The following is a 110,292-nucleotide window of genomic DNA, read 5'->3' as shown; positions in this document are numbered from 1 at the left end:
AAGGGATGATTGCCGGGTTAACTGAATGGAGACGCGCGCCAGCGCCGTTCATTCAAGAAAACCGAGAGGAAATCATCCCCATGGCGTATGAGACGATCAAGTACGAGGTCGCCGAGCAGATCCTGACCATCACGCTGAACCGGCCCGACAAGCTCAACGCCTTCAACGCCACGATGCAGCAGGAGCTGATCGACGCGTTCGACAAGGCCGACAAGGACGACGACGTCAGGGCGATCATCGTGACCGGCGAAGGCCGCGGCTTCTGCGCCGGCGCCGATCTCTCCTCCGGCGCCAATACGTTCGACCGCGACGCGCGGCGCGGCCCGGTCAAGCGCAACGCCGACGGCAGCGTCGACTACAGCGATCCGCAGGTCCGCGACGGCGGCGGCCAGGTGACGCTGCGGATATTCAAGTGCCTGAAGCCCGTGATCGCCGCGGTGAACGGCCCGGCGGTCGGCATCGGCGTCACCATGCAGCTCGCGATGGATATCCGCATTGCCTCCGAAGCCGCGCGCTTCGGCTTCGTGTTCTCCCAGCGCGGCATCGTGCCGGAGGCCGCTTCGAGCTGGTTCCTGCCGCGCATCGTCGGCATCTCGCAGGCGCTGGAGTGGTGCTACTCGGGCCGCGTGTTCCCGGCGCAGGAAGCGCTCGCCGGCCGGCTGGTCAGCAAGGTGGTGCCGCCGGACGAGCTGCTGCCGACCGCGCGCGCGCTCGCCAAGGAGTTCGCGGCCAAGACCGCGCCGGTTTCGGTGGCGCTGATCCGCCAGATGATGTGGCGCATGATGGGCGCCGACGATCCGATGGAAGCGCACAAGGTCGACAGCCGCGGCATCTATGCCCGCGGCCGCTCCGAGGACGTCAAGGAAGGCGTGGTGTCGTTCCTGGAAAAGCGCCCGGCGCAGTTCAAGAACAAGGTCTCGTCCGACATGCCGGACTATTTCCCATGGTGGCAGGAGCGCGACTATAAGTGAGCGAACGGCGTCACGCGGCGTCACCATCTGACGGCGTCGTCCTGCTGCACGGCATCAGCAGGACGGCGCGTTCGTTTCGCAGGATGGAGCTGGCACTCAACGACGCCGGCTTCGCCACCCTCAATCTCGACTATGACAGCCGGCGCAAGCCGCTCGATGCGCTGGCCGAGGACATCCACCCGCCGCTCGATCGCTTCGCGCGGAACCTCGATGGCGCCGTGCATGTCGTCTGCCATTCGATGGGTGGCCTTCTGGCCCGCGTCTATCTGGCACGGCATCGCCCCACGCGGCTCGGCCGCGTCGTGATGCTGGGCACACCGAACGGCGGCAGCGAGATCGCAGACCGCCTGAAGAACCTCGCCCCCTATCGCGCCTTCTTCGGCCCGGCCGGCCAGCAGCTCGTCACCCGCCGCGATGCCGCGACCAGCGCACTGCTGCCGCCGATCGATTATGAGGCCGGCATCATCGCCGGCAACCGCTCGGTCTATCCGATCACGTCGATCGGCCTGCCGCGGCCGCATGACGGAAGGGTGTCGGTCGCCAACACCAGGCTCGACGGCATGGCCGATCACATCGTGATCCGCACCTCGCACCCCTGGCTGGTGCGCAACCACGAGGCGATCGCGCAGACGATTGCCTTCTTGCGAGACGGGACGTTCGCAAGGATGCGCTGATCAGGCGGCCCTGATGCTGCCGATGAAGCTCTCGACGTGGCCCCGCATCCGCGCCGACTGGCGCGACAGGTCCTGGGAAGCCTCAAGCACCTGGCCCGCAGCCGCTCCCGATTCTTCCGCCGCGCCTGTGACTGCGCCGATATTGGCCGAGATGTCGCCGGTGCCCTTGGCCGCATGCTGAACATTGCGCGCGATCTCCTGGGTCGCCGCGCCCTGCTCTTCAACCGCGCTTGCGATCGATGAGGCGATCTCGTTGATCTCGTCGATCGTGACCGTCATGCTCCGGATCGCGGTCACGACGTCGCCTGACGTCGCCTGGATCGCGCCGATCTGCGCCCGGATATCGTCGGTCGCTTTCGCGGTCTGTTCTGCTAGCGTCTTGACCTCGGCGGCGACAACGGCAAAGCCGCGGCCGGCGTCACCGGCGCGGGCCGCCTCGATGGTGGCGTTGAGCGCCAGCAGATTGGTCTGGCTCGCGATCTCGCTGATCAGCTTGACGACGTCGCCGATTTTCTCCGCCGCGGCGGACAGCCCCTGCACCGTCTCATTGGTGCGCCGCCCGTCGGCTGCGGCACGCTGCGCGATCTGCGCCGACTGCGTCACCTGCCGCCCGATCTCGCCGACCGAGCCCGACAACTGCTCGGTTGCAGCAGCGACCGTCTGCATGTTGCTGGACGCTGCCTGCGTCGCGCCGGCAACATTGGCGGCCTGCTCGCTGGTCTCGCCGGCGCTGCGGCTCATCAGCGCAGCCGTCGCCTCGAGCTGGGCCGACGCCGATATCACCGCGTCGATGACCGTACCGATGTCATCGTGGAACCGGTTGGTGAGGTCGTCGACGCGCGCAACGCGGGCCGCGCGCTGGTTGGCGGCCTCACTATCCTTCGCGGCGAGCTCGGCGGAGCGGATCATGCTTTCCTTGAAGAACCGCACCGCGCGCGCCATCACGCCGATCTCGTCGCCGCGATCGGTGGCGTCGACCTCGAGATCGAGATGTCCTTCCGCCAGCCCGGTCATGTTGCCGGCCAGCGTGTTGATCGGCACAGTGATGCTGCGTGCCATCGCCAGCACGGCGAGCGATCCCGCAAGCAGCGCCAGCAGCATCATTCCGGCGACAACGCCGAGGCTCATGGTCGCCTCTGTCTTCTTGTCGGCCATCAGGCGCGACAATTCGACGGCAAGGCCGTCCTCGACCGTCTTGAGCATATCGATCCGGACGGTGGCGGCGTCGAACCAGGATTTGCTGTCGAGCGACTTTAAGTCGCCCGCGAGCCCGCCCTGCTCCACCGTCTTGCGCATGGCATTGAATGTATCGATGGCGCCGCCCGACAGCGTTCGGGTGAACAGCTCTCGCGCCTCCCGCGACGCGACGGCGCGGAACGCACTGAAGAAACTCTCCTGGGCCGCCGCAAGTCCAACCGCGCGGACGTAGAGCTGCGGCTCGAAGTGGCCCGCAGCGATGCCGCCGGCGACGGCAGCACGCTCCTGCCCGGCGCGCTCCTTGCCTTCGATCAGATTGGCATAGGCGGCGATAGATTTCGAAATCTCGTCGTCGCCGCTGAGCTTCGCAATGCCGGTGATCACCGTGATCAGTCGGCCGATCGTATCGGTCAAGTAACCGACCGCCGCCGGTGGCGTGATCGCGAGCCCATCGATGTCGGTGCGGCGTTGGCCGAGCTGACCGATGGCATCTTGCGCCGCCTGCGCGGCCGCGGCCAGATCCCCGGTTCCCGACTGTTTGAGATCCACGAGCGCTGACTCGGCGGTCGTCCGCTCCGCATCGGTGCGCTTGCGCTGCTCACCAAGCTCGCCGCGCATCTGCGCGCCTTTGCTGCCGAGATAGGCCGACGACAGGCCGCGCTCGCGCTGCAGCTCGTGCACCAACCGGCTGAGCCTGCCGACGCCCTCGGCGACCGGCTGCATCCGGGCGATGTCTGAACGAACCGACCATTTCGCCGAGATGTCGTAGATTGCCAGCGCCGCAAACGCGATCAGCGGCAGCAAGGCGGAGAACGCAATGCGATAGAGTATCCTGGTGTTCTTCAACATGATTCAACCCCCGGTTGGATCATGCCTACATCCGATTGGTAAAAAAGCCCTGCGGCGGCGCCGCCGAAGTTTTTGGCAGGCGCTGCGCAGAACGCGTGCAAAGGACGTAGTTCTACCGAGTGATTAGCGCCACCCGCCCGATCGCCTTGCGTTCAATCAACAGCCGCATCGCTTTCGCGTAGTCCTCCAGCGGCAGCCGGTGTGAGATATTTGGCCGCACCCGGCCGGCCTCGGCCCATTCGCTCAGCGCCTTGAACCTGACCTCGCCGAGCGCCGGATCCTTGCGCACCGCCTCGCCGGCGCGAACGCCGAGCACGCTCGCGCTCTTGATCATCAACAGATTGGTGCGGGCGAGACCGATGCCGCCGGTGAAGCCGACGACGAGAATCCGCGCGCCCCAGTTGATGCAGCGCATCGAGTTCTCGAACACCTCGCCGCCGACCGGATCGAACACGACATCGGCGCCGCGGCCGTCGGTGAGGCGCTTGACCGCATCACGGAACGGCTCGCGCGCATAGAGCACGAGATGATCCGCGCCACGTTGTTTCGCGATCGCAAGCTTCTCCTCGCTGGAGGCCGCCGCGATCACGGTGGCGCCGAGCAGCTTGCCGATCTCGACCGCGGCAAGTCCGACGCCGCCGCCGGCGCCATGCACCAGCAGCACCTCGCCCGGCTTGATCTGCCCGCGGTCGATCAGCGCATGATATGCGGTGCCGTGCGCGGCAAGAAAGGTCGCGCCTTCCGCATAGTCGAAGGTCGACGGCACCGGCACGAGTTGCGACGGCACCGCGACAGTCTCGTCGCAATAGGCGCCGAACCGCATCTTGACGATCACCCTGTCGCCGACGGAGACACCGGATGCCCCATTGACCTCGACGACATCGCCGGCGGCTTCCGAGCCCGGCGTGAAGGGCAGCGGCGGCTTGAGCTGGTACTCGCCGGCGGCCATCAGGATGTCGGGGAAATTGATCCCCGCGGCGCGGATCGCAACGCGCACCTGCCCCGGCTGCAACGGCACCGAGGCGAAGGTCTCCAGTTGAAGGCGCTCGGGCGGCCCGAGCTCGCGGCAAACGACGGCTTTCGGCATCAGGCGGCTCGCGCCTTGAGGCGGGCCAGCGCCTCGCGGATCAGCGGCAGGCGGTCGTTGCCGAAATACATGTCGGTCTTGTCGAGATAGATCGTGGGCGAGCCGAAACCGCCGCGCGCCATCACCTCCTCGGTGTTGGCCTTGAGCTGATCCTTGATCGCCTGGTCGCCGATGCCGGCGAAGAACTGCGCCGGGTCGATCCCGAGCCTGGTGCAGATCTCGCTCAGCACCGCATCCTGCGAGATGTCCTTGTCATCGCCCCAATAGGCCTCGAACACCGCGCGCGCGAACGGCACCATTTTCTCGTTGCCGAGAAGGATGCAGCCGCGCATGGCCTTGACGCTGTTCACCGGAAACACCGTCGGCGGCATCTTGATCGCAAGCCCCGCCGAGCGCGCCCAGTCGGCGAGATCCTTCTTCATGTAGCGCGCCTTCAGCGGCACCGGCTTCTCACGCTGGGCGTAGACCGACGGATTGACGGTGTTGAAGATGCCGCCGACCAGGATCGGTCGCCAGGCGATATCAACGTCGAACTCCTTCGCGAGCGGCTGGATGTTGTGCCAGGCGAGGTAAGTCCACGGGCTGGAACAGTCGAAGAAGAATTCGATCATGGCGTTTCCTTGTGTTGTGGTCTCAGTTTCGTCATTCCGGGGCGCGCCGCTCGGCGCGAGCCCGGAATCCATACTCACGATGGTGGTTATGGATTCCGGGCTCGTCGCTCCGCGCCGCCCCGGAATGACAGCGAATCATTTCTTCTCGACAAGCTCCTTCGCGCGCTGGCCGAACATGTTCTTGCGGGATTCCTCGTCGAACGGCTCCTTGACGAATTTTCCGATCGCAAGCCCTGCCTGCACCTGTGGCCGCGCCCGCACGGTCGCGTACCACCGCTTGATGTTCGGGTAATCGTCGAGGGTGAGACCCTGCGCCTTGTGGGTCATGGTCCAGGGGAAGCAGGCGATATCGGCGATCGAATAATCGGGGCCTGCGATATAGGCGCCGGTCTTGCCGAGCTGACGGTCGAGCACGCCATAGAGCCGCGCAGTCTCGTCGCGGTAGCGCTCGATCGCATAGGGAATCTTCTCGGCGGCATAGAGTGCGAAATGGCCGTGCTGGCCGAGCATCGGCCCGAGGCCGCCCATCTGCCACATCACCCATTGGATGACGTTCGACCGCGCACGCAGCTCCCTGGACAGGAAGCGGCCGGTCTTGTCGGCGAGATAGATCAGGATCGCGCCGGTCTCGAACACCGAGAACGGCCCGCCGCCGTCGGCCGGCTGATGGTCGACGATCGCGGGGATGCGGTTGTTCGGACTGATCGCCAGGAATTCGGGCCGAAACTGCTCCCCGGCGCGGATGTTCACCGGGATCACCTGATAGGGCAGCCCCAGTTCCTCCAGCATGATCGAGATCTTCCAGCCATTCGGCGTCGGCGCGTAGTGCAGGTCGATCATCGGCGTCCCTATTCCCATCACAAAGACTTTTGTTGTTCTGTACCTCCACTCTAGGACATGGCACACAGGCGCTCAATCAGAACCCGTCGGGAGGCACCCATGCTGTTTCCAACCACGATCGCAGGCTCGCTGCCGAAGCCGGAATGGCTCGCCGAGCCGAACATGCTGTGGGCACCGTGGAAGTCGGAGGGCGCCGAGCTCGCCCGCGCCAAGCGCGACGCCACGGTGCTTGCGGTCAAGCTGCAGGAGGATGCCGGCGTCGACATCGTCACCGAGGGCGAGCAGGCGCGCCAGCACTTCGTGCACGGCTTTCTAGAGCGGATCGAGGGTATCGATTTTGCCCACAAGGTCGAGATGGGCATCCGCAAGGACCGCTATAAGGCAATGGTCCCGCAGGTGGTCGCGCCGTTGCAGCTCAAGGGCCGCGTCCATGAGGGCGAGGCGCGTGCCGCGCGCGCCCATACCAGGAATCGGCTGAAGTTCACCCTGCCAGGTCCCATGACAATCATCGATACCATCGCCGACCAATATTACGGCGACCGCGTCAAGATGGCGTTCGCCTTTGCCGAGTTGTTGAATCAAGAGGCAAAAGCGTTGGAGGCCGACGGCGTCGACATGATCCAGTTCGACGAGCCTGCGTTCAACGTCTACATGGACGAGGTGCGCGACTGGGGCATCAAGGCGCTGGAGCGCGCCGCCGAGGGGCTCACTTGCGCGACCGCCGTGCACATCTGCTACGGCTACGGCATCAAGGCCAACACCGACTGGAAGCAGACGCTCGGCGGCGAGTGGCGGCAGTACGAGGAGACCTTTCCGGTCATCGACAAGAGCACGATCCAGCAGGTCGCGATCGAATGCCGCAATTCGAAGGTGCCGATCGAGCTGCTCGCCGCCCTCCCCGGCAAGATCGTGCAGGCCGGCGTGATCGACGTCGCCAGCGACGAAATCGAGACCGCGGAAGATGTCGTCAAGGTGATCGAGGCGGTCGCCAAGCACGTGCCGAAGGCCAACATCATCGCGACCACCAATTGCGGCATGGCGCCGATGCGGCGGGATATTGCCGAAGCCAAGCTGATCGCGCTCGGTGCGGGCGCGAAGCTGGCGCGGCAGCGGCTGGCGTAAGCACAGCGACGGCGGCTCAGCCAAGCGCAGCCGCCGCGCTCGGATGCAGCACCGGCCGATAGCCGGACTGAAATGCACGGACGGTCGACGGCGGCGTCAGCAGCATCGCGGCCTCCGCTACGTCGGCCCGGCTGTAACCGGCAAAGGACCAGCGCAACGTGGTGCCGGCCGTAACGAGAAAGCTCTCGCCGTTCGCCAGCACCATCGTGCCATCGGGAAGTTCGGCGAGCGGCAACGGCAACGGATGCAGCCGCTTCCTGCCGCGGTCGAGCCGCTCGGCGTGCAGCACCGCATCCATCGCCTTGGCGCTGAGATCGCTCGTGGAGTTGCCTTGCTCCCATGCGGCGCGAAACCGGTTGGCGTCGTCGCGGCGGCAGTAGAAGCAGGGCCGGTGTCCGGCCGCGAACGCGGTCGCTTCATCGAGAAAGAACAGCTCGGTCCAGCTCTGCCGGCGCATCACCTCACGCCGCCGTCCCCTGAACTCGCAGACGCAAGTGAGCCACGCCGGCGACGACCAGCGCTTGTTCAACAGCGTCCGTGTCGCGGGATCGTGGATGATGCCGCGGTTGCCGGTGAAGGTGCCGCGATGGTGTGTGGCGACGATGTCGCCTGACGGAGCGACGCGGTTCTGCAGGGGCATGGCGCGAGTCCGATGTCCATCACGTCATTCCGGGATGGTCCGAAGGGCCAGACCCGGACTCTCGAGATTCCGGGTTCGCGTCTTCGCGCCCCGGAATGACGGCAAGCTCACGCCGCCCCATCCCTGATCGGCGGCTGGAACGACAGCGCGGTATCCCAGGGGAAGAAGATCCAGGTGTCCTGCGACACCTCGGTGATGTAGGTGTCGACCAGCGGCCGGCCCTTGGGCTTGGCGTAGACGGTTGCGAAATGGGCGTCGGGCAGCATCTCGCGCACCAGCTTGCCGGTCTTGCCGGTATCGACGAGGTCATCGACGATCAACAGCCCCTTGCCGGTGCCGCCGCCGAGCTTGGCGGTCTGCTCCGAAATGCCCTTGAGCACTTTCAGGTCGCCCTGCTTGTCATGATCGTAGCTGGCAACGCAGACCGTATCGATCACCCGCAAGCCGAGCTCGCGCGCCACGATCGCTGCCGGCACCAGCCCGCCGCGGGTGATCGCGACCACCGCATGGAACGGGCCCACTTCATTCAGCCGCCAGGTCAGCGCCCGGCAGTCCCGATGGAATTGATCCCACGAGACCGGGAACGGCCTGCCGGCCCGTTCCTGCGCACTCGGTTCAGAATTTCGCTCGACCATATCGCTTCAACCCGCCGGCTTCTTCTGCGCGGCTTGCACCTGCTTCAGCATCTCCTTCACCGCGGCCATCGCCGCGGCAAGCTTCTCCGGATCGCGCGAGCGGACCACCAGATTGGTGTTCGGCTTCTGATTCTCGTCCTGGAACGGATAGCTGCCGATGATGGTGTCGGGATTCGCCTCCGCGATCGCCCGCAGCGGGCCGCCGATATCGCCCTCGCGCGCGTCGGCGCGGACCGAGTCCGACAGCATCCGCACCCCGGATTTCAGGGTCGGCGCCACGATGTCCATCATCGCCTGCATGATGGTCGGGATGCCGGCCATCACGATGACATTACCGAGCTTGAAGCCCGGCGCCAGGATGGTCGCGCTCTGGATCAGCTCGGCACCGTCGGGCACCCGGGCCATCCGCAGCCGCGCCTCGTTGAGGTCCTGCTCGCTCCAGCGCTCCCTGAACCGCGCCACCACCTCGGGGTGATGGTGGATATCGACGCCGAACGCCTTCGCCACGCTGTCGGCGGTGATGTCGTCATGGGTCGGCCCGATGCCGCCCGTCGTGAATACGTAGGTGTACCTATGCCGCAGCGCGTCAAGGGCGGCGACGATGTCGGCCTCCTCGTCGGCGACGACGCGGACCTCCTTGAGGTCGATGCCGATATTGGTCAGGTATTCGGCGATGAAGCCGATATTCTTGTCCTTGGTCCGGCCGGACAGGATCTCGTCTCCGATCACCAATATCCCCGCCGTGACGATCTCGCTCATGGTCTCATTCCCTAACTTGATCCCCTGACATTGCCGATCCAATGCCTTGATGTCACGGGGTTTTGCCGCCGAATTAAGCAGACCTCAGCCGGTTTTTCGGGCAGGCCTTCCGCCTCACCCTTAGCAAATGCCACAGGCCAATGCATATCGCGCTGGCCCGCCCCTTGCTACCATCCCATCAAGTCATGCACTGTGTCACATGGCTTGGGAGGGCAGTCGGGATATATGGCAGTCGCGTTCGATGAGATGAACGGCCTCGGCGAGGACCTTCGCCCGGCCTACCAGGAGCTCTCCCGCTGGCTCAAAGAGACGCCGCCGGATGCGCTCGAATATCGACGCCAGGAAGCGGAGCTGTTGTTCCGCCGGATCGGCATCACCTTCGCGGTCTATGGCGATTCCGAAGCCCAGGAGCGGCTGATCCCGTTCGACGTCATTCCGCGCATCATGTCCGCAACCGAGTGGACGTTGCTGGAAAAGGGCCTGAAGCAGCGCGTGCTCGCGCTCAACATGTTCCTCAAGGACGTCTATCACGGCCGCGACATCCTGCGCGCCAACGTCATCCCCGAAGACCTGATCTTCCAGAATCCGGTATTCCGTCCGGAGATGAACGGCCAGGACGTGCCGCACGACATCTATGTCCACATCGCCGGCATCGACATCATCCGCACCGATCCGGACAATTTCATCGTGCTGGAGGACAATGCGCGGACGCCGTCCGGCGTGTCCTACATGCTGGAAAACCGCGAGATCATGATGCGGCTGTTTCCCGACCTGTTCGCGCGGCACCGCGTGGCACCGGTCGAGCGCTATCCGGACGAGTTGCTGTCGGCGCTGCGGTCGGTGGCGCCGCACAGCGCCTCCGCCGAACCGACGGTCGCGCTGATGACACCCGGCGTCTACAACTCCGCCTATTACGAGCACTCGTTCCTGGCCGACAAGCTCGGCATCGAGCTGGTCGAAGGGCGCGATCTCATCGTCAAGAACGACGAGGTGTTCATGCGCACCACGGAGGGGCTGAAGCGGGTCGACGTGATCTACCGCCGCGTCGACGACGATTTCCTCGATCCCCTCACCTTCCGTCCGGATTCCGCACTCGGCGTGCCCGGGCTGATGTCGGCCTACGCCGCCGGCAACATCACGCTCGCCAATGCGGTCGGCACCGGCATCGCCGACGACAAGGCGATCTATTCCTACATGCCCGACATCGTGAAGTTCTATCTCAGCGAGGAGCCGATCCTGAAGAACGTGCAGACCTGGCGCTGCCGCGAAGCCCAGGATCTGTCTTACGTGCTCGACAACCTCGCCGACCTCGTGGTCAAGGAGGTGCACGGCTCGGGCGGCTACGGCATGCTGATCGGGCCGGCCGCCACCAAGGCGACCATCGAGGCGTTCCGCGACAAGCTGAAGCGCGAGCCGGAGGGCTTCATCGCCCAGCCGACGCTGGCGCTGTCGACCTGCCCGACCTGCACCGACAAGGGTCTCGCGCCGCGCCATGTCGACCTCCGTCCGTTCGTGCTGACCGGCTCCAGCCACACCACCATCGTGCCCGGCGGGTTGACGCGGGTGGCGCTGAAGGAAGGCTCGCTGGTGGTCAATTCGAGCCAGGGCGGCGGCACCAAGGACACCTGGATACTGAGTGAGTAGTTGAAAGCATGCTGTCGCGCACCGCTGAAAACCTGTTCTGGCTGGCCCGTTACGTCGAACGCGCCGAATATCTCGCGCGCACGATCGACGCCACGCTGCGCGTCACCGCGCTGCCGGCGGCCTATGTCGGCAAAACCAATGAGTGGGATTCCGCGCTGCTCACCGCCGGAGTCGGCGCAGCGTTCTACGATCACTACCAGGAAGCCAACCAGCAGAACGTCGTCGAATATCTCTCCTTCTCCTCGGAGAACCCCTCCTCGATCAAGAACTGCATCGAGGCGGCACGGCTCAACTCGCGCTCGGTCCGCACAGCGCTGACGTCGGAGATGTGGGACACCATCAACTCGGCGTGGATCGAGTTGCAGGCCGTCTGGAGCAAGGGCGGCACCGGCAGCCGCGAGGAGCTGGCGAAATTCTTGCGCTTCGTGCAGGAGACCTCGCTGCGCTTCGACGGCTCGGCCTATCGCACCATGCTGCGCAACGACGCCTACTGGTTCTCGCGGCTCGGCGTGCATCTCGAGCGCGCCGACAACACTGCCCGCATTCTCGACGTGAAGTATCATGTGCTGTTGCCGGAGGAGGAGCATGTCGGTGGCCCGCTGGATTACTACCAGTGGACCTCGATCCTGCGCTCGGTGTCGGCCACCACGGCCTATCACTGGGTCTACCGGGAAACCCTGAAACCCTGGTTGATCGCCGACCTGTTGATCCTCAACGACACGCTGCCGCGCTCGCTTGCGAGCTGCTACAGCAACCTGGTGCGCAATCTGGACCAGATCGGCGTCGCCTATGGCCGCCAGGGCGCTTCCCAGCGTCACGCCCGCGGCATCAGGAACCGGCTCGAGCACAGCCACATGGACGACATCTTCCAGCACGGCGTGCACGAGTTCATCCAGGAATTCATCGCGGATAACTCCAGGCTGGGTGAGATCATCACCAAGCAGTATCTGATCTAGAGTAAAAGTCGTGAAATCGGCACCGTCCGCGGGCACTGTCTTCACCTCTCCCGAAGGGCGAGGTCGGATCGCGTTTTGCGATCCGGGTGAGGGAGTTCGGTCTATCGAGGGAGCTTAGCCCCTCACCCGAATTGCTTCGCAATTCGACCTCTCCCGATGGGAGAGGTAAAATACCGTTGCTGCCAGCTCCGATCTGACCTACTGGAAACGCGACATGCGCCTGCGGATTGCCCATACCACCACCTATCGCTACGAGCCGGCGGCCTCGGGCGTGATCCAGATTCTGCGGATGACGCCGGGTAGCCATGACGGCCAGTATGTCGCCGACTGGCAGATCGACGTCTCGACCGATTCCCGGCTCGACACCCATGAGGACGCCTTCGGCAACGTCACCCATGTGCTGACGCACGGTTCGATCACCGACCTCACGATCCATTGCGAAGGCCTGGTCGAGACCCAAGACACCGGCGGCGTGCTGAAGGGTAGCGACGAGCGGTTTCCGCCGAGCCTGTTCCTGCGCCCCACGCCGCTGACCGACCTCAACCCGGCGATGACGGCGTTCGTGCGCGAGCTGCGCACGGAGGCCGACAGCGACGTGCTCGGCTTCCTGCATGCGTTGATGGTGCAGATCTACGAGCATATGACCTTCGACGAGGACCCGACCAACAGCGCCACCTCGGCCTCCGAGGCGTTCGCGCTGAAGCGCGGTGTCTGCCAGGACTACGCCCACATCCTGATCGCCTGCGCGCGTGCCGGCGGCGTTCCGGCGCGCTTCGTCTCCGGTCACTTCCTGCGCTCCGACGGCATGGTGAACCAGCAGGCCGGTCACGCCTGGGCGGAGGCCTTCGTGCCAGACTTGGGCTGGGTCGGCTTCGATGCCGCCAACGGCATCTGCACCACGGACGCCCATGCCCGCGTCGCGATCGGCCTCGACTATCTCGGCGCCGCCCCTGTCCGCGGCACCCGCTATGGCGGCGGCAACGAGACGCTGACGGTCGCGGTCAAGGTCGACCAGGCCGGACGTCCCGGACAGTGGCAGAGCCAATCGCAATCCTAAGTTGCCCGGCGACCATCCCTCGGTTAAAGACAGAGGTGGATTTCCTGGAAAGCCGACGCCAATTCGATCGTCGGCACAAGGAGACGTGGCATGTTGCGAGACGCCAACTTCTCACACATGGTCGGCACCGGACATCGCGTCTTCCTGATCATGCCGTTTGCCCTCACGCCGACCTACAAGATTCTGGCGGACACCATTGGTGACGTTCTCGATCGCTATGGCATCGCAACGGTCCGCGCCGACGATCGACAGAGCGCGGCGACCCTGTGGGAAAGCCTGCAGAAAGACATGGATTCCTGTTCCCACGCCATCGCGATTGTCGATGACCGGACCAAGTCCGGCATCAACAAGAATGTGCTCATCGAGACAGGTTACATGCTCGCACGCAAGGCCGGTGTCCTGCTGCTGAAAGATCGCACTCTTGCAAGCCTGCCTACCGATCTGCTTGGCCACCTGTATCGAACGTTCGATCCGAAGAACGTAAAGAAGACCACCACAAAGGCCGTTGTCGAATGGCTGCGCGACCAGGGGCTCGCGAAACGCCCTTCCGAGAAGCTCGTTGTCTTCGTCAGCCACGGCGGCACGTGCCGGTGCGCCATGAGCAAGGCCATCCTGCTCAACGCCTTCAAGGGGCGTACGCTGCCGTTCGACCTCAGCGTCATGTCCCTGGCCGCGATCTTTGGCGAAAGACAAGGCGCATCAAAGAGTGCGCGTTCGATCGTAAGCAAGGCGTTCGGGGAAGACATTCTCGAGAACCATCGCGTGAGAAAACGCTACCCCGCCCTGGCGGACGAAGCCGATCTCATCCTGTGCGCCAGCGCAGACTACAAACAGTATTTTCCAGAATCCAAGACGCACACGATCGGAGAGTATTTCGGCAAGCCCGGAAACATCCAGAATCCATGGCCAGACCAGGACGATGAAATCTCGTCACGTAAATACAAGGACTGCTTCGAGCAGCTTAGGGCGCTCATAGAGCCAAACAGCGAACGAATCTTGCGCGACCTGCAAGGGATGGCGCTCTCCAGCCATGTGCCGCTGAAGCGAGCCAAGAAGCGCGCGCTCGCGTGATCCCTCCTTGTTCCGCCTGCACCTTGCAATCGCGGGCTGGCCCTGCGGTGCACCCGATATGACCATGATGCGAGCATGCTATGATCGCGGCTCCGCACCCGACCAGCGAGATAAGCGATGGCAACCGTGAAACTCCTTTCAGACAATGAACTCTCGGCGGACGCCCGCGCCGTGTTTGACGACATCCGCACGACGCGGAAGTCGGACTTCATCAACAATTTCTGGCGTGCGCTCGCGCATGACCCGAAGACCTTGCGGCGGACCTGGGAGAGCATCAAACAAGTCATGGCACCGGGCGCGCTCGATCCGAAGGTCAAGGAGATGCTCTATGTCGCCGTCTCGATCGCCCATGGCTGCAGCTACTGCATTCACTCGCACACCGCGGCCGCCCGCGCCAAAGGCATGACCGAGGCCGAGTATCACGAAATGCTCGCGATCGTCGGCATGGCTGCCGAGACCAACCGGCTGGTCACCGGGCTCGGCGTCCCAGTGGACGAGGCGTTCCTGGTCGATGCACGGGGACCAACGCTGGACTCCTGACCGCCTTGCTCCGGAACGCGCAGCGTTCCCGGGGAATTGGGGTTGGATGCATCCGCGAAATTGGCTACACGTTTCCCCGCCGAGACATGCGGATCGTTGGGGACCGGAAATGACCTATTGCTGCGGAATTCTGGTGCGCGACGGCCTCGTCATGATCGCCGATACCCGCACCAATGCCGGCCTCGACAACGTCTCGACTTTCCGCAAGCTGCACATCTTCGAAAAGCCCGGCGAGCGCATCATGGCGATCGCCAGCGCCGGCAATCTCGCGATCAGCCAGTCTGTCCTGTCGACCCTGACCGAGGGCATGGAAAATCCGGACACCGGCGAGCTCGAGACGCTGATGAATGCGCCGACCATGTTCCAGGCGGCGCAGCGGATCGGCCGCGCGATCCGCTCGGTGCATGCCACCGAGGGCGACGCGCTGCGCTCCGAGGACATCTCCTTCGACGTCTCGTTCCTGTTCGGCGGCCAGATCCAGGGCTCGCGGATGCGCCTGTTCATGGTCTACACCGCCGGCAACTTCATCGAATGCACCACCGACACGCCCTACTTGCAGATCGGCGAGCACAAATACGGCAAGCCGGTGCTCGACCGCGCCATGCATTACGACGTCGAACTCTACGAGGCGCTCAAGACCGGACTGATCTCGATGGATTCGACGATGCGATCCAATCTCGGCGTCGGCCTGCCGATCGACGTGCTGGTGGTGCGCGCCGACGCCTGCGTGGCCGATCTCAACCACCGCATCGAGGCCGGCGAGCCCTATTTCCACGATCTGCGCTCGCGCTGGTCGGCGGCGCTGCGCGCCGCGCACCAGAACATTCCACGCCCGCCCTACAAGAACGAAACCGAAGCAAAAACCAACTAAGAGGAAACTCGGAGATGACTGAGGCAACCAGCAAGATCGCACTCGTGACCGGTGCCGGCACCGGCGTTGGACGCGCCGCGTCGCTCGCTCTGATGGACAAGGGCTACACCGTGGTGCTGGTCGGGCGCCGCCTGGAGATGCTGGAGGAGACCGCCAAGCTCGGCCCCGCCGGCAAGAGCCTGTGCGTCACCGCCGACATGGCCGACCCGGCCGCGATCGCCGCCCTGTTCGACAAGGTGAAGGCGACCTACGGCCGGCTCGACGTGCTGTTCAACAATGCCGGCATGGGCGCGCCGCCGGTGCATTTCGAGGACCTGCCGCTCGAGCAGTGGCAGGCCGTGGTCAACACCAACCTCACCGCGCCGTTCCTGTGCACCCAGCACGCCTTCCGCATCATGAAGGACCAGACCCCGCGCGGCGGCCGCATCATCAACAACGGCTCGATCTCGGCGCATGCACCGCGGCCGTTCTCGGCGGCCTACACCTCGACCAAGCACGCCATCACCGGCCTGACCAAGGCCTCAAACCTCGACGGCCGGATGTATGACATCGCGGTCGGCCAAGTCGATATCGGCAACGCCGCGACCCCGATGACCGACCGCATGGTCAACGGCCCCGGCGTGCTGCAGCCGGACGGCACCACCAAGCACGAGCCGCGCATGGACGCCAAGGCGGTCGGCGACGCCGTCGCGTACATGGCCGGCCTGCCGCTCGACGCCAACGTGCTGTTCATGACCGTCATGGCCACCAAGATGCCGTTCGTCGGCCGGGGCTGATCTTCCCCTGCTCCCCGCTTGCGCCAGGGCTACGCGACGGCATGGCTGGGCTCGTCCCGGCGATGCCGTCGCAGGGGCGCGGCCAAAACATGGAAAACAACCCCATGCAAAGGAGCCGGCGGCTGCCAGCGCCCGATAGGGCACCTTGACACGTCGGGCAACTCAGCTGTATTTTCCATTATTCCGAAATTTTGTGCGCGCCGGGGGAAGGTCGGCGAGGGCAAGTCTCCATGAGGACGGTGAGAGACGAACTCGCGGAGGGTCCCCTCACCCGCCGCTTCGCGTCGACCTCTCCCCGCAAGCGGGGCGAGGTGCAATCCAGAACTCTAGCCACAATCACCGTCATTGCGAGCGAAGCGAAGCAATCCATGCATCCCCGCGGGGAAAAATGGATTGCTTCGTCGCTTCGCTCCTCGCAATGACGGGTGGCAAGAGCGGCGCCCCTACTCCAGCTTCTCGACATGCCGCAGCGTCGGGAACAGCTTCATCCAGAGCAGCGCGACCGCGACCGTGGCGACGCCGCCGAGTACGGCTGACGGCACGGCGCCGAGCAACGCCGCGGTGACGCCGCTCTCGAACTGGCCGAGCTGGTTCGAGGCATTGATGAACAGGAAATTGACCGCGCCGACACGGCCGCGCATCTCGTCGGGCGTGGCGAGCTGCACCAGCGAGAAGCGGATCACGACGCTGATCGTGTCGGCGGCACCGAGCACCGCGAGCGCCAGTGCCGACAGCCACATCCAGTGCGACAGCGCGAACACCACGGTGGCGACGCCGAACACGATCACCGCCTGGAACATGCGCAATCCCACGCGGCTGTTGATGGTGTGCCGCGCCAACACCATCGTCATGAGCAGTGCGCCGACCGCGGGCGCGGCGCGCAGGATGCCGAGGCCGAGCGGGCCGGTCTGCAGGATGTCGCGCGCATAGATCGGCAGCAGCGCGGTGACGCCGCCGAACAGCACCGCGAACAGATCGAGCGAGATGGTACCGAGGATCGCGGGATTGCGGCGCACGAAGGTGACGCCGGCAAACAGATCGTCCGACGAGCCGCCGTTCTTCACCGGCGCCTGCTGCAAGCGGCCGATGCCGCCGGTGAGCAGCGCGCCGAACAGCCAGAACACCATCATGATCCCGTAAGGCGCGCTCGGCATCAGCGCATAGGCAAAGCCGCCGAGCGCGGGACCGGTGATGGTCGCGACCTGGGCCGCGCCGCTCGAGATCGCGGTCGCCCGCTGCAACGATCCCTGCGGCGCGATCAACGGCAGCAGCGCGGCGGTCGCCGGGCTCTCGAACGCGCCGGCGATGCCGAGCACGAAGGTCGCGACGAAGATCTGGATCTCGGAGATGGTGCCGGCAAACGTGCTTCCGGCGAGAAACAATGCGGTCAGCGCTTCCGCGACCTGGCAGGCCTGCACCACGCGCTTGCGCTCGAAGCGATCGGCGGCGTGACCGGCGACGAACACCAGCAGCGCGGTCGGCAGGAACTGCACCAGGCCGACCATGCCGAGGTCGAACGCGCTGCCGGTCAGATCATAGATCTGCCAGCCGATCGCCACCGCGCCGATCTGGCTGGAGAAGCGCGACAGGCTGCGCGACGACAGGAAGAACAGGAAGGGTCTGTGGCCGAGCAGATCGCGGGCGCGGGCCGGCGTGGCGGAGGACATGGATGATGGCGTGGCCGAGCGCCTGCAACTTGTCAATGGTGGGACGGAGAACGCGCAACAGCATTGCGCTGCGCGAAGCCCCTGCCCATAATTGCGCGCGGGTTCTTGGGGGCGTGATGCTGCAGTTGCAATCGGCGCTCGGCGTGGTGGCGTTGCTCGTGATCGCCTGGGCGCTGAGCGAGAATCGGAGCCTCGTATCGCTGCGGCAGGCGGCGATCGGCCTCGTCGTCACCATCGTCACCGCACTGGTGCTGATCAAGGTGCCGCTGGTGACGCAGGCGTTCGGCGCGATCAACGATGCGGTCGGGACCATTGCCGCCGCGACGCGCGCCGGCACGGCCTTCGTGTTCGGCTATGTCGGCGGCGGCCCGGCGCCGTTCGATCCCAAGGCACCGGGATCGGACTTCATCCTCGCCTTCCAGGCGTTGCCGATCGTGCTGGTCATGAGCGTGCTGACGACGCTGCTGTTCTATTGGCGGGTGCTGCCGCCTGTGGTGCGCGGCATGGCCTGGATCCTGGAGCGCACGCTCGGCGTCGGCGGCGCGGTCGGGCTCTCGACCGCGGCCAACATCTTCCTCGGCATGGTGGAAGCCCCGCTGTTCATCCGGCCCTATCTGGCGCAGCTCACCCGCAGCGAATTGTTTCTGGTGATGACCGGCGGCATGGCCGGGATCGCCGGCACCGTGCTGGTGCTCTACGCGACGCTGCTGGCGCCGCTGATCCCCGATGCCGCCGCGCATTTCGTCATCGCCTCGGTGCTGGGCGCGCCGGCCGCGATTTTAGTGAGCCTGATCATGGTGCCGGAGACGACGGACAAGCGCACCGGCGGATCGCTCGACAATCCCGATATCCAGGTGTCGTCGACGATGGACGCCATCGTGAAGGGCACGGCCGCCGGGCTAGAGCTCCTGATGAACATCATCGCGATGCTGCTGGTGCTGGTCGCGCTGGTCTATCTCGCCAACAAGATCATCGGCCTGCTGCCGGAGATCGGCGGCGCGAAAATCTCGCTGCAACGGCTGCTCGGCTACGTGATGGCGCCGGTGTGCTGGCTGATGGGCCTGCCGTGGCCGCAGGCGATCACCGCGGGAAGCCTGATGGGCACCAAGACCGTGTTGAACGAGCTGATCGCCTATGTCGATCTGTCGAAGCTCGGTCCCGACGCGCTCGATCCGCGCTCGCGGCTGATCATGCTCTATGCGATGTGCGGCTTCGCCAACTTCGCGAGCCTCGGCATCATGATCGGCGGCCTCGGCATCATGGCGCCCGGGCGGCGCGACGAGATCAATGCGCTCGGGCTGAAGTCGATCGTGTCGGGCACGCTGACGACCTGCCTGATGGGCGCGATCGTGGGGGCGATGACGTCACCGACTTAGCGGCTGGCGTGATCCGCCCCACCCGCCTCCTTGATGAAGGCGAGCAGCAGTGCGCCGAGCCGATCCGGCTGCTCCTGCTGGATCCAGTGACCGGCGCCGTCGATCAGTTCGATGTCACGCATCCGCGTCGTCGCCTTCGTCCTCATCAGATCGAGCGTGCCCGGCGCCGCGTAGGTGCCCCAATCGCTCGTCCCGCCGATGAACAGCGACGGGACATCGATCGTCCTGCCCGAGAACAGGCGCAACTCAGCGTTCAGGTCAGGATCGGAGAAGACACGATAAGCCATGAGGGCACCTTGAAACCCGGTGCGGCCATACTCCTCGGTGTAGACGCCAAGCTCCGGCTCGGTGAGCCATTTGCAGGCCGAGGCTTCGGCGGCAGAAGGCTGGAATGGAGCGACGGTCTGGGACATCGTCTTGCCGAGATCCATCACGTAATAGGTCGGCATCTGTGCAAGTTCAGGGGCGGTTGGCGCCTGCAACGGATGCGGCTTGTTTCCGGGCCAGTCAGCGCTCTTGACGTGGAAGAATGCGCGAAGAAACGCGTGTAGACCTTGAGGGGGATGCCACAGGTCATCGTTCGCCGCCCGTGAGCTCAGGTATTGCTGATAATGCTGTCTCGGCGGATCGAGCGCCGCCAGCGCGTCCGCGAGCTTTTGATTTTCAGTGTTCGGCTGAGCCGGCGATGGCGCGCTGTCCGCAATGTTGAACGGAAACGAAGGCGGTCCGGGGAACGGGGCGCTCATCAGCACCACCGAGGGAAAGACGTCAGGTCGGGCGAGCGCGCAATAGGCAGCCACGGGCGAGCCGAAGTCGTGTCCGACCAGCATTGCCGTGCGCCGATACCCCAGCGCCGAAACCAAGCCGAGGGCGTCGCGCGTCATGTTCAAGAGGCTGAACGGCTGCAGCGGGGCGTCATAGTCGTTCACCCAACCGGTGGTACGGCCAAAACCGCGCTGATCGGGCGCCACGACATGGTAGCCGGCGTCAGCCAGGATTGGGATCAGGTGCCGCCAGCCGAAAGCCAAGTCCGGAAAGCCGTGCAGCAGCAGAGCCAGCGGCCGGCCGGGGCTTTCGCAACCGGCTTCGAGAAGATGGACATCGAGGCCGTTGACCCCGTGGATCATGCGCGAGCGGACACCCTTGGGAAGCGTTCCCTCGCCGTAGGTTGGTTGGGTCAAGTCAGCTCCTCCTGTGGGGTTTGCGCGGGCCGCTCGAAGCGAGGCCGCGACCAGGCCGGCCGCCCCCATCGCCAGGACGGCTCGTCGGGACGCTCTCTGGCTTCGGATTCGGTCGAGGGGCATCACTGGACCTCTTCTATGGTGATCGCCATAGTATGGCGATCACCATAGCGACGTCAAGCGAAACGGTTTATCTTGACGGCATGCCACGTAAGACTGACGCCCGCGCGCGCGCGATTGCCACGGCCGAACGGCTGTTTCGCATCCAGGGCTACACCGCGACTGGATTGACCCAGATCATTGCAGAGAGCGGTGCGCCCAAGGGATCGTTCTACTTTCACTTTCCGCGCGGCAAGGCGCAGCTCGCGGAAGAAGCGATCGATCATTACGTCGCAAGCAGAATGGCTGTGTTGCGGGACATCTCGGCGAACACGGCGGGCGATGCCCTGAAGTTTGTTCTTGAGATTTTCCGCACATTCGCCGCCGAAATGGTCGCCTCTGATTTCCAGTATGGATGTCTGATGCAAAATCTGGCGAATGAGCTGCCCGCGCTCGATGCCGAGCTGACAAAACGGGTGGCGCGCGGATTTGTCGATTCGACCGAGATCATCGCGGAGCATTTCAGGGGGTGCGGTTTCACTCCCGCGCGCGCATCCTCAACCGCAGCCGCCTTGGTCGCCGCCCTCGAAGGCGCGCGAACCATCGCGCGCCTGGAACGCACGCCGGCGATCTTCGAGGCGCTGGCGGAGGTGAGTGTCCAGAGGCTGTGAGTCCCCCGTCATTCCGGGGCGCGCGAAGCGAGAACCCGGAATCCATGGGATTCCGGGTTCTCGCTTCGCGCGCCCCGGAATGACGATCAGGCCTTCAACTCCACCGTCTTGAACTCTGCCGGCAGGATCACCTCCAGCAGTTCGACGTCATCGGAATAATCCAGGATCATGTGCTTGATACGCGGCGGCTGGGTCCAGGCGCTGCCTTCTTTCATCAGCGTCTCGCCCTCGCCGTCCATGTAGGTCTTCACCCAGCCCTTGAGCACATAGACCATCTGGAAGTCCACATCGTGGAAGTGCAGCTTCGACACTTCATCCGGATTGCACGGTCCCTGCAACCGGATCACATGCGCCTGCGCGAGGCCATGCGAGGCTGCCGATATGCCGAGGTCGCGATACTTGGCGTAGGCGCGCAGTCCGTCGGCCTTGAAATCCTCTTCGCGGTGATGGCTGATCGCGACGCGCTGCTTCGGCCGCGCCTTGCTCGCTGATTTCGGCGCGCTCTTCTTCGCCGCCGAGACGCGGCCCTTGGACTTGATGGTCTTGCGCGCGGATGATTTTTTGGCGCCGGCGCCGAGCCCGGTCCATTTCTTCTTCACCGCGGTCTTGGCTGCGGATCTCGATGCCGTCTTCTTGGCCATTGTTCGCCTCCCGTCGTGCTTGATGGCAGGAAGCTAACACAAGTCTCGCAACGTAGGGCGGGCAAAGGCGCGTGAACGCCGTGCCCGCCATTCCAGGCGTGCTCGCGATGGTGGGCACGCTGTCGCTTTCCCCACCCTAATCCTCAGCTACTGATCTTCAATGCAGCCGGAAGACGCCGTCGACTGCGCGCAGCTCGGCCGGCTTGACCAGCTTGGAATGCGCCACCGTCACCGAGAACAGCGGGCCCTCGAGCTTCTGCTGCCAGAAGGCGAGGAAATCCTGCAGCGCCGGAAATTTCGGAAACAGGTCGTAGTTCTGCCAGACATAGGTCTGCAGCAATGAGGGGTGATCCGGCATCCGATAGAGGATTTGCGCCGTCGTCAGCCCGTACCCCAGCAACTGCTTCCGGAAATCGTCGGAAACAACCCCACCAACTCGCGAGACCATGCCAACCTCCTGTGACGGAGCGCATTCACATGGTGGCCGACCTCCCCGCCGGACCACCGGCCATGGATGCGCTCACATGAGAGAAATGTGACGCACGCGACTAACTCATCTCAAGCCCAAATGTTTAATAGGTTGTTGAAATTTCGTGCGTTGGCAGCAGCTTACCGCATCTGCTAATAGCCCCGCCGGTCTCTCGGCGCGGCATTAAGCATGCCGAAATGATCTCGGCATCCTGCTGGCAGCCGACACTTACGAGTGCCAATTTTTCTGCTAGAGGCTCTTGCCCGCCGTCAAGGCTTGGCCTATGTCCTGCGCAGCCAGTCTGGCACTCGCTGGGCTGGACTGCTAACACTCCAAAAATCTACAGCATCTGCAAATGTTTAGGAGGACTGCATGAAATTCCGTCCGCTTCACGACCGCGTCGTGGTCAAGCGTATCGACGCCGAAGAGAAGACCGCTGGCGGCATCATCATTCCGGACAGTGCCAAGGAAAAGCCCTCGCAGGGCGAAGTCGTCGCAGTTGGCCCCGGCGGCCGCGATGAGACTGGCAAGCTGACCCCCATCGACGTCAAGGTCGGCGATCGCGTCCTGTTCGGCAAGTGGTCGGGCACCGAGGTCAAGATCGACGGCGAAGACCTGCTGATCATGAAGGAAAGCGACATCATGGGCGTGCTCGACGTCCCCGCTTCCAAGAAGAAGGCGGCCTAAGCGCCCCCTCCCTCCCAGGTTAAATCTCGCAAGGAAAAACTCAGATGGCAGCTAAAGAAGTCAAATTCTCCGTCGAGGCGCGCGACAAGATGCTGCGCGGCGTCGACGTTCTCGCCAACGCGGTGAAGGTCACGCTCGGTCCGAAGGGCCGCAACGTGGTGCTCGAGAAGTCGTTCGGCGCTCCCCGCATCACCAAGGACGGCGTCACCGTCGCCAAGGAGATCGAGCTCGAGGACAAGTTCGAGAACATGGGCGCCCAGATGGTGCGCGAAGTCGCCTCCAAGTCCGCTGACGCGGCCGGCGACGGCACCACCACAGCGACCGTGCTCGCCCAGGCGATCGTTAAGGAAGGCGCCAAGTCGGTCGCCGCCGGCATGAACCCGATGGATCTGAAGCGCGGTATCGACCTCGCGGTCGAGGCCGTCGTGGCCGACCTCCAGAAGAACTCGAAGAAGGTCACCTCGAACGAGGAGATCGCCCAGGTCGGCACCATTTCGGCCAACGGCGATGCCGAGATCGGCAAGTTCCTCGCCGACGCCATGAAGAAGGTCGGCAACGAGGGCGTGATCACGGTCGAGGAAGCCAAGTCGCTCGAGACCGAGCTCGACGTCGTCGAGGGCATGCAGTTCGACCGCGGCTACATCTCGCCCTACTTCGTCACCAACGCCGACAAGATGCGCGTCGAGATGGACGACGCCTACATCCTCATCAACGAGAAGAAGCTCTCCTCACTGAACGAGCTGCTGCCGCTGCTCGAGGCCGTGGTGCAGACCGGCAAGCCGCTGGTCATCGTCGCTGAAGACGTCGAAGGCGAAGCCCTCGCCACCCTCGTCGTCAACCGCCTGCGTGGCGGCCTGAAGGTCGCGGCCGTCAAGGCTCCGGGCTTCGGCGATCGCCGCAAGGCCATGCTGCAGGACATCGCGATCCTGACCGGCGGCCAGGCCATCTCGGAAGACCTCGGCATCAAGCTCGAGAACGTCACGCTGCAGATGCTCGGCCGCGCCAAGAAAGTGATGATCGACAAGGAAAACACCACGATCGTCAACGGCGCCGGCAAGAAGGCCGACATCGACGCCCGCGTTGCCCAGATCAAGGCGCAGATCGAGGAGACCACCTCGGACTACGACCGCGAGAAGCTGCAGGAGCGTCTCGCCAAGCTCGCAGGCGGCGTCGCGGTGATCCGCGTCGGCGGCGCGACCGAAGTCGAGGTGAAGGAGCGCAAGGATCGCGTTGATGACGCGATGCATGCGACCCGTGCGGCTGTCGAGGAAGGCATCGTCCCGGGCGGCGGCGTCGCCCTGCTCCGTGCCTCCGAGCAGCTCAAGGGCCTGCGCACCAAGAACGACGACCAGAAGACCGGCGTCGAGATCGTGCGCAAGGCGCTGTCGGCTCCGGCTCGCCAGATCGCGATCAACGCCGGTGAGGACGGCTCCGTCATCGTCGGCAAGATCCTGGAGAACAAGACCTACAATCACGGCTTCGACTCCCAGACCGGCGACTACGCCGACCTGGTCAAGAAGGGCATCATCGACCCGACCAAGGTCGTCCGTACCGCGATCCAGAACGCGGCCTCGGTTGCTGCGCTCCTGATCACCACGGAAGCCATGGTTGCCGAGCTGCCGAAGAAGAACGCCGGCGGCCCCGCGATGCCTCCGGGCGGCGGCATGGGCGGCATGGACTTCTAAGGTCCGGCCACTCAAGGCAATCCACGAAATGCAAAACCCCGGCAGCGATGCCGGGGTTTTTGTTTTTGAGGGGAGTAACAGTCCCTGTTGCCTTACCCCCGGAGCCGGGCAAAACTCCCTCGTCATTCCAGGGCGGCGCGCAGCGCCGAGCCCGGAATCCATTCCCCCGCTTGCTCATGGCCTATTACGTCTATCTCCTCGCTAGCGATAAATACGGTACGCTCTATCTCGGCGTGACGAACGACGTCGTTCGTCGCATCCATGAGCATAAGAGCAAGGCAGTTGCCGGCTTCACGAAACGATACGCCGTCGACAAGCTCGTCTGGTTCGAGGTCTACGATGATGCACTGACGGCGATCGCGCGTGAAAAGGAATTGAAGAAGTGGCGACGAGATTGGAAGATCAGATTGATTGAAGAAAAAAATCCCCAGTGGATCGATTTGTACCCCGAAATCGCCGCCGGACACATTGGATGAATGGATTCCGGGCTCGCGACTTCGTCGCGCCCCGGAATGACGAAATCGAAGGGCCGCCCGTGGGCGGCCCCTTCTTGTTACGCGCTCTCGGGCGCCTTGAGGCGGACCAGCTTGGTCAGCAGCGCATCGAGGCCCTGGCCGTCGCCGGCATGCAGGTCGATGCGGCCGACCTTCTCGACCAGACGCTCGAGCGACTCCAGCTCCTTGAGCCGCAGCAGCAGAGGGTTCTCCTCCATCAGCTTGGCAGTGTTCAGGAGCGAACGCGTCGCCGCGGTCTCCTCCTGCCGGCGGATCAGGTTGGCCTTCGCGACCCGCTCCGCTTCCACCACCTTGTTGACCAGCTCGCGGATCTCGCCGGGCAGGATCACGTCCTTGACGCCGAGCTCGGTGACCTCGACGCCGGACTCCGCGACACGCCCGCGGACGTAGTCCCGAAGCTCCTCGTCGAGCGCGGTTTTCGCAGACAGCACCTCGTCGAGCGTACGGCCGGCCACCGCCTCGCGGATCGCGAACTGCACCAAACGATACAGCCACGCATCCACGTCGGGCACCGTTGCCACGACCCGCTCGGGATCGACGATCCGGCGGAACGCGGTCAGCGTCACGCGCAGCGCGATGCGATCCTTGGTCAGCATCTCCTGCGCCGTGATCTCGATCGCCTGGGGACGCAGGTCGAGGCGCTTGACCTCGATCTTGCGGCCCGCGATCCAGAACGCGTGCCGGCCGGGCGCGAGCCGCTCGATGAGCTTGCCCTCGACGGTGAGCAGACCGGCCTCGTGGTTCTCGACCACCGCCTCGGTGATGACGCCGGCCCGGTTGGGCTGGATCATCGCAAGATGGCGCGCCGTGACCCTGATGTCATCCGTCACGTCGATGCGCTCGACCTCGACCGACGTCGCGACCTTCCAGTACACGCGCGTCTGCCAGGGCGTCATCAGCTGAACGGGTCGGCCGTCGAGGCTGACGATCGCGATCTCGTTCGCGCGGGTCTCGATCGCCTCGAACAGCTCGTCGGCCAGATCGGGCCGCGCGGCCTTGATCACCGCATAGCGATCCGCAGGGAATTCGCTCCGCACGACGCCGAACAGCTCGGCCTTGAGCCCATGCAAGGGATCGAACAGGCGGTGACGTCCGGGACCGAGCACCTGCGTCAGCCGGCCGTCACGCGTCAGCAACGCGCGCTCGCCATCCTTCACCGTCAACTTGGTCGTCAAGATATGCCAGGTCATTGGCACGCCTCCAGTGTTGCGCTCAGGCCCATGGGCCGGAGAGCGGGTTTCGGTTTTGCAAAGGACGTGAGGACGCGAACGCGGCTTCCTGTCAGCCAAGCGGGCCGTGGCTTGAGCTTGCGCAATGACGGGCGCACGCGCGCGTTCGCGCGACAAAGGTCGCGCGGCCGAGCGGAGCCACCCGGCATCGGCGCAAGCGGTATCCACCGCGGCGCAAAGCCGGTCTCACAGTGTCGATGTTCGGACGAAGAGCCTTGCGGCAAGACGGCCGGACTGCGACTGAAGCGCGCGTCCGGTCCCCTTCAGAGGTATCAGCCTTTCAGGCTGAACGGAGCGCTTGGAGCGGGAATTGAACCCGCGACATGATGATTCGTAGTCACCTGCTCTACCTAACTGAGCTATCCTTTGAGAGAAGGTCGGATTCGAACCGGTACCTTCGGGGTTTCAGCCCCGACGCTCGCCCATGAGCTTCATTCTCGTGATCTTCATTTCGGCGGAACACGACACCGCAGAGCGGCACGCGCCAGTCGGGATCTCAGCGAGCCCGAACCCATGGCCGAAGCGAAGGAGCGGGCTAATAAACGAAGCACGTCCGGGTTGCAAGAGGGCCGCGTGTGATTTTTTCGTGGCGTTGTGCGAAGTGGCGCCCCCTGTGACCTCGTCATTCCGGGGCTCGCGAAGCGAGAGCCCGGAATCCATCAGGCCGCATCGCTTGCGGAGAAATGGATTCCGGGCTCGCGCTTCGCGCGCCCCGGAATGACGGGTGGAGAGACTGCCGCCACCTCACCCGCTGCGCGCGACGTCCTGGAAGCAGCCGCGCAGCCAGTCGATGGTGATGCGGGTCGCCGCGTCGCGCTTGAGATGGCTTTGCACCAGCAGCCAGACGTCGCGCCGCTTCGGCAGCAGCGTGGCGCGCAGCCGGCGATCGGTCAGCAGGTCGACACAACTATGCTCCGGCAGCACGCCGACCGCGTGATGCGACTGGATCAATTTGTGAATGATGCGGACATTGTCGGTGACGCAGCGCGCGCGAAGCCGCTTGGCGCGCAGGAACTGCATCTCCGGTATAGCGCCGAGCTCGTCCGGATAGGCGCATGTCACCGCCTCGCCCGCCGGCGCCGCGACCGGCTGGAAGAAATACAGCCTGACCTCGGCGAGCTTCGAGATCGCAAAATCGCCCTTGTCGGGCTTGCGCAGGCGGATCGCGAGATCGGCTTCCCAGCGCGAGAATTTGACATTGTCGCTCGACGTCAGAAATTGCAGCGTCAGGCCGGGATTGGCGCGCAGCAGAGTGCTGGTGCGCGGCGCCAGCACTTCTTCCGCGATCGCGTTGGTGGAGGCGATGCGCAGGCGGCCGACCGGACCCGGCAGGCTTTCGCCGATCCGGCCGATCTCCTCGGCATGCGCGGCCATCGCCTGGATATGCGCGAGCACGACGTCGCATTGCCGGGTCGGCCTGCGGACGCCGTCGGCCGCCTCGAACAGCCGCAGCCCGAGCGCGCGTTCGATCCGCGCCAGCCGGCGGCCGACTGTGGTCTCGTCGATCCGCAGCCGCGCGCTGGCGCCGGCATAGGTGCCCTCGTCCCTGACGGCCGCGATGATGCGAAGGTCGTCCCAGTTCATGACGTCAGGCTACATCGCACCGGGCGTGCCTGCAATAACGCAGCCACCGGCTGCAATATCCCTGCATAACGGCAGGCCGCTGCACGGCTATATTTCGCAACACGTATCCGCTGGAGACCTCAGGACCATGACCGCAGCCCAAACGCTGATGCAGCTTGCCGGCATCGACCTCACCCCGCCCCGCCTCGGCGACAGCTGCCTGGTGCTGATCGACATCCAGAACGAATATCTCGCAGGTCCCCTGGCCCTGCCGGACGCCAATCCGGCGATCGCGCGCGCCGCCGCGTTGCTCAACCGCGCGCGGGAAAGCGGCGCCAAAATCATCCACATCGCGCACAAGGGAGCGCCGGGCAGCCTGTTCGACCGCAGCGCGGAGCGTGGCGCGATCGTCGCACCATTGGCGCCGCGGCCGGGCGAGATCGTGATCGAGAAGCAATTGCCGAACGCATTCGCCGGCACCGACCTCAACGCGCAGCTTGTTGCGACCGGCCGCAAGGAGCTCGTGCTCGCCGGCTTCATGACCCATATGTGCGTCAGCTCGACCGCCCGCGCCGCGCTCGATCTCGGCTTCCGCACCGCCATCGACGCCGACAGCTGCGCCACCCGCGACCTGCCCGACGGCAAAGGCGGCACGATCGCCGCAAAACTCGTCCACGACGTCGCGCTGGCCGAGCTGTCCGACCGCTTCGCGATCATCGCCCGCGGCAACGCCCTCGCCTGAGAGACATCGCCATGCTCCAGCTCTATTTCTCGCCGATGGCCTGCTCGCTGGCCAGCCGGATCGCACTGATGGAGGCCGGGATCGAGGCGCGCTACCACCTCGTTCAGCTCTGGACCAAGAAGGTGCTGGAGGACGACGGCGACTTCCGCGCGGTCGCACCGAAGGGCGCGGTACCGGTGCTGGTGCTCGAGAACGGCGAACGCCTGACGGAGAGCGCGGCGGTCCTGCAATACATCGCCGACCTCAAGCCCGAGCTCGGCCTGGCACCGCAACCGGGCGATCCGGATCGCTATCGGCTGCAGGAGTGGCTGAGCTTCATCGGCGCCGAGATCCACAAGGGCTTCCTGTTTCCGACCTTCTGGTACAAGGATGACGCCTCGCTTGCCAAGCCGCGCGCCAGGATCGGCCAAACCTTGTCGGTGCCGTCTGAGCATCTCGCCCACCGCGAATTTCTGGTCGGCGACCGCTTCACGGTCGCGGACGCTCACCTCGCCTGGGCGCTGCTGCTGCTCCGCGCCGCCGGTGTCGACGTCGCGCAATGGCCGTCACTGGCTGCCTATCTCTCGCGCATCCAGGCGCGGCCGCAGGTCAAGGCCGCGGTCGGCATCGAGATACAATTGTGGAAGAGCGTTGCGGCGTGACGCCGCGCGTCCGCGCTTTAGCTTATGTTTGAGCATGATCTTATCGGAAAACCGCTTCGCACTTTTCCGGATCATGCTCTACTGAAACGCAACCTCGGCGAAGCTGCGCAGCTTGCGCGAATGCAGGCGTTCGGATTCCTGCTGCTTCAGCCGCTCCAGCGCCTTCAGCCCGATCTGGAGATGCTGGCCGACGCGCTGGCGATAGAATTCGCTCGCCATCCCCGCCAGCTTGATCTCGCCATGCAGCGGCTTGTCGGAGACACAGAGCAGCGTGCCGTAGGGCACGCGGAAGCGGTAGCCATTGGCGGCGATCGTCGCCGATTCCATGTCGAGCGCGATCGAGCGCGATTGCGACATACGCCGGATCACCTGCCGCCCGCTGATCTCCCAGTTGCGGTTGTCGACGCTGGCGACCGTGCCGGTGCGCATCAGCCGCTTGAGCTCGAAGCCGGTGAGCCCGGTCACCTCGCCGACCGCCTCCTCGAGCGCGACCTGCATCTCCGCGAGCGCGGGGATCGGCACCCATAGCGGCAGCTCGTGATCGAGCACGTGATCCTCGCGAACATAGCCGTGGGCCAGCACGTAGTCGCCGAGCCGCTGCGTGTTGCGTAAGCCCGCACAATGCCCGATCATCAGCCAGGCATGCGGCCGCAGCACCGCGACGTGATCGGTGATGTTGCGCGCATTGGACGGACCGATCCCGATATTGATCAGGGTGATGCCGCGATAACCGGGCTCGACGAGATGAAACGCCGGCATCTGTGGTACCCGGTCGGATGCGGTCCCGATGGTGCCGCCGCCGAGCCGCGCGCTGCGCGTGATCACGTTACCCGGCGCGACGAACGCCTCGATGTCCTGCTCCCCCGAGGCAAGACGTTGCAGGCTCGATTGCGCGAAGGCATCGACATAGAACTGGTAGTTGGTGAAGATCACGAAATTCTGGAAATGCTCGGGATCGGTGCCGGTGTAGTGATAGAGCCGGCGCAAGGAGTAATCGACCCGCGCCGCGCGGAACAGCGCCAGCGGCTCCGGCATGCCCGGCGTCAATTCGAGCGTCCCGTCGGCGATCGCATCGTCCATCGCGGCGAGATCCGGGGTATCGAAGAGGTCACGCAGCGACCGGGTGAACGCCGAGCTGTCGGCGATGGTCAGCGCCGCCTCGATATTGATGTCGCGCCGGTAAGCAAAGTGGATCGGTATCGGCTCGCCGGACTCGCCGATCTCGACCGCCACGCCATGGTTCTTGATCAGCAGCCCGATCTGCTCGGTGAGGTAGGTCCGGAAAATATCCGGCCGGGTGATGCTGGTCTCATGGATGCCGGGCCCTGCGACAAAGCCGTAGGCAAGCCGGGAATCAAGCCGTGCATGCGACGAGGTTGTGATGCGGACGAACGGATAATGCGCGCGCACCCGTGTCGTGATCACGGCGCCATTGACATAGGCCTCGAAGCGGCTGCGCAGGAAACCGGTGTTGCGCTCGTAGATCTCTTCGAGACGGGCAACAGCGGCCGCAGCATCGGTGAACGCTTCGGTCGTGATCGGCGGTGGAGTTTCGATGGCGGACGTCGGAGACATGTTCGCTTTGCACCAGATCCGTTGTCGAGTCGGGACTCCCCTGGATCAGTGCAGTATAGCGACAACGGCCTCCAATTCCAGATCGGCGCCGGCCGCGGCGGCGGGAGGCCCGCGCATCGGCCGCCCTGCCTTACTGAATCCGCGCCAGCACCGCGAGACGGCGGATGCCCTTGTTACGATAGGCGTCGAGGAATGCGTAGTAATCCTTGAACGAGACGCAACCGTTGGAATCGCCGTTCGGGCCGAGCATGAAGGTGTGCGCGAGCAGGCCGACACGGTTGAAGATCTTGCCCTCGCCGCCGATCGGATTGAGGCGCAGCGCCGGCACGCCGTGGAACAGCGCCTCGCGCGGCTTCAGCTCGTAAATGTGCGGCGGCGTCACGCCGACCATCTTCAGATGCGAAGACCTGGGATCGTCGAGCCGGGAGCCGAGACCTGAATGTGCCTCGAGCCGGGTGCCGTCGGGCAGATACACGGTCCTGGCCGAGATGTCGTACACCGCGGTCTGGCGGTCATAGGGCGGCGAGCCGCCGAGCATCGGGTTCTGGTCCAGCGTCGAGGGGATGCTGCCGGTGACGTTGGCGTCGGCGGACGCGAAGGAGAGCAGTCCGCCGCTCGACTCACGCTTGCCCCACAGCTTCTCGACCATGGTCTGCCGCTCGCTCGAGGCGATCGACATCACCGCGGCCTTGGCACGCGCCGCCATGTCACGAACGCCGCCGGATTTCGCGGCCTGCTTGGCCTCGGCCGGCTTCGCATCGGCGCTCTTTTCGGCCCCCTTGGGCTGAACGTTGGCGGTGGGATCGTTGAGTGCCACCTGCAGATTGGCGGCGGCTTGCTTCTTGGCGGACTCGACCGACTTCGGCGCCGGCAGCGGCTTCGATGTCTCGGCGAGTTCTGCTGTGGCCACCGCCCTCGCCGCTGCAACGATCTTGGGCGCGGCGGCCTGCTTGATCGGGTCGATCTGCGGTGCGGCATCGGCCACGACGCTGGACGCGACGCCCTCGGGCGAGGCGGCTGCAAACCGATCGTTAAACATAAGCGAAGGTGCCGCGGCGTCCGACTTCGCAACCTCGGTCTTTGCCGGAGCCACCGGTGCCGGCGTCACCGACGCGAACACCTCGTTGAAGGCAGGTGCCGGGCGGGTCGCGACCGCAACGGGCCGCTTCACCACCGGCGCATCGAACGACGCATTGCCGACCGACGGATAGACGCTCGCCGCGAAGATGTTGGCGTAGACGGTCCAGGCGCAGCCAAGCACCAGCGCCGCGACGGGCGCGCTGCCAAAGAAGTGCTGCGGAAGGATTTTTCGGGAGGATTTCTTGCGGCTCGGCGCCCCAAGAACATACGCACTCGCACTCGTACCCATACGCCCGGCGCTCAAAACAGGTCCACCTTTGTCCCCACACTGGATCTGCCGAACGACGTTTCGGCACACCGTCGCGCAGGGGGCACAGACGGCCATTAAGGCGACTTTTAGTTAAATGCGACTTAACCGGATGCGATCCCCTGCAACGCGGGAAGTGCCTGTGGCGTAGGGCTTTTTTAAGATGACATTGGACCGCCAAAACGGCTTTTTTGTCCCACGATGGGACATTCAGGCACGCCGCTCCGCCGTCGCATGCCGAGATAAATCCGAGGGAGAATTTCCTTGCCGATCGCCCCGTAATCGCGCGGGGGTTTTGCAAGAAACGCCTCCTGATTGTCGCCACTCGAACGATTCGATGCGCAACGCGCTGCGCGCGACTACTGCAGTTCCGGCGGCGGCGAACGGTCAAACACCTCGCCCTTGGCACCTTCAAGCAGATCAAGCACGTAGGTCTCGACAACCAACGGCCCGCGCATCCGCTTGGCCTCGCCCACCGTCGCGACATGGGCGAAATTGTCGCGCACCGAGGCCGGCATCGCCTGATCGACCTCATGCACATACAATAGCTTGCCCGACAGCTGCGCCGGGCTCGGCTCCGGCATGTTGACCCAGCGAATGCGCTGACCCTGCTGGGCGACGCAGCTGCCCTTGGGGAGATAGAACGCCAGCCAGCCGGTGGTGCCGTAGTCCGGCGCCAGCACGCACGTGGCGCCGGTCCGTACGCGCGCCGCCTCGATCTCGCTCGCGAGTTGTTGCCAGCCGACACCGACGCTGCGCACGGTGGCATCGCGGCGGTAACCCGAGAGCAAACCGGTGTTGGCCTGCACGATCAGCAGCGCGAATAGCACGACGCCCGTCGGCGCGGCCCAGCGCCGGCAGAAATCGATCGTGCGTTGCTCGCGGGGCGCCCATTGCACCTGGATCGCGGCGACCGCGGCCGCCAACGCAAAGGCTGGATAGACCGGCGCAAACCAATTCGCCTCGACCCGCGCATGCAGGGCATGCCAGGTGAAGTAGACCACGATGGTCCAGAACATCGTGTTGACTAGCACGCGCGCAGGCATCGCGCCGGCGCGGCGCCGTGAGAGCGCATAAAGCCCCATCACGCCGAGGATGAAGACCAAAGGCGTCGCGAACGCAAACTGCGTCGGGATCAGCTCGGCGATGTAGGTCGGCCGGAAATCCTCGATCCGGGCGCGGCCCATCTGCTTGATGAACGACACCCACTGATGATCGGCATTCCAGAGGATGACCGGCGCGAACAGGCCGGCCGCGACCAGGCCGCCGAGATAGAGCCACGGCGAGAGAAACCAGCGCCGCAGCTTCGGCACCATGGCAAGCCAGATCAGGATCGCCGGGCCGAAGAACAATGCGGTGTATTTCGACAGCAGCGCCGCGCCGGCACTGGCGCCGACCGCAAGCCACCAGGCGCCGCGACCGCTCTCCAGCACCTTGGCGAGCGCATACAGCAGGAAGCTCGCCGCAACCAGCAGCGGCGCATCCGGCGTCACGATCAGCGTGCCGACCGCGGCCATCAGCGTGGCATTGAGCAGGATGGTCGCACTCGCGGCGACGCGCTGGCCGCCGAACAGAATCTCGGCAGCCCGGTAGATCGCCCAGCTCATCGGCAGCGCGAGCAGGATCGACACCAGCCTGACGCCGAACGGCGTGTCGCCCGCGATCATGGTGCCAAGCCGGATCACCACCGCGACCATCGGCGGATGGTCGTAATAGCCGCCCGCCAGCGACTTCGACCACATCCAGTAATAGGCTTCGTCGAAGGTCAGCGGCGTCCATGCGGCGGCGGCCAGCCGCAACACGACCAGCGCACACACCGCAAGCGCGGTATTCCCCGCCAGCCGCGCCTCGCTCGCGTTCATGCCGTCATCGCTTGCGCCAGACGAACAGCCCGGACATCGCGTAGTTCCAGACCACGCCCATCAGCGCGCCGGCCGCGCCCGCAAGCCACCAGATCGGCTCCTGGTCGTAGACCGAGAACGCGACGCCGACATTGGCAAGCAGGCCGACGCTGCACACCAGGTAGAACAGCAAGAGGCCGCGCAGGATGCCGAAACCCTTCAGCCGCTGGTCGCGGTAGGTCAGGAAATTGTTGAGGATGAAGTTGCTGGTCATGGCGACGATCGCGCCGGCGGCCTGGGCCTCCGGGAACGGCGCCTTGAACAATTCCAGCGCGATGAACAGCACCGTCAGATGCACCAGCAGGCCGAGCCCGCCGACCGCCGCGAACAGGATGAAGCGCAGCGAGATCAGGTCGTTGGTCAGCTTGGCCAGCACCAGGCCGAGGAAGTCGAGCGCGACCATCGAGTCGAGCTTGCTCTCGCCATGCTGGCGGGCACCGAACGTGTAGGGAATTTCGACCGCGCGCAGCTTGCCCTGCGCGGTCGCCACCACGTCGAGCAGGATCTTGAAGCCCTGGGTCGAGAGCTGCGGCGCGAGTTGCTCGAAGCGGTCGCGGCGGATCATGAAGAAGCCGCTCATCGGATCGGCGATCTCGACCTGCAGCGCGCGGCGCGCGATCTCGGTCGCGAACGCGCTGGCGCCGGCGCGCTGCTTGTTGAAGCCGTCGGCCTTGTAGCCCTCAATGTAGCGGCTGCCGACCACGAGCTCGGCTTCGCCGCTCTGCAGCAACGCCACCATCTTCGGCAGCTGGGTCTCGTCATGTTGCAGATCGGCGTCCATGACCGCCGCATAGGGCGCGCTCGAGGCCAGGATGCCCTCGATGCAGGCGCCGGACAGGCCACGCCGGCCGACCCGGCGGATGCAGCGAACGCGGGAATCCTTGCGCGCCAGCGCCCGCACCACGTCCCAGGTTCCGTCGGGCGAATTGTCGTCGACGAAGATGACCTCCCAGGGCACGTCCTTCAGGATCGCGTCAAGCCGGCGGTACAACACCGTGACATTGTCGCGTTCGTTGAAGGTCGGAACGACCACCGAAAGCTGCGGCAGACTTGCTGCCTGCGAGGAGGTTTCGGGGCCCGGCTTGATGGCTTGATTCATGAGCGCCAGCGTATAGCCGCAGCCTCTCCTGCTGCCAAGGCAGAGCGGCCAAACGCGGTCCTGGAAGGCGGGAAAACGGGGCAAAATACCCCCGAAAATGCCAACGACCACGAACAAGGGGCGCGCGTACATCCGGCGCAGCCGACATTGTCGTGGTCGTCCCAGCGCCGGAGCCCTCAAAGCTGCAACGTCGCCGTTATGAGCCAGATAGGAAGCCCCCATGCGGTTTGCAAGGGGGCGGTGGCGTTAGTTGTTCGGGACTTCCCGGATCACCGGGCCGCGTGGCGCCGGGGCCGCCGGCGCGGCCTCGGCGGCGGGAGCCACCTGCGGCTGCGCCGCGGCGGGTGGGGTCGGGTTGCGGAGCTGGCTCGGCGACGGCCCATAGATGAACGCCGCCGCCAGCGCGATCGCCGCGACCACTGCACCCAGGAAGCCTGCCGTCGATTGTGAGCGCATGCCGATCATCCCCTCGCCTGCGCGGATTGATATCAAAAATCGGCCGGCCGCAACAGGATTCGGGAACCTATTTCGCCGCGGCCTTGCGCCGGGTGAAGGCGGTGACGATGTCCTTCTGCGCCAGCTCGATCGCGCGGTTGGCGGTGGTCAGGTTGGCGTCGGCATCCTGTTTCGGAAATTGCAGCGACAGGAAGTCGATCAGCGACACCCGAAAATTCTGCCGCTCCGAGGGACAGACATTGGCGATCAGCGAAGTGAACTCCTGATCGGACATCGCCTTGTTGCTGTCGCGGGGATATTCGCGCGCGAGGCAATTCCAGTAGGCGTCGCGGCCGGTGATCGCGAGCTTGTGCGCGTCGTCGACCTCATCGGCCATTGCAGCCGACAATATGGCAGCCGAGCACGTCATCAAGAGGGCGGCCGCAACCAGCATGCGCATTGTTGTTCTCCCGTTTTTCGGCATCCTAGCCAACACCGGCGATCACGATAAGCACCGCCGCGCACATCTGGCAAACTGGCCAATCACGATTATTTTGACTACTCTCTGTCTCTCCCCCCCCTCACGATGAGTGCAGTCGTGGCCAAAGCTCCCACCAAGTCGACCAAGACAGACGCCAAGACTACAGAAACCAAGACTACAGACACCAAGACGACCAAGACGGATGCAGGCAACATCTATATCGGCATCGGCGGCTGGACCTTCGAGCCGTGGCGCGGGGTGTTCTATCCGGAGAAGCTCGCGCAGGCGAAAGAGCTGTCCTACGCCGCGTCGAAGCTGACCTCGATCGAGATCAACGGCACCTATTACGGCTCGCAGAAGCCGGAGAGCTTTCGCAAATGGGCCAGCGAAGTGCCCGACGGCTTCATCTTCTCGCTGAAGGGGCCACGCTTCGCCACCAACCGCCGCGTGCTCGCCGAGGCCGGCGATTCGGTGAAGCGGTTCTATGACTCGGGCGTGCTGGAATTGAGGGACCGGCTCGGCCCGGTGCTCTGGCAGTTCGCGCCGACCAAGAAGTTCGATGGCGCCGATTTCGGCAAGTTCCTCGAGCTCTTGCCGCGCAAGGTCGACGGCCGCGCGCTGCGCCATGTGGTCGAGGTGCGCCACGACAGCTTCAAGGTGCCCGAATTCATCGCCCTCATTCGCGAGCACGAGGTGCCGGTGGTGTTTGCCGAGCACGGCAAATATCCGGCGATTGCTGACGTCGCGAGTGACTTTGTTTATGCCCGGCTGCAGAAGGGCAACGACGAATTGAAGACCTGCTATCCGCCGAAGCAGCTCGACGCCTGGGCCAAGCGGTTTCAGGACTGGGCCGGCGGCGGCGAGCCGGTCGATTTGCCGAAGGTCGACAAATCGACACCGAAAAAGACGCCGCGCGACGTGTTCGCCTACGTGATCCACGAGGGTAAGGTGCGCGCGCCCGCCGGCGCGATGGAACTGATCGAACGGGTGAAGTGAAGGCTTGGCGATGGCGAAGGCGAAGAAGCTGTTCACCATCGGCTACGAGCAGACGCCGTCCAAGGCGGTGCTCGACGAACTCCAGCAGGCCGGCGTCAAGCTCTTGGTCGACGTCCGCGCCGTCGCCTCCTCGCGCCGTCCAGGCTTCTCCAAGACCCAGCTCGCCGCAGGCCTCGACGAGCGCGGCATCGGCTACGTCCATCTGCGCGGCCTCGGCACGCCGAAGAGCGGCCGAGAGGCGGCGCGCAGCGGACACTATGCGCTGCTGCATAAGATCTATTCGGCGCACCTCAAGACAGTGCAGGCCAAGGAAGAGCTGGACGAGCTATCGGCGCTGGTGAAGAAATCCGGCCCCGTCTGCATCCTCTGCTACGAGCGCGACCACGAACATTGCCACCGCCGCTGGATCGCCGAGATCATCGAGGAGCGCGACGGCGTCAAGATCGAGAACCTCGCCGCGCCGCAGATGGTCTAGCCTCTCTCGCCCGCGACGTTTATCGTCCCCTCCATCATCTTCACGCAGCCGCCGCCGACATGCACCGAGGCGATCGCGCCGCCTTGCTTGCGTACCCGCGTCAACAACAGGCTCGGCCGGCCCATGTCGACGCCCTGCCCGATCCGCAGCCGCAACTCGCCGTCGCGCGTGGAATCGATGTCGGCGAGCAGCGCCGCGCAAGCTGCGGTCGCGCTGCCGGTGGCAGGGTCTTCGGATAGGCCGCTGGCGCCCGGATGGAACATGCGTGCCTGCAAGTCGAGCGGCTGCTCACTCGCCGGAATGTCACGGGTGTAGAAATAGACGACGTCGCGGCCGATCTCGGCCAGCACCCTGGCGAACGCCGCGGCATCGGGCCGCGCGCGCTTGACCGCCTCGCGCGAGGCGATCTCCACCACCAGGAACGGCAGGCCGACCGAGACCACCTGCGGCACATGCCGATCGGTTGTCACGTCATCCGCCGACAGCGACAGGCACGCGGCGGCTGCGGCGGCGCTCACTTCGGTGGTTCGCTGCAGCGGCTGCGGCGCCGTCAACTCGGCACCGACAACCCTGCCGCCATCCGACAGGATTTTGACCGGCACGAGGCCCGCCTTCTCCTCGAACCTCAGCTGCGCCGGCAGCTTCGCCGCCTGGCTCGCCAGCACGAAGGCGGTGCCGACGTTGGGATGGCCGGCAAACGGAATTTCCGAGCGTACCGTGAAGATGCGCACCTGAGCGTCGTTGGCCTGGTCCTGCGGCGGCAGCACGAAGGTCGTCTCGGAATAGTTGAATTCGGTCGCGATCGCCTGCATCTGCGCGGTCGAGAGGCCTTCGGCGTCGAGCACCACGGCGAGCGGATTGCCGCCGAAGGCGCGGTCGGTGAAAACGTCGACAGTGATATAGCGCCGCTGCATCTTGCGTGTCCTTGTGCTCCGGTCATCTGCGACCGATGGCGTCATCGTAGCACGGCTGCAACGACGCCCATCAGAGCACTCGGTACAATCGTTCGCGAGCTAGAAGCGAAACAGTGCCCGCGGCGACGCAAGCACGCCGGCGCGCTCATCGGCATCGGTGACGAGCTCGTCGAGGAATTTGCGGTTTTTCGCGTAGCTCTGCGTCGTCTCGAATTGGGTGTGCGGCCAATCGCTGCCCCACAACAACCGATCGACACCATAGGCTTTGCGCAGCAGCGGATAGGCCTGCTTCGCGAACGCCTCGCCGGCCGCGCCGTTGCGGTACGGCGCCGAGATCTTGACCCAGATATTGCGCGTCGCGCCGAGCTTGAGCACCGACTGGAATCCGGGATCGTCGATGCCGAGCTTCGGATCGGGCAAGCCGAAGTGATCGAACACGACCTTGACACCCTGATCGAGCAGCTTTGGTGCAAGCGCCGCAAGATCACTGGCGTTGCGCTGGATCTCGACCTGCCAGTCGAGCGTCCTGATCTCGCCCAGCAGCGCCGTCCATTCCGGCGATGTCAGATCGGGCAGCGTCTGGCCGACCAGATTGAGACGGATGCCGGCGACGCCGGCACGGTCGAGCTCACGAAGCTCTTCCGCCGGAACCGTGGGATCGACCACGGCAATGCCGCGCAGCCGGCCATTGGTCGCCTTGAGACACTCGACCAGATAGGAATTGTCGGCACCGAGAAAGCTCGGCTGCACCAGGACGCCGTTGGTGATGCCGTTCTGGTCGATCTGCTGCAGATAGAGCGCGAGCGGCGCGTCGTAGTCGGGCGCATAGCGTCGGCCCGGCGCGAGCTTCAGCCCGCGATGGAAAACGTGGGCGTGGGTATCGATCGCCAATTTCGGCATCTCAGCCTTCACCCTGCTCGCCAATCCGCCCGCCGACAGCGCGGCAACCACTCCCGCGGCAAACCGGCGCCGCGTCAACCCGTGTTGGTCCGATGTCATGATCATTCCTCATCATCACGCGCGTGTGGCGGCGGCCTGCTCGAAAACCTTGCCGCGGGTTTCCGGCAGCATCAGCACGGCGATCAGCACCAGCGAATAGGCGAACGCCGCGTCGATCCCGATCGCGGCACCAAGGCCGATGTGATCGCTGAGATAGCCGACCAGGAACGGAAACGCCGCGGAGACGATGCGGCCGAAATTGTAGCAGAAGCCGACGCCGGTGCCGCGCACGCCCGCGGGATAGAGTTCGCTGAACAGCGCCGCCATGCTGGCGGGAATGCCGGCCGAGAAGAACCCGAGCGGGAAGCCGAGCACCAGCATCTGCGAGTTGGAGAGCGGCGCGAAGATGTAGACCAGCACCGTCACGACGCAGGCGGCTGCGAACAGCGTCACATTGGCGCGCCGTCCGATCCGATCGCTAATGATCCCGGAGACCACGCAGCCGCAGAAGAACGCGACGATGATGACGGCAAGATAGGCGCTGGAGCCGAGCACCGAGAGATGCCGCACTTCGCGCAAATACGTCGGCAGGAATGTCGTCAGCGCCGCATAGCCGCCATGGGCGCCGATGCCGAACAGGCCGCCGATCAGCGTCGAGCGCAGCACGTCGCGGTGGAAGATTCCGGCAACCGTCGCGAAGAATGGCGGCTCGGCCGCGCGCGGCGCGGTGCGCGGCGGCTCCTTCAATCCGCGGCGAATGTAGAGAATCAGCAACGCCGGGATCAGGCCGACCGCGAACAGGACGCGCCAGGCAATGTCGGCCGGCGCAGTGGTGAAGACCAGGGCCGAGAGCAGCACGGCCGCGCCCCAGCCGACCGCCCAGGCGCTCTGCACGGCGCCGAGCGCCTTGCCGCGATGCTCGGCGCGGATGATCTCGGCCATCAGCACCGCGCCGCAGGCCCATTCGGCGCCGAAGCCGACGCCTTGAATGGCCTTCAGCACCACGAGCTGGATGTAGTTCATCGCGAAGGCGGAGGCGAAGGTCGCGAGCGCGAAGGTCGCGACCGTGATCTGCAGCGCCTTCACCCGCCCGAAGCGATCACCGAGCGCGCCGCCGAGCCAACCGCCGAACGCGCCGAAGAACAGCGTGACCGAGCCGAGCAGCCCGGCGTCGGCCTTGCTGATGGCGAATGCGGTGATCAGCGCCGGGATCGCGAGGCCGAACATCTGGACGTCGAGTGCGTCGAGGCCCCAGCCGCCAAAGCTTGCCCAGAAAGTACGCCGCTCGAGCGGCGAGCATTCGCTGTACCAGTTTGCCATCATTCCTCCCTGAAATGTCTTGTGTTGTTTTAATTGATCGCCGCCGTCATCTGATCTCGGCGTGGTAGCGGAAGCGATCCGCCGGCCCGCGTGAGCGGCGCCATTCGATCGGCCGCCGCTCCAGGTCGAACGCAAGACGCTCGATCACGATCAGCGGCGCATTGGCCTCGAGCCGCAGCAGGCGCGATTGCATCTCGGTCGCGATCTCGACCGTGAGGATTTCATCGGCCGAGACCACGACCTGGCCGCAGCGATCCTCGTAGAGCGGATAGAGCAAGTCGCCGAACTCGGCGGTCGCGAGCGCCAGGATCGCCTCGAAGCGCGATCGTTGCAGCCAGATTTCTTCCGCGAGCAGCGGCACGTCGTCGATCAGCCGCAGGCGCGACAGGCTGATGACGGGTTCGCCGACGGCAATGCGTAGCGCCGATGCGACAGCCGAGGTCGCCGGCACCGCCTTGCGGCGCAGGATGCGGCTCTGCGGCACGCGGCGCTCGCCGCTCTCGGACTGGAAGCGGAAGAAGCGGAACAGCGAGGAGTTGAAGCGCGCACGGCGCACGAAGGTGCCGCGGCCCTGTTGGCGCTCCAGCACACCGTCGCTGACGAGCTGATCGATCGCCTTGCGCACGGTGCCGATGGCGACGCCGTAATGCGCGCCGAGCTCGGCTTCGGAGGGGATCAGGTCTCCGGGCCGCCATTCATTGCGATTGATGCGTGCCGCGAGATCGTCGCGAAGACGCTGGTAGCGCGGCAGGCGGTCGTCGAGGGCTGAGTTCATCTAGTCATCTATATGACTCTATGATGCCCCGTCAATCGCTACTTTATTACCTCAAGTGAAAGGACGTTTTACCCCAATTGCCAGACCGGCACCGGGTGCTCGTAACCCCGCACCGGGATCTCGCCGCGCGAGACGGCGTCGGTGCAGTCGTCGCCGAGTGCCTCGCGCACCGCGGACGAGATCAGGAATTGCGAGCCGAGCTCCTTGTTGAGCGCCTCGAGCCGCGCGGCGAAGTTCACGGTGTCGCCGATCACGGTGTATTCCTTGCGCCGCGGCGAGCCGATATTGCCGGCGACGACCTCGCCGATATGGATGCCGATGCCGATGCGCAGCGGCCAGCTCGACGCCGCGTTGGTGCGCTCATTGGCGGCCAGCATCTCGCGCGCGGCGGCGACCGCCTGATGCGCGGCGTCACCGGTCTCGAACGGCGCGCCGAACAACGCGAGAAAGCCATCGCCGAGAAACTTGTTCACGATGCCGCCATGGCGATCGAGGATATCGACCAGCACGGCAAAGGCACCGTCGAGCCGATCCACCACCTCCTGCGGCGAGCGGGTGCGCGCGCCCGCGGTGAAGCTGCGGAAATCGACGAACATCACGGCAACGCGGCGGATGTCGCTCGCGGTCGAAGCGCCCTCCGTCATCAGCCGCTCGACCACCTGCGGCGAGACGTGCTGACCGAACAGGTTGGTGATGCGGTCGCGCGCCGTGCCGGCGGCAATGCTGGCCTCGAACTGGCGGCGCAGCTGCATGCCGACCGCGCCGGCGAGGAGACCGCAGATCAGGATGATCGTGCTGCGCGCGGCGTGATAGTAGATGCTGGTTTCGGCCTCGCCGCCGCCGGCCGTGTGGAAGAACACCGCCATGTAGAACAGCTCGGTCGCCGCGACGAAGCCGGTGAAGGTCGAGAGCCAGAAGTCGAGCCGCAGCGTCGACAGGATGATGAAGACGAAATAGACCAGCGGCGCCACGAAGCCGAGCGCCTCCTGCGGGCCCATGCTGTTCATGTGCAGAGCCAGCACGACGGTCGGCAGCGACGTCTCCACCAGCACACCGATGTAGCGCCGGATCACCGGCAGATCGCGTCCCTTGCGCATATGCCATCGGATCGCGCCATGCACCCAGAGCTCGAATACAATCAGCGGCACGATGACGTAGAAGACGTAGACCGGGCTGAGGTTGCCGTGCCAGACGCGGCTGACCGCCTCGGGCGCGAAGAAATACACCAGCAGACTGATCGCCCCGAGCGCGGCAGCGGTGCCGATCAGCACCTTGATGCGGAGCAGCTCGGTGGTCATCACCTCGCGCATCAGGGCATGACGGAAATCGGCGGATACGGTCGTGTCGACCGCTGCGCTTTCTTTGTCTGGAAATTCCTTCAATATCCAACCCCTGTCATTCCGGGGCGATGCGAAGCATCGAACCCGGAATCTCGAGATTCCGGGTTCGCCTCTTCGAGGCGCCCCGGAATGACGATGAACAAACAGCAGCCATCATAGCCTCAATCGAGCGTGCGGCGGAAGCGCGTCACGGCAATCGTCATGGCGAACAACATCAGCGCGACCAGCGCGATGCTGTCGTATTGCAGGTTTTGCATCGCCGCGCCCTTCAGCATGATGGCGCGGACGATGCGCACGAAATGGGTCAGCGGCAGCCCCTCGCCGATATATTGCGCCCAGACCGGCATGCCGGCGAACGGAAACATGAATCCGGACAACAGGATGCTCGGCAGGAAGAACATCATCGAGAGCTGCATCGCCTGCAGCTGGTTCTGCACGATGGTCGAGAAGGTGTAGCCGATCGACAGATTGGTGGTGATGAACAGCGTGGTCAGCAGCGCCAGCAGCGTGAGGCTGCCGAGCACCGGCACGCCGAACAGCAGGATTCCGATCGCGATGATCAGCGTGGCCTGGATGAAGCCGACCAGCACATAGGGGATGATCTTGCCGAACATCACCTCGACCGGCTTGATCGGCATCGACAGCAGGCTCTCCATGGTGCCGCGCTCGATCTCGCGCGTCACCGACAGCGCGGTGAAGATCAGCATGGTCATGGTCAGGATGGTCCCGACCAGGCCGGGCACGATGTTGAGGCGCGAATCCGCCGCCGGGTTGTAACGGGCATGGGCACGGATCTCGAACGGCATGTCGGGGGGATCGCCGATGTGAAGGTCATGCGCCAGCGCGGTCTGCACCAGCGGCCCGAGCGTGCCGAGCGCCGTGCCCGACGCCACCGGATCGGTCGCATCGGCCGCGACCAGCAGCGCGGGCCGGTCGCCGCGCCGCACCGCGCGCTCGAAGCCGCGCGGGATCTCGACGCCGAACAGAACCTTGCCGGATTGCAGGAGCTCGTCGAACGCCTCGACGGTGTGGACCTCGCGGACGAAATGGAAATAGGCGGTATTCTCCATCGCCTTCAGGATCGAACGCCCGAGATCGGTGTCCTCCTGGGTCAGCACCGCGGTCGGCAGATTGCGCGGCGTGGTGTTGATGGCGTAACCGAACAGCGTGAGCTGCATCACCGGCAGCATGATGATCATGGCGAAAGAGACGCGGTCGCGGCGGAGCTGAATAAACTCCTTGACCAGCATCGCATAGCTGCGCCGCCAGAAGCCGAATGCCGGCTCCCTTTCCTCGCCATTGTGGATCGTGTCCGTTGTGCTCATCGGAAACTATCCCTGAAAGTTATCTTTGGAGCGCCCCATCAAGTCGATGAAGACATCTTCGAGCGACGGTTCGCTCGGCTGCCAGTGCCATTTCGAATTATCGCGATACGGCGCGATCGCAGCCTCCAGCGCCGCTCTGTCGCGCCCGGACACGTGCAGGCTGGTGCCGAACGGCGCCACCATGTCGACGCCGGGCTTGCCGGTAAGCTCGGCCATCAGGCCGTTGAAATCCTCGCCCGTCACCGTCCAGGTCGACAGCGCGGAGGCTGCGATCACCTCGTCCACCGTACCGTGGGCCAGCAGATGGCCATAGGCGATATAGGCGATCTCGTGACAGCGCTCGGCCTCGTCCATGTAATGGGTCGAGACCAGCACGGTGAGGCCTTCGGCGGCGAGCGCGTGGATCTCGTTCCAGAAGTCGCGCCGCGCCTTGGGATCGACGCCGGCGGTCGGCTCGTCCAGCAGCAGCAGTTGCGGATTGGGCAGCGTGCAGGCGCCGAGCGCGAGCCGCTGCTTCCAGCCGCCGGAGAGATTGGCGGCGAGTTGCTCCTCGCGGCCCTTCAGCCCGATCCGCGCGATCATGTCGGCCGCCGCGCCGCGCGCATCCGGCATGCCGTAGAGCCGCGCGACGAACTCCAGATTCTCGCGCACCGAGAGATCCTGGTAGAGGCTGAAGCGCTGCGTCATGTAGCCGACCTTGCGCTTGATCTTGTCGGCATCGCGCCGGATATCATAGCCGAGGCAGGTGCCCTCGCCGCTGTCCGGCGTCAGCAGTCCGCACAGGATGCGGATGGTCGTGGTCTTGCCGCTGCCGTTGGGGCCGAGGAAGCCATAGATCGAGCCGCGTTTGACCTGCATCGACAGGTCGTGAACCACCTCGCGTCCGCCGAACGATTTGGTCAGGCCCTTCACATCGATCGCGATGGACGGTGCATCGGGCTGCGTGCTGGTGGGGCCGCCGTTCATCTGCGCTCCGCCACCGGCGTCTTGGGATTGAGGTAGATGCTGATCGGCTGGCCGACCCGCAAGACATCGGGACGGCTCGGCCGCGCCTGGATCAGGTAGACCAGCTTGTTGCGCTCATCGAGACTGTAGATGACCGGCGGCGTGTACTCCGCGGTGGTGGCGATGAAATAGATCTTGGCGGTGAGATCGGCAGCGCAATTGTCGCAGGTCACCCGCACCTCATCGCCGAGCGCAAGCTTCGGCAGCTCGGCCTCCGGCACGAAGAAACGCAGCTTCATGTTGCCGGGCGGCATGATCGACAGCACCGGGCGCTGTGCCTGCACCAACTCACCCTCGCGGAAATAGATCTGCTGGATCGAGCCTGCGATCGGCGCAAAGCCCTTGCGGCGGTCGAGCCGCGTCTGCGAGGTGACGACGCGCGCCTCCGCGACGCGCAGCGCCGAGATCGCGGAATCGAGATTGGCCTGGGTGCCGGCACCGGTGCCGCGCAGCGAGGCCGCACGGTCGTAGCTCTGCTGGGCGTTGGCCAAGGTCGCGTTGTTCTGGTTGAGATCGGCGCGCTGCAGATCGTCATCGACCGAATAGAGCAGATCGCCGGGCTTGACCTCGTCGCCCTCGCGCACGTTGAGCTTGGTGACGCGGCCGGATTCGTCCGGGCTGACGAAGATCATGTCGGCCTCGACCCAACCCTGGAAGCCGGGATCGCGCTTCTCCTTGCAGCCGGCGAGCGCCGTCGCCAGCGCGACGACGGCCACGAGCTTCATCATGCGCGACGCGGTCATGTCTTCCTCCGTTCGCCGAAGATCAGATCGAGATGCACCTTGAACATCGCGAGTCCGTCGAGCGGCGCGTGCCGGGCAAACAGGCTCTGCCAGATCACCGCGACGATCGCGGGCGCGACGACCAGCTGCGGGAAATCGCCGAGCTCGCGGTGCTTGATCTCGCCGCGCGTGATCGCGAGCTGGACCAGCGCCTTCATGCCGGCCAGGCCTTTCGACACCACCTCGCGGAAATAGAAATCGGCGATCGCCGGAAAGCGCGGCCCTTCCGAGACGATGAGACGAATGATGTCGCCGCGCCGGGTCGCCACCACCTCGCGCATAAAGGTCTCGGCAAAGCCCTCGACCGCGTCGCGCACCGGACCGGTGATGGTCGGCGGCGCCGTCATGCGGCTGATCAGCGGCACCAGTGCGGTGCGGATCAGCTCCTCGAACATCGACTCCTTGTCCTTGAAATAGAGGTAGAGCGTGCCCTTCGCGACGCCGGCCCGCTTGGCGACGTCGTCGAGCCGGGTCGCGGCAAAGCCGCGCGCGATGAACTCATCCATCGCCGCCTCGATGATCGCAGCGCGCCGCTCCGCCGATTTCCCGGCGCGGTTCGCCGGCGGCTTCGGCTCGGCCAGCTCTGCCGAGGTCACCTTCGGAATCCTCGCCGCGGCGGCGCGGATCGTGGTCCGGCGCTTGGCGGGCTGGGTGCGGGTCGTTCTTGTACTGTGCTTTGTCATGGTCACAATATGACTGACTGGTCAGTCATTGTCAACTCAATGAAGGGAAACGCGTGGTGCCTGCGGACGTTCCTGTTGTGGGGGCGGTTCCGGGATGCGGGCATGCGACCGCGCTTTCGCAAGCTAAAGGCCAGGGTTTGCTGGTTATTTGGCCCGTCTGTCGGTCAGAGGGCGCAAAAGCCAGGCTGATCGCACCCTGGGTTCGACGGCCCCTCTTCGTCATTCCGGGGCGCGCGTAGCGCGAGCCCGGAATCCATCGCGCCGCATAATTCCTGGATCAATGGATTCGGGGCTCTCGCTTCGCGAGCCCCGGAATGACGGCGGGGAGAGTTGGCCCGCTACGTATGAAACTTCAGCCCATCGAGCACCTTGTCGACCACCTTGCGCTCGGCGCGAAAGGCGAGGCCGACCAGATTGAGCTCGGCGCGCGCAACCGCCCTCACCGCCTCGCGATTTGCGGCGTCGTGCGTGGTCTTGAACATGTCCTCGGTGTACAGCGCAGGCTTCACCTCACGCGCCAGCGCTCGCTCCAGTGCCCGCGACAGCTGCGCACGGTCAGCGCCGTAGATCAGGATCGGCTGGCCGATCAGGGAGAGATATCTCGTCCCCGAGCCGTCCTGGTAATTCTCGCCGATACATTCGGGAAAGGACGCCGCGATGCCACCGGCCAGAAACGACGCCACGTTGAGCTTCTGCCAGACTTCCAGGTCGGTGCGGATCACGACCGCGATCTTGGTGTCGAACTGCATGCGATAAATCTATTCGCAGGGTGGCGACACACCACCTCTGACGGTGCATCCCTCATCTGCCTGCAAGGCGCCGACGTTAGTTTCCTGCAGCCACCGAAAGCGATGGTCAGTTCCCGCATCGCGTAGTAGGCTACGGGCTTTCGATTATCACAGCATATTTGAGGCATTGCATCATGATCAGCAAAGCCGATGTTGTTGTTATTGGTTCGGGCGGATTGGGCGCGGCCACAGCCTATTACTTGAGCAAGCGTGGAGGTCTCGGCGTCGCCCTTGTCGACAAGCATGAGATCGGATCGCAGACCTCGCCCCGCGCCGCAGGCATGGTGAGCTGCGCGCGCAAGAGCGACCTGATGATTGGTCTCATCAAGGACGCTTGCCGCAAGATCGAAGCGTTCACGGAGGAGACCGGCCAGCCGCTCGACTGGGTGCATTCGGGCAGCCTGAAGATTGCCCGGCGGCCGCAGGACGCCGAAATAATCAAGGACGACTTCGAGCGCGGCCGTCGGGCGGGCCTCGATGTCGAGCTGATCTCTCCGGAGCAGGCGAACCGTCTCAATCCATTTTTGCAGCCGACCGGCGTCGTCGCGGCGATGCGGATCGGTGACGACCGGTATTTCGACCCGGCCCAGGTTGCGATCGGTTTCGCCAGGGCCGCGGCGATCCACGGTGCAACCTTGCTGCCGAACACCGACGTACGGGCCGTCAACATCGTCGGCGGCAACGCGATCGGCGTGACCACGGCGAACGGCGTCATTGAAAGCCCGATCGTTGTCGATGCGGCCGGTGCGTGGACGCGGCAGGTCGCGGAAGCAAGCGGAATTCGCGTGCCGCTGGTGCCGACCCGGCAGCAATTGATCGTGACCGAACCTCTCGATGGCGCGCGCGCCGACTTGCCGATGGTCCGCATCATGGATGCCGCAGTGTATGCGCGCCCGTGTCAGGGCGGCTTCCTTTGGGGAGTCTATGAGGAAACACCGCGCTTCTTCGATATGGAGAAGCTTGGGACCGGCTTCGATGTCAAGGACATGCCGCTCGACATCGGCGTGCTTCATGCGGCCGCCGACGATGTGAAGGATCAGTTGCCGTTCCTGCAAACTGCCAAGGTGCGGGAATTTCGCGGCGGCATTCCGACGATGACCGCCGACGGCCATCATATTCTTGGCCCAGCCGCCGGCGTGAAGGGCTTCTATTTTGCAAGCGGGTGCAACGTCGCCGGTCTGTCGATCTCGCCGGCCGTCGGTGAGGCGCTTGCGGCCTGGATCGTGGACGGCAAGCCGCCTGTCGATCTATCACCGATGTCGGTCACTCGGTTCAAAGACCAATCGTGGTCCGAAGACCAATTGCAGCGCGACGCCGCGTGGCAATATCGACACTTCTACGGTGCGGTCTGAGGGCGGCTCGGGGTCGTCCCGCTACCCCTTCGCGTCGCAGGCCCAGGCGCGGATCACGCATTCCTTGCCGCCATAGTCGTAGCACTTCTTGGTCGCGGCATTGAGCGAGCTCGAGATCCGTGGCGCCACCGCATAGCCATGGGCACCGCAGGGATTTTTCATGTCGATCGCGAGCGCGGCACAGGCGCGCTTCATGGTGACGGCGGTGCAATCGCCCTTGCACTGCTTCAGCGCAGCGGCACGCGCCGCGCCCTCGGCCTGATAATCATAGGCCTGGCCATAGGCCCCGCATTTGCCGACTGCGAACGCGCCGGCCGCGTGTGCCTTGGGGACGAAGGTTTCCACGGAGAAACGCGTGGCGCCGAGCAGCAACGTCAGAACAAGAATCGTCAGCGCGCGGCGCTGCGCGGCGGCGGTCGAAATGATCACTGGAAATCCCCCAAGTCCGCCGCGGACTGTACGCAGGGGTCGTTTCCAGATGGTGAATGACGGGTTGACGGCGGATAGAGCTACCCCCGCCGCGCGGCTTCCAGCGCCTGCGGCGTATCGATGTCGAGGAAGGCGCTGTCGCCTTCGACCGGGACCTCGGCGACCACCTCGGCATGCTTGGCGATCAGATGGCGGGCGCCGATGTCGCCGTCGAGCGTCATCAGCTCCTTGAAGAAGCGCCGCGACCACAGCACCGGATTGCCGCGGCGGCCCTCGCTGACCGGCACCGCGATCAGGTGGCCGCGGTCGGGCGCAAAGGTCTCGATCATGCGATCGATCAGCTTGGCATCGATCAGCGGCATGTCGCCGAGGCAGACGATCGCGCCGTCGGCGCTGTCGGAGACCGCCGCGATGCCAGCTTTCACCGAGCTGGCAATGCCGCCGGCGAAATCGGGATTGCGGACGAATTTAACCTTGAGGCCATCAAGCGCCTGCTCGACCAGATCGGCCTGATGCCCGGTGACGACGATCACCTCGGAGGCCTTCGAGGCCAGCGCCTGCTCGGCGACGACGCGCGCGAGCTTCTTGCCGTCGAGCTCGGCGAGCAGTTTGTTCGGACCGCCCATCCGGGTCGAGCGGCCGGCGGCGAGCACGATCGCGGCGACGTTGCGGTTGCCTTCGGTGTCCGGCACGGTGCGCGGCTGCGGCCGCGTCACGATTTCCATCAACAGGCCGCCGACGCCCATGGCGGTGAGATCCGACCGCGTCACCTTGATGCCGGCGAGCAGCCGCATCAGCACCCAGTCAAAGCCGTTCTCGACCGGCGAACGCGCGCAGCCCGGCGCGCCCAACACCGGCACGCCGCCGGCGCTGCCGATCAACAGCAGATTGCCGGGATCGACCGGCATGCCGAAATGCTCGACGGCGCCGCCGATCTCGGCGATCGCGGCGGGGATCACATCGCGGCGGTCGGCGATCGCAGATGCGCCGAACACGATGACGAGCTCGGCGCCGAGGCCGAGCAATTCCTTGATCGCGCCGGCCAGCACCGTTTCGTCATGCGGCACGCGGCGTTCGGCGATGATGGTGGCACCGGCCGGCGCCAGACGCTCGGCGGTGACGCGCAGCGTCTTGTCGATCACCTTGGGCGCAAGGCCCGGCAGCAAGGTCGAGACCACGCCGACCTTCTTGATCACATAAGGCGCGATCCGCAGCGCGTCCTTGCCCGCAACCGCGACGGCGGCGTCGCGCAACCGCCCCTCGACGCCGAACGGAATCAGCTTGACGGTCGCGATCATCTCGCCTTCGACCACCGGCTTGTAGGCCGCGAGGGTGGCGAAGGTGATGGCCTCGTCGACGCCGTTGATGCGATCGACCGCGGCGCGGTCGACCACCAGCACGCCGGGGCGTGCCGCGAACAGATTGGCGCGGCCGGTAAAGGCGCGCTCGACATTGACGCCCTCGCCCGCCACCGCCTGCGCGATGCTGGCGGCGGCTTCGTCCTCGGAGACGTCACCCTCCTCCAGGCGCACCACGACGACGTCCTTGACGCCGGCCCTGGTCAGCGCCTCGACTTCCTCAGGGCCGATCGTGGTGCCTTTCTTGAGCACCAGCGCGCCCTGGCGGAGCGTATGCACGGTGACGCCGCCAATCGCGTCGGCCGGACTGGCGGGACCGAACTTCATGCCGCTTCCTCTTTTTCTTTGGGAGGCAGACGCAGCTGTGCGGTGATCTCGGCCATGATCGCGACCGCGATCTCCGACGGCGACACCGCGCCGATGTCGAGCCCGATCGGCGCGTGGATGCGCGCGATGTCGCTGTCCTTGGCGCCCTGCGCACGCAGCCGCTCGGCGCGCTTGGCATGGGTCTTCCGCGATCCCAGCGCGCCGATATAGAAGCAGTCGCGGTCGAAGGCGTGCAGCAGCGCCGGATCGTCGATCTTGGGATCGTGCGTCACCGCGACGAAGGCGGTGTAGTGATCGACATTGAGCGGCGGCAGCGCGACGTCGGGCCATTCGGCGACCAGCGGCACGTCGGGGAAACGCTCGGGGCTCGCGAACGCCGTGCGCGGATCGACCACCGTGACGTCATAGTCGAGCGCACGCGCCAGCGGCGCCAGCGCCTGGCTGATATGGACCGCGCCGATGATCACGAGCTTTGCGGTCGGTGCGTAGACGTTGAGGAACAGCTTCTTGCCCGCAACCTCGACATTGCCGCTCTTGCCCATCCGAAGCTGCTTCGCAAGTTCAGCGCGCAGCGGATCGGCGGCGATGTCGGCGGCCTTGACCAGTCGCTGATCGCCATTGGCGGTGTCGGTGACGATGATGACCGGACGGCGCGCGGCGCGCTCGGCGTTCAGCTCTTTGAGGATCTCGAGTTTCACGGCTAGCCGACCTTCTCGACGAAGACGCGGATGGTGCCGCCGCAGGACAGGCCGACATTCCAGGCCGTCTCGTCGGCAACGCCGAATTCGAGCATCTTGGGCTGGCCGCTCGCGATCACGTCGAGTGCTTCGGTCACGACCGCGCCCTCGACGCAGCCGCCGGAGACCGAGCCCAGAAACGTGCCGTCGTCATTGATGACGAGGCTCGATCCGGCTGGGCGCGGCGCCGAGCCCCAGGTCTCGACCACGGTGGCGAGCGCCACGCCATGGCCCTGTTTCTGCCAGGTCTCGGCGGCCTGCAGGATGTCTTCGTCGCGGTTCAGCATGGAAACCTCCCTCAGGCCACGGATCGGATCAGGCTGCGGTGGTGCGCCGGCGGCGGGGATGACAGCGCGCCGATCAAGCCCTTGATGGACGTCAAGTTATGCACCGGGCGAAATTCGTCAACGTGGGGCAGCATCATTTTGATGCCCTGCGCCTTGGCCTCGAAGCCGGAGTAGCGCAGCAGCGGGTTAAGCCAGATCAGGCGGCGGCAGGAGCGGTGCAAACGGTCCATCTCGAAGGCCAGTTTGGCATCCGCCTCCCGTTCTAGTCCATCGGATATAAGGAGGACGATGGCGCCCTGCCCGAGCACCCGGCGGGCCCAGAGCTGGTTGAAGCTGTGCAGCGAGGTGGCGATCCGGGTACCGCCGGCCCAGTCCTCCACCGAGGACGAGCAGCTCGCCAGCGCCTCGTCCGGGTCACGCGCCCGTAACGCCCGCGTCACATTGGTCAGGCGGGTGCCGAACAGGAACACCGAAACCCGCTTGCGGTAGTCGGTGATGGCATGCAGGAAGTGCAGGAACAGGCGGGTGTATTCGCTCATCGAGCCGGAGATATCGAGCAGCGCCACGATCGGCGCCGGCTTCTCGATCCGGCCGAGCTTCCTGATATCGATGATCTCGCCGCCGGTGCGCAGCGAGTTGCGCACGGTGCGGCGCATGTCGAGCCGCAGACCGCGCGCGTCCGGCTGATAGCGGCGGGTGACGAGCTCGGCCTGCGGCAGCCGCATCTGCGCGATCTCGCGCGTCACCTCGGCGATCTCCGCCGCGGTCATCTGCGCAAAATCCTTCTTCTGCAGGATCTCCTTGTCGGAGACCGAGAGCTTCAGCTCCTGCTCCTGGGCCTGCGGCCGCTCCTCGGTCTTGGCCGGCTGCGCCATCGCCTCCTGGACCCGGCGCGAGGCCGGCGGCGGCTTCTTCCTGGCGTGGTCAGGCAGCGGCACCGAATCCAGCATGCTCTTCCACTCCTCGGCGGCGCGGAAGAACAGCATGAAGGCCTGGCGGAAGATCAGCGCATGCTCGTGGCGCTTGACGAAGATCGCCTCCAGCGTGGCGTAGAAATCGGAGCGGTTGCCGACCTCGATCAGCTGCAGCGCGTCGAGCGCATCGATCACCGAGCCCGGCCCCACCGGCAGCCCGGCCGCCCGCAGCGCGCGGGCAAAGCCGATTACGTTATCGGCCATGTGGCCGGTCGGAGGCGCGAGGTGGTTGATCGCCATCGAACTATCCACTCCCGTCATTCCGGGACGCGCGCAGCGCGGGCCCGGAATCCATTCTTCTACGTCAACGCGGCCCGATGGATTCCGGGCTCGCGCCAAGTGGCGCGCCCCGGAATGACGAGCCTTTTTTCCGGCGCGATTTACGTCTCGCTCGTCGCGTCCTTCAATGTCTTCTGCAACGCATCGCCCTGCATGCGCGCGATGTCGTCCTGATATTTGAGCAGCGCACCCAGCGTGTCGCCGACCACCTGCGGCGTCAGCGAGCGGGCGTCGAGCTCGGACAGCGCCGTGGCCCAGTCGATGGTCTCGGCGACGCCAGGCGACTTGTAGAAATCCTGGTTGCGCAGCGCCTGCACGAAGCGGACCACCTGCTGCGACAGCTTTGCGGAAATGTTCGGCACCCGCGACTTGACGATCGCAAGCTCGCGCTCGGCCGAGGGATAGTCGACCCAATGATAGAGGCAGCGCCGCTTCAGCGCGTCGTGGATCTCGCGGGTGCGGTTCGAGGTGATGATCACGATCGGCGGCGCCGGCGCCTTCACCGTGCCGAGCTCGGGGATCGTGACCTGGAAGTCGCTGAGGATTTCCAACAGATACGCCTCGAACGCCTCGTCGGCGCGGTCGAGCTCGTCGATCAAAAGCACCGGCGGCCCCGCGACATCGGGCTCCAGCGCCTGCAGCAGCGGCCGCTTGATCAGGAAGCGCTCGGCAAAGATGTCGCTGGCGAGCTGGTCGCGATCGGTATCGCCGGAGGCTTCCGCCAGACGGATCGCGATCATCTGCGCCGCGCTGCTCCACTCATAGACCGCGGAGGCGACGTCGAGGCCTTCATAGCATTGCAGGCGGATCAGCTTGCGCCCGAGTGCGGCGGACAGCACCTTCGCGATCTCGGTCTTGCCGACGCCGGCCTCGCCTTCGAGGAACAGCGGCCGGCCCATCCGCAGCGCGAGATAGGTCACGGTCGCGAGCGACCGTTCGGCAAGGTAGCCGCGCGACGTCAACAGGCCCTCGAGCGCATCGACGGAAGTGGGTAACGCCGATGCACTCATGGAACAGCCAGTCTTCGAACAGGGGTTAGCAACATCGCGCCTTGGGCTAGGTCTTGGATCTAGTCCTAGAGGTCCAGATCGTATCTAGTCCCTTGGATCTAGTCGTTCGATTTAGTCCTTGGCGTTGGCGGCTTCCACCGCCCTGCGCGTCAAAACGCCGATCAGATGCGCGCGGTATTCCGCACTGCCGTGCAGGTCACTGTTCAGCCCTTCGGGGCCAACCGCGATGCCGTCGAGCACCTTGTGGGAGAAGCGCTTCTTCAAGGCCTCCTCGAACGCGGTGGCGCGGAACACGCCGTCGGAGCCCGCACCAGTGACCGCCACGCGGACATCGGACGGACGCCGGGCCACGAACACACCGACCAACGCGTAACGCGAGGCCTGGTTGCGGAACTTGACATAGGCCGCCTTCTTCGGCAGCGGGAACATCACCTTGGTGATGATCTCGTCGGCCTCCAGCGCGGTCGAGAACAGGCCCTGGAAAAACTCCTCAGCCTTGAGGCGGCGCTTGTTGGTGACGATGGTCGCGCCCAGCGCCAGCACCGCGGCCGGATAGTCGGCGGTCGGATCGTTGTTGGCGAGCGAGCCGCCGATGGTGCCGCGATGGCGCACGGCGGGATCGCCGATCAGGCCCGCGAGCTCGGCCAGCGCCGGGATCGCCTCGCCAACAACAGCGGAGTTCGCGACCTCGGCGTGCTTGGCGGTGGCGCCGATCACCAGCGAGCGGCCCTTCATCTCGATCGTATCGAGACCTTCGATGTGGGAGAGGTCGACCAGATGCGGCGGGCTCGCGAGCCGCTGCTTCATCACCGGCACCAGCGTGTGACCGCCGGCAATCAGCTTGGCGTCCTCGTTCTTCACCAGCAGATTGGCGGCCTGCCGCACGGTGCCGGGACGATGATATTTGAATTCGTACATTGGAATGTCCTGATCGCTTGCCGCGACGAATTGCTGATTAGGCGAGATCCGATTTCGCCATCGCCTTGGCGCCGGCGGCGATCGAAGCGACGATGTTCTGGTAGCCGGTGCAGCGGCACAGATTGCCTTCCAGCTCCTCGCGGATCACCTCGTCGGAGAGATCGTGGCCCTTGCGATGCACCAGGTCGACGGCGGTCATGATCATGCCCGGCGTGCAGAAGCCGCATTGCAGGCCATGATGCTCGCGGAAGGCCTCCTGCATCGGATGCAGCGGCGCGCCGTCCGCCGCCAGCCCCTCGATGGTCTTGACCTCATGACCGTCGGCCATCACTGCAAGCGTCGTGCAGGACTTCACCGCCTTGCCGTCCAGATGCACGACGCAGGCGCCGCACTGCGAGGTGTCGCAGCCGACATGGGTACCGGTCAGGCGCAGGTTTTCGCGCAGAAACTGGACCAGAAGGGTACGGGGGTCGACATTGGCGTTAACGGGATTGCCGTTCACGATCATTGAAATCTTGGCCATCAGCACTCTCTTATCTGCCCCACCGCATATCGGCGAAGCAGGCGGTTTAAAATCATTCCAGACGGCATAATATGGGCGCGCCCCACGATGGGCAACCTTTCGAGCCACCCATCCAGGACATAGCGGGAAGACTTGGCGCCGAAAGACTCGGCCAGACCTCGATCATCCAGCCTGAAGACAAGACTAACCCTGCACCGCCTTGGCGAAATTTGCAAAAAATTCGTCGGCCAGCTTCTTGGCGGCGCCATTGATCAGGCGCTGGCCGAGTTGCGCGAGCTTGCCGCCGATCTGCGCCTCCACGTTGTAGCTCAAAAGCGTGCCGCCATCCTTGTCGGCGAGGCCCACGGTGGCGCCGCCCTTGGCGAAGCCGGCGACCCCGCCCTCGCCTTCGCCCGAGATCTTGTAGCCGTTGGGCGGATCGAGATCGCTCAATGTGACCTTGCCCTTGAAGCGAGCGGAGACCGGCCCGACCTTCATCTTGGCGGTGGCACGGAAGCCGCCCTCGTCGGTCTTCTCCAGCTCTTCGCAGCCGGGAATGCAGGCCTTCAACACGTCGGGATCGTTGAGCTTGTCCCACACAGCCTGGCGCGGCGCTGCAAGCTGGACTTCGCCGGTCATTGTCATGGCCATGGGGGGACCTCCTCGATCGCTAGAACCTTTTCCCCAAGTAAAGCAGCCGGGCCGCAAAGGAAAGGGCACCTTCGGAGGATGAGCGATGCATATTCGCAACCGCAGCAAGCCAATCCCGCCGTTCACGAATTCGCGCGATCCGCGCTGTCGAAAATGCAGGCAGCGACGGGCATTGGCAGCGGCGCCCGGGAGTGGTTAGGTCGCGCGCCATGAGTACAGCCCTTTCTCCCCTGCTTGCGCCGATGCTGTCGAGCGCCGCGATGCGCGCGGTGTGCGACGATTTAGCCACCCTGCAGAACATGCTGGATTTCGAGGCCGCGCTGGCCCGCGCTGAGGCGGCCTGCGGCGTGATTCCCGCGGCCAGCGCGGGACCGATCGCCGCGGCCTGCAAGGCCGAATCATTCGACCTCGCCGCGCTGGCTGATGCCGCGACGCGATCCGGCAATCTGGCGATCCCGCTGGTGAAGGCGCTGACCGCCGATGTCGCCAGGGCGGATGCCGAGGCCGCGCGTTACGTGCATTGGGGTGCGACCAGCCAGGACGTCATTGATACCGCGACCATGCTGTCGCTGCGCGCCGGCATCGATGCGCTGCTCGCCGACCTTGACCGCGCCATTGCGGGTTTTGCCGACCTTGCCCGCGCCCATCGCAACACCGCGATGGTGGCGCGGACCTGGTTGCAGCATGCGCTGCCGATGCCGTTGGGGCTGAAGCTCGCCGAATATGCCGCAGCTTTGGACCGCTCCCGCAAGCGCTTGCTGCGCCTGCGCCGCGAGACGCTGGCCCTGCAATTCGGCGGCGCCGCCGGCACGCTCGCCGCGCTGGGCGACAAGGGTCTCGCGGTTGCGGCAGCATTGGCGAAAGAGCTCGACTTGCCCCTGCCCGACGCGCCCTGGCACACCCACCGCGACCGCATCGCCGAGGCCGCCTCCGTGTTCGCGATCCTCGTCGGCAGCTGCGGCAAGATCGCGCGCGACGTCTCGCTGCTGATGCAGACCGATGTCGGCGAGGCCTTCGAGCCGGCGGGCGCCGGCCGCGGCGGCTCCTCCACCATGCCGCACAAGCGCAACCCGGTCGCCGCCGCGAGCGCGCTGGGCGCTGCGACCATGGCGCCGAACCTCGCCGCGACGATCTTCGCCGCGCAGGTGCAGGACCATGAGCGCAGCGCCGGACCGTGGCACGCGGAATGGCCGACCTTGCCGGGCTTGATGCTGGTGACCTCCGGCGCGCTTGCCGCGATCGTCGACCTCGCCGAAGGGCTCGAGGTCGACGCGGCGCGAATGCGAGTCAATCTCGATGCGACCCATGGGCTGATCATGGCGGAAGCCGTCACCTTTGCGCTCGCCGACAAGATCGGCAAGAGCGACGCTCACCATCTGGTCGAGGCCGCGAGCAAGAAAGCGGTGGCCGACAAGAAGCATTTGCGCGAGGTGCTGGCTGCGGATGCGAAGGTCACCGCGCATCTCGACGCCAAGCGAATAGCGGAAGTGTTCGAACCGATGGCCTATCAGGGTGCCTCGCAGGCGCTGATCGATCGCCTGCTGGCTTCACTTGACGATAAATAGCGACGATGTCGCTGCCGGAGTTGCCCCGGCACGCGCATGACGAGAGGGACAACGCAATGCCGATGATCAACGCCGACGGATGCCTGCTCAACGTCCAGGTGGACGGCCGCGACGGCGGACCGACCTTGATGCTGTCGAACTCGCTCGGCTGCACCTTGCAGATGTGGGAGCCGCAGATGCCGGCGCTGACGCAGATGTTCCGCGTCATCCGCTACGATCGCCGCGGTCACGGGAAGTCCGGCGTGCCGGCCGGGCCCTACTCCATGGAGCGGTTCGGCCGCGACGTGCTCGCGATCCTCGACGACCTCAACATCGGGAAAGTGCATTGGTGCGGCCTGTCGATGGGCGGCATGGTCGGGCAATGGTTAGGGGCCAACGCGCCCGAACGATTTGGCAAGATCATCCTTTCCAACACCGCCTGCTATTACCCCGATCCGACCAACTGGCTGAACCGCATCAAGGCGGTGAAGCAAGGCGGCATCGCCGCGGTCGCCGACACCGTGATCGCGGGCTGGCTGACCGCCGACTTCCGCGAGCGCGAGCCCGAGACTACGGCCCGCATGAAGGCGATGCTGATCGCCTCCCCCGTCGAGGGCTATCTCGCCTGCTGCGAGGCGCTGTCGACGCTCGACCAGCGCGCGCTGCTGCCCAGGATCAAGAGCCCGACGCTGGTGATCGCAGGCAAGCAGGACATGGCAACCCCGGTGTCGGCGGGTGAAATGATCCGCAGCGGCATTCCCGGCGCCAGCATGACGCTGCTCGATGCGGCGCATATTTCCAATATCGAGCAGTCGCACGCCTTCACCGAAGCCGTGGTCGGCTTCCTGACGCAACGCTAATGGCAACACCTGCGTAGCCCGGATGCAGCGAAGCGAAATCCGGGACAGATCGTTTCCGGCGAACGCTGAAACCCCGGATTGCGCCGCTCCATCCGGGCTACGGTTTCGAGAGGAGACATCCATGGACGACAATCAGCGCCGCGACGACGGCATGGCACAGCGCCGCAAGGTGCTGGGCAATGAATGGGTCGACAAGTCAATCACAAACCGCAACGCGTTCAATACCGACTTCCAGGACCTGATCACCCGCTATGCGTGGGGCGACATCTGGACCCGGCCGCATTTCGATCACCGCACCCGCCGCGTGCTTGTGATCGGCACCATGGTCGCGCTCGGCCAGTGGGACGAGTTCCGCCTGCATGTGCGCGCCGCCCTCAGCGAAGGCGACTTCACGCCCGACGACATCAAGGAGATCCTGCTGCAGCAGGCGATCTATTGCGGCGTGCCCGCCGCCAATCACGCCGTCAAGGAAGCCGGCGCGATCATTGCCGAACTAGGGCTGCTGAAGGGATAACTCGCCTGCCGGCGCGATTGCCTCGGCGGCAGGAGCTTCCGCCGCGCGCTTCGGCGAGGTCTCGAACAGCATCACGATCGCGGTGCCGAGCAGCATCAAAAGCTCTGACGCATGCATGCGCATCGCTTCGACCTCGCCGACCTTGGAGGCCATCATCATGCTGGCGAAGCTCAGCACGCTGCCGAGGCAGAGCGCGACCGCAAGCGCCTCGTCGCTACCGCTGCTCTTCTGGCGCAGCGGCGAGAACGCCGCCATCGCGAGGAAAACCGCGAAGAACGCCACCACCGTGATCCGCGCCAGCGCCAACAGCCATGCGAGCCGCACCGTCGCCATCTTGCCGAGGTGCAGATAGTCGCTGGCATAGAGCGCGATCGACACGCTCGGCCGCTCATAGAGGCCGTGGATCGGCGACACCATGATGCTGAAGGCGATGATGGTCCAGACCGGAATGAAATAGGCCGCGAGCAGCGCGCCGTTGAAGGAGCTGATCCGCCAAGTGTTCGACATTGCCGCTTCCCGTTTCTCTCCGGCGCCTTTCAGGTCGGCGACGGTTCAGCCTGCGAGGTAACGCCGATCAATTGCCGGCGGCAATTTAAACCCTTTGTTTACCTTAATCGGCTGGGGATTGTCCGCGGATGGCCGGCGCCGTGCCAAAACCGCGCAAAAAGAAAGGTCCCGCCTTCCGGCGAGACCCTTCTGGAACTGCTCATGCTAACATTTCCCTTGCTAGCGTCTCTTGCTCGACGTCTCCGGGTTAGCGCTCCCGATCGGGGGTCTGGCCCTGCCGGCCCGGATCCTGCTGCTGCTGGCCGGGCTTCTGCCCGCCACCCTGCTGCTGCTGGCCTGGCTTCTGACCAGGCTGCTGGCCTTGCTGGCCCGGCTTCTGGTTCTGATTGCTCATGCGAATACTCCTTCGCTTTCATCAGGCTGGGGACAACACACCCTCCGGAGCGCGGTTGCTCGGGGAACACCGGTTCCGGCGTGATCATTGCAGGGCAACGCCGTGTCGGCCCTGTGACATCGGAACCGCACCCGCCAAACTAGTTATGTACAAGCCGTTTCTGCTGCTGCCACGCTGTTGCCGCCGCCGGGGTTCCGCTGTTAGAAAATGACACGACGCGACGGATCAGGCTGCCGGGGGCCCTCGCCGCGTCACTCGGACGTCGCGTTTTCGAGCGAAGTGGGGACTAACGGCAGCGCATGGATTATTTCGCCCAGCAACTGATCAACGGCCTCGTGCTCGGCTCGATCTATGGCCTGATCGCCATCGGCTACACAATGGTCTACGGCATCGTCGGCATGATCAATTTCGCCCATGGCGACATCTTCATGATCGGCGGCTTCATCGCGCTGATCTCGTTCCTGGTGCTGGTGTCGCTCGGCCTCACCGCGATCCCCGTGATCCTCTTGATCGTGCTGCTGGTCTCGATGGCGATCACGGCGCTCTATGGCTGGACCATCGAGCGCATCGCCTACCGGCCGTTGCGCCATTCGTTCCGCCTGGCGCCGATGCTGTCGGCGATCGGCATGTCGTTCGTGCTCACCAACTTCTCGCAGGTGTCGCAGGGCGCGCGGGTCAAGCCGGTGCCGCCGATCATCACCGGCGGCTACACGCTGCATGAAGGCTCGCAAGGCTTTGCCGTGCAGCTCTCCAACATCCAGATCATGGTCGTGCTCGCCACCATCGTGGTGCTGGCGCTGTTCACCTGGCTGGTCTCGCGCACAAGGCTCGGCCGCGACATGCGCGCCTGCGAGCAGGATCAGACCATGGCGGCGCTGCTCGGGGTGGACGTCGACCGCACCATCTCGATGACCTTCGTGATCGGTGCCGCGCTCGCCGCCGTCGCCGGCATGATGTACCTGCTATATTACGGCCTGGTCGATTTCTTCATGGGCTTCGTCGCCGGCATCAAGGCGTTCACGGCCGCGGTGCTCGGCGGCATCGGCTCGCTGCCGGGCGCCATGCTCGGCGGGCTCGCGATCGGCCTGATCGAGACGTTCTGGTCGGCCTATTTCTCGGTCGAGTACAAGGACGTCGCCGCGTTCTCGATCCTGATCGTGGTGCTGATCTTCATGCCGACCGGCCTGCTTGGCCGTCCCGAAGTCGAAAAAGTCTGACAGGCACTTCGTGAGCGCGACCTCAGCCCGCCCCTCGCACGCCGCGCAGCCCTCGGGCAGCGCCTTCATTCTCAAGAAAGCCCTGATCAGCGCTCTCGTCGCGCTGGTGCTGTTCTCGCTGATGATCGGCATCCGGACCGAGGCCGGACCGCAAGGCGGCCTGATCTACTGGACCCGGTTCGGCGATCTCGCCGCCCTCGTCGGCACCGTGTTCGGCGGCAGCATCATCGTCGAGCTGCTGCGGCAGTGGTGGGGGCCGGTCGACAAGGACAGCATCGTGCCCAAGCCGGTGCAATCGGCGATGGCGTTCGCCGGTCGCTGGCTGGCGCCGGCGCTCCTGGTGTTCACCTTCCTCGTGCCGGTCATCTTCTACAACCAGCGCTACATTCTCGATTTGTCGATCCTGGTCCTGACCTATGTGATGCTGGGCTGGGGGTTGAACGTCGTGGTCGGCCTCGCCGGCCTGCTCGACCTCGGCTATGTCGCGTTCTACGCGGTCGGCGCCTATTCCTACGCGCTGCTGGCGACCAATTTCGGATTGTCGTTCTGGGTCTGCCTGCCGCTGGCCGGCATCCTGGCGGCGTTCTGGGGCGTGCTGCTCGGCTTCCCGGTGCTGCGGCTGCGCGGCGATTATCTGGCGATCGTGACGCTCGCCTTCGGCGAGATCATCCGCCTGGTCATCATCAACTGGCAGAGCCTGACCGGCGGCCCCAACGGCGTCTCGGGGATTCCGCGTCCAACCCTGTTCGGCATTCCCCTGACGCCGGGCGATGACGGGCTCGCCGCCCGGCTCGGCATCGAATTCTCACCGACCCATCGCCTGGTGTTCCTGTTCTATCTGATCCTGGCCATGGCGCTGCTCACCAACTGGGTGACGATCCGGCTGCGGCGGCTGCCGATCGGCCGCGCCTGGGAGGCCCTGCGCGAGGACGAGGTCGCCTGCCGCGCGCTCGGCATCAACACCACGACCACCAAGCTGACGGCGTTCGCGACCGGTGCGATGTTCGGCGGCTTCGCCGGCGCCTTCTTCGCCACACGGCAGGGCTTCATCAGCCCGGAATCCTTCACCTTCCAGGAATCGGCGCTGGTGCTCGCGATCGTCGTGCTCGGCGGCATGGGCTCGCAACTCGGCGTCGCGCTGGCCGCACTGACCATGATCGGCGGCTTCGAGCTGTTCCGCGGCCTCGATCAGTACCGCATGCTGGTGTTCGGCATCGCCATGGTGCTGCTGATGATCTGGCGGCCGCGCGGGCTGATCGGCCATCGCGCGCCCACCGTGTATCTGGAACGCAACCAGGCGATCTCGTCCGACCTCGTCAAGGAGGGCCATGGATGAGCGGCGACCCCATCCTCAGCGTCGACCGCCTGATGATGCGCTTCGGCGGCATCGTCGCGGTCAACGAGCTCTCCTTCACCGCCGAGCGGCGCAAGATCACCGCGCTGATCGGGCCGAACGGCGCCGGCAAGACCACCGTCTTCAACTGCATCACCGGCTTCTACCGGCCGAGCGGCGGCGCGATCCGCCTGGCCCACGATGACGGCCGCAGCATCCAGCTCGAGCGGCTGAACGATTTCCGCATCTCCAAGCAGGCCAAGGTGGCGCGCACCTTCCAGAACATCCGGCTGTTTCCCGGCATGACCGCGCTGGAGAACCTCATGGTCGCCCAGCACAACGCGCTGTTGCGCGCCTCGGGGCTCACCGTGCTGGGGCTGCTCGGCCTGCCGTCGTGGCGCGAGGCCGAAAGGCGCGCGATCGATCTGGCGCGGTCCTGGCTCGACCGCGTCGGCCTGCTCGACCGCGCCGACGATGCCGCGGGCAATCTGCCCTATGGCGACCAGCGCAGGCTCGAGATCGCACGCGCGATGTGCACCGAGCCCGCCCTGCTCTGTCTCGACGAGCCGGCGGCTGGGCTGAACGCGCGCGAGAGCGGCGGGCTCAACGAGCTCCTGCTGTCGATCCGCAACGAACAGGGCACCTCGATCCTCCTGATCGAGCACGACATGTCGGTCGTGATGGAAATCTCCGATCACGTCGTGGTCATGGACTACGGCGTCAAGATCGCCGAAGGCACGCCGCAGACGGTGCGCGACGATCCCAAGGTGATCGCCGCCTATCTCGGCGCCGACGAGGAAGAGGCCATCGCCGTGATGGAGAGCGGCACGTGAGCGCGGCACAGGCAACCACTCCCCTGCTCGCGGTGCGCGGCGTGCGTGCGGCGTATGGCAAGATCGAGGCACTGAAGGGCGTCGATATCGAGATCAATCGAGGGGAGATTGTCGCCCTGATCGGCGCCAACGGCGCCGGCAAGTCGACGCTGATGATGACGATCTTCGGCCGGCCGCGCGCCCGCGCCGGCAGCATCGAATATGATGGCCACGACATCACCGGCGTGCCGACCCACGAGATCGCGCGGCTGCGCATCGCGCAATCGCCCGAGGGAAGGCGGATCTTTCCGCGCATGAGCGTCGCGGAGAACCTGCAGATGGGCGCCGATGCGACCGAATGCACGGAAGGCGAGCGCGGAGCCGGGCTGGAGCGGGTGTTCGCGCTGTTTCCGCGGCTGAAGGAACGCATCGCGCAGCGCGGCGGTACGCTGTCCGGCGGCGAGCAGCAGATGCTCGCGATCGGCCGCGCGCTGATGAGCCGGCCGCGCCTCTTGATGCTGGACGAACCGTCGCTCGGCCTGGCGCCGCTGATCGCGCGGCAGATCTTCGACGCCATCCGCACGTTGAACCGGCAGGACGGCCTCACCGTCCTGATCGTCGAGCAGAACGCCAACCACGCGCTGAAGCTCGCGCACCGCGGCTATGTCATGGTCAACGGCCTGATCACGCTAACCGGAACCGGCAACGAATTGCTGCAGCGCCCGGAAATCCGCGCCGCCTATCTGGAAGGCGGCCGCCATGGGTAGCCGTCACGGCTGGCTGCACGTTCCGTGCCGCTGCCGTTAGCAGGATGTCGCGTCGATTTGCCTGAAAATTGCCGGTGACTTCGCTGCGAAATCAGCCGAGAATGCCGACGGTTTTGGAGCCCGGCGTGCCGGGTCCTTCCGCAAGAGGCAACGACCACGAGGGACGTCTCATGAAATCACTGAAGCTGATCGGCCTGGCATTGGGCGCTTCGTTCGCATTGTCGGCGAGCGCGTTCGCGCAAGATATCACAATCGCAGTCGCGGGTCCGATGACGGGCTCCGAATCCGCTTTTGGCCGGCAGATGAAGAACGGCGCCGAGCAGGCCGTCGCCGACATCAACGCCGCCGGCGGCGTGCTCGGCAAGAAGCTCGCGCTGGAAGCCGATGACGACGCCTGCGATCCGAAGCAGGCGCGCTCGATCGCGGAAAAAATCGGCTCGTCGAAGATCCCGTTCGTCGCCGGCCATTTCTGCTCGTCGTCGTCGATCCCCGCCTCCGAGGCCTATGCCGACGCCAACGTGCTGCAGATCACCCCGGCCTCGACCAACCCGCTGTTCACCGAGCGCAAGCTCTGGAACGTGGCGCGCGTCTGCGGCCGTGACGACCAGCAGGGCCTGGTCGCCGCCGACTACATCATGAAGAACTACAAGGGCAAGAACGTCGCGATCCTGAACGACAAGACCACCTACGGCAAAGGCCTCGCCGACGAGACCAAGAAGGCACTGAACAAGGCCGGCTTCCAGGAGAAGATGTTCGAGTCCTACAATAAGGGCGACAAGGACTTCAATTCGATCGTCTCGCGCCTGAAGCGCGACAACATCGATCTGGTCTATGTCGGCGGCTACCATCAGGAAGCCGGCCTGATCCTGCGTCAGATGCGCGACCAGGGCCTGCAGACCGTGCTGATGGCGGGCGACGCCATGAACGACAAGGAGTTCGCCTCGATCACCGGCCCGGCCGCCGAAGGCACGCTGTTCACCTTCGGCCCCGATCCGCGCAACAAGCCGACCGCGAAGGCGATCGTCGAGAAGTTCAAGAGCAAGAACATCGACCCCGAAGGCTACACGCTCTACACCTACGCTGCGATGCAGGTGTGGACCCAGGCCGTCGCCAAGGCCGGCACCACCGACGCCAAGAAGGTGATGGACACCATCAAGGCCGGCGAGTGGGACACCGTGCTCGGCAAGATGGCCTTCGACGCCAAGGGCGACATCAAGGCGATCGACTATGTCGTCTACAAGTGGGACGCCAAGGGCAACTACACCGAGATCAACCCGAAGGGCTCCTAATAAGCCCTCCCGTCATTGCGAGGAGCGACAGCGACGAAGCAATCCATCTTTCCGCACGGCCACTGTGGATTGCTTCGCGGAGCCTGTCATCCGGCGGCGCTTCGCGCCGACCGGGTGGCTCGCAATGACGCTACAGGATAAGGCGCCCCGGTCCGCCGGGGCGTTTTGCTCTGGTACCGCGGCTGCTATACCGGATCGGTCGGACAGCAGGCGCATGGACGGAATCGTGAAAGACCTTCTCACCGATATTGCCGGCGTCAGCGTCGGCCACGCCGACGACGCGGTGATCGCCTCCGGCGTCACCGCCATCCTGTTCGAGCGGCCGGCGGTGGCCTCGATCGATGTCCGCGGCGGAGGGCCTGGCACCCGCGAGGACGCGCTGCTGTCGCCGCACAATGTCGTCGAGGCGATCGACGCCATCACGCTGTCCGGCGGCTCCGCGCTCGGGCTCGACGCTGCCGGCGGCGTGCAGGCATGGCTCGCCGAGCGCGGCCGCGGCTTTCGCATTCGCGATGCGGTGATCCCGATCGTGCCCGGCGCGATCTGCTTCGACCTGCTCAACGGCGGCAACAAGGCGTGGGGCCGCTTCCCGCCCTATCGCGACCTCGGCTACGCGGCGGCAAATGCGGCGGCCAATGACTTCGCGCTCGGCAGCGTCGGCGCCGGCATGGGCGCCACCACGGCCAATCTGAAGGGCGGCCTCGGCTCGGCGTCTGATGTGACCGACGACGGCATCAAGGTCGCGGCGCTCGCGGTGGTCAACGCGGTCGGCAGCGTCACGGTCGGCGGCGGTCCGTGGTTCTGGGCCGCACCGTTCGAGGTCGGTAGCGAGTTCGGCGGGCGCGGCCTGCCGCCGGCGTTCACGCCGGACATGCTGAAGCCGCGGCTGAAAGGCGGCGCGGATGCCAGCGCTGCCGAGAACACCACGCTGGTCGTGGTCGTGACCGACGCGCAACTGACAAAGCCGCAGGCGCGGCGGCTTGCGATGATCGCGCAGACCGGCATGGCGCGCGCGATCTATCCGGTGCACGCCCCGCTCGATGGCGATGTGGTGTTTGCCGCCGCGACCGGCGTCAGGCCGATCGATCCGCTGTTCGGGCTCACCAAGCTCGGGGCGATCGCGGCCAACACGGTGGCGCGCGCGATCGCCCGCGGCGTCCATTCAGCCACCGCGCTGCCCTTCCCCGACGCGCTGCCGAGCTGGCGGGATCGGTTCGGTTAGGCGAAGAGCTTGTACGATCGTCATTGCGGGCGAAGCGAAGCAATCCATCGCGCCGCTTGCCGAGACATGGATTGCTTCGTCGCTACGCTCCTCGCAATGACGAGTAGTAGCCGATACGTCCTAAGCGCTTACGGAAACCGACGACGAAGCCTGCGCGGAGATCGCCTGCGCTTGGCGCTGGATCAACTGCTCGATGAAATTATAGGACGATGTCGCGTTGCTGCCGGCCGAGGACGAAGACGAAGACGTGCCACTGGTGCTGGACGCCGAGGCCGGCGTCGTCATCGACACCTTGGAGCCGTCGGCATAGGTCGTGGTGGTGGTGGTCGAACCGTCGCTGTTGGTCACCGAGGTCGAGGTGGCGCCGTCCAGCGCCTGCATCAGGGGATCGGAGCCCGATCCGCCCGCACCGCTGCTGGAGCCGGATCCGTCGGTCGAGCCGCTCGCCATGTGATGATGATGGCCGCCGCCGTGGCCTTTCAACGCCTGCGACATCTCGTCGAGGCTGACGGTGCCGTCGCCATTGGTATCGAGCTTGGCGAACACGTCGTCGGCCTGCGCGGTGTTGGTGCCGCCGGCGCCGAGCGCGTTCTCGAATTCGGTCTTGGTGATCTGGCCGTTGCCGTCGGCGTCGATCTGCGAGAACAGGTCCTGCAGCGCGGCCGACCGGCTGGTCGGAGCGGTGCTGGTTGAAGCCGTGCCGGTCGAAGCCGACTGGCTCTGCGCATCGAGCAGCGCGCTCATCGTCAGCGGCGAAATCTGCGGTGTGCTCGAGCTCGATCCGGCGCTGCTGCTGCCGGTCGAGGTCGATGTCGTGGTCGAAAGATCGAACAGGCCGCTCGACTGGCTAGTCTGGCTGGAGCTGCCGGTCTGGGCCGTCGACTTCGACGACATCAGCGAGCTCAGCAGATCAATGGCCGACGACGCAGCGCCAATTGCAAATAACATGGCAATACTCCAACAGGGCCGCGCCTGGCGGCTCAAACGCTTGTCGGTGGCGCAGCAAGCCGCGTGCCATGGCAAAAACCCAATAAAACCAGGGATTGGCGCATCGGGAGCGGTTCCGCGTACCCGGCAAGAGCTGCCGCCGGCGGCAGAATTTTCCGGCCCCGCCGTCCGATCCGCTCGCATTGCCCGCCACGGCGGCGCATGTTAGGCGGGATCACCCGTCGCCCCCTGCTCGTCTTCCGGAACTGCTGACATGACTCAGTCATTCACCCCGCGTCCCCTCGTTATCGCTCCGTCGATCCTGGCGTCGGATTTCTCAAAGCTCGGCGAGGAGGTCCGCGCCGTCGACCAGGCCGGCGCCGACTGGATCCATCTCGACGTGATGGACGGACATTTTGTCCCCAACATCTCTTATGGCCCCGACGTCATCAAGGCGATGCGGCCGCACACCAAGAAGATCTTCGATGCCCATCTGATGATCTCGCCCTGCGATCCCTATCTGGAGGCGTTCGCCAAGGCGGGCTGCGACCACATCACCGTGCATGCCGAAGCCGGCCCGCATTTGCATCGCTCGCTGCAGGCGATCCGCGCGCTCGGCAAGAAGGCCGGCGTCTCGCTCAATCCGGCAACGCCGGCGAGCGCGATCGAATATGTGCTCGACCTGATCGACCTCGTGCTGGTCATGTCGGTCAATCCCGGCTTCGGCGGCCAGGCCTTCATCCGCTCGGCGATCGGCAAGGTCTCCGACGTCAGGGCGATGGTCGCGGGCCGTCCGATCGATATCGAGGTCGATGGCGGAGTTGCGCCCGACGTTGCCGGCCAGCTCGCCGCCGCCGGCGCCAATGCCTTTGTCGCCGGATCTGCCGTGTTCAAGGGCGGCACGGTCGAGGCCTACAAGACCAACATCGCGGCGATCCGCCATGCCGCGGCCGAGGCACGCGGCGAAGCGATCTAATGATCCGGCGCAGCTAAAAAACTGCGGGCGGCGTGGCCGCGGCATTCGCTGCCGGGTCCGCCGCCTCATCACCTGCATCCGTCGCCGGCGTCAGCCGCGACGGCCGCACCACGGTCACCGTGCACGGCGCTTCGGCGGCGACCTTGGCGGACACGCTGCCGAGCAGCGCGCGCCGCAGCGAATCCTGCCGCGCGCCGATGATGATGTGATCGACCAGGTTGACCGCGGCGAATTCCAGGATGGCGGCCGCGGGATCGATCGCCTCCAGCACATGCACGGTCAACCGGCCCTCCTCGAGCCTGAACGGCCGCGCCCAGTGCTGGAGCGCCACCAGGCGGTCGACATGCTTGTTCTGGCCCTGCTCGTCATGGCTGCGGTCGATCGCCAGCCGATTGAGCTTCAGCACGTTGATGCAGGCGAGCCGCGCCGACGGCGAGGTCGACAGCACCTGCTCGGCGGTGGTGCGGATGGTCTCGTTCAGCGCCTCGGCGTCATCGCCGATATCCAGCGCGACCGCGACGATCGGGCTCGAGGCGAGCTGCACCGCGACGTTGGACTTCGGCTGCGGCGGCGCCGCGCCGAGATTGAAGCGGCGGCGCCAAACGGTCATGAGCGGATCGCGCTTGATCCGCTGCGCCCGCGCCGTCAGCTTGACCTGCTCGGGATGGCCGAGATCGAAGGCGAGCTGCGCCGCGGTCGGATAGCGCGCGGCCGGATCGATTTCGAGACACCGCAGCACGATCTCCTGCAGCCACGGCGGATAGTCCGGCCTGAGCCCGCGCGGCGGAGTGGGATCGCGCCACAGCCGCCGGCGCATGCCGCGCAGGGTCTCGCTCTCGCCGAACGGGCGGACGCCGGTGGTGAAGAAATACAGCAGCACGCCGAGCGAAAACAGATCGCTGCGGGGATCGTCGCGCACGCCGAGCAGACGTTCCGGCGCCATGTAGGGCGCGGTGCCGTAAGGCAGGCGAAACTCCTCCTGCAACAAATCGGGCAGATGCTGGTGGTGCGACAGACCGTAATCGATCAGCACCGCCTCGCCGCGCTCGCGGAACATGACGCTGCTCGGCTTGATGTCGTGATGGATAACGTTCTGCCGGTGCAGGCTGGCGAGCGCGGTCGCCACCTTGCCGCCGATCGCCCTGACCTCCTCATGCGGCAGCGGCAGGTCGTCGAGCCGCTTGTAGAGCGTTTGTCCGCGGATGCGCTCCATCACCACATAGGCCTGGCGCTCGAAGTCGCCGGTGCCGAAACAGGCCGGCACGTGCGGACCCGACAGCCGCGGCAGGATCATCTGCTCCATCTCGAAGCTGACGATGGCGGCCGGGTCCTCGCCCTCCGAGGTCAGCGGCACCTTCATCAAAAGCGGCACATTGATGCCGGGATGTGTGACGGTCCACAAAGTCGCCATGCCGCCGCGGTGCACGCGCTCGCCGATGGTGAAGCCATCGAGCACGGCGCCCGGTTGCATCGTCAGCGCCACCACCGGCGTCACCTGCCGAGCGGCAGGCGGTCGGCCAGCCAGGGCGGCAGGCCGCCGGCCTTGATCCGCGCCGCGGCGGTCGCGACGTCGTAGGGCACCCGATGATAGGTGATCTCGCGGTTCGCGGTGTCGAACATCGCAAACGACGCCGCCGGATCGCCGTCGCGCGGCTGGCCGACCGAGCCGAGCACCGCAAGCCAGCGCCGCCCCGGCAGCAATTGCACCGCTATGCCCGAGGTCGGAACGAAGCTCGTCATCTTCGCGGTCGAGGACATCGAATAGAGGCCGGGGCGATGGATGTGGCCGCAGAAGGTGATCTGCTGCTCGGTCGCCATCATGCTGCGCGCGGCGTCCGCAGTGTCGCGGACATAGCGCCATTTGGTCGGATCGGAGGCCTCCGAATGCACGTAGAGCCGGTTGTCCTCCTGCCGCGATATCGGAAGCTCGGCCAGGAACTGCTTCTGCTCGCCGCTGAGCCGGCCGCGGGTCCAGTCGATGGCGGCCTGGGCATCGGCGTTCATGCCGTCGCTGGGAACGCCGATCGCATTGTCATGATTGCCGCGCACCGCGATCGCGCCGTTGGCGACCAGGTCCATCACGGTTTCGACGGCCCATTCGGGATCGGCGCCGTAGCCGACGATGTCTCCGAGGCAGATCAGCCGCTCGGCGCCGCGCGCCCGCGCAGCGTCGAGGCAGGCCGCAAAGGCCTGCCGGTTGGCATGAATATCGGCGAAGAGTGCAAGCCGCATCGTGGTCCGCGTGACTGATCCCTGCCGATATCAAGCACACGCCGCCCCCGGCTCGCAATCGGGCCGAAGGCATCGGCGAAAAGCCAGTCGGCGCGAGCGCGCGGAATCTTTCCGTCGCGACTCGGGGCTCACCCGTCTCCCCAACCCTCCCTCGCAAGGGGGCCGCAAGGGAGAGGGGTGCCGTTTGCTCTGCTGTGAGAGAATGCTAGTGCTTGCACACCTGCACGCCCCGCAGCAGCAGGGCGATCAAGGCGTCGATCCGCGACGGGCATTCCGGCTTGGCCCATTCCTCGGCATGTGCCGGATGATGATAGCGAACGGTGGCGTCGAACACGGCGCGCGCCGTCGCCTTGACGTTGTCGATCTCGAACACGCCCTGCGCGACGCCGTCGGACAGGATTTTCGCGATCAGATCGACCTGCTTGTCCTTGTAGGCTTCCACCACTTCGCGCGCACCCTGTGCCAGCGCCAGGTAGGTCGCGAACATCTCGGGATCGTCGCAGACCTTCTTCTGCTTGATGGTGAAGGCGGTGCGCAGCCATTGCTCCAGCCGCTCCGGCGCCGGGCCGTCGCCGGCCGCGATCTTGCACAGCGGCTCATTGGCACGGTCGAGCCAGCGTTTGGCGACTGCGTCGCGCAGCGAGGCCTTGCTGGGGAAATGGCGGTAGACGCTGCCGTGGCTGACATCCAGCGCACGGGCCACGTCGACAACGGTGGCCTTGGTCAACCCGTAGCGTCTCAAGACATCCTCAGTTGCCTCGAGGATCCGCTCGGGTGTCAAAACCACCGCCTCGTTCATGCGCTTACCGTCTGGTTATCGCTGTCCTGCCCGCGGGTGAACTTGGCAGCCTGGGCAGCCAAATGGCGGGCGACGCGAAGGTTGAGCCACTGTTGAATCTGGGCGGTCAATTGAAAGATTTCTATCGTCATGGAGGTAGTCCTTCGAGGTAATCAAATTGAAGTCCGGTTGTCCCGGCCAAAACGCCGGAAACAGCCGCTGGGCGCCCTCCTCCCTTTGGGCTGGAGATTATATACACCATCTCGCTGACAGATTTCAATATCTGTCAGACAAACTTTGCGAGATGACAGCTATGCGGCCCGGCCCACCGGGCCCTACGGCCGCCCGGCCTATGGCGCGCTACACCGTTCTCTGAGCAGCCGGGCGATCCGCCGGACCGTGCCTATGTCTCCTTCGGCCACCCGGGAGAGGCGTGCATGGATCGGCCAGAGACCTTCAAGGAAATCGCCAAGATCACCGCCGGCGCGGTGCTGTCGCTGGTCATTGTCGGCTGGCTGATGGTCCTCGCGATCGCCTTCATGACGGTGCTCTGAGGCCGCGTGACGGTCCCGGAACAGGGCCGCCGGAATCGAAAGGGGCCGCCTCACGCAGCGGCCCCTTTGCCGGGAAAAATGGCTTCGGGATAAAATCTAGCCCCGGTTAGCCCCAAGATACACCGTTCAGGCGATTGAGGAATTCCGGGTGACTACTGTCCATCCCGCTGACTGATTATTGGCGATCCCTATTTTTGTGCCATCCTGCCAGCGGTGCGGCTCCTACCGCTGCTCGTCCTTGGGCGGCATCCGGGGCGGCGGCAGCGGCGTGAAGACCGATCCCTGTGCACCGGCCGGCGGGGCGACGAACGTCCCCGTGGTGGAATCGCCGCCGGTGGTCTCCACGATCGTCTTCGGGGTGATGTACTCCCGGACGAAGTCCGTGAGGGTCCCGTCGCCGCCGCCGAAATCCGCCGCCCGCCCGCCCTGCGGATGGCCGGCCTTGATCTCGTTGTCGGCGGTGTGGGTCTGCTCCGCCAGCGCGTCGCTGTAGGGAATGCGGAAGGCGCGCGGGACGGCGCTCGGCCGGTTGTCTTCGTCGAGCTCCTCAACCCAGAGATAGATCGAGCCCGGATCTCCCTCCAGCGTGTGCGGCTCCACGATCCGCGTCGACAGCAGCTTGAAGTTGGCCGGCAGCTTTTCCGCGGAGGCCCAGCCGAGCAGGCCGCGCATCCCGCCGAAGCTGACGAAATAGAACGCGCTGGTCACGACGATCACGACGGCCTTCAGCGACCAGTGCAGCCGCGCATAGACCAGCACGATCAGGAGCAACGCACCGATCACCGCGTAAGCCACCGCGATGGTGAGGATCACTGACTGCAAGCTAATCATTGCGGAGCACCCTGACGCCGGATTTCGGAACGCCGGTGTTCGGATCGAGGTCGGCGCCGTTGCGCCAGCTGCTGCGGAAGGTCTCGAGCAGCGATTTCGGCCTCCGGTCGACGTTGATCACCTTGCCCTCGGCGTCGAGACGAAACCTGACCGCAGTCTTCTCGTCGCCGGTGTGATCGACCGTCAGCTTGTCGTCGAAGATCACCTGCGCGGTCGGATTGAGCTTCTGCACCTTGATGTTGGCCTGCACCGGCTCGCCGGTGGTGGCCTGGAAATGCGAGACGTTGACGGTGTATTCGCCGGCGACGATGCCGCGCAAGGTGACGATCTCCTCGCGGATCGGGGAAGCGATCTTCTTGCCGTTGACCACGATGAAGTCGTTGGCGCCGCCGCGATCGTCGCGGTCGAGCGTCAGAAAGCCGGCTTCGCGATGCCGGTACCAGGCGATGTTGCCGGCCGGATCCTGCACGAACAGGTCGAGATCGTCGGGATGGTTGTCGGGCCAGTCCATCGTGATGATGAACTCCGCCTTGGATTCGATCTTGCCCTCCTTGGAGTCCGGCGACACCGCAAGCAGCGCCAGGAAGAACAGGAAGGCGATCACCTGCAGCGCCTTGAACAGCATGACACCAAGGGGGTCGAAAGATTCCTCACGCGGATAGAGCCCGAACTCGTCCATCATGGCGTGGTACCAAGGCGGCGTTCGAGAGCCGGCGTGACATGCGTCTCGGTCAGCACGACGGCATCGGAAAACACCCGCTGGGTCGCGGAATCCAGCATGTAGTACTGGATCCGGACCAGGATCGATCCGATCAGCCCGGCCAGCGTGGTGTACATCGCGACCGCCATGCCGTCGCTCATCAGGCCCATCGACGATTTCATCGCGACCTTGTCGGCGGCATCGAGCGAAGCGATCGGCGCCAGCATGATGATGAAGCCGATGATGGTGCCGAGCAGGCCGAGCTTCATCAGCGTGTCGGAGACGAAGGCGCCAAAACCGTTGGAGCCGCGCAGGCGGTCGGCCAGCGTGCGCAGCAGCAGGGTCTGGTCGATCCGGCCTTTGGCCTGCGCATCGGCCTTCTGCACCAGGCTCTTGATGTGATCGGTGACGAGCCCGCGCGGCAGGCCGCGCGCATCCGATGCCAACGCCTTGGCGCCGTCAGGCGCAGCGAGGATCGCGCGGCAGGACCGCGCCACCTCACCTTCCCGCGCGATCGCCCGCGTCCGCCAGAAGCAATGGATGCAGGTGACGATGTAGAGCACCGCGATGACGCTGGAAATGTAGGTGCGGTCGGAACTGACCATGAGACGGATCAGCCCGTAGCGCCATAGCAGGAAGGCGGCGAAGATCGAGAGACCGGTGAAGATCATCCAGAGCAGCAGGACGCTGCGCTCCGCCGTATCCGTGCCGGCCGATGCGGCCGCAGCTTCGACCTTGGCGTCCATGCTGCGTGAGCTCCCTGTGCCGACTGTTCCATGAGGCTCCGCGCGGGCCTCATCCGCCGTTAGAGCAGAGCCGGCCGGCGCCGTCCAAAGACATCTGCCCAGATTTGGTCGGGCAAATTTCCCGACCTGCATAGCTTGGCATGCTTGCGATTGGCGGGGAATACCGCTGCTGCTAGCATCTCGCTCTCGTTTGCTGGCCGTGGAGTGATCGCATGCGCCTCGTGCTTGAACTGGTCGCCCGCCTGCTCGTCATCGTCGCACTGTGCCTTGGCGCAGCGACCGTCTGGGCCACGATCGACGCCTATCGCAGCGTCGATCGCGCCACCGAGGCGTCCGCCGAGCGGGTCTCACAATCGCTCGAGGCGCTGTACTGGCGCGAATTGCTGCTGCGCAGCAACCGGATGCGCGAGCAATTGCTGCCGGCGCCGGACTGGCGCACCATCGAAACCATGGGCCTGATCGCGCCCGGGATCTGCGTGCAGTTCGAACCGGCCGGTGCATTCGAGAAGCCGCTGTGCGGCCAGAGCAAGGGGATCGGCAAGGCGCCGCCGCGCTGGTTCGCCGATCTTGTCCAGATGGTGCTCGGCGATCACGCCACCGTCGAGCGACCGATCAGCGCCCGCGCCGCGACCGCAGGAACCGTCCGCGCCATCGCCGATCCGGCCGCTGCGATCGCGCTCGCCTGGCAGCACATCCTGGACAACATCCATGTCGCGCTGCTGATGGCGCTCGCCATCGCGCTGCTCGCCTCGCTGGCGATCGCGCACACGCTGGCGCCTGCCCGCTCGATCGTGTCCGCGCTGCGGCGCATGGCCGACGGCGAGTACCGGACCCCGCTGCCGCGCGTCCGCTCGATGGAGCTCGCGATGATCGGACGCGCCGTCGGCGATCTCGGCGACCGCCTCGCGCAGGCCGAGAAGGAGCGCACGGTGCTGACCCGGCGGTTGCTCGAAATTCGCAGCGACGAACGCCGCACGCTGGCGCGCGAGCTGCACGACGAGTTCGGTCAGAACCTCACTGCGATCCTCGCCTTCGCCAACACGATCGAGGCGAGCTCCGGCGACAAATACGCCGCCGGCACCGAGATTGCGCAGGACGCGCGGATGATCTCGCAGGCAACGCGCCGCATCATGGCCTGCCTGCGCGACACGCTGGACCGCTTGCGTCACCCGCCGGCCGAGGAGCTCGGGCTGGAGGCCAGCCTGGTCGATCTGGTCGACAGCTGGCGGTCGCGCACGGCGCAGCCGATGATCCAGCTCGATCTGCAAGGCGATCTTGCCGACATCAGCGGCACGGTCGCCGCCACAGCCTATCGCGTCGCGCAGGAGTGCCTGACCAACGCGCTGCGCCACAGCTCAGCGCGCGAGATCGTGCTGCGGATCGAGCGGCGGACCGGAACCGAGAATGCACTGCTGGTGCGGGTCGAGGACGACGGCGGCGGCGATGCCGCCAAGGTGGCGCAATCGGCGGGCTTCGGCCTCACCGGCGTCAGCGAGCGCGTCGCCGCGCTCGGCGGCTCATTGTCGATCGCGCGCGCCAGCCGCGGCGTCAGCGTCGCCGCCACGATCCCGCTCGCGGCCTGAGACGACGACCGTGACGGCTCGAAGCATCTCGATCCTGCTGGTGGACGATCATCCCGTCGTCCGCCAGGGCTATCGCCGCGTGCTCGAACATCAGGACGATTTCCGCGTCGTCGCCGAGGCCGACAACGCCGCCAATGCCTATCGCGCCTTCAAATCGCACCAGCCTGACGTGGTCGTGATGGACATCTCGATGCCGGGCGCGAGCGGGCTGGAGGCGATCCGCAACATCCGCGCGCGCGACGCCGATGCCCGCATCCTCGTCTTCAGCATGCACAGCGAGGCGGCCCAGGTGAAGGCGGCGTTCGGCGCCGGAGCCAGCGGCTTCGTCACCAAGGGCAGCGAGCCGGCCGAATTGATCGCAGCGATCCGCTCGGTGGCGCGCGGCGAGCACGCGATGAGCGACGACGTCGCGCGGGTGCTCGCGCTCGAGAGCCTGGTGCCGACCGAATCGGCGCTCGACCAGCTCGGCGAGCGCGAGATCGAGATCCTCCGGCAGTTCGCGGCAGGCCACACCAAGGAGCAGATCGCCGCCAATCTCAACCTCAGCACCAAGACCGTGCAGAACTACCATTATCTGATCAAGGCCAAGACCGGCCTACGGACCGACGCCCAACTGGTCCGCCTCGCGGTCGAATGCGGGCTGGCGAATTTGTAGGCCGGTCCTGTAGCCCGGATGAAGCGCAGTGCAATCCGGGGACCGCGCATGAGGAACGATCCCGGATTGCGCTGCGCTCCATCCGGGCTACGGACCTCCGATAGCGACCCCGCCATTGCCCCGCGACAAGTTCGCGGGTTACGCTACGCTGACCCGCCCTGCGCAATCACAAGAAACGGACGCTCCCCATGCCCATCGTCAATCGCGTTGCCGCTCTCTCGGATGAAATGGCCGCCTGGCGCCATGACTTCCACGAGAATCCCGAACTGCTCTATGAGGTGCACCGCACCGCCGGCATCGTCGCCGACAGGCTGCGCGAGTTCGGCTGCGACGAGGTGGTGACCGGAATTGGGCGCACCGGCGTGGTCGGCGTGATCCGGGGGCGCAAGTCGACGTCAGGCAAGACCATCGGGCTGCGCGCCGACATGGACGCGCTGCCGATCGTGGAAGCCTCGGGTGTCGCCTACGCCTCGAAGGTCCCCGGCAAGATGCACGCCTGCGGCCATGATGGCCACACCGCGATGCTGCTGGGCGCTGCGAAATATCTCACCGAGACGCGCAATTTCGACGGCACCGCGGTCGTGATCTTCCAGCCCGCCGAGGAAGGCGGCGCCGGCGGCAAGGCGATGGTCGACGACGGGCTGATGACGCGCTGGGGCATCCAGGAGGTGTACGGCCTGCACAACATGCCCGGCCTGCCCGAGGGCTATTTCGCGACCACGCCGGGCCCGATGCTGGCCTCATCGGACACGCTGAAGATCACCGTGCACGGCAAGGGCGGCCACGCCGGCGCTGCGCCGCACGAGGCGATCGACAGCGTGCTGATCGGCGCCCAGATCATCAATGCGCTGCAATCGATCGTGTCGCGCAATCTCGATCCGCTGAAATCGGCGGTGATCTCGATCACCATGTTCGAGGCCGGCAGCGCGTTCAACGTGATCCCGGAGACCGTGACGCTGGGCGGCACCGTGCGCACGCTGGATCCCGGTGTGCGCGATATGGTCGAGCGCCGGATCGGCGAGGTCGCCTCCAGCATCGCCAAGGCCTATGGCGGATCGGCCGAGACAGACTACGGGCGGATGTATCCGGTGACGCTGAACCATGCCCGCGAGGCCGGCATCGCAGCCGAGATCGCCCGCGATGTGGTCGGCGCCGACCGCGTCAACGACAATCTGGTGCCTGTCATGGGTGCCGAGGATTTTGCGTTCATGCTGGAGGCGCGCCCCGGCGCGTTCGTGTTCCTCGGCATGGGCGACGGCCCGATGTGCCACCACCCCGCCTACAAGTTCAACGACAACATCCTCGGCCATGGCGCGTCCTACTGGGTGCGGCTGGTCGAGAAGCAGATGCCGGCGGGCTAAGCCGCGCGGTCGGCGGGGTTCGCCCCCACCATCCGCCCCGCGACGCGGTCGCGCCTCACGAAGTGATGGTAGGCGACCGCGGCGAGGTGCAGCACGATCAGCGCCAGCAAGACATAGGCGAAGAAGATGTGACGCCCCTCATAGGCATCCGCCGCCGCCTTGTCGGGCGAGGTGATCTGGGGCACGTGGAACAGGCCGAAGAAGCTCGAATAGTCCTGGGCGCGGGAGCCGGAATGGGCCCAGCCCAGCATCGCTACCAGGATGGTGACGGCATAAAGCGCGCCGTGGCTGACGCGGGCGGCGATCCGCTGCCAGGAGGGCATCTCGGCCGGCAGCGCCGGCGTCGGATTGACGCCGCGCCAGATGAGCCGCAGCACCGTCAGCAGCAGCACCAGATAGCCGATATCGGCGTGGATCGACCGGTAGAAGAACTTGTCCGCCCGCGCCGGGATGTGGTTCATCCACCAGCCATAGCCCAGCATGCCGATGATGGTGATGCCCAGCACCCAGTGGAAGGCGCGGGCGAGCGAGCCCCAACTCGCGGCGGTATTGCGGATCATGGTGGATTTGGCCCTGTTTGGATTTCGCATGTCGCAGCAATAGTTTGCCGTGATACTTGCAGGTATTGGCCAAGGCCATATGAAATTCCCGGCCTCACCGCCTTTTGTCGGCCGCAAAGCCCGGGCAGGCAAAAACAACTGAATGGTAACCCTGCTTCGGATAGACTTTCCGCGTGTCCACTCCCCCGACCATCCTCGTGTTCGATTCCGGCCTCGGCGGCCTCACCGTGCTGCGCGAGGTTGTCCGCGCCCGGCCTGACGCGCATTATGTCTATGTCGCCGACGATGCCTTCTTCCCCTATGGCCACCACGGCGAGGACGAGATCATCGCCCGCGTGGTGCCGCTGGTCGGCGAGCTGATCGCAGCCCACGCGCCCGACCTCGTCGTGATCGCCTGCAACACGGCATCCACCCTGGTGATGTCGCATTTGCGCGACGCTTACCGCCTGCCCTTCGTCGGCACCGTGCCGGCGATCAAGCCGGCCTGCGCCTCCTCGAAGACACGGCGCGTCTCGGTGCTCGGCACCAGGGGCACCGTGAAGCGGGAATATACCCGCAAGCTGATCTCGGATTTCGCTCAGGGCTGCGAGGTGACGCTGGTCGGCTCCGGCGAGCTCGCCTCGCTGGCGGAAGCAGCCCTCAGCGGCACGAGCGTGCGCGACGAGGATATCGCGGCCGAGCTCGCACCCTGCTTCGTCGGCGACGGCCCGAATGATCCCGCGCGCACCGACACCGTCGTGCTGGCCTGCACGCATTATCCGCTGCTGCTGGAACGGCTGTCGCGGCTCGCGCCGTGGCCGGTCGACTGGATCGATCCGGCGCCGGCGATCGCCCGTCGCGTCGCCGATCTGCTCGGGCCGGCCGGCACGGAGAGCGATGAAGCCGGCGCCGAGATGATCTTCACCTCGAAACGTCCGCACGCGCTGACTGCGGCGCTGACGCCGTTCTTCGGGGGCCGCGTCCCAGCCTGATGCTTTTCGCGGTCACAACGCGCTGCTAGCCTCTGCTCTCCTTCGAAGGAGACCGCACGTGACCACAGCCCCGCTGACGCCGCTCAATCGATTGCGAAAACAGTGGCGCGACAAGCGCCCGACCTTCGGCGCGATCGCGACCATTCCGAGCATCCAGACCGTGCAGATCATGGCGCAGTCGCTGGACTGGATTATCGTCGATCTCGAGCACGGCCCGATCGACCTCGGCACCGCGCATGCGATGATCGTCGCCACGTCGGGCACGCCCTGCGTGCCGATGGCGCGGATATCAGCCAATGAGCCGCACCTCGCGAAGGCGCCGATGGATCTCGGCGCGCTCGGCATCAACTTCCCGATGATCCTCGACCGCGGTGATGCCGAGAAGGCCGTGCGCAGCGTGCGCTACCCGCCGAACGGCGACCGGCTCTGGGGCCCGTTTCATGCGCCGTTCCGCTGGGGTGTCTCGATGAACGACTATATGGCGACCGCCGACGACGACATGATCTGCATGATCACGATCGAGCATGTCGATGCCGTGAACCGCATCGACGAGATCATGGCAACGCCCGGCATCGACCTCGCGGTGATCGGTCCCGGCGATCTCGCCACTTCGATCAACAAGCGCGGCCTGCCCGATATCCCGAGGTGGTCGCCTTGATGCAGCGCGCCGAGCAAGGCATCATGAAGAGCGGCGTGCCGATCGGCGGCGTCGCGCGCACCGCAGACCAGGCCAATGCGATGATCGACCGCGGCTACCTCGCGCTTGCGCTCGGCTTCGACTGGTCGCTGTTCCAGCGCGGCATCACAGCCGCCTTCGCGGGGATCAGGCGGTAGGCGCCGATCGTCGCCGGCGCGCTCCGCCGTTCAATTGCGAACAGGTTCCGGTCAGGTTCGTGAACGTTCGGCATCGCGCCCGCGACAGACCAAACGGCCCGCGCTGCAATTGCCTAAACAGCTTGTAAGCTCCGTGTAAGCGCTGCCGCGCATAATTCCACAATGCCTGCGCGATTTGATGAACGGACTAATCCCAATGTCGGAAGCCCACATCACACATCATGTGCTTTTCGCCGCGATTCCGCGCTGCTAGACTTCCGCCGGTTGGGGAGGAAATGCATGTTCAGGAAATTGCTGCTTGGTCTCACCGTGATTGCCTTTGCCGGTGCCGGCGCTGCTGTGGCGCAACAAAGCGGCATCAAGCGAACCCCGCTGCAGAAGGTCGATTTTCCGGCGGGCTACAACACGGTCACGGCGATTGCCGAGGTTCCGACCGGGGGTGCGTCGGGGCGCCACAGCCATCCCGGCGTCGAAACCGGCTATGTGCTCGAAGGCGAGCTCGAGCTTCTGATCGACGGCAAGCCGCCTTTGAAGCTAAAGGCTGGCGATTCCTACCAAATCCCGGAAGGTGCGGTGCACGACGCCAAGACGTCCGGCGACAAGTCGCTCAAGGTGCTTGGGGTCTACGTGGTCAAGGCCGGAGAGCCCCTGGCAAAACCAGCGCCTTGAGCCGAACCAAATGGACCTCCGATCAGTTTGGTTCATGTTAGTTTCAGGTGCGGCGAGCAACAATTTCAGTTCGCCGGGCCTTTGATTTTCTGCCTGTTTGCAGGGATATGAACCGAACGGATGCGCGGTAAATTTCGTCAGATCTCATTGCCGCGCCGCCTCGTCGCCGACCTCATGCACGCGTCGGCCGGCGTGCCGTTCGTCTCCCTCACCCGCACACTGAACGTCCGTGCCGTCGTCGAGGCGCGCGCACGCATGGCGCAGGCACCCGGCTGGGCCGCCATCTTCGTCAAGGCCTTCGCGCTGGTTGCCAAGACCGAGCCGATGCTCCGCACGCTGCATGTCAAATGGCCGTGGCCTTGCCTGTACGAGCTGCCGTGCAGCGTCGGCATGGTGGCGATTGCGCGGGTTGAGAAGGGTGAGGAATGCGTGCTGTTCGAGCGCGTGCGCGGCGCCGACGCGATGGCGCTCACCGATGTCGACGCGCTGATCCGGCGCGCCAAGACCGCACCGCTGCACGAAATCCCCTCGTTCCGCAAGACGCTCTGTGTGACGCGCCTGCCGCTTCCGCTGCGCCGCCTGGCCTGGGCGATCGGAATGAATTTCGGCCGGCAGCGCGCCAATTTCTGCGGCAGCTTTGGCGTGACCTCGGTCGCAGCCTATGGTCCCGGCGAACTGCACGCGCTGAGCCCGGGCCCCTTCCTGCTGAGCTATGGCGTGATCAAGCCGGATCACACGGTCGACGTGGTGCTGCGCTGGGACCATCTGGTCTGTGATGCCGCCCTGATCGCCCAGACCATGACCCGGCTCGAGCAGGTGCTGGGCGGCGAAATCGCCGCGGAATTGGCCGCGATCGGGCCGCAGGCCGATGCCAGGCCGGTCCGGACGGCCGGAAACCGCCTGTAAGGCGGCAAAACAGGCCGATTTTGGCGCCGATTCGACCCGAAATGCCCCGCGTTTTGTTTGACAGGACCGGACTTTCTCCTTAAGACCACCCTTGCTCGCGGGCCGGTTTCGGCCCGCGAAGCGTTTCGCGACCCGTGGTTCTCCCCGAGCTTTCGAGGCGGACCTGTCGGTACGGGCCTTTGGGCCGGTACACAGGAGGGCGCGTCTCCTCAAACCCTGGACTGACAAAACGCCGGGCGCTGGATGGCGACGGCTATACCAAGAGGACGCGATGACAAAGCGCAGTGAGGCGAAGTACAAGATCGATCGCCGCATGGGCCAGAATATCTGGGGCCGCCCGAAGAGCCCCGTGAACCGCCGCGAATACGGCCCCGGCCAGCACGGCCAGCGCCGCAAGGGCAAGCTCTCCGACTTCGGCGTGCAGCTCCGCGCCAAGCAGAAGCTCAAGGGCTACTACGCCAACATTTCCGAGCGCCAGTTCCACGGCATCTATGTCGAGGCGAGCCGCCTGAAGGGCGACACCGGCGAGAATCTGATCGGCCTGTTGGAGCGTCGTCTCGACACCGTGGTCTATCGCGCCAAGTTCGTCTCCACGATGTTCGCCGCGCGCCAGTTCATCAACCACGGCCACATCAAGGTGAACGGCCGCAAGGTCAACATCGGCAGCTACAAGCTGAAGATCGGCGACACCATCGAGGTCAAGGAATCCTCCAAGCAGCTCACCCCGGTGCTGGAAGCCAGCCAGCTGCCCGAGCGTGACGTGCCCGACTTCATCGAGGTCGATCACTCCAAGATGACCGCGAAGTTCACGCGCACCCCCGGCCTCTCGGACGTGCCGTTCCCGGTGCAGATGGAGCCGCATCTGATCGTCGAATTCTATTCGCGCTGATCACATCACGCATGCGAGTTCAGAAAGGCCCCGGTTTTGCCGGGGCCTTTTTGTTTGGCTAAGGGATGATGATATACTCGGTGGGCGGCGCAGTGCCCGCCACGAGGGAATCCTGTCGATGACCCGGTTGCTCGAACAAGCCTTTGATACCGTTTCAAGCCTGCCGGATACGGAGCAGGACGACCTTGCGCAAATCATGCTGCAACTCGCCGGCGTCGACCAGCCGCCGCTCCAGCTGACGGCTGAAGAAGAGACCGATCTGGCCGAGGCCGATGCCGAAATTGCCCGGGGCGAACTGGCGACGGCCGAGGAAGTCCGTGCCATGTGGACCAAGCACGGGCTGTGAACGTTCGCTATACGAGACGCGCGCTGGCGCAGATCGACCGCGCTCTTTCATACGTTGGGGAACAATCGCCTCAGGGCGAAGTGAACGTCCGCGATCGCGTCCTCGCTCTCGTCGGCCTGCTGCAGGAGCGGCCTTATGCGGGACGCGCGACAAGTCGCTCCGGCGTCCGTCGACTTGCAGCGACACCGTACCCTTACCTATCGATTACCGCGTGACGCCAAACGAAATTATCATTTTGCGGTTTCGCCACGCCGCCCGAAAACCTATAGCCTAGCGTGAACCGCGCCGCACCCGCAGCGGCGGCGTCGCGGTGCGATGAGGTAAGCCATGCACTACACCCCCGCCCGGCCCGATCCGAAAGCGGCCACCGTCCGCATCAACCTGCTGTCGGACACCCAGACCAAACCGACGCCGGCAATGCGCGAGGCGATGGCCAAAGCGGAGGTCGGCGACGAGCAGGTCGGCGACGATCCGACCACCAACGAGCTCTGCGCCCGCGTCGCCGATCTGCTCGGCAAGGAAGCCGCCGTCTTCATGCCGTCGGGCACGATGTGCAACGTCGCCGCGACGCTGGCCACTTGCCGCCCCGGCGACGAGATCCTGGCGCACGCGACTGCGCATATCATCGCGCGCGAGGGCGGCGCGCATGCCGCGCTCGGCGGCTTCCAGATCACGCAGCTACACGGCGATGACGGCCAGTTCACGCCGGAGACGTTCCGCGCCGCGCTGCATCCGCGCACCCGCTATCAGCCGCCGCAGGTGCTCGTCAGCGTCGAGCAGACCGCCAATATCGGCGGCGGCACGATCTGGAAGAAGGCTGCGCTCGACGAGATCGCGGGCATCGCCAAGGCCCATGGGCTGGTGACCCACATGGACGGCGCGCGGCTGCTCAACGCCACGGTTGCCTCCGGCATCTCGCCGCGCGACATGACGGCGGGCTGGGATTCGGCCTGGATCGATTTCTCCAAGGGCCTCGGCGCGCCGATCGGCGGCGTCATCGCCGGCACCAAAGCGTTCATCGACGACGTCTGGCGCTGGAAACAGCGGCTCGGCGGCTCGATGCGGCAGTCCGGCGTCTGCGCCGCTGCCTGCATCTACGCGCTCGATCATCATGTCGAGCGCCTCGCCGACGATCACGCCAATGCCCGGGCGCTGGCCCGCGGACTGTCGCAGATCAACGGCATCGCGGTGCAGGCACCGGAGACCAACCTCGTGTTCTTCAAGCCGGACGGCGCCGGCGTGTCGGGCGACAAGATGGTCGCCGAGCTGCGCAAGCGCGGCGTGACGCTGGCGATGATGGACGGCCGGATCAGGGCCTGCACGCATCTCGACGTCACCGCGGCGATGATCGAGGAAGCGATCGGTCACGTCAGGGATATCGTGCGCGCGGCGTAGTATCAGCTCGTCATTGCGAGCGAAGCGAAGCAATCCACCTGTCCGTGCACGCGGAGCGATGGATTGCTTCGTCGCTATCGCTCCTCGCAATGACGAGAGGATGGTCCTATCCGAATTACCGCCCCATCGCCTGGTAGATCAGCGTCTTCAGCTCCTGCTGGATCCGGCCGCGCTGTGATGGCGTCTGCACCATGAAGATGCCGAACAGATCGTCGGCGGGGTCGATGAAGAAGAAGGTGCCGCCGACACCGTCCCAGCGGTACTCGCCCAAAGGCCAGTCCGTATTCGCCGGCACCGAGGTGCGGACCGCGAAGCCGAGGCCGAACCCGGAGTTCGGACCGGGATAGTAGTTCTTGTCGCGCACGATGCCGGTTTCCGGGCCGATATGGTCCCGCGCCATCAGCGCGATGGTCTCCGGCTTCAGGTAGCGCCGCCCGTCATAGAGGCCGCCGCTCAACAGCATCTGCGAGAAGCGCGCGTAGTCTCCGATGGTGCCGACCATGCCGCCGCCGCCGGATTCCCGCCGCAGCGGCCGGCGCGGGTCGCTGACGTCAGCGACCGGACTGATGATGCGATCCGCCGGCATCGGCTCGGCGATCAGCGGCCATTTCGTGGGGTCGGCGACATAGAACGCGGTCTCGGTCATGCCGAGCGGGCCGAGCAGCCGCTCCTTCTCGACCTGAAACAGGGACTTTCCCGTTATCACCTCGATGATGCGGCCGAGCACATCGGTGGAATGGCCGTAGTCCCATTGCGTGCCGGGTTGCTCGGCAAGCGGCAGCGCGGTGAGCCGCGCCACGAACTCGGCGTTGTCGGGATTGCTATTGAACAGGCCGGCATCGGCGTAGGTCTTGTTCACGACGCCGCCGCCATAATAGCCGTAGGGCAGGCCCGCGGTGTGACGCATCAGATCCTCGATGGTGACGGGCCGCTTGAGCGGCTCCAGCGCCATCATCGGCTTGCCCTCGTCGCCGCGCTTCTCCACGCCGACCTTCATGTCGGCGAAGGCCGGGATGTATTTCGACACGGGATCGCTGAGGGCGAGCTTGCCTTCCTCCACCAGCATCATCGCGATCACAGTCGTGATCGGCTTCGACATCGAGTAGAGGCGGAAGATGGTGTCCGCGCTCATCGACAATTCCGTTGCGACGTCGCGAACCCCGAAATTCTGGTAGTAGACCGGCTTGCCGTGCTGCTGCAGCAGCAGGATCGCGCCGGGAATCTTTCCGGTCGCGATCTCGTTCCTGACATAGTCGGAGACCTTGGCGAGGCCTTCCGCCGAGAAGCTGTGCGCGGCCGGACCCGCGGAGCCGGCCTCCGCAACCGTTGCGCACGCGAGCACGAGCGCCGCGACGATCGCGCAGCACCCGCGCATATCAGTTCTCCATGGCTTCATAAACGAGCTGCTTCAACGTTCGCTGGATGCGCTGGCGCTCGCTCGGCGTCTGCTCCAAGAGGACGAAGAAGAAGTCCTGCTTGCGGTCGATGACATAGTAGCAGCCGCTGGCGCCGTCCCATTTCAGCTCGCCGAGGTCGCCGGGCGGCGGCGGCTTCGCATTGCCCGGATCGGTGCGCACCGCAATCCCGAGCCCGAAGCCGAAGCCGTCGCCGGGGAAGTAGAAATAGTCGCGCTCGACGCCGGAGCCCGGGCCGACACGGTCGGTGGTCAGCTCCTTGAACGTCTCGGGCTTCATGATGGTCTTGCCGTCGAGCGTGCCGCCGTTGAGCAGCATCTGGGCGAAGCGCGAATAGTCCGCCATGGTCGAGACCATGCCGCCGCTGGCGGACTCCCATTTCTTGACCTTGGTCGGATCGTTGACCCGGCCGACCCGGAAATCGCTGTCGTTCGGCATCGGCTCGGCCATCAGCTTCTGCTTCTCGGGATCGGTGACGAAGAAGCCGGTGTCCTTCATGCCGAGCGGGCCGAGCAGCCTTTCCTGCTCGATCGTCGAGAGCTTCTCGCCGGTGGTAATCTCCATCACGCGCGCCAGGATGTCGGTGGAATGGCCGTATTGCCAGAGCGCACCGGGCTGGTTGTGCAGAGGCAGCTTGGCGATCCGCTCGGCGAATTCAGCGAGATCGAAATCGCCGCCATAGATATCGGCTGCCTTGTAGGCCTTGCGGACCAGGCTGTCGCCATAGAAGCCGTAGGTGATGCCGGACGTATGCGTCATCAGATCGAGGATCGTGATCGGCCGCTTCAACGGCACCAGCTCGAGCGTCTTGGTGCCGTCCTCGGCCTTCTTCTCGACCCCGACCTTCATGTCGGCAAAGGAGGGAATGTATTTCGAGACGGGATCGTCGAGCTTGTATTTGCCCTCCTCCAGCAGCTGCATCGAGGCCACGGCGGTGATCGACTTGGACATCGAAGCCAGGCGGAAGATGGTCTTGTCCGTGATCGGCACCTTGCTGACCACATCCTGCACGCCGAAGGCCTCGTGATAGACCGGCTTGCCGTGCTGCTGGATCAGGACGATGGCGCCGGGAATCTTTCCGGTCGCGACCTCGTTCTTGAAGAACTCGCTGATCTTGGCGAGCTTGTCGGGGTTGAAATGCGCGCCCGCCGGGATCTCATAGCTGCCTTCGGCGCGCGCCACCGGCGCCGCGAGCGCCGCCGCGGCGACGGCGGCCGCGCACATCAAACGAAATGAATGCATTCGAACTATCCCTCTCCGGAAATCACGGAGAAGTGTAGCGGCGGTATCATCAGGCACAAGGGCTGCCAAAGCCGTCCAGGACCTCCTGATGGAGCTCGCCGCTCGGGGCCGAGAAGCAGCAGAAGATCACCTGCGTAACGCCGGGTGCGGCCGCCAGGGCATCGACCACTGACTTGACCGCAATGCCGGCGGCGCGGTCCGGCGGGAAGTGATAGACGCCGGTCGAGATGGCGGGAAATGCAATGGAAGCGAGCTGGTTGGCGTGGCACAGCTCGATGCCGCGGCGATAGCACGATGCGAGCAGCGCATCCTCGTTCTGGGTGCCGCCGTGCCAGATGGGGCCGACCGCATGGATCACATGTCCGGCCGGGAGCCGGTAACCCCTGGTGATTTTGGCATCACCCGTCTTGCAGCCGTGCAGCGTGCGGCACTCGGCGAGCAACTCGGGGCCCGCGGCACGATGGATCGCGCCGTCGACGCCGCCGCCGCCGAGCAGCGATGAATTGGCCGCGTTGACGATGGCCTCAACGCGGAGCGTCGTGATGTCGGTAACGATGACGTCGAGCCGCGCCTTGCCGATCCGGCGCGCGGTCAAGGTCAGGCAGCTACGTCGACCGGGATGCCCTTGTCGGCAAACAGCTGCTGCAATTCACCGGCCTGGAACATCTCGCGGATGATATCGCAACCGCCGACGAACTCGCCCTTCACATAGAGCTGCGGAATCGTCGGCCAGTTCGAATAGACCTTGATGCCGTTGCGCAGCTCGGTGGATTCGAGAACGTTGAGGCCTTTGTAGCCGACACCGATGTGGTCGAGGATCTGCACGACCTGACCGGAAAACCCGCACTGCGGGAATTGCGGCGTGCCCTTCATGAACAGCACGACGTCGTTCGACTTCACTTCGTTGTCGATGAATTGCTCGATGCTCATTTTCGCTTCCTTGCGTGGGCGGCGCTCTCAGGCCTTGACGGGCCGGCCCGCCCTTCTAACCCGTGACTGGCTATATATGTAGCTCAAACCATTGTGCATCCAAAGCAAAATGGCGGAAATCTGGCATTCGGCGGGGGCTGGACGGGGCCCCAAAAGGCGCCGGGATTATCTGACGGGCCCAATATCATGACGGGGGAGGCTTTTTTCCCGTAACGGAGCCCCTATCTAGGACGAACTGTCCGCCAGGAACCAGATTGCCGAAGCAACGTTCTCCCCTCGAATCGGAGACCCTCGTGACGAAACCAGCCTCTGCCGCGACCGCCCTTTCTGCGGCCTCCCCGTCACTTTCCTCCGAATCCGGGCCGCTCGCGGAGCGGCTGGTCGACGCCTACCGCGCGGTCCGCGATGAGACCGAGCGCCGCGTCGCGCCGCTGTCCCCCGAAGACCAGCTGATCCAGTCGATGCCGGATGCGAGCCCCGCCAAGTGGCACCGCGCCCATACGACCTGGTTCTTCGAGCAGTTTCTGCTCGGCGAGCACGTCAAAGGCTACACGCCATTCCACCCGGACTACGCCTATCTGTTCAATTCCTATTACGTCAGCGCCGGCCCCCGACATGCCCGCCACCAGCGCGGCCATCTGACGCGCCCGACATCAGACGAAGTCACCGCCTACCGCCGCCATGTCGACGCGGAGGTGGTGAAATTCTTCCAGACCGCTACGTTGGAAAAGCTCGAAGCGCTGGTGCCGCTGGTCGAGGTCGGCCTCAATCACGAGCAGCAGCATCAGGAGTTGATCTACACCGACATCCTGCACGCGTTCGCGCAGAACCCGATCCCGCCGGCCTACGATCCGGCCTGGCGCTTCCCGGCGTCGCACCGCGGCACGGACGAATGGGTGACGCTCAATGAAGGCATCCACACCGTCGGCCATGCCGACGACAGCTTCCATTTCGACAATGAGAAGCCCGCGCATCGCGCGCTGGTCGGCCCGGTCAAGCTTGCGAAAAACCTCGTCAGCAATGCCGACTGGCTCGCCTTCATGAAGGACGGCGGCTACTCCACCGCCACGCTGTGGCTGATGGATGGCTTCGCTACCGTCAGCAACGAGGGCTGGCAGGCGCCCGGCCATTGGCGCGAGATCGACGGCGAATGGAAGATCATGACGCTGGGCGGCCTGCAAGCAATCGATCCGCAGGCCCCGGTCTGCCACGTCAGCTACTACGAGGCCGACGCCTTCGCCCGCTGGGCCGGCAAGCATCTGCCGACCGAGATGGAATGGGAGGTCGCAGCGCGCGCCGGACTGCTCAACGATGCCTACGGCATCGTCTGGCAGTGGACCCGCAGCTCTTACTCGCCCTACCCGGGCTACCGCGCGATCGAAGGCGCGCTCGGTGAATACAACGGCAAGTTCATGGTCAACCAGCTGGTGCTGCGCGGCTCGTCGCTGGCAACGCCGGCAGGTCACAGCCGCGTCACCTATCGCAACTTCTTCTACCCGCACCATCGCTGGCAATTCACGGGGTTACGCCTCGCCGACTACGCCTGATCTAGTCCTGTCGACATCAAGTGCGCGCCGGTCAGCGCGTTCAGGAGAGTATCATGAATGTGCATGCCGCCGCTTCGGCCAAAGCGTATCCGTTCGACGAAGCGACCTCGGCGTTTGCCGACGATGTGATCGGCGACCTCGCCCGTCACCCGAAACGGCTGTCGCCGAAATATTTCTATGACGCCACCGGCTCGGAGCTGTTCGAGCAGATCACCGTGCTGCCGGAATACTACCCGACCCGCACCGAGCTCGGCATCCTGCGCGACCGCGGCGACGAGATCGCCGCGATCATCCCGGACGGCGCGGCACTGGTCGAGTTCGGCGCCGGCGCCACCACCAAGGTGCGCCTGCTGCTCGAGCATTGCGAATTCGCAGCCTATGTGCCGGTCGACATATCCGGAGATTTCCTGAAGGCCCAGGCCGACGGCCTGCGCAGGGATTTCCCCGGTCTCGGCATCTATCCGGTCGCGGCCGATTTCACCGCGCCGTTCGCGCTGCCAGATGCCGTCGCCGCGATGCCGAAGGTCGGCTTCTTCCCAGGCTCGACACTCGGCAATTTCGAGCCGAGCGAGGCCCTGGCCTTCCTGCGCAGCGCGCGCCAGATCCTCGGCCACGGCGCGCAGATGATCATCGGCGTCGACCTCGAGAAGGACGAGCGCGTGCTGTACGACGCCTATAACGACGCGGCCGGCGTCACCGCGCGCTTCAATCTCAATGTGCTGGTGCGGATCAACCGCGAGCTCGGCGGCAATTTCGACCTCTCGGGCTTCACCCATCGTTCGATCTACAACCGCGACCGCCACCGCATCGAGATGCATTTGATCAGCCGCAAGGCACAGACCGTGCGGATCCTCGGCAACACCTTCGCGTTCCGTCCAGGCGAGAGCATCCACACCGAGAACAGCTACAAATATTCGCTCGAGCGCTTCACCGCGCTGGCCCGCAGCGCGGGCTGGACGGTGCGCAACAGCTGGACCGACGCCGACACGATGTTCTCGGTGCACGCGCTGGTCGCGGACTGACGCCTAACCCGGACGGGACACAATCATGGGCCGGCGCGCGCTGCAGATTGCGACGGCGGCGCTCGCCCTCGTCCCGATCCTGACCGGCATCATCACCATGCTCGGCGTCAGCGATCCGCTCTATGCCTCCTCGGGCGTGCCGGCGCTGCCGGTGCTCGACAGCAATCTGCGCTTCTTCGGCGGGGTCTGGCTCGGTCTCGGCCTCGCTTTGCTCTGGCTGGTGCCGCGCATCGAAAGCGAGAGCGTGCTGTTCCGCATGGTGTGGGGCGGCATCTTCCTCGGCGGCATCGGCCGGCTGCTGTCGATAGCGATGGTCGGCATCCCGCCGCTGCCATTCGTGGGCTTCACCGTGCTCGAAGTGATCGGGGCGCCGCTGTTTGTCTATTGGCAGCACCGCGTGGCCACGGCCGGACACGGGTAGCGGCCACCGCTATTCCTCTCCCCCGGTCGACCGCAGCGAGATCGATTCCCATGCCGCGACCACGATCATGATCGCGGTGGTGACGATCGAGAGCGTCAACGGCGACAGGTCATGCGCAAAGTAGGCTGTTATCGCCAGCGCGACGATGCCGACGCCATGCGAGAGCTGCAGGAAATTGCGGATGACATATTTGAACAGGATGGTCCCGACCAGGAACAGCGCGGGGCCGCCAACCGAGCTCACGATCGTCTTGAGGTCGGTATGGCCGCCAGGGTGCTTCAGCACCAGCTCGTCGGCGACCGCGGTCAGGATGATGCCGCCGACGATCGGCATGTGCAGATAGGTGTAGGCGATCCGCGCCACACGGCCGGATTCCTCGGACTTGGAGATCATCTCCGAGCCGGCCTCGGCACCCTTGTGGAAATAGATCCACCACATCGCGATACTGCCGACCAGCGCCGAGAGGAAGGCTGCGACATTCTCCGGCGTCCAGGTCAGCTCGGCGAAGGTCGCGCCGTCGACCACGATCGCCTCGCCGAGCGCGATGATGATGAAGCCGGCGCAGCGCTCGGCCATATGGCCGCCCTCGACCGACCACGCCTCCATCGAGGAGAAGCCGAGCCTGGGAGTCCAGAACCGCAGCGCGGGCGCGACATATTCGATGGCCAGCGCCGCGATCCACAGCCACATCCGCGTCTCGTGCTCGGCGAAGCCGCCGAGAACCCACAGCACCGCCGAGCCGGACAGCCAGGTCAGGATGCGGATCGCATTGTGGCGCACCGCCGTGCGGCGCCGCGGCGTCGCCAGCAGCCAGAACGCGGTGCGGCCGACCTGCATCGCGGCATAGGTCCCGGCAAACCACAGCCCGCGCCCCTCGAAGGCAGTCGGGATCGAGGTCGACAGCAATAGCCCGCCCAGCATCAGCACGAACAGCAGCAAGCGGACCGGCGTCAGCTCGGGATCGAGCCAGTTGGTGACCCAGGTGGTGTAAACCCACACCCACCACACCGCGAGGAACAGCAGCGTGACCTGCACCGCGCCCAGCGCGGTGAAGTGATGCAGCAGCGTGTGCGACAGCTGCGTGACGGCAAAGACGAAGACGAGGTCGAAGAACAGCTCGGCATTGGTGACGCGGCTGTGCTGGTTCGGCACGATGACGCGAAACATCGCGCCACGCGGATTGTCTGCCATCGCTCGAGGCCCCCGCCCGCCGGCCTTGAGGGCCTAGCCGCCCGGCACCCCGGTCTGCAGCGCCAGCGCATGCAGCACGCCGCCCATCTGGCCCTTCAGCGACTGGTAGACGATCTGATGCTGCTGGACGCGGGACTTGCCGCGGAATGACTCGGATATGACAGTGGCCGCGTAGTGGTCGCCGTCGCCGGCCAGATCACGGATCGTCACCTCGGCATCGGGAATCGCTGCCTTGATCATCGATTCGATATCACGGGCGTCCATCGGCATCCCAGTCCACCTCCATCAGGGTCGTTCGAATCATCGCTGGCCCGGCAGCCATGCAGGTAAAAACCTAGCGCCTGAGGTCTTCTAGGTCATCCTGTCGCACACTATATCCCCATTCCCAGCGATTTAAACCTGCATCAATCGGTCACAAGCCATCACGCCGAAATGACCAGAAGAGGCGCAGAATCATGAAGCTCCCCGGCCCCGACCATCCGATCACGATCACACCCAATGCCAGGCGCGTCCGCGTCACCGCCGACGGCGTCGTGATCGCCGAGACCAGCCATGCGCTGACCCTGAAGGAAGCGAGCTATCCGGCCGTGCAATATATCCCCCGGCAGGACGCCAATATGGCGCTTTTGACCCGCACCGAGCGGACCACGCATTGCCCCTACAAGGGGGATGCGAACTATTTCAGCATCAAGGCCAACGGCAAGACGCTGGACAATGCGATCTGGACCTATGAGGAGCCCTTTCCGGCGATGACCGAGATCGCCGGCCACCTCGCCTTCTATCCGGACAAGGTGAAGATCGAGGAAGTGGCGTAAATCAACATCGTCATTCCGGGACGATGCGCAAGCATCGGACCCGGAATCTCGAGATTCCACAATGCGCAATCGCGCATTGGGTTTCGCTTCGCGCCCCGGAATGACAGCACTCGTTGCAGCAGCATCGCCGCTACGCCCTGAAGATCGTGAGCCCGAGGATCAGCAGCACCAGGAAGATCACGACGAACACGTAGAACAGGAAGCGCGCGATGTCGGCTGAGGCGGCTGAGATGCCGGTGAAGCCGAGCAAGCCCGCGATGATCGAGACGACCAGGAAGATCAACGCCCATTTCAGCAGTGTCATTGCTTGCTCCAACAACCGCGCGCGCGGTTTGCGCGTCCGCCCGATAACGCCGGCTTGCGAGCCCGGTTCCAAAACGAAACAAACGCATTGAGATGACCGACCTCGACACCACGGAAACGGGCCGATTGGGCCTTGCTGAATCGAGTTCCCGATTGCAACATCAGGCTGCAGACCCGGCTGGGGGCACCATGAAATCGATTGCTCACGCGGCTCCGGCCGTCGACGTCCAGGCAGCACCGAAGCTCCACAAGCGCAATGTCGCCCTCGACCGTGCACGCACCTTCCTGACGCTGGTCGTGCTGCTGCACCACGCCGTGATTCCCTACACCTATTTCGGGCACACCGACCCGACGTCGTGGATCGGCTTCGACTGCGTGGTGCTCGCCACCGACAGCTTCTTCATGGCGATGTTCTTCTTCCTGTCGGGGCTGTTCGTCTGGCCCGGGCTCGGCCACAAGCCGTGGCTGATCTTCCTGCGCGACCGCCTGCTGCGGCTCGGCCTGCCCTTCGTGGTCTGCGCGGTCACCGTGATTCCGATCGCCTATTACGCGATCGCGCTGCGCGCGACACCGGATCTGACCTTCTCCGAGTTCTGGTGGAAGACCGTAACCGCCGGGCCCTGGCCGAGCGGCCCGATCTGGTTCGTCTATGTCCTGATGACCTTCGACCTGACCGCGAGCCTGCTGTACCGGGTGTCGTCGCGTCTGCTCGATCCGATCAACCGTCTGTCGATCAAGGGATTTGAACGTCCCTCGAAGTTCTGGCTGTTCCTGGTCGTGGTCAGCGCCGCCGCCTACCTGCCGATGCTGGTCAGCTATGGCCAGAACTACTGGTTCGAGTTCGGACCGTTTTCGGTGCAGGCGAGCCGCGTGCTGCTGTATGCCTGCTATTTCTTCGTCGGCGCGGGCGTCGGGGCGGCGAACTTCGAGAGCGGCGTGCTCAGCGCGCACGGACGGCTGACCGAGCGGCGCTGGTTCTGGACCGGCGTCACGCTGATCCCCTACGCGATGATGTGGGTGATGATCTACATCAAGCGGGGGATCATCGGTAATCCCGATCCGCTGCCCGCCTGGTATCTCGCGATCTACGGCAGCTTCTACGTGCTGTTCAGCGCCTCGATCCTGTTCGCGATCCTGGCCTACTTCTTGCAATCGAAAGCGCCGGGGCCGACGCTGCTCGACCGCATGCAGGGCGACGCCTACGGCATGTTCCTGGTGCACTATCCGATCGTGCTGTGGCTGCAATACTGGCTGTTCGACATGGAGCTGCCGGCGATCGCAAAGGCCGCGATCGCGTTCTTCGCCACCGTGGCCCTGAGCTGGGCCCTCACCACCGTGCTGCGCAAGCTGCCGGGCGCCAAATACGTGCTGTAGTTTCCCTTCGCGGCGACGCTCTCACGTGCTGCCGCGCCGGGCTGATCAACGACAGGCCCCAAGCGGCGAGACTGACGGCAGGATCGCGGCCGACAAGTTGCGCACAACCTGCCATTGGTCACATGCCGCCGGGTGATTCTCGGGTATGCTGGGCGGACTGCATGACCTCAAGGAGCGTCCTCAGATGAACGACCCTCAAGTTGGATGGATCGCCGCCATCATCGTCGGCGGCTTGGCCGGCTGGCTCGCCGAGATGTTCATGAAGTCCGGAACCGGCATCTTCATGAACATCATCCTCGGCATCGTCGGCGCGGCGCTGGCGAACTGGCTGTTGGGTCTGCTCGGCGTGTCGCTCGGCGGCGGCTGGCTCAGCTATCTCATCGCCGGCTTCATCGGCGCCTGCATCATCATCTTTGCCTGGCGCGCGGTTCGCAGCGCGACCTGACGCGATCCGCAGGCATCGCGGTTGAACAAAAGATAATAGCGCGATGATGGAATCATCGCGCTATTGAGGTCGTTGCGTTGTGACGCTGATCCTGCCGGATCAGGCAGCGGTGCCGCTCATGTAGTTCGGCAGCCAATGCTCGAAGGCGCGCGACAGGCTTTCGACCGCAACCGGCGCCTCGCCCGCGACCGCAATCGCATCGCCGCCGGTGGTGCCGATCCGCGCGCAGGGCACGCCGGCGCCCTTCATCTTCGCCAGCACGAGGCCTGCGTCGGCAGCCGGCACGGTGACGATGTAGCGCGCCTGATCCTCGCCATACCAATAGGCATGCGGCACGATCGAGGACGGCGCCGCCAGGAGCTGCGCGCCGATACCGCTTGCGATCGCCATCTCGGCCAGCGCGATCAGGAGCCCGCCGTCGGACACGTCATGCACCGCAGTCGCGGTGCCGGCGCGGATCATGCCGCGCACCACGTCGCCATTGCGCTTCTCGGTGGCGAGATCGACCGGCGGCGGAGAGCCCTCCTCGCGGCCGCAGACATCGCGCAGGTAAACCGACTGGCCGAGCCAGCCCTGGGTGTCTCCGACCAGGAGAATCGCCTCGCCCGCCGCCTTGAATGCCAGTGTCGCCGACTTGGTGAAGTCGTCGAGCACGCCGACGCCGCCGATCGAGGGTGTCGGCAGGATGCCACGGCCGTTGGTCTCGTTGTAGAGCGAGACGTTGCCGGATACGACCGGGAAGTCCAGCGCGATACAGGCTTCCGCAATTCCTTTCAGGCAGCCGACGAACTGGCCCATGATCTCGGGCCGCTCCGGATTGCCGAAATTGAGATTGTCGGTGATCGCGAGTGGCCGGCCGCCGACCGCGGTGATGTTGCGCCAGGCTTCGGCCACTGCCTGCTTGCCGCCCTCGAACGGATCGGCCTCGCAATAGCGCGGCGTGACGTCGACGGTGAGCGCAAGCCCCTTCGGCCCGTCCTCGACGCGCACCACCGCGGCATCGCCGCCGGGGCGCTGCATGGTGTTGCCGAGGATGACGTGGTCGTACTGCTCCCAGACCCAGCGCTTCGAGCACAGTTCGGGCGTGCCGATCAGCTTGGTCAACGCGTCGGCGATGCCGAGCGGCGGCTTGACGTCCTGGCCACGGATCACCGGCAGCGCGCCCGATGCGACATGCGGACGGTCATAGACCGGCGCCTCGTCCCCGAGCTCCTTGATCGGCAGATCGGCCATCACGTCGCCGCCATGCTTGACGACGAAGCGCTTGGTCGGCGTGGTGTAGCCGACGATCGCGAAATCGAGCCCCCATTTGCGGAAGATCGCCTCGGCCTCCTGCTCCTTTTCGGGCTTGAGCACCATGAGCATGCGCTCCTGGCTCTCTGAGAGCATCATCTCGTAGGCGCTCATGCCGGTCTCGCGGGTCGGCACCGCGTCGAGATGGAGGTCGACGCCGAGATCGCCCTTGGCGCCCATCTCGACCGCCGAGCAGGTCAGGCCGGCTGCGCCCATGTCCTGGATCGCGACGACGCAATCGGCTGCCATGATCTCGAGGCAGGCTTCGAGCAGCAGCTTCTCGGCGAAGGGGTCGCCGACCTGCACGGTCGGCCGCTTCTCCTCGGAGGCATCGTCGAACTCGGCCGAGGCCATCGAGGCGCCATGGATGCCGTCGCGGCCGGTCTTGGAGCCGAGATAGACGATCGGCATGTTCACGCCGGAGGCCGCCGCGTAGAAGATCTTGTCAGCTCTGGCGAGGCCCACCGCCATCGCGTTGACCAGGATGTTGCCGTCATAGCGGGTGTGGAAGCGGACCTGGCCGCCGACCGTCGGCACCCCGAACGAATTGCCGTAGCCGCCGACGCCGGCGACCACGCCGGACACCAGATGCCGGGTCTTCGGGTGCTCGGGCGCCCCGAAGCTCAGCGCGTTCAGGCAGGCGATCGGGCGCGCGCCCATGGTGAAGACGTCGCGCAGGATGCCGCCGACGCCGGTGGTCGCCCCCTGATAGGGCTCGATATAGCTCGGATGGTTGTGGCTCTCCATCTTGAAGACCACCGCCTGGCCGTCGCCGATATCGATCACGCCGGCATTCTCGCCGGGGCCCTGGATCACCCAGGGGGCCTTGGTCGGCAGGCCGCGCAGATGGATCCGGGACGACTTGTACGAGCAATGCTCGTTCCACATCGCCGAGAAGATGCCGAGCTCGGTGAAGGTCGGAACTCGCCCGATCAGCTTCAGGATGCGCTCGTACTCGTCCGGCTTCAGCCCGTGGGCGGCGACGAGTTCGGGGGTGATCTTCGGTTCGTTCTTAGGCTCGTTCTTGGGCGCGGTCATGGGACCCTTAATAGGTAGATCGAACGGGGGCGAAAAGGCCTTTTACGGGGCATTTCCGGGCTGTCCAGAGCTTTGCGGCGGCTGGACGCGGCCCGGAATTTGCTACCCGGATTTGCACAATGGGGATGGATCGGATTTAAGGACCCGAACCCGCTAATTGAAGGCCAGATTTCGTGAACGAGCTCGTCAAGACCGCGCCAGAGACCGCATTCAATCGCCGCCCCGACCTGCACGTCGAAACCGAGGGCGAATTCGCCGGCTGGCGAACCTGGACGAGGGACAATTTCGAGACCCATACTGGCCCGTTTTACCACCGCATGGACGAGGACGGCCGCATCAGGTGCGCCTTTCGGGTCGCCCGGAAGCACCTCAACGGCGCCGGCAATGTCCACGGCGGCTGCTTCATGACCTTCGCCGACTACTGCCTGTTCGCGCTTGCAGCCTCCGAGTTGCAGGGGCAAGGCGTCACGGTCGGTTTCTCATGCGAGTTCCTCGACGCAGCACGCGAGGGCGAGCTGATCGAATGCGACGGCGAGATCACGCGCGCGGGCGGATCGCTCATTTTCCTGCGCGGCACACTGCGCGCGGGTACGCGCGCAGTGTTCACCTTCTCCGGCACCATCAAGCGGGTGAAGCATAAAACGACGGCGCAGCCGAGCGCGTGACGCCGCATTACGTCGACGGCGAGGTGCTGAGCGAGTGCTGCGCCGGCGAAGTCCCGCGCAGGCAGCGCGCGCAAATTCCGCGTGATGGGCGCCGGGCCGGCATCCATCACGTTTTCCGTCTGAACCGCCCCTAGCCGTTGGCCCCACGGCCAAGCTACATTCGCTCCATCGCGCGCCGATGCGCGGAGGGAGCCAATCAAGGTGCCGCAGAGCACAATCAGAGCAAGATCCGGAAAAGTGCGAGGCGGTTTTCGCTCGCGACAGACGCGGAACGCGTTTGCGCGGAGATCATGCTGAACCGGACGGGCAAGACAGCCGGCGTGACGGCTCCCGCGATCACGCCTCCTCCGTCCACCTTAGCGCCGGGCGCGCGCGGCTGGCGCGACTATGCGCTGCTGCTGGCGCTGGCCTGCTGCTGGAGCTCGACTTATCCGCTGACCAAGATCGGGCTCGGCTCGATCCCGCCGGTCACCTTCATCTCGGCGCGTTCGCTGGTCGCGGCCGCCTTCCTGCTCATCGTGCTGCGGCTGCGCGGCATCCGCATCCCGACCGACATCAAGGCCTGGAAGCTGTTCGCCTTCCAACAGACCATCAACTCCACGATCCCGTTTCTGGTGATCACCTGGGCGCAGCTTTACGTACCGGCGTCCAACACCGTGGTGCTGGCCTCGACCACGCCGATCTTCGCCTTCCTCATCACCTGGACAATCACGCGGCACGAGCCGGCCTCGCTACTCAAGCTGGTCGGCGCGATCCTCGGCCTCGCCGGCACGGTCGCGATCATCGGCCTCGACGCGCTCTCGGGCTTCGGCAGGGAAATTGTCGCCGAGATCGCGATCCTGCTCGCCACCGTCTCGTTCGCCTGCGCCACGATCTTCGGGCTCCGGCTGTCGGACTACGACCCGATGGTGGTCGCAGCCGGTTCGCTGCTTTTCGGCGGCACCGTGCTGCTGCCGGTCGCGCTGATCGTCGACCATCCCTGGACGCTGCACCCGACCACCCAGGCGCTGGTCGCCACCGTCGTAATGGGCATCTTCTCCAGCGCATTCGGCCTGATGCTGTTCTACATGTGCCTGACGCGGCTCGGCACGCTCACGACCAATGCGCAGGGTTACTTGCGGATTCCGATCGGCGTCGCGCTGTCGGTGATCCTGCTCGGCGAATCCGTGCCGTCGAACCTGGTGCTCGGCCTCGTGCTGGTCATGGCCGGCGTCGCCGCGATGACGGTGCCAGGCGAAGTGGTGAAGCGGTGGTTGAGACGATTGCGCGGCCGTTGAAGCTGAATTCGCGCAGACTTGGAATTGCCGGGACGCAGTCATCGCCCGATTGACACAGATTGCGCGAATGTGAGGTAGTTGACCGCAAGTCTGTCGGGGCGCGTCCCGTTAGAGGTCGAACATGGAAAATCGTTCGCCGGACACCTTTGGCGACTCGAAGGCTGATCGCGCGTCCGATCTCTGGTGGTTTGCACTCGCGTTGATCCCGCTCTTTGCATCCCAACTCATGCGGCTGCATCAACACCATGCAGCGAGCTGGCTGGGTTGGGACTATGTCGGCCGGATAGCCGCTTTGGCCATCCTCGCGATGATTCCCGCGGCACGAAGTGTTGCCTTTGGGCGGCAGCAAAATCGAATCGCCCTCCTTGAACTCGGGCTCTGGATCGCGGGACTTTCGCTGCTGGAGCGTCTGGGTCAGTGGCCGCGGCGCCTGATCGATACAGAGTTTCCGGCGACTGTCGTCGGCGTGTATCCGCACCCGACCGGCTGGCTTTACGGTTTCGACCTTGTGTTCGGCCTCGCGTTGGTAGCGGCCAGCGAAGAGATCATTTTCAGGCGATGCCTTCGGAGCGTCGCGCAGCCCTATCTGGGCGACCGGACGCTTGCCGTCCTGGTCACATCGCTCATGTTCGGTGCCTATCACTGGTGGGCCGGGATCGGAAACGTCCTGCTCGCCGCGACAATCGGCATTCTTCTGATGGTGATGTATCGGCGGTCAGGTGCGATTTGGCCGGTCGTGCTGGCGCACTACCTCGTTGACCTGATCGCCTTTGCTTGAGTCTAACGCGGGTTTGGAGCACGGAAGTGACAAGCTAGGTCGACAATTGCTTCTCGGCGATCGAGAGCCACTCGGCCTGCGCGTCGCGCAGATATTTCGGCGCACGCCGCATCTGGATCAGCAGCTCGTTGAACACCATGCGCGCCTCGGCGGTGCGGCCGACCAGCTGTAGCAGAAGGCCGTAGCGGACCCGCGCCTCGGCGCCGGGGAAATACTGCGACACCGCCTGGTATTCCTCCAGCGCCTCGTCGAGCCGGCCGATCTCGGCGAGCGCACGGGCGTAGAGCAGATGCCCCTCGGCGGATTCGAAATCGGGCCAGCGCTCGCGCAAGGCATCGAGTGTCGCCAGCGCCTCGGCGGGCTGCTTGCGGGCGAACTGGGCCTGCGCCTTGGCCAGCGCGTAAGCCGGATCGTCGCCTTGCGGCAGCCCCAGCACGTGGTCGTAATGGCCCTCGGCCTCCTCGAAGCGCCCGATGGAGTGGCATTCGGCGGCGAGCGCCGCGCGGTTGGCGATCGTATCCGACGTCGCGAGCCGGTCGGACAATTCGCGATAGCGCTTCTCCGGATCGAGCCGGTTGGCGACGCGCTTGCGTGCCTGCGCGGCACCCGGCCCGCCCCACCATTCCGGAACGAGCTCGACGACGATGTAGGCGAGTGCGCCGATCAGCGGCACCATCAGGATGATGAAGGCCCAGGGCTGCAAGCGCCCGGTGCGCGAGGCGTGATAGATCAGCGAGATGTCGAGCAGCAATATGACCAATGCAACAGGCATCAAGGATCCCAGCGAGCCGGACAGACCATCCAAAGTCGCCACCGTCATAACGCGCCCGGCACGTCGCGACAATCCCCGGTTGTTACCCCGGCGGCGCTAGCGTGAAGAGATCGTGAAGCGGCAGCGACTACCCTGCATTGGTCGCGGACGAAACGGATCGGGTTCATGCTCCTTGCGCCATGGCGCGAGCATGCGGGCGACGATACCGGATTCCGGCTTATTGCATGCTGACCAGCGTGAGGTCGACGAACCACGACTGGGGCGACACAAAACCCTTCACCTTCGGACTCATCGCGCGAGGGTTCAGATCGTGGACAATATAGAGCCAGGGCGGGTCGTCGACGAGGCGCTCATGCGCCTTGCGATAGGCCGCCGAGATCACTTTCGGATCGGTCGCTTCCGAAATCGTCCTGAGTGCGGCTTCGAACTCGTCGTCCTTCCATTGCTCGAAATTGAATCCGTTCGGAGAAAAATTGGCAGCCAGGAAATAGCGCGCCATCACGCCGGCGTCCGACGAAGGCGAGCTGATATTGAGCGCCATCGCGCCCCGCAAATTTGGGCTGTCGGGCGTGGCCCGGGCCGCGGTCAAGAGCACCTGCCATTCGATCACGTCGAATTCCACATTGACCCCGCAGGCTTCCTTCAGGTTCTGCTGGAGGAATTCGTTCATCGGCAGCGGCAGCATCTGCCCCGAGCCTGAGTTCGAGATCAGCACCTTGAACCCCAAGGGCTTTGCCGGCGTGTAACCGGCCTCGGCAAGCAGCGCCTTGCCTTTGGTCGGATCGAATTTGTAGCGGTTGGCCGGCGCGCCGAAATCGGGATCGCTGACCTTGAGCCAGCCGACCGACGGCTCTGCGGTCCCGTTGAGCAGGGACACCAGCCCGTCCCGATCGATGCAGTAGTTCAGGGCTTGGCGAACCCTGACATCCTTGAACGGGCTGTTGGCGGCGCCGATGTTGTAGAACCACGGCCAGACATGCGGATAGGAACCGGTGGTAATAGTGAAGCCGGCGGATTTCAGCGAGTCGATGCCATCGGCCGGCGGCACTTCGATCCAGTCGACCTGGCCGGCGCGCAAGGCGGCCAACCGCGAATTGGCCTCGGGGATCGGCAGCAACACGACGTTGTCGACCTTCGCGATCTTGCTCGTGTCCCAATATTTGTCCCAGCGCGCCAGGTCTGCCTCTTGCCGCGGCACAATCCTGGTGATGCGGAACGGCCCGGTGCCGGCAGCCGGCAACGTCGCGACCTTGGCCCAGTCGCGGCCGGCCTTTTCGAATGACGCGGGCGAGGTGAACAGAAGATAGACCGCCATATAGGGAAAATAGGATGCCGGCTTCGTCGTCGTGATCGCCACCGTTGCGTCGTCGATCTTCCGGTAACTGCCCATCACCGGGACCCGCGCCCGCGACATCGCCGAGCTCGGCGGTTCAAATTGCGGGCTCTCGCTGTTGAAGTAGCGATCGAGATTCCAGATCACGGCATCGGCATTGAAGTCGGTACCATCGTGGAATTTGACGCCCTGGCGCAGATGGAAAATCCAGGTCTTGCTGTCGGCGGGGTCCTGTTCCCATTTCTCCGCGAGTCCGGGACGCAAAGTGGCCAAGCGGTCGGTCCCGGTCAGATTCCACAGCACCAGACCCTCAAAGATCGGATAGCCGAGAAAGCGCATGCCTTCGAAGCCGTTATTCGGCAGCCCGGTTGCCGTCGGGATATCGGACGCCGTCATGGCGATGCGCAGCGTGGTCTCGGCCGCAGCTGAACGCCACGTCAGCAGCGCGCACAGGAGCGCTATCGTGCAGTAAGCCTTGCGAATGAGCATGATGCAGCTCCCGTCCGACGATCAGGAGACCACCAGCAAGTTTCAGGCCAACCTGGCGACGCAAGCCTGCCGCCTCGGCGACCGCCTCGAGGCAGAGCCAACGCAGCGAGGACGACTTGCTACTTCTTGTCGTCTGCCAGCAGCGCGCGGTATTTCGCGACGTCGCGGGTCACCAGTTGCTGCAGCACCTCGGGTGCAAGCTCATCGGCATCGGGCGCAACCGTCGACAGGTCGACGAAGCGTTTCTTCACCGCTTCGCTCGCGACTGCGCTGCGCGCGGCAGCATTCAACTTGGCGATAATTTCCGGAGGCGTGCCCTTCGGTGCGAACAGGCCGTTCCAGCCCTGCGCCTCGAACTCCGGCAATCCGGCTTCGGCCGAGGTCGGCAGTTCCGGCAGCGAGGCGAGCCGCACGGTCGAGCCGACCACCACCGCCTTCACGAGCTTGTCGTCGATCGCCTGCGACACCGAGGCCGCGGCATCGCAGACGCCGTCGATCTGGCTGCCGATCGCATCCGTCAGCGCGAGCGCCGCGCCGCGATAGCCGACCAATTGCACGTCGATCCCGGCGGCATGCACGAAGCTCTTGCAGATCAGGTAGTTCGAGGAGCCGACGCCGGCATGGCCGAGATTGACCTTGCCCGGATTCTTCCTGGCGTAGTCGATGAAGTCCTTGAGGTCCTTGGCCGGGAAATCCTTGCGCAGCGCGACGATGCCGAAGGTTTTCGCCACCACGGCGATCGGCGCAAAGGAGTCAGGCGTGAACGACAGTTTCGGATAGATCGTGTAGGTCGCGGCGTTGGTGCCGGCATTGCCGATCGCAATCGTGTAACCGTCCGGCTCGGCGCGGGCCGCGCGGGTCAGCGCCGTCGAGCCGCCGGCGCCGCCGACATTCTCGATGATGATGGTCTGGCCGAGCGCAGCGCTCATCTGGTCGGCGACCGCGCGGGCGATCACGTCGGAGGTGCCGCCGGCCGTGAACGGCACGATCATCGTGATCGGGCGTTTCGGGAAGTCCGGCTTCGAGGAATCTTGAGCGTGAACTGCCGTCGCGAAAACGAGTACCGCGGCCGCGGCAAGGCACCACCGCCCCAGCATTTCCGTTACGCCGCCTTTTCGAACTGCTGGACCAGGCCTGCGAACAGGCCGCGGCCGTCGGTGCAGCCCATGATCTCTTCGACGTGGTTTTCCGGATGCGGCATCATGCCGAGCACATTGCCGCGCTCGTTGACGATCCCGGCGATCGAATGCGCGGCGCCGTTGAAGTTCGAGGCCTCGTCGACCACGCCGTCGGCAGAGCAGTAGCGGTACAGCACCCGGCCGTCGCCTTCGAGCCGCTTCAGCGTCTCCTCGTCGGCTTCGTAGTTGCCCTCGCCATGCGCCACCGGCACGCGGATCACCTGGCCCGCATTGTAGCCGCGGGTGAACGGCGTGTCGGAGCGCTCGACCTTCATATGCACGTCGCGGCAGACGAATTTCAGCCCGGCGTTGCGCATCAGCACGCCCGGCAGCAGGCCGGATTCGCAGAGGATCTGGAAGCCATTGCAGACGCCGAGCACGAGGCCACCCTTGGCTGCGAAGTCGCGCACCGCGTCCATCACGGGCGCGCGCGCCGCGATCGCGCCGCAGCGCAGGTAGTCGCCATAGGAGAAGCCGCCGGGCACCACCACGAGGTCGGTGCCTTTCGGCAGCGCGGTCTCGGCGTGCCAGACCATCGCAGTCTCGTTGCCGGATGCGAGTTTCAGCGCGCGCGCCATGTCGCGCTCGCGGTTGATGCCGGGAAAGACGAGGACGGCTGATTTCATTTCGTCACCTGGTTTTGGGTGCCAGCGCGAGCTTAACTGCGGCGGCAAATCTTGCGTAATTGTCGTTGCTGGCCTTCTCGTCGTGCGCCGAACTGATCAGGCTGGCGGAGCCCTGGCCGCCAAACAGCAGGCCGTTGACCTGATACTCGCTTGCGCCGCTGGGCGTCACGGTGAGGCGCCGTGCCTTGTACATGCGCGGCACCGCGGAGCCCTTGTCGCCGTCAACACCGAGCAGCGTGATCCGCTGTCCGGGCGTCCGCTGTTCCAGCGCCTTGATGATCTGGTTCTGCCCGTCACGGAATTGATCGAGCGTCATCTGATTTCCGCCGGTGTACACCCGGTAGCTGACCTTGGAACCCGCTCCGCATTGCGCTTGCTCGCAGCGGAACAGATGCGTGTCGGCGCGACGCTCGTAACGCCAGCCGCTGACTGCAAACGGCGGCCGCTGCGTGGTCGCCGACGGCGCCGGCGCCTGAGCCGAAGCACCGGCGATCCCGGCAGCCGTCAGCAAACCGCCCAACAACAATCGGGCTATCGTCCGGTCACTGCCAAGAGAGCTGCCAAGAGAGACGGGAGCGGCTGACATCATCTGGCTCGCCCCGTTAGCTCAGGACCTCGACCCGGTAATTCTCGATCACGGTATTCGCCAACAGCTTGTCGGCGGCGGCTTTCAGCGCTGCCTCCGCCTTGGCCTTGTCGGTCGCGGCGAGCTCGATGTCGAACACCTTGCCCTGGCGAACGCTGGCGACGCCGTCGACGCCGAGCGATTTCAGCGCGCCCTCGATCGCCTTGCCCTGCGGATCGAGGATGCCCGACTTCAATGTCACAGTCACACGTGCCTTCACGATTGCCTCTTAACTCTTCACCAGCACGGGACCGCTGCCGGCCGGCCGTTCATTTTCGATCAGGATGCCGAGCCGCTTGGCCACTTCGGTATAGGCCTCGAGCAGGCCGCCGAGATCCCGGCGGAAGCGGTCCTTGTCGAGCTTCTCGTTCGACTTGATGTCCCACAGCCGGCAGGAGTCCGGCGAGATCTCGTCGGCGACGATGATCCGCATCATCTCGTTCTCGAACAGCCGGCCGCACTCCATCTTGAAGTCGACGAGGCGGATGCCGATGCCGAGGAAGAGGCCGGTGAGGAAGTCGTTGACGCGGATGGCGAGCGCCATGATGTCGTCGATCTCCTGCGGCGTCGCCCAGCCGAAGGCGGTGATGTGCTCTTCCGACACCATGGGGTCGTTGAGCTGGTCGTTCTTGTAATAGAACTCGATGATCGAGCGCGGCAGCTGGGTGCCCTCCTCGATCCCGAGCCGCTGCGACAGCGAGCCGGCGGCGACGTTCCGCACCACCACCTCGAGCGGCACGATCTCGACCTCGCGAATCAGCTGCTCGCGCATGTTGAGACGGCGGATGAAGTGGGTCGGCACCCCGATGTCGTTGAGGTGCTGAAACAGGTACTCCGAAATCCGGTTGTTGAGGACGCCCTTGCCCTCGATCACCTGGTGTTTCTTGGCATTGAACGCGGTCGCGTCGTCCTTGAAGTGCTGGATCAGGGTTCCCGGCTCGGGGCCTTCGTAAAGCACCTTGGCCTTGCCTTCATAAATACGGCGTCGACGGCTCATTGGGATGTACCGTGTTTTGTTGAAATCCATGGATTTGGGTGCTCCGGATGACTTGGGTTACGACCCACGACGGAGCTGCCGCGGAGGCCTGGAACCCGAACAATCCACTGGAAACAGAACAAGAACCATGCCTGCGGGCAACCTATCCGATTGGGCCATCCAGCACAATCGATTGTGCCCGCCTCGGGGCACTTATACCGCCCTATCAAAAAGGGCCGATTCCGCCTGTTCTGCCTGCGGCTTAACGGCTCGTTGTCTTGCCGATTCGTCCCCCCTATCTAGGCAGGCATCGGGGCTGCCGCAACGCGCGGATCACCCGCCATTCAGCAGGGGATTGGAACTTCGGCCATGAACGAATTCAACAAGCGCGAGGAAGGTTTCGAGAAGAAGTTCGCCCTCGACGAGGAGCTGAAGTTCAAGGCTGAGGCGCGCCGGAACAAGCTGCTTGGCCTGTGGGCCGCCGAAAAGCTCGGAATCGCAGGCGATGCCGCCAACGCCTATGCCAAGGAGGTGGTCGCCGCCGACTTCGAGGAAGCCGGCGACAACGACGTGCTGCACAAGGTGCTGAAGGACCTCGCCGCCAAGGGCCAGGCCGCGACCGAGCGCGACATCCGCGCCAAGATGGACGAGCTGCTGGCCGTGGCGGTGGCCCAGGTCAAGGCGGGAAGCTGAACCCGGCGAATGGGGTGTGGCGAATGGCGAATTGGGCATCCGTTCGCTATTCGCGATTGGCCATTCGCCTTCTTGAAAACTCCTTACGAATGATGTCGAGCAGACGGCGTGACGCGGCGCTGAGGAAGCCGCCATGCCGCGTCACCGCGACCACCTCGTGACTGGCGGTGAGATTGCCGACGCGGATCGTCGCCAGCGTCGCCGCGCGCAATTCCTCCGCTGCATTGCTCTGCGACAATAGCGCGATCCCGAGCCCGGCCTCCACCAGCCGCTTCTGCGCCGTCAGGCTGTCGACCGGCGTCCAGGCGATCTCGCCGAGCCCGTGCGTCAGGAACAACGCGAACACGTGCGAGGCGGTGATCTCGCGGCGTCCCGGCACTTCGGGAAAAGCGATCCAGCGCTCATCCCTGAGATCGGCGAGCTTGCCGACCTTGCGTCCGGCCAGCGGATGGTCCGGCGCGCAGACCACGCCGAGCGGCTCGGCAAGCAGCGCCTCGCAATCGAGCTCGCCTGAACGGTCGCGGTCGTAGCGCAGCCCGATCGTGGCCTCGCCGCGCCGGATCAAATCGCTGACCTCGGCGCTGGTCGCGGTACGCAAGGTCAGCGCGACGTCCGGATGCTGGCGGGCAAAGCGCTTCAGCACCTTCGACAGCCGCCCGCCGGCGAGCGTACCGGTCACCGCCAGCGCCACCGGGCCGGAATTGTCGCGCAGGAGCGCCCGCACCGCATTCTCGGCGTCCTGCGCTGCCGCCACCGCGCGTTCGGCATAGGGCACCATCACCCGACCGGCATCGCTCAGCCGCGTCTTGCCCGCGATCCGCTCGAACAACGGCACGCCGAGCTCCTGCTCGAGCAGCGCGATGCGCCGGGAAATCGCCGGCTGCGAGCGATGCAGCGCTTTCGCGGCATTGGAGATCCCGCCGCGCCGGTGCACCACCAGGAACGTGTTGAGCGCGTCGCTGTCCATCTCCGGCCTCATGCAAAAAGCTGATGACAGTGAGAGAAATAACAAATTTGTCTGATGGCCGAAACCGCCCTATCGCTAGGTCTCAGTCGCTTTTTCAACCATCAGGGAGTTCACATGCGCACCCAGGCAGACAAGGCAGCACGGTTTCGCGAGTTGCATCAGCGGCCCGGCGCCTTCATCATTCCGAATCCGTGGGATGCCGGAACGGCGAAGCTGCTGGCGGCGATGGGGTTCGAGGCGCTCGCGACCACCAGCCTCGGGCTCGCCAACACGCTCGGGCAATCCGGCGTCAGCCTCGATGCCATCATCGACAATTGCCGGGTGATCGCAGAGGCCACCGACCTGCCGGTCAACGCCGATCTGGAGAATTGCGGCGCCGACGATCCCAAGACCGCGGCAAAGGCGATCGCGCGCGCGGCCGAAGCCGGCGTGGTCGGCGGCTCGATCGAGGACTCGACCGGCAACCGCGAGCATCCGATTTACGAGTTCTCGCTCGCGGTCGAGCGGGTGCAGGCCGCCGTCGAGGCGGCGCGGGCCCTGCCCTTCCCGTTCACGCTGACGGCGCGGGCGGAGAACTTCCTCTGGGGACGCAAGGACCTTGACGACACTATCAAGCGGCTGCAGGCGTTCGAGGCGGCCGGCGCCGATGTGCTGTATTCGCCGGGCCTCTACGACCTCGGCACCATCAAGACCGTGGTGTCGTCGGTCAAGAAGCCGTTCAACCTCGTGATGGGCTTTGCCGATCCGACCTTGACGCTCGAGCAACTATCCGCCGCCGGCGTCAAGCGCGTCAGCGTCGGCGGCGCGATGGAGCGCCACGCGCTCGCCGCCTTCCTGCGCTGCGCCCGCGAGATGAAGGATCAGGGCGCGTTCAGCTTCGTCCGCGACATGGCGCCGGTGAAGGAGATGAGGGATATGTTTGCGGCCGGTCAGGCATGACCTGACCGCCACGACGGGGAGCGCCGACGACAAGCCCTGAGCATGCGGGCACCGCCTGGGATCGCCAGAGGCGGCGCTTTCGAGAATCTGGTATGGTGGGGCCAGCACCGCAAGTCCGGCCAAGGCGCTATCAGACCTGACGATTCATGACAGCTTGCGGCTTGCGGCCAGCCTCCGGCAATGCCAAGAGAGCGGGATCATGTCCCAAGATCACATTTCCAACGTCCTCGCCGAACGTTACGCCTCACCCGCCATGCGCGCCATCTGGAGTGGCGAAGGCAAGGTCCGGCTCGAACGCGACTACTGGATCGCCGTGCTGAAGGGCCAGCGCGATCTCGGCATTCCGGTTCCGGATGGCGTGATCGAAAGCTACGAGCGGGTGAAGGACCAGATCAACCTCAAGTCCATCATGCAGCGCGAGCGGATCACCCGCCACGACGTCAAGGCGCGCATCGAGGAGTTCTGCGATCTGGCCGGTCACGAGCACCTGCACAAGGGCATGACCAGCCGCGACCTCACCGAGAACGTCGAGCAGCTCCAGGTCTACCGCGCCCTGCAGCTGGTCGAGACCAAGAGCATTGCCGCGCTCATTCGCTTTGCCAGGCGTGCGAAGCAACTGCGCGACATTCCGTTCACCGCGCGCACCCACAACGTGGCCGCACAGGTCACAACGCTCGGCAAGCGCATCGCCATGTCCGGCGAGGAGATGCTGCTGGCGCATCAGAGCCTGGTCAACGTGCTGCAGACCTATCCGGCGCGCGGCCTGAAGGGCGCGGTCGGCACCCGTCTCGACCAGATCACCTTGTTCAATGGCGACGCCGGCAAGGCGCGGGCGCTGGAACAGCGCATCCTCGTTCACCTCGGTCTGCCCAAAGCGCTCGATGCCGTCGGCCAGGTCTATCCGCGCAGCCTCGATTTCCGCGCGGTCAGCGTGCTCACCGAGCTCGCCAGCGGCCCCGGCAACTTCGCCAAGACCATCCGCCTGATGGCCGGCCACGAACTTGCCAGCGAAGGCTTTGCCAAGGGCCAGGTCGGCTCCTCGGCCATGCCGCACAA

The 110,292-nt window shown here is 65.2% G+C and carries 116 protein-coding genes, 1 tRNA gene and 1 pseudogene (1 of these 118 running past the window's edge); 52 read left to right on the top strand and 66 right to left on the bottom strand.

The genetic code is table 11. The features are described 5' to 3' along the window. The first annotated feature begins 80 nt into the window (after positions 1-80). Both ACVW17_RS22855 and ACVW17_RS22850 read left to right on the top strand, forming a co-directional pair. Complete coding sequence (locus ACVW17_RS22855) at positions 81-971, top strand: crotonase/enoyl-CoA hydratase family protein (RefSeq protein ID WP_076858572.1); 891 nt, start codon at positions 81-83, stop codon at positions 969-971. Continuing rightward, positions 968-1,645, top strand: coding sequence for an esterase/lipase family protein (locus ACVW17_RS22850; protein ID WP_456754011.1), 678 nt, complete (start codon positions 968-970; stop codon positions 1,643-1,645). Before ACVW17_RS22855 ends, ACVW17_RS22850 begins: the two co-directional genes overlap by 4 nt. Here ACVW17_RS22850 and ACVW17_RS22845 read toward each other — a convergent pair whose 3' ends face one another. The 4 genes from ACVW17_RS22845 to ACVW17_RS22830 all read right to left on the bottom strand — a co-directional run bounded on the left by ACVW17_RS22845 (position 1,646) and on the right by ACVW17_RS22830 (position 6,229). After that, on the bottom strand, positions 1,646-3,691 hold the full coding sequence (locus ACVW17_RS22845; RefSeq protein WP_456754010.1) for a methyl-accepting chemotaxis protein: 2,046 nt from the start codon (positions 3,689-3,691) through the stop codon (positions 1,646-1,648). A 112-nt stretch (positions 3,692-3,803) separates the two neighbouring features. Further along, on the bottom strand, positions 3,804-4,778 hold the full coding sequence (locus ACVW17_RS22840) for an NADPH:quinone oxidoreductase family protein (protein ID WP_456754009.1): 975 nt from the start codon (positions 4,776-4,778) through the stop codon (positions 3,804-3,806). Next, the gene (locus ACVW17_RS22835; RefSeq protein WP_456754008.1) at positions 4,778-5,389 is read right to left on the bottom strand and encodes a DsbA family protein; all 612 of its coding nucleotides are present in this window, start codon (positions 5,387-5,389) and stop codon (positions 4,778-4,780) included. Before ACVW17_RS22835 ends, ACVW17_RS22840 begins: the two co-directional genes overlap by 1 nt. 135 nt (positions 5,390-5,524) lie before the next feature. Continuing rightward, entirely contained in the window at positions 5,525-6,229 is a 705-nt protein-coding gene (locus ACVW17_RS22830; RefSeq protein WP_456754007.1) for a glutathione binding-like protein, read from the bottom strand. 99 nt (positions 6,230-6,328) lie between these two features. Here ACVW17_RS22830 and ACVW17_RS22825 point away from each other — a divergent pair, with 99 nt between their 5' ends. After that, complete coding sequence (locus ACVW17_RS22825) at positions 6,329-7,351, top strand: methionine synthase (protein ID WP_456754006.1); 1,023 nt, start codon at positions 6,329-6,331, stop codon at positions 7,349-7,351. 16 nt (positions 7,352-7,367) lie between these two features. Here the strand turns inward: ACVW17_RS22825 and ACVW17_RS22820 are convergent, their stop codons facing one another. The 3 genes from ACVW17_RS22820 to ACVW17_RS22810 all read right to left on the bottom strand — a co-directional run bounded on the left by ACVW17_RS22820 (position 7,368) and on the right by ACVW17_RS22810 (position 9,385). Next, positions 7,368-7,991, bottom strand: a complete 624-nt coding sequence (locus ACVW17_RS22820) for a hypothetical protein (RefSeq protein WP_456754005.1) — start codon at positions 7,989-7,991, stop codon at positions 7,368-7,370. Between the two features lie 107 nt (positions 7,992-8,098). Then, on the bottom strand, positions 8,099-8,626 hold the full coding sequence (gene gpt, locus ACVW17_RS22815) for a xanthine phosphoribosyltransferase (RefSeq protein ID WP_212015266.1): 528 nt from the start codon (positions 8,624-8,626) through the stop codon (positions 8,099-8,101). A gap of 6 nt (positions 8,627-8,632) precedes the next feature. Further along, positions 8,633-9,385, bottom strand: a complete 753-nt coding sequence (locus tag ACVW17_RS22810; RefSeq protein ID WP_456754004.1) for a competence/damage-inducible protein A — start codon at positions 9,383-9,385, stop codon at positions 8,633-8,635. Between the two features lie 225 nt (positions 9,386-9,610). Between ACVW17_RS22810 and ACVW17_RS22805 the strand changes: the two genes are divergently transcribed. From ACVW17_RS22805 to ACVW17_RS22775, 7 genes are all read left to right on the top strand, one after another. Next, positions 9,611-11,029, top strand: a complete 1,419-nt coding sequence (locus tag ACVW17_RS22805) for a circularly permuted type 2 ATP-grasp protein (protein WP_456754003.1) — start codon at positions 9,611-9,613, stop codon at positions 11,027-11,029. A gap of 8 nt (positions 11,030-11,037) precedes the next feature. After that, positions 11,038-11,985: an alpha-E domain-containing protein gene (locus ACVW17_RS22800; RefSeq protein ID WP_456754002.1), complete on the top strand. Its 948-nt coding sequence runs from the start codon at positions 11,038-11,040 to the stop codon at positions 11,983-11,985. Positions 11,986-12,199: 214 nt separating this feature from the next. Beyond that, positions 12,200-13,042, top strand: a complete 843-nt coding sequence (locus ACVW17_RS22795) for a transglutaminase family protein (RefSeq protein ID WP_456754001.1) — start codon at positions 12,200-12,202, stop codon at positions 13,040-13,042. Between the two features lie 90 nt (positions 13,043-13,132). Next, the gene (locus tag ACVW17_RS22790; RefSeq protein ID WP_456754000.1) at positions 13,133-14,113 is read left to right on the top strand and encodes a TIR domain-containing protein; all 981 of its coding nucleotides are present in this window, start codon (positions 13,133-13,135) and stop codon (positions 14,111-14,113) included. A 117-nt stretch (positions 14,114-14,230) separates the two neighbouring features. After that, positions 14,231-14,653: a carboxymuconolactone decarboxylase family protein gene (locus tag ACVW17_RS22785; RefSeq protein WP_456753999.1), complete on the top strand. Its 423-nt coding sequence runs from the start codon at positions 14,231-14,233 to the stop codon at positions 14,651-14,653. 109 nt (positions 14,654-14,762) lie between these two features. Further along, the gene (locus tag ACVW17_RS22780; protein ID WP_456797898.1) at positions 14,763-15,524 is read left to right on the top strand and encodes a peptidase; all 762 of its coding nucleotides are present in this window, start codon (positions 14,763-14,765) and stop codon (positions 15,522-15,524) included. Positions 15,525-15,538: 14 nt separating this feature from the next. After that, positions 15,539-16,300 (top strand): SDR family oxidoreductase, encoded by a 762-nt coding sequence (locus tag ACVW17_RS22775; protein ID WP_456753997.1) that lies wholly within the window; start codon positions 15,539-15,541, stop codon positions 16,298-16,300. A 443-nt stretch (positions 16,301-16,743) separates the two neighbouring features. Here the strand turns inward: ACVW17_RS22775 and ACVW17_RS22770 are convergent, their stop codons facing one another. Further along, positions 16,744-17,967 (bottom strand): MFS transporter, encoded by a 1,224-nt coding sequence (locus tag ACVW17_RS22770; protein WP_456753996.1) that lies wholly within the window; start codon positions 17,965-17,967, stop codon positions 16,744-16,746. Positions 17,968-18,083: 116 nt separating this feature from the next. Here ACVW17_RS22770 and ACVW17_RS22765 point away from each other — a divergent pair, with 116 nt between their 5' ends. Next, entirely contained in the window at positions 18,084-19,343 is a 1,260-nt protein-coding gene (locus ACVW17_RS22765; RefSeq protein ID WP_456797897.1) for a NupC/NupG family nucleoside CNT transporter, read from the top strand. Here the strand turns inward: ACVW17_RS22765 and ACVW17_RS22760 are convergent. Next, positions 19,340-20,524: an alpha/beta fold hydrolase gene (locus ACVW17_RS22760; protein ID WP_456753994.1), complete on the bottom strand. Its 1,185-nt coding sequence runs from the start codon at positions 20,522-20,524 to the stop codon at positions 19,340-19,342. The genes ACVW17_RS22765 and ACVW17_RS22760 overlap by 4 nt on opposite strands. Positions 20,525-20,727: 203 nt before the next feature. On the opposite strand from ACVW17_RS22760, the gene ACVW17_RS22755 reads away from it, so the two are divergent. Beyond that, positions 20,728-21,294: a TetR/AcrR family transcriptional regulator gene (locus ACVW17_RS22755; protein WP_456756505.1), complete on the top strand. Its 567-nt coding sequence runs from the start codon at positions 20,728-20,730 to the stop codon at positions 21,292-21,294. Between the two features lie 86 nt (positions 21,295-21,380). Here the strand turns inward: ACVW17_RS22755 and ACVW17_RS22750 are convergent, their stop codons facing one another. Beyond that, positions 21,381-21,935 carry a cupin domain-containing protein gene (locus ACVW17_RS22750; RefSeq protein ID WP_456797896.1) on the bottom strand — a complete coding sequence of 185 codons (555 nt, stop codon included), beginning with the start codon at positions 21,933-21,935 and terminating at the stop codon, positions 21,381-21,383. 157 nt (positions 21,936-22,092) lie between these two features. Next, positions 22,093-22,383, bottom strand: coding sequence for an usg protein (locus ACVW17_RS22745; RefSeq protein WP_074127572.1), 291 nt, complete (start codon positions 22,381-22,383; stop codon positions 22,093-22,095). A gap of 393 nt (positions 22,384-22,776) precedes the next feature. On the opposite strand from ACVW17_RS22745, the gene groES reads away from it, so the two are divergent. The 3 genes from groES to ACVW17_RS22730 all read left to right on the top strand — a co-directional run bounded on the left by groES (position 22,777) and on the right by ACVW17_RS22730 (position 25,252). After that, positions 22,777-23,091, top strand: a complete 315-nt coding sequence (gene groES / locus ACVW17_RS22740) for a co-chaperone GroES (RefSeq protein ID WP_050422292.1) — start codon at positions 22,777-22,779, stop codon at positions 23,089-23,091. Positions 23,092-23,135: 44 nt separating this feature from the next. Then, positions 23,136-24,776, top strand: coding sequence for a chaperonin GroEL (groL, locus tag ACVW17_RS22735; RefSeq protein ID WP_353701484.1), 1,641 nt, complete (start codon positions 23,136-23,138; stop codon positions 24,774-24,776). 176 nt (positions 24,777-24,952) lie between these two features. After that, positions 24,953-25,252 carry a GIY-YIG nuclease family protein gene (locus ACVW17_RS22730; RefSeq protein WP_456753991.1) on the top strand — a complete coding sequence of 100 codons (300 nt, stop codon included), beginning with the start codon at positions 24,953-24,955 and terminating at the stop codon, positions 25,250-25,252. A gap of 77 nt (positions 25,253-25,329) precedes the next feature. On the opposite strand, the gene ACVW17_RS22725 is transcribed toward ACVW17_RS22730, so the two are convergent. The 3 genes from ACVW17_RS22725 to ACVW17_RS22715 form a co-directional block, all read right to left on the bottom strand. Further along, positions 25,330-26,481, bottom strand: coding sequence for an SPFH domain-containing protein (locus tag ACVW17_RS22725; RefSeq protein ID WP_456797895.1), 1,152 nt, complete (start codon positions 26,479-26,481; stop codon positions 25,330-25,332). A gap of 337 nt (positions 26,482-26,818) precedes the next feature. Beyond that, positions 26,819-26,885 (bottom strand) — tRNA-Arg (locus ACVW17_RS22720). Between the two features lie 379 nt (positions 26,886-27,264). After that, entirely contained in the window at positions 27,265-28,104 is an 840-nt protein-coding gene (locus ACVW17_RS22715; protein ID WP_456797894.1) for a LysR family transcriptional regulator, read from the bottom strand. 127 nt (positions 28,105-28,231) lie between these two features. On the opposite strand from ACVW17_RS22715, the gene ACVW17_RS22710 reads away from it, so the two are divergent. Continuing rightward, positions 28,232-28,825 (top strand): cysteine hydrolase family protein, encoded by a 594-nt coding sequence (locus ACVW17_RS22710; RefSeq protein WP_456797893.1) that lies wholly within the window; start codon positions 28,232-28,234, stop codon positions 28,823-28,825. Positions 28,826-28,836: 11 nt separating this feature from the next. After that, complete coding sequence (locus tag ACVW17_RS22705; RefSeq protein ID WP_456797892.1) at positions 28,837-29,466, top strand: glutathione binding-like protein; 630 nt, start codon at positions 28,837-28,839, stop codon at positions 29,464-29,466. 78 nt (positions 29,467-29,544) lie between these two features. Here ACVW17_RS22705 and ACVW17_RS22700 read toward each other — a convergent pair whose 3' ends face one another. The 6 genes from ACVW17_RS22700 to ACVW17_RS22675 form a co-directional block, all read right to left on the bottom strand. After that, positions 29,545-31,041 (bottom strand): AMP nucleosidase, encoded by a 1,497-nt coding sequence (locus tag ACVW17_RS22700; RefSeq protein WP_456797891.1) that lies wholly within the window; start codon positions 31,039-31,041, stop codon positions 29,545-29,547. A gap of 130 nt (positions 31,042-31,171) precedes the next feature. Next, the gene (locus tag ACVW17_RS22695; protein WP_456797890.1) at positions 31,172-32,410 is read right to left on the bottom strand and encodes a tlde1 domain-containing protein; all 1,239 of its coding nucleotides are present in this window, start codon (positions 32,408-32,410) and stop codon (positions 31,172-31,174) included. 377 nt (positions 32,411-32,787) lie between these two features. Beyond that, positions 32,788-34,290 (bottom strand): glycosyltransferase family 39 protein, encoded by a 1,503-nt coding sequence (locus ACVW17_RS22690; RefSeq protein WP_456797889.1) that lies wholly within the window; start codon positions 34,288-34,290, stop codon positions 32,788-32,790. A gap of 4 nt (positions 34,291-34,294) precedes the next feature. Beyond that, positions 34,295-35,428 carry a glycosyltransferase gene (locus ACVW17_RS22685; protein WP_456797888.1) on the bottom strand — a complete coding sequence of 378 codons (1,134 nt, stop codon included), beginning with the start codon at positions 35,426-35,428 and terminating at the stop codon, positions 34,295-34,297. A gap of 246 nt (positions 35,429-35,674) precedes the next feature. Beyond that, a complete protein-coding gene (locus ACVW17_RS22680; RefSeq protein ID WP_456753982.1) occupies positions 35,675-35,884 on the bottom strand; it encodes a hypothetical protein in 210 nt (69 codons plus the stop codon). 67 nt (positions 35,885-35,951) lie between these two features. Next, complete coding sequence (locus ACVW17_RS22675; RefSeq protein WP_456753981.1) at positions 35,952-36,323, bottom strand: hypothetical protein; 372 nt, start codon at positions 36,321-36,323, stop codon at positions 35,952-35,954. A 126-nt stretch (positions 36,324-36,449) separates the two neighbouring features. On the opposite strand from ACVW17_RS22675, the gene ACVW17_RS22670 reads away from it, so the two are divergent. Both ACVW17_RS22670 and ACVW17_RS22665 read left to right on the top strand, forming a co-directional pair. Further along, entirely contained in the window at positions 36,450-37,340 is an 891-nt protein-coding gene (locus tag ACVW17_RS22670; protein WP_456797887.1) for a DUF72 domain-containing protein, read from the top strand. A 10-nt stretch (positions 37,341-37,350) separates the two neighbouring features. After that, positions 37,351-37,815 carry a DUF488 domain-containing protein gene (locus tag ACVW17_RS22665; RefSeq protein WP_456753979.1) on the top strand — a complete coding sequence of 155 codons (465 nt, stop codon included), beginning with the start codon at positions 37,351-37,353 and terminating at the stop codon, positions 37,813-37,815. Here the strand turns inward: ACVW17_RS22665 and ACVW17_RS22660 are convergent. From ACVW17_RS22660 to ACVW17_RS22615, 10 genes are all read right to left on the bottom strand, one after another. Next, the gene (locus ACVW17_RS22660) at positions 37,812-38,729 is read right to left on the bottom strand and encodes a PhzF family phenazine biosynthesis protein (protein ID WP_456797886.1); all 918 of its coding nucleotides are present in this window, start codon (positions 38,727-38,729) and stop codon (positions 37,812-37,814) included. The genes ACVW17_RS22665 and ACVW17_RS22660 overlap by 4 nt on opposite strands. 99 nt (positions 38,730-38,828) lie before the next feature. Next, a complete protein-coding gene (locus ACVW17_RS22655; RefSeq protein ID WP_456797885.1) occupies positions 38,829-39,728 on the bottom strand; it encodes an amidohydrolase family protein in 900 nt (299 codons plus the stop codon). A gap of 15 nt (positions 39,729-39,743) precedes the next feature. Next, positions 39,744-40,988: an MFS transporter gene (locus tag ACVW17_RS22650; protein WP_456797884.1), complete on the bottom strand. Its 1,245-nt coding sequence runs from the start codon at positions 40,986-40,988 to the stop codon at positions 39,744-39,746. Positions 40,989-41,034: 46 nt separating this feature from the next. Beyond that, positions 41,035-41,763: a GntR family transcriptional regulator gene (locus ACVW17_RS22645; protein ID WP_456797883.1), complete on the bottom strand. Its 729-nt coding sequence runs from the start codon at positions 41,761-41,763 to the stop codon at positions 41,035-41,037. A 68-nt stretch (positions 41,764-41,831) separates the two neighbouring features. Beyond that, a complete protein-coding gene (locus ACVW17_RS22640; RefSeq protein ID WP_456756504.1) occupies positions 41,832-43,073 on the bottom strand; it encodes an adenylate/guanylate cyclase domain-containing protein in 1,242 nt (413 codons plus the stop codon). A gap of 191 nt (positions 43,074-43,264) precedes the next feature. Further along, on the bottom strand, positions 43,265-44,428 hold the full coding sequence (locus ACVW17_RS22635; protein WP_456753974.1) for an ABC transporter permease: 1,164 nt from the start codon (positions 44,426-44,428) through the stop codon (positions 43,265-43,267). A 6-nt stretch (positions 44,429-44,434) separates the two neighbouring features. Beyond that, positions 44,435-45,394 (bottom strand): ABC transporter ATP-binding protein, encoded by a 960-nt coding sequence (locus ACVW17_RS22630; RefSeq protein ID WP_456753973.1) that lies wholly within the window; start codon positions 45,392-45,394, stop codon positions 44,435-44,437. Continuing rightward, positions 45,391-46,176 (bottom strand): HlyD family secretion protein, encoded by a 786-nt coding sequence (locus ACVW17_RS22625; protein ID WP_456753972.1) that lies wholly within the window; start codon positions 46,174-46,176, stop codon positions 45,391-45,393. The genes ACVW17_RS22630 and ACVW17_RS22625 overlap by 4 nt, the downstream gene beginning before the upstream one ends. Continuing rightward, complete coding sequence (locus ACVW17_RS22620) at positions 46,173-46,898, bottom strand: TetR/AcrR family transcriptional regulator (protein ID WP_456753971.1); 726 nt, start codon at positions 46,896-46,898, stop codon at positions 46,173-46,175. The genes ACVW17_RS22625 and ACVW17_RS22620 overlap by 4 nt, the downstream gene beginning before the upstream one ends. Positions 46,899-47,236: 338 nt before the next feature. After that, a complete protein-coding gene (locus ACVW17_RS22615) occupies positions 47,237-47,647 on the bottom strand; it encodes a DUF2000 family protein (RefSeq protein WP_456753970.1) in 411 nt (136 codons plus the stop codon). Between the two features lie 173 nt (positions 47,648-47,820). Between ACVW17_RS22615 and ACVW17_RS22610 the strand changes: the two genes are divergently transcribed. Beyond that, positions 47,821-49,038: an NAD(P)/FAD-dependent oxidoreductase gene (locus ACVW17_RS22610; RefSeq protein ID WP_456753969.1), complete on the top strand. Its 1,218-nt coding sequence runs from the start codon at positions 47,821-47,823 to the stop codon at positions 49,036-49,038. Between the two features lie 21 nt (positions 49,039-49,059). Here the strand turns inward: ACVW17_RS22610 and ACVW17_RS22605 are convergent, their stop codons facing one another. The 9 genes from ACVW17_RS22605 to ACVW17_RS22565 form a co-directional block, all read right to left on the bottom strand. Next, complete coding sequence (locus tag ACVW17_RS22605; RefSeq protein ID WP_456756503.1) at positions 49,060-49,410, bottom strand: DUF4189 domain-containing protein; 351 nt, start codon at positions 49,408-49,410, stop codon at positions 49,060-49,062. Positions 49,411-49,547: 137 nt separating this feature from the next. Then, positions 49,548-51,152 (bottom strand): NTP transferase domain-containing protein, encoded by a 1,605-nt coding sequence (locus ACVW17_RS22600; protein WP_456753968.1) that lies wholly within the window; start codon positions 51,150-51,152, stop codon positions 49,548-49,550. After that, a complete protein-coding gene (locus ACVW17_RS22595) occupies positions 51,149-51,850 on the bottom strand; it encodes an XdhC family protein (RefSeq protein ID WP_456753967.1) in 702 nt (233 codons plus the stop codon). The genes ACVW17_RS22600 and ACVW17_RS22595 overlap by 4 nt, the downstream gene beginning before the upstream one ends. Positions 51,851-51,852: 2 nt before the next feature. After that, positions 51,853-52,176 carry an XdhC family protein gene (locus ACVW17_RS22590; RefSeq protein WP_021077800.1) on the bottom strand — a complete coding sequence of 108 codons (324 nt, stop codon included), beginning with the start codon at positions 52,174-52,176 and terminating at the stop codon, positions 51,853-51,855. 11 nt (positions 52,177-52,187) lie between these two features. After that, positions 52,188-53,390: a vWA domain-containing protein gene (locus ACVW17_RS22585; RefSeq protein WP_456753966.1), complete on the bottom strand. Its 1,203-nt coding sequence runs from the start codon at positions 53,388-53,390 to the stop codon at positions 52,188-52,190. Positions 53,391-53,530: 140 nt separating this feature from the next. Further along, on the bottom strand, positions 53,531-54,439 hold the full coding sequence (locus tag ACVW17_RS22580; RefSeq protein WP_456753965.1) for an AAA family ATPase: 909 nt from the start codon (positions 54,437-54,439) through the stop codon (positions 53,531-53,533). 111 nt (positions 54,440-54,550) lie between these two features. Further along, complete coding sequence (locus ACVW17_RS22575) at positions 54,551-55,357, bottom strand: FAD binding domain-containing protein (RefSeq protein ID WP_456753964.1); 807 nt, start codon at positions 55,355-55,357, stop codon at positions 54,551-54,553. 37 nt (positions 55,358-55,394) lie between these two features. Then, positions 55,395-55,880: a (2Fe-2S)-binding protein gene (locus ACVW17_RS22570; protein ID WP_021077804.1), complete on the bottom strand. Its 486-nt coding sequence runs from the start codon at positions 55,878-55,880 to the stop codon at positions 55,395-55,397. Positions 55,881-56,063: 183 nt separating this feature from the next. Continuing rightward, positions 56,064-56,510: an SRPBCC family protein gene (locus ACVW17_RS22565; RefSeq protein ID WP_106327163.1), complete on the bottom strand. Its 447-nt coding sequence runs from the start codon at positions 56,508-56,510 to the stop codon at positions 56,064-56,066. Between the two features lie 209 nt (positions 56,511-56,719). Between ACVW17_RS22565 and ACVW17_RS22560 the strand changes: the two genes are divergently transcribed. From ACVW17_RS22560 to ACVW17_RS22550, 3 genes are all read left to right on the top strand, one after another. Next, on the top strand, positions 56,720-58,075 hold the full coding sequence (locus tag ACVW17_RS22560) for a 3-carboxy-cis,cis-muconate cycloisomerase (RefSeq protein ID WP_456753963.1): 1,356 nt from the start codon (positions 56,720-56,722) through the stop codon (positions 58,073-58,075). Between the two features lie 56 nt (positions 58,076-58,131). Continuing rightward, positions 58,132-58,914, top strand: coding sequence for a 3-oxoadipate enol-lactonase (gene pcaD / locus ACVW17_RS22555; RefSeq protein ID WP_456753962.1), 783 nt, complete (start codon positions 58,132-58,134; stop codon positions 58,912-58,914). A 121-nt stretch (positions 58,915-59,035) separates the two neighbouring features. Next, complete coding sequence (locus tag ACVW17_RS22550; protein WP_456753961.1) at positions 59,036-59,428, top strand: carboxymuconolactone decarboxylase family protein; 393 nt, start codon at positions 59,036-59,038, stop codon at positions 59,426-59,428. Here the strand turns inward: ACVW17_RS22550 and ACVW17_RS22545 are convergent. Further along, positions 59,408-59,935 (bottom strand): hypothetical protein, encoded by a 528-nt coding sequence (locus ACVW17_RS22545; RefSeq protein ID WP_456753960.1) that lies wholly within the window; start codon positions 59,933-59,935, stop codon positions 59,408-59,410. The genes ACVW17_RS22550 and ACVW17_RS22545 overlap by 21 nt on opposite strands. Positions 59,936-60,182: 247 nt before the next feature. Then, complete coding sequence (locus ACVW17_RS22540) at positions 60,183-60,329, bottom strand: hypothetical protein (RefSeq protein ID WP_456753959.1); 147 nt, start codon at positions 60,327-60,329, stop codon at positions 60,183-60,185. Positions 60,330-60,628: 299 nt separating this feature from the next. Here ACVW17_RS22540 and ACVW17_RS22535 point away from each other — a divergent pair, with 299 nt between their 5' ends. The 6 genes from ACVW17_RS22535 (at position 60,629) to ACVW17_RS22510 (ending at position 66,969) form a co-directional block, all read left to right on the top strand. Beyond that, entirely contained in the window at positions 60,629-61,546 is a 918-nt protein-coding gene (locus tag ACVW17_RS22535; RefSeq protein ID WP_456797882.1) for an ABC transporter permease subunit, read from the top strand. Between the two features lie 10 nt (positions 61,547-61,556). Next, on the top strand, positions 61,557-62,882 hold the full coding sequence (livM, locus tag ACVW17_RS22530) for a high-affinity branched-chain amino acid ABC transporter permease LivM (RefSeq protein WP_456753958.1): 1,326 nt from the start codon (positions 61,557-61,559) through the stop codon (positions 62,880-62,882). After that, complete coding sequence (locus tag ACVW17_RS22525) at positions 62,879-63,712, top strand: ABC transporter ATP-binding protein (protein WP_456753957.1); 834 nt, start codon at positions 62,879-62,881, stop codon at positions 63,710-63,712. Before livM ends, ACVW17_RS22525 begins: the two co-directional genes overlap by 4 nt. Then, on the top strand, positions 63,709-64,458 hold the full coding sequence (locus ACVW17_RS22520; RefSeq protein WP_456753956.1) for an ABC transporter ATP-binding protein: 750 nt from the start codon (positions 63,709-63,711) through the stop codon (positions 64,456-64,458). The genes ACVW17_RS22525 and ACVW17_RS22520 overlap by 4 nt, the downstream gene beginning before the upstream one ends. Before the next feature lie 170 nt (positions 64,459-64,628). Further along, positions 64,629-65,747 (top strand): branched-chain amino acid ABC transporter substrate-binding protein, encoded by a 1,119-nt coding sequence (locus tag ACVW17_RS22515; RefSeq protein ID WP_163163300.1) that lies wholly within the window; start codon positions 64,629-64,631, stop codon positions 65,745-65,747. Between the two features lie 226 nt (positions 65,748-65,973). Continuing rightward, positions 65,974-66,969 carry a P1 family peptidase gene (locus ACVW17_RS22510; protein ID WP_456753955.1) on the top strand — a complete coding sequence of 332 codons (996 nt, stop codon included), beginning with the start codon at positions 65,974-65,976 and terminating at the stop codon, positions 66,967-66,969. A gap of 120 nt (positions 66,970-67,089) precedes the next feature. Here ACVW17_RS22510 and ACVW17_RS22505 read toward each other — a convergent pair whose 3' ends face one another. Next, positions 67,090-67,917, bottom strand: coding sequence for an EF-hand domain-containing protein (locus ACVW17_RS22505; protein WP_456753954.1), 828 nt, complete (start codon positions 67,915-67,917; stop codon positions 67,090-67,092). Positions 67,918-68,170: 253 nt separating this feature from the next. On the opposite strand from ACVW17_RS22505, the gene rpe reads away from it, so the two are divergent. Continuing rightward, positions 68,171-68,872 (top strand): ribulose-phosphate 3-epimerase, encoded by a 702-nt coding sequence (rpe, locus tag ACVW17_RS22500; RefSeq protein ID WP_456753953.1) that lies wholly within the window; start codon positions 68,171-68,173, stop codon positions 68,870-68,872. 13 nt (positions 68,873-68,885) lie between these two features. Here the strand turns inward: rpe and ACVW17_RS22495 are convergent, their stop codons facing one another. The 7 genes from ACVW17_RS22495 to ACVW17_RS22465 all read right to left on the bottom strand — a co-directional run bounded on the left by ACVW17_RS22495 (position 68,886) and on the right by ACVW17_RS22465 (position 74,713). Next, the gene (locus tag ACVW17_RS22495; protein WP_456756502.1) at positions 68,886-70,343 is read right to left on the bottom strand and encodes a serine/threonine protein kinase; all 1,458 of its coding nucleotides are present in this window, start codon (positions 70,341-70,343) and stop codon (positions 68,886-68,888) included. 20 nt (positions 70,344-70,363) lie between these two features. Then, a complete protein-coding gene (locus ACVW17_RS22490) occupies positions 70,364-71,104 on the bottom strand; it encodes a metallophosphoesterase family protein (RefSeq protein ID WP_456753952.1) in 741 nt (246 codons plus the stop codon). A gap of 205 nt (positions 71,105-71,309) precedes the next feature. Next, positions 71,310-71,903 carry a TetR family transcriptional regulator gene (locus ACVW17_RS22485; protein ID WP_456753951.1) on the bottom strand — a complete coding sequence of 198 codons (594 nt, stop codon included), beginning with the start codon at positions 71,901-71,903 and terminating at the stop codon, positions 71,310-71,312. Then, positions 71,900-72,034 (bottom strand): hypothetical protein, encoded by a 135-nt coding sequence (locus ACVW17_RS22480; RefSeq protein ID WP_456753950.1) that lies wholly within the window; start codon positions 72,032-72,034, stop codon positions 71,900-71,902. The genes ACVW17_RS22485 and ACVW17_RS22480 overlap by 4 nt, the downstream gene beginning before the upstream one ends. Positions 72,035-72,658: 624 nt before the next feature. Further along, positions 72,659-73,267 carry a hypothetical protein gene (locus ACVW17_RS22475; protein WP_456753949.1) on the bottom strand — a complete coding sequence of 203 codons (609 nt, stop codon included), beginning with the start codon at positions 73,265-73,267 and terminating at the stop codon, positions 72,659-72,661. Continuing rightward, positions 73,260-73,949, bottom strand: coding sequence for a hypothetical protein (locus ACVW17_RS22470; protein ID WP_456753948.1), 690 nt, complete (start codon positions 73,947-73,949; stop codon positions 73,260-73,262). Before ACVW17_RS22470 ends, ACVW17_RS22475 begins: the two co-directional genes overlap by 8 nt. Beyond that, on the bottom strand, positions 73,946-74,713 hold the full coding sequence (locus ACVW17_RS22465) for a MotA/TolQ/ExbB proton channel family protein (RefSeq protein ID WP_456753947.1): 768 nt from the start codon (positions 74,711-74,713) through the stop codon (positions 73,946-73,948). The genes ACVW17_RS22470 and ACVW17_RS22465 overlap by 4 nt, the downstream gene beginning before the upstream one ends. Positions 74,714-74,925: 212 nt before the next feature. On the opposite strand from ACVW17_RS22465, the gene ACVW17_RS22460 reads away from it, so the two are divergent. From ACVW17_RS22460 to ACVW17_RS22450, 3 genes are all read left to right on the top strand, one after another. Next, positions 74,926-76,296 (top strand): histidine kinase, encoded by a 1,371-nt coding sequence (locus ACVW17_RS22460; protein ID WP_456753946.1) that lies wholly within the window; start codon positions 74,926-74,928, stop codon positions 76,294-76,296. Positions 76,297-76,306: 10 nt separating this feature from the next. Next, the gene (locus ACVW17_RS22455; protein WP_456753945.1) at positions 76,307-76,951 is read left to right on the top strand and encodes a response regulator; all 645 of its coding nucleotides are present in this window, start codon (positions 76,307-76,309) and stop codon (positions 76,949-76,951) included. Positions 76,952-77,139: 188 nt separating this feature from the next. After that, positions 77,140-78,312 carry a M20 aminoacylase family protein gene (locus tag ACVW17_RS22450; protein ID WP_456753944.1) on the top strand — a complete coding sequence of 391 codons (1,173 nt, stop codon included), beginning with the start codon at positions 77,140-77,142 and terminating at the stop codon, positions 78,310-78,312. Here the strand turns inward: ACVW17_RS22450 and ACVW17_RS22445 are convergent. Continuing rightward, a complete protein-coding gene (locus ACVW17_RS22445) occupies positions 78,309-78,872 on the bottom strand; it encodes a cytochrome b (protein ID WP_456753943.1) in 564 nt (187 codons plus the stop codon). The two genes, ACVW17_RS22450 and ACVW17_RS22445, sit on opposite strands and share 4 nt — an antisense overlap. Positions 78,873-79,045: 173 nt before the next feature. On the opposite strand from ACVW17_RS22445, the gene murI reads away from it, so the two are divergent. The 7 genes and pseudogenes from murI (at position 79,046) to ACVW17_RS22410 (ending at position 84,882) form a co-directional block, all read left to right on the top strand. Continuing rightward, positions 79,046-79,843, top strand: a complete 798-nt coding sequence (gene murI / locus ACVW17_RS22440; RefSeq protein WP_456753942.1) for a glutamate racemase — start codon at positions 79,046-79,048, stop codon at positions 79,841-79,843. Positions 79,844-79,901: 58 nt separating this feature from the next. After that, positions 79,902-80,677: pseudogene (locus ACVW17_RS22435) on the top strand (HpcH/HpaI aldolase family protein). Positions 80,678-80,956: 279 nt separating this feature from the next. Continuing rightward, positions 80,957-81,346, top strand: coding sequence for a cupin domain-containing protein (locus ACVW17_RS22430; protein ID WP_456753940.1), 390 nt, complete (start codon positions 80,957-80,959; stop codon positions 81,344-81,346). Positions 81,347-81,466: 120 nt separating this feature from the next. Further along, complete coding sequence (locus tag ACVW17_RS22425) at positions 81,467-82,252, top strand: acyltransferase (protein WP_456753939.1); 786 nt, start codon at positions 81,467-81,469, stop codon at positions 82,250-82,252. A 271-nt stretch (positions 82,253-82,523) separates the two neighbouring features. Next, a complete protein-coding gene (gene rpsD, locus ACVW17_RS22420) occupies positions 82,524-83,141 on the top strand; it encodes a 30S ribosomal protein S4 (RefSeq protein ID WP_456753938.1) in 618 nt (205 codons plus the stop codon). Positions 83,142-83,259: 118 nt separating this feature from the next. Next, positions 83,260-83,487, top strand: coding sequence for a hypothetical protein (locus ACVW17_RS22415; protein WP_456753937.1), 228 nt, complete (start codon positions 83,260-83,262; stop codon positions 83,485-83,487). Positions 83,488-83,814: 327 nt separating this feature from the next. Then, positions 83,815-84,882: a threonine aldolase family protein gene (locus tag ACVW17_RS22410; RefSeq protein WP_456753936.1), complete on the top strand. Its 1,068-nt coding sequence runs from the start codon at positions 83,815-83,817 to the stop codon at positions 84,880-84,882. Between the two features lie 115 nt (positions 84,883-84,997). Here ACVW17_RS22410 and ACVW17_RS22405 read toward each other — a convergent pair whose 3' ends face one another. From ACVW17_RS22405 to grxD, 4 genes are read right to left on the bottom strand one after another with little or no spacing between them, the layout of a single operon-like run. Next, positions 84,998-86,257 (bottom strand): serine hydrolase domain-containing protein, encoded by a 1,260-nt coding sequence (locus ACVW17_RS22405; RefSeq protein WP_456753935.1) that lies wholly within the window; start codon positions 86,255-86,257, stop codon positions 84,998-85,000. Between the two features lies 1 nt (position 86,258). Continuing rightward, the gene (locus ACVW17_RS22400; protein ID WP_456753934.1) at positions 86,259-87,539 is read right to left on the bottom strand and encodes a serine hydrolase domain-containing protein; all 1,281 of its coding nucleotides are present in this window, start codon (positions 87,537-87,539) and stop codon (positions 86,259-86,261) included. Positions 87,540-87,588: 49 nt separating this feature from the next. Continuing rightward, entirely contained in the window at positions 87,589-88,140 is a 552-nt protein-coding gene (locus ACVW17_RS22395; RefSeq protein ID WP_456756501.1) for an O-acetyl-ADP-ribose deacetylase, read from the bottom strand. Continuing rightward, positions 88,137-88,469: a Grx4 family monothiol glutaredoxin gene (gene grxD / locus ACVW17_RS22390; RefSeq protein ID WP_456753933.1), complete on the bottom strand. Its 333-nt coding sequence runs from the start codon at positions 88,467-88,469 to the stop codon at positions 88,137-88,139. Before grxD ends, ACVW17_RS22395 begins: the two co-directional genes overlap by 4 nt. 293 nt (positions 88,470-88,762) lie before the next feature. On the opposite strand from grxD, the gene egtB reads away from it, so the two are divergent. From egtB to ACVW17_RS22375, 3 genes are read left to right on the top strand one after another with little or no spacing between them, the layout of a single operon-like run. Next, complete coding sequence (egtB, locus tag ACVW17_RS22385) at positions 88,763-90,016, top strand: ergothioneine biosynthesis protein EgtB (RefSeq protein WP_456753932.1); 1,254 nt, start codon at positions 88,763-88,765, stop codon at positions 90,014-90,016. A 53-nt stretch (positions 90,017-90,069) separates the two neighbouring features. Beyond that, positions 90,070-91,038, top strand: a complete 969-nt coding sequence (gene egtD, locus ACVW17_RS22380) for an L-histidine N(alpha)-methyltransferase (RefSeq protein WP_456753931.1) — start codon at positions 90,070-90,072, stop codon at positions 91,036-91,038. A gap of 25 nt (positions 91,039-91,063) precedes the next feature. Continuing rightward, on the top strand, positions 91,064-91,459 hold the full coding sequence (locus ACVW17_RS22375; RefSeq protein WP_456753930.1) for a DUF4345 domain-containing protein: 396 nt from the start codon (positions 91,064-91,066) through the stop codon (positions 91,457-91,459). 9 nt (positions 91,460-91,468) lie between these two features. Here the strand turns inward: ACVW17_RS22375 and ACVW17_RS22370 are convergent, their stop codons facing one another. Together ACVW17_RS22370 and ACVW17_RS22365 are read right to left on the bottom strand one after the other, a co-directional pair. Then, entirely contained in the window at positions 91,469-92,650 is a 1,182-nt protein-coding gene (locus ACVW17_RS22370) for a low temperature requirement protein A (RefSeq protein ID WP_456753929.1), read from the bottom strand. Positions 92,651-92,683: 33 nt separating this feature from the next. Beyond that, a complete protein-coding gene (locus ACVW17_RS22365; protein WP_212015434.1) occupies positions 92,684-92,920 on the bottom strand; it encodes a BolA family protein in 237 nt (78 codons plus the stop codon). 185 nt (positions 92,921-93,105) lie between these two features. Between ACVW17_RS22365 and ACVW17_RS22360 the strand changes: the two genes are divergently transcribed. Next, the gene (locus tag ACVW17_RS22360; RefSeq protein WP_456753928.1) at positions 93,106-93,465 is read left to right on the top strand and encodes a DUF427 domain-containing protein; all 360 of its coding nucleotides are present in this window, start codon (positions 93,106-93,108) and stop codon (positions 93,463-93,465) included. Between the two features lie 130 nt (positions 93,466-93,595). Here ACVW17_RS22360 and ACVW17_RS22355 read toward each other — a convergent pair whose 3' ends face one another. Beyond that, a complete protein-coding gene (locus tag ACVW17_RS22355) occupies positions 93,596-93,769 on the bottom strand; it encodes a DUF1328 domain-containing protein (RefSeq protein WP_029083837.1) in 174 nt (57 codons plus the stop codon). A gap of 188 nt (positions 93,770-93,957) precedes the next feature. On the opposite strand from ACVW17_RS22355, the gene ACVW17_RS22350 reads away from it, so the two are divergent. Together ACVW17_RS22350 and ACVW17_RS22345 are read left to right on the top strand one after the other, a co-directional pair. After that, complete coding sequence (locus tag ACVW17_RS22350) at positions 93,958-95,142, top strand: acyltransferase family protein (RefSeq protein ID WP_456753927.1); 1,185 nt, start codon at positions 93,958-93,960, stop codon at positions 95,140-95,142. Between the two features lie 184 nt (positions 95,143-95,326). Beyond that, positions 95,327-95,587, top strand: a complete 261-nt coding sequence (locus tag ACVW17_RS22345; RefSeq protein WP_456753926.1) for a GlsB/YeaQ/YmgE family stress response membrane protein — start codon at positions 95,327-95,329, stop codon at positions 95,585-95,587. A 99-nt stretch (positions 95,588-95,686) separates the two neighbouring features. Here the strand turns inward: ACVW17_RS22345 and purL are convergent, their stop codons facing one another. Then, positions 95,687-97,918 carry a phosphoribosylformylglycinamidine synthase subunit PurL gene (gene purL, locus ACVW17_RS22340; protein ID WP_456753925.1) on the bottom strand — a complete coding sequence of 744 codons (2,232 nt, stop codon included), beginning with the start codon at positions 97,916-97,918 and terminating at the stop codon, positions 95,687-95,689. Between the two features lie 173 nt (positions 97,919-98,091). Between purL and ACVW17_RS22335 the strand changes: the two genes are divergently transcribed. The 3 genes from ACVW17_RS22335 to ACVW17_RS22325 all read left to right on the top strand — a co-directional run bounded on the left by ACVW17_RS22335 (position 98,092) and on the right by ACVW17_RS22325 (position 100,638). Continuing rightward, positions 98,092-98,583, top strand: a complete 492-nt coding sequence (locus tag ACVW17_RS22335) for a PaaI family thioesterase (RefSeq protein ID WP_456753924.1) — start codon at positions 98,092-98,094, stop codon at positions 98,581-98,583. Between the two features lie 290 nt (positions 98,584-98,873). Further along, entirely contained in the window at positions 98,874-99,860 is a 987-nt protein-coding gene (locus ACVW17_RS22330) for a DMT family transporter (protein WP_456753923.1), read from the top strand. Between the two features lie 121 nt (positions 99,861-99,981). Further along, the gene (locus tag ACVW17_RS22325) at positions 99,982-100,638 is read left to right on the top strand and encodes a CPBP family intramembrane glutamic endopeptidase (RefSeq protein WP_456753922.1); all 657 of its coding nucleotides are present in this window, start codon (positions 99,982-99,984) and stop codon (positions 100,636-100,638) included. Between the two features lie 34 nt (positions 100,639-100,672). Here the strand turns inward: ACVW17_RS22325 and ACVW17_RS22320 are convergent, their stop codons facing one another. The 7 genes from ACVW17_RS22320 to purC form a co-directional block, all read right to left on the bottom strand. Beyond that, positions 100,673-101,410, bottom strand: coding sequence for a tetratricopeptide repeat protein (locus ACVW17_RS22320; RefSeq protein ID WP_456753921.1), 738 nt, complete (start codon positions 101,408-101,410; stop codon positions 100,673-100,675). A 217-nt stretch (positions 101,411-101,627) separates the two neighbouring features. Further along, entirely contained in the window at positions 101,628-103,232 is a 1,605-nt protein-coding gene (locus ACVW17_RS22315) for an ABC transporter substrate-binding protein (RefSeq protein WP_456753920.1), read from the bottom strand. Between the two features lie 119 nt (positions 103,233-103,351). Then, positions 103,352-104,329: a tripartite tricarboxylate transporter substrate-binding protein gene (locus ACVW17_RS22310; protein ID WP_456797881.1), complete on the bottom strand. Its 978-nt coding sequence runs from the start codon at positions 104,327-104,329 to the stop codon at positions 103,352-103,354. 5 nt (positions 104,330-104,334) lie between these two features. Then, the gene (gene purQ / locus ACVW17_RS22305; RefSeq protein ID WP_166206990.1) at positions 104,335-105,036 is read right to left on the bottom strand and encodes a phosphoribosylformylglycinamidine synthase subunit PurQ; all 702 of its coding nucleotides are present in this window, start codon (positions 105,034-105,036) and stop codon (positions 104,335-104,337) included. Positions 105,037-105,040: 4 nt separating this feature from the next. Next, positions 105,041-105,559, bottom strand: a complete 519-nt coding sequence (locus ACVW17_RS22300) for a hypothetical protein (protein WP_456797880.1) — start codon at positions 105,557-105,559, stop codon at positions 105,041-105,043. Between the two features lie 79 nt (positions 105,560-105,638). Then, on the bottom strand, positions 105,639-105,881 hold the full coding sequence (gene purS / locus ACVW17_RS22295) for a phosphoribosylformylglycinamidine synthase subunit PurS (protein ID WP_029083848.1): 243 nt from the start codon (positions 105,879-105,881) through the stop codon (positions 105,639-105,641). Between the two features lie 9 nt (positions 105,882-105,890). After that, a complete protein-coding gene (purC, locus tag ACVW17_RS22290; protein WP_016843454.1) occupies positions 105,891-106,658 on the bottom strand; it encodes a phosphoribosylaminoimidazolesuccinocarboxamide synthase in 768 nt (255 codons plus the stop codon). Between the two features lie 348 nt (positions 106,659-107,006). Here purC and ACVW17_RS22285 point away from each other — a divergent pair, with 348 nt between their 5' ends. Continuing rightward, positions 107,007-107,330, top strand: coding sequence for a DUF1476 domain-containing protein (locus tag ACVW17_RS22285; RefSeq protein WP_456753917.1), 324 nt, complete (start codon positions 107,007-107,009; stop codon positions 107,328-107,330). Positions 107,331-107,376: 46 nt separating this feature from the next. On the opposite strand, the gene ACVW17_RS22280 is transcribed toward ACVW17_RS22285, so the two are convergent. Then, positions 107,377-108,297 (bottom strand): LysR family transcriptional regulator, encoded by a 921-nt coding sequence (locus tag ACVW17_RS22280; RefSeq protein WP_456753916.1) that lies wholly within the window; start codon positions 108,295-108,297, stop codon positions 107,377-107,379. Between the two features lie 114 nt (positions 108,298-108,411). Between ACVW17_RS22280 and ACVW17_RS22275 the strand changes: the two genes are divergently transcribed. Both ACVW17_RS22275 and purB read left to right on the top strand, forming a co-directional pair. Next, a complete protein-coding gene (locus tag ACVW17_RS22275; protein ID WP_456753915.1) occupies positions 108,412-109,236 on the top strand; it encodes an isocitrate lyase/PEP mutase family protein in 825 nt (274 codons plus the stop codon). Between the two features lie 199 nt (positions 109,237-109,435). Further along, positions 109,436-110,292: the 5' portion of an adenylosuccinate lyase gene (gene purB / locus ACVW17_RS22270; protein WP_456753914.1), read on the top strand. 574 nt of this gene lie beyond the right edge of the window; the window shows 857 of its 1,431 coding nt (coding positions 1-857); its start codon is at positions 109,436-109,438; the stop codon falls past the right edge of the window.

Source organism: Bradyrhizobium sp. USDA 4473 (assembly GCF_054063335.1).
This window is presented reverse-complemented; position numbering and strand designations above follow the sequence as displayed.

What these genes read in the sequence shown, in the direction of transcription:
- ACVW17_RS22855 (WP_076858572.1), top strand. Translation starts at nt 81, where the DNA reads ATGGCGTATGAGACGATCAAGTACGAGGTCGCCGAGCAGATCCTGACC.
- ACVW17_RS22845 (WP_456754010.1), bottom strand. Translation starts at nt 3,691, where the DNA reads ATGTTGAAGAACACCAGGATACTCTATCGCATTGCGTTCTCCGCCTTG.
- ACVW17_RS22840 (WP_456754009.1), bottom strand. Translation starts at nt 4,778, where the DNA reads ATGCCGAAAGCCGTCGTTTGCCGCGAGCTCGGGCCGCCCGAGCGCCTT.
- ACVW17_RS22835 (WP_456754008.1), bottom strand. Translation starts at nt 5,389, where the DNA reads ATGATCGAATTCTTCTTCGACTGTTCCAGCCCGTGGACTTACCTCGCC.
- ACVW17_RS22830 (WP_456754007.1), bottom strand. Translation starts at nt 6,229, where the DNA reads ATGATCGACCTGCACTACGCGCCGACGCCGAATGGCTGGAAGATCTCG.
- ACVW17_RS22825 (WP_456754006.1), top strand. Translation starts at nt 6,329, where the DNA reads ATGCTGTTTCCAACCACGATCGCAGGCTCGCTGCCGAAGCCGGAATGG.
- ACVW17_RS22820 (WP_456754005.1), bottom strand. Translation starts at nt 7,991, where the DNA reads ATGCCCCTGCAGAACCGCGTCGCTCCGTCAGGCGACATCGTCGCCACA.
- gpt (WP_212015266.1), bottom strand. Translation starts at nt 8,626, where the DNA reads ATGGTCGAGCGAAATTCTGAACCGAGTGCGCAGGAACGGGCCGGCAGG.
- ACVW17_RS22810 (WP_456754004.1), bottom strand. Translation starts at nt 9,385, where the DNA reads ATGAGCGAGATCGTCACGGCGGGGATATTGGTGATCGGAGACGAGATC.
- ACVW17_RS22805 (WP_456754003.1), top strand. Translation starts at nt 9,611, where the DNA reads ATGGCAGTCGCGTTCGATGAGATGAACGGCCTCGGCGAGGACCTTCGC.
- ACVW17_RS22800 (WP_456754002.1), top strand. Translation starts at nt 11,038, where the DNA reads ATGCTGTCGCGCACCGCTGAAAACCTGTTCTGGCTGGCCCGTTACGTC.
- ACVW17_RS22795 (WP_456754001.1), top strand. Translation starts at nt 12,200, where the DNA reads ATGCGCCTGCGGATTGCCCATACCACCACCTATCGCTACGAGCCGGCG.
- ACVW17_RS22790 (WP_456754000.1), top strand. Translation starts at nt 13,133, where the DNA reads ATGTTGCGAGACGCCAACTTCTCACACATGGTCGGCACCGGACATCGC.
- ACVW17_RS22785 (WP_456753999.1), top strand. Translation starts at nt 14,231, where the DNA reads ATGGCAACCGTGAAACTCCTTTCAGACAATGAACTCTCGGCGGACGCC.
- ACVW17_RS22780 (WP_456797898.1), top strand. Translation starts at nt 14,763, where the DNA reads ATGACCTATTGCTGCGGAATTCTGGTGCGCGACGGCCTCGTCATGATC.
- ACVW17_RS22775 (WP_456753997.1), top strand. Translation starts at nt 15,539, where the DNA reads ATGACTGAGGCAACCAGCAAGATCGCACTCGTGACCGGTGCCGGCACC.
- ACVW17_RS22770 (WP_456753996.1), bottom strand. Translation starts at nt 17,967, where the DNA reads ATGTCCTCCGCCACGCCGGCCCGCGCCCGCGATCTGCTCGGCCACAGA.
- ACVW17_RS22765 (WP_456797897.1), top strand. Translation starts at nt 18,084, where the DNA reads ATGCTGCAGTTGCAATCGGCGCTCGGCGTGGTGGCGTTGCTCGTGATC.
- ACVW17_RS22755 (WP_456756505.1), top strand. Translation starts at nt 20,728, where the DNA reads ATGCCACGTAAGACTGACGCCCGCGCGCGCGCGATTGCCACGGCCGAA.
- ACVW17_RS22750 (WP_456797896.1), bottom strand. Translation starts at nt 21,935, where the DNA reads ATGGCCAAGAAGACGGCATCGAGATCCGCAGCCAAGACCGCGGTGAAG.
- ACVW17_RS22745 (WP_074127572.1), bottom strand. Translation starts at nt 22,383, where the DNA reads ATGGTCTCGCGAGTTGGTGGGGTTGTTTCCGACGATTTCCGGAAGCAG.
- groES (WP_050422292.1), top strand. Translation starts at nt 22,777, where the DNA reads ATGAAATTCCGTCCGCTTCACGACCGCGTCGTGGTCAAGCGTATCGAC.
- groL (WP_353701484.1), top strand. Translation starts at nt 23,136, where the DNA reads ATGGCAGCTAAAGAAGTCAAATTCTCCGTCGAGGCGCGCGACAAGATG.
- ACVW17_RS22730 (WP_456753991.1), top strand. Translation starts at nt 24,953, where the DNA reads ATGGCCTATTACGTCTATCTCCTCGCTAGCGATAAATACGGTACGCTC.
- ACVW17_RS22725 (WP_456797895.1), bottom strand. Translation starts at nt 26,481, where the DNA reads ATGACCTGGCATATCTTGACGACCAAGTTGACGGTGAAGGATGGCGAG.
- ACVW17_RS22715 (WP_456797894.1), bottom strand. Translation starts at nt 28,104, where the DNA reads ATGAACTGGGACGACCTTCGCATCATCGCGGCCGTCAGGGACGAGGGC.
- ACVW17_RS22710 (WP_456797893.1), top strand. Translation starts at nt 28,232, where the DNA reads ATGACCGCAGCCCAAACGCTGATGCAGCTTGCCGGCATCGACCTCACC.
- ACVW17_RS22705 (WP_456797892.1), top strand. Translation starts at nt 28,837, where the DNA reads ATGCTCCAGCTCTATTTCTCGCCGATGGCCTGCTCGCTGGCCAGCCGG.
- ACVW17_RS22700 (WP_456797891.1), bottom strand. Translation starts at nt 31,041, where the DNA reads ATGTCTCCGACGTCCGCCATCGAAACTCCACCGCCGATCACGACCGAA.
- ACVW17_RS22695 (WP_456797890.1), bottom strand. Translation starts at nt 32,410, where the DNA reads ATGGGTACGAGTGCGAGTGCGTATGTTCTTGGGGCGCCGAGCCGCAAG.
- ACVW17_RS22690 (WP_456797889.1), bottom strand. Translation starts at nt 34,290, where the DNA reads ATGAACGCGAGCGAGGCGCGGCTGGCGGGGAATACCGCGCTTGCGGTG.
- ACVW17_RS22685 (WP_456797888.1), bottom strand. Translation starts at nt 35,428, where the DNA reads ATGAATCAAGCCATCAAGCCGGGCCCCGAAACCTCCTCGCAGGCAGCA.
- ACVW17_RS22680 (WP_456753982.1), bottom strand. Translation starts at nt 35,884, where the DNA reads ATGCGCTCACAATCGACGGCAGGCTTCCTGGGTGCAGTGGTCGCGGCG.
- ACVW17_RS22675 (WP_456753981.1), bottom strand. Translation starts at nt 36,323, where the DNA reads ATGCGCATGCTGGTTGCGGCCGCCCTCTTGATGACGTGCTCGGCTGCC.
- ACVW17_RS22670 (WP_456797887.1), top strand. Translation starts at nt 36,450, where the DNA reads ATGAGTGCAGTCGTGGCCAAAGCTCCCACCAAGTCGACCAAGACAGAC.
- ACVW17_RS22665 (WP_456753979.1), top strand. Translation starts at nt 37,351, where the DNA reads ATGGCGAAGGCGAAGAAGCTGTTCACCATCGGCTACGAGCAGACGCCG.
- ACVW17_RS22660 (WP_456797886.1), bottom strand. Translation starts at nt 38,729, where the DNA reads ATGCAGCGGCGCTATATCACTGTCGACGTTTTCACCGACCGCGCCTTC.
- ACVW17_RS22655 (WP_456797885.1), bottom strand. Translation starts at nt 39,728, where the DNA reads ATGACATCGGACCAACACGGGTTGACGCGGCGCCGGTTTGCCGCGGGA.
- ACVW17_RS22650 (WP_456797884.1), bottom strand. Translation starts at nt 40,988, where the DNA reads ATGGCAAACTGGTACAGCGAATGCTCGCCGCTCGAGCGGCGTACTTTC.
- ACVW17_RS22645 (WP_456797883.1), bottom strand. Translation starts at nt 41,763, where the DNA reads ATGAACTCAGCCCTCGACGACCGCCTGCCGCGCTACCAGCGTCTTCGC.
- ACVW17_RS22640 (WP_456756504.1), bottom strand. Translation starts at nt 43,073, where the DNA reads ATGCGCGAGGTGATGACCACCGAGCTGCTCCGCATCAAGGTGCTGATC.
- ACVW17_RS22635 (WP_456753974.1), bottom strand. Translation starts at nt 44,428, where the DNA reads ATGAGCACAACGGACACGATCCACAATGGCGAGGAAAGGGAGCCGGCA.
- ACVW17_RS22630 (WP_456753973.1), bottom strand. Translation starts at nt 45,394, where the DNA reads ATGAACGGCGGCCCCACCAGCACGCAGCCCGATGCACCGTCCATCGCG.
- ACVW17_RS22625 (WP_456753972.1), bottom strand. Translation starts at nt 46,176, where the DNA reads ATGACCGCGTCGCGCATGATGAAGCTCGTGGCCGTCGTCGCGCTGGCG.
- ACVW17_RS22620 (WP_456753971.1), bottom strand. Translation starts at nt 46,898, where the DNA reads ATGACAAAGCACAGTACAAGAACGACCCGCACCCAGCCCGCCAAGCGC.
- ACVW17_RS22615 (WP_456753970.1), bottom strand. Translation starts at nt 47,647, where the DNA reads ATGCAGTTCGACACCAAGATCGCGGTCGTGATCCGCACCGACCTGGAA.
- ACVW17_RS22610 (WP_456753969.1), top strand. Translation starts at nt 47,821, where the DNA reads ATGATCAGCAAAGCCGATGTTGTTGTTATTGGTTCGGGCGGATTGGGC.
- ACVW17_RS22600 (WP_456753968.1), bottom strand. Translation starts at nt 51,152, where the DNA reads ATGAAGTTCGGTCCCGCCAGTCCGGCCGACGCGATTGGCGGCGTCACC.
- ACVW17_RS22590 (WP_021077800.1), bottom strand. Translation starts at nt 52,176, where the DNA reads ATGCTGAACCGCGACGAAGACATCCTGCAGGCCGCCGAGACCTGGCAG.
- ACVW17_RS22585 (WP_456753966.1), bottom strand. Translation starts at nt 53,390, where the DNA reads ATGGCGATCAACCACCTCGCGCCTCCGACCGGCCACATGGCCGATAAC.
- ACVW17_RS22580 (WP_456753965.1), bottom strand. Translation starts at nt 54,439, where the DNA reads ATGAGTGCATCGGCGTTACCCACTTCCGTCGATGCGCTCGAGGGCCTG.
- ACVW17_RS22575 (WP_456753964.1), bottom strand. Translation starts at nt 55,357, where the DNA reads ATGTACGAATTCAAATATCATCGTCCCGGCACCGTGCGGCAGGCCGCC.
- ACVW17_RS22570 (WP_021077804.1), bottom strand. Translation starts at nt 55,880, where the DNA reads ATGGCCAAGATTTCAATGATCGTGAACGGCAATCCCGTTAACGCCAAT.
- ACVW17_RS22565 (WP_106327163.1), bottom strand. Translation starts at nt 56,510, where the DNA reads ATGGCCATGACAATGACCGGCGAAGTCCAGCTTGCAGCGCCGCGCCAG.
- ACVW17_RS22560 (WP_456753963.1), top strand. Translation starts at nt 56,720, where the DNA reads ATGAGTACAGCCCTTTCTCCCCTGCTTGCGCCGATGCTGTCGAGCGCC.
- pcaD (WP_456753962.1), top strand. Translation starts at nt 58,132, where the DNA reads ATGCCGATGATCAACGCCGACGGATGCCTGCTCAACGTCCAGGTGGAC.
- ACVW17_RS22550 (WP_456753961.1), top strand. Translation starts at nt 59,036, where the DNA reads ATGGACGACAATCAGCGCCGCGACGACGGCATGGCACAGCGCCGCAAG.
- ACVW17_RS22545 (WP_456753960.1), bottom strand. Translation starts at nt 59,935, where the DNA reads ATGTCGAACACTTGGCGGATCAGCTCCTTCAACGGCGCGCTGCTCGCG.
- ACVW17_RS22540 (WP_456753959.1), bottom strand. Translation starts at nt 60,329, where the DNA reads ATGAGCAATCAGAACCAGAAGCCGGGCCAGCAAGGCCAGCAGCCTGGT.
- ACVW17_RS22535 (WP_456797882.1), top strand. Translation starts at nt 60,629, where the DNA reads ATGGATTATTTCGCCCAGCAACTGATCAACGGCCTCGTGCTCGGCTCG.
- ACVW17_RS22525 (WP_456753957.1), top strand. Translation starts at nt 62,879, where the DNA reads ATGAGCGGCGACCCCATCCTCAGCGTCGACCGCCTGATGATGCGCTTC.
- ACVW17_RS22515 (WP_163163300.1), top strand. Translation starts at nt 64,629, where the DNA reads ATGAAATCACTGAAGCTGATCGGCCTGGCATTGGGCGCTTCGTTCGCA.
- ACVW17_RS22505 (WP_456753954.1), bottom strand. Translation starts at nt 67,917, where the DNA reads ATGTTATTTGCAATTGGCGCTGCGTCGTCGGCCATTGATCTGCTGAGC.
- rpe (WP_456753953.1), top strand. Translation starts at nt 68,171, where the DNA reads ATGACTCAGTCATTCACCCCGCGTCCCCTCGTTATCGCTCCGTCGATC.
- ACVW17_RS22495 (WP_456756502.1), bottom strand. Translation starts at nt 70,343, where the DNA reads ATGCAACCGGGCGCCGTGCTCGATGGCTTCACCATCGGCGAGCGCGTG.
- ACVW17_RS22490 (WP_456753952.1), bottom strand. Translation starts at nt 71,104, where the DNA reads ATGCGGCTTGCACTCTTCGCCGATATTCATGCCAACCGGCAGGCCTTT.
- ACVW17_RS22485 (WP_456753951.1), bottom strand. Translation starts at nt 71,903, where the DNA reads ATGAACGAGGCGGTGGTTTTGACACCCGAGCGGATCCTCGAGGCAACT.
- ACVW17_RS22480 (WP_456753950.1), bottom strand. Translation starts at nt 72,034, where the DNA reads ATGACGATAGAAATCTTTCAATTGACCGCCCAGATTCAACAGTGGCTC.
- ACVW17_RS22475 (WP_456753949.1), bottom strand. Translation starts at nt 73,267, where the DNA reads ATGATTAGCTTGCAGTCAGTGATCCTCACCATCGCGGTGGCTTACGCG.
- ACVW17_RS22470 (WP_456753948.1), bottom strand. Translation starts at nt 73,949, where the DNA reads ATGATGGACGAGTTCGGGCTCTATCCGCGTGAGGAATCTTTCGACCCC.
- ACVW17_RS22465 (WP_456753947.1), bottom strand. Translation starts at nt 74,713, where the DNA reads ATGGACGCCAAGGTCGAAGCTGCGGCCGCATCGGCCGGCACGGATACG.
- ACVW17_RS22460 (WP_456753946.1), top strand. Translation starts at nt 74,926, where the DNA reads ATGCGCCTCGTGCTTGAACTGGTCGCCCGCCTGCTCGTCATCGTCGCA.
- ACVW17_RS22450 (WP_456753944.1), top strand. Translation starts at nt 77,140, where the DNA reads ATGCCCATCGTCAATCGCGTTGCCGCTCTCTCGGATGAAATGGCCGCC.
- ACVW17_RS22445 (WP_456753943.1), bottom strand. Translation starts at nt 78,872, where the DNA reads ATGATCCGCAATACCGCCGCGAGTTGGGGCTCGCTCGCCCGCGCCTTC.
- ACVW17_RS22430 (WP_456753940.1), top strand. Translation starts at nt 80,957, where the DNA reads ATGTTCAGGAAATTGCTGCTTGGTCTCACCGTGATTGCCTTTGCCGGT.
- ACVW17_RS22425 (WP_456753939.1), top strand. Translation starts at nt 81,467, where the DNA reads ATGCGCGGTAAATTTCGTCAGATCTCATTGCCGCGCCGCCTCGTCGCC.
- rpsD (WP_456753938.1), top strand. Translation starts at nt 82,524, where the DNA reads ATGACAAAGCGCAGTGAGGCGAAGTACAAGATCGATCGCCGCATGGGC.
- ACVW17_RS22415 (WP_456753937.1), top strand. Translation starts at nt 83,260, where the DNA reads ATGACCCGGTTGCTCGAACAAGCCTTTGATACCGTTTCAAGCCTGCCG.
- ACVW17_RS22410 (WP_456753936.1), top strand. Translation starts at nt 83,815, where the DNA reads ATGCACTACACCCCCGCCCGGCCCGATCCGAAAGCGGCCACCGTCCGC.
- ACVW17_RS22405 (WP_456753935.1), bottom strand. Translation starts at nt 86,257, where the DNA reads ATGCGCGGGTGCTGCGCGATCGTCGCGGCGCTCGTGCTCGCGTGCGCA.
- ACVW17_RS22400 (WP_456753934.1), bottom strand. Translation starts at nt 87,539, where the DNA reads ATGCATTCATTTCGTTTGATGTGCGCGGCCGCCGTCGCCGCGGCGGCG.
- grxD (WP_456753933.1), bottom strand. Translation starts at nt 88,469, where the DNA reads ATGAGCATCGAGCAATTCATCGACAACGAAGTGAAGTCGAACGACGTC.
- egtD (WP_456753931.1), top strand. Translation starts at nt 90,070, where the DNA reads ATGAATGTGCATGCCGCCGCTTCGGCCAAAGCGTATCCGTTCGACGAA.
- ACVW17_RS22375 (WP_456753930.1), top strand. Translation starts at nt 91,064, where the DNA reads ATGGGCCGGCGCGCGCTGCAGATTGCGACGGCGGCGCTCGCCCTCGTC.
- ACVW17_RS22370 (WP_456753929.1), bottom strand. Translation starts at nt 92,650, where the DNA reads ATGGCAGACAATCCGCGTGGCGCGATGTTTCGCGTCATCGTGCCGAAC.
- ACVW17_RS22365 (WP_212015434.1), bottom strand. Translation starts at nt 92,920, where the DNA reads ATGCCGATGGACGCCCGTGATATCGAATCGATGATCAAGGCAGCGATT.
- ACVW17_RS22360 (WP_456753928.1), top strand. Translation starts at nt 93,106, where the DNA reads ATGAAGCTCCCCGGCCCCGACCATCCGATCACGATCACACCCAATGCC.
- ACVW17_RS22355 (WP_029083837.1), bottom strand. Translation starts at nt 93,769, where the DNA reads ATGACACTGCTGAAATGGGCGTTGATCTTCCTGGTCGTCTCGATCATC.
- ACVW17_RS22350 (WP_456753927.1), top strand. Translation starts at nt 93,958, where the DNA reads ATGAAATCGATTGCTCACGCGGCTCCGGCCGTCGACGTCCAGGCAGCA.
- ACVW17_RS22345 (WP_456753926.1), top strand. Translation starts at nt 95,327, where the DNA reads ATGAACGACCCTCAAGTTGGATGGATCGCCGCCATCATCGTCGGCGGC.
- purL (WP_456753925.1), bottom strand. Translation starts at nt 97,918, where the DNA reads ATGACCGCGCCCAAGAACGAGCCTAAGAACGAACCGAAGATCACCCCC.
- ACVW17_RS22330 (WP_456753923.1), top strand. Translation starts at nt 98,874, where the DNA reads ATGCTGAACCGGACGGGCAAGACAGCCGGCGTGACGGCTCCCGCGATC.
- ACVW17_RS22325 (WP_456753922.1), top strand. Translation starts at nt 99,982, where the DNA reads ATGGAAAATCGTTCGCCGGACACCTTTGGCGACTCGAAGGCTGATCGC.
- ACVW17_RS22320 (WP_456753921.1), bottom strand. Translation starts at nt 101,410, where the DNA reads ATGCCTGTTGCATTGGTCATATTGCTGCTCGACATCTCGCTGATCTAT.
- ACVW17_RS22315 (WP_456753920.1), bottom strand. Translation starts at nt 103,232, where the DNA reads ATGCTCATTCGCAAGGCTTACTGCACGATAGCGCTCCTGTGCGCGCTG.
- ACVW17_RS22310 (WP_456797881.1), bottom strand. Translation starts at nt 104,329, where the DNA reads ATGCTGGGGCGGTGGTGCCTTGCCGCGGCCGCGGTACTCGTTTTCGCG.
- purQ (WP_166206990.1), bottom strand. Translation starts at nt 105,036, where the DNA reads ATGAAATCAGCCGTCCTCGTCTTTCCCGGCATCAACCGCGAGCGCGAC.
- purC (WP_016843454.1), bottom strand. Translation starts at nt 106,658, where the DNA reads ATGAGCCGTCGACGCCGTATTTATGAAGGCAAGGCCAAGGTGCTTTAC.
- ACVW17_RS22285 (WP_456753917.1), top strand. Translation starts at nt 107,007, where the DNA reads ATGAACGAATTCAACAAGCGCGAGGAAGGTTTCGAGAAGAAGTTCGCC.
- ACVW17_RS22280 (WP_456753916.1), bottom strand. Translation starts at nt 108,297, where the DNA reads ATGGACAGCGACGCGCTCAACACGTTCCTGGTGGTGCACCGGCGCGGC.
- ACVW17_RS22275 (WP_456753915.1), top strand. Translation starts at nt 108,412, where the DNA reads ATGCGCACCCAGGCAGACAAGGCAGCACGGTTTCGCGAGTTGCATCAG.